This window comes from Actinoplanes palleronii (assembly GCF_016862315.1).
GTDB classification, from domain to species: Bacteria; Actinomycetota; Actinomycetes; order Mycobacteriales; family Micromonosporaceae; genus Actinoplanes; species Actinoplanes palleronii.
Map to the genome: position 1 here is coordinate 1 of NZ_BOMS01000130.1, position 89,543 is coordinate 89,543.

At 71.8% G+C, this 89,543-nt stretch carries 84 protein-coding genes and 2 pseudogenes; 30 read left to right on the plus strand and 56 right to left on the minus strand.

Going from position 1 to position 89,543, the window contains the following annotated elements; all coding sequences use genetic code 11:
• Nucleotides 1-30: 30 nt before the first annotated feature.
• Entirely contained in the window at nt 31-792 is a 762-nt protein-coding gene (locus Apa02nite_RS38275) for an HAD family hydrolase (RefSeq protein ID WP_203829404.1), read from the minus strand.
• 36 nt (nt 793-828) lie between these two features.
• The gene (locus Apa02nite_RS38280) at nt 829-1,380 is read right to left on the minus strand and encodes a hypothetical protein (protein WP_203829405.1); all 552 of its coding nucleotides are present in this window, start codon (nt 1,378-1,380) and stop codon (nt 829-831) included.
• A 247-nt stretch (nt 1,381-1,627) separates the two neighbouring features.
• Between Apa02nite_RS38280 and Apa02nite_RS38285 the strand changes: the two genes are divergently transcribed.
• Nucleotides 1,628-3,088: a sensor domain-containing diguanylate cyclase gene (locus Apa02nite_RS38285; RefSeq protein WP_239164831.1), complete on the plus strand. Its 1,461-nt coding sequence runs from the start codon at nt 1,628-1,630 to the stop codon at nt 3,086-3,088.
• Between the two features lie 53 nt (nt 3,089-3,141).
• Here Apa02nite_RS38285 and Apa02nite_RS38290 read toward each other — a convergent pair whose 3' ends face one another.
• Nucleotides 3,142-4,284, minus strand: a complete 1,143-nt coding sequence (locus tag Apa02nite_RS38290) for an acyl-CoA dehydrogenase family protein (RefSeq protein ID WP_203829406.1) — start codon at nt 4,282-4,284, stop codon at nt 3,142-3,144.
• A gap of 44 nt (nt 4,285-4,328) precedes the next feature.
• Here Apa02nite_RS38290 and Apa02nite_RS38295 point away from each other — a divergent pair, with 44 nt between their 5' ends.
• Nucleotides 4,329-7,277: a glycine--tRNA ligase gene (locus Apa02nite_RS38295; RefSeq protein WP_203829407.1), complete on the plus strand. Its 2,949-nt coding sequence runs from the start codon at nt 4,329-4,331 to the stop codon at nt 7,275-7,277.
• 25 nt (nt 7,278-7,302) lie between these two features.
• Here Apa02nite_RS38295 and Apa02nite_RS38300 read toward each other — a convergent pair whose 3' ends face one another.
• The 3 genes from Apa02nite_RS38300 to Apa02nite_RS38310 all read right to left on the minus strand — a co-directional run bounded on the left by Apa02nite_RS38300 (nt 7,303) and on the right by Apa02nite_RS38310 (nt 9,875).
• A complete protein-coding gene (locus Apa02nite_RS38300; RefSeq protein WP_203829408.1) occupies nt 7,303-8,028 on the minus strand; it encodes a DUF2306 domain-containing protein in 726 nt (241 codons plus the stop codon).
• A gap of 96 nt (nt 8,029-8,124) precedes the next feature.
• Nucleotides 8,125-8,775: a response regulator transcription factor gene (locus Apa02nite_RS38305; protein WP_203829409.1), complete on the minus strand. Its 651-nt coding sequence runs from the start codon at nt 8,773-8,775 to the stop codon at nt 8,125-8,127.
• On the minus strand, nt 8,772-9,875 hold the full coding sequence (locus tag Apa02nite_RS38310) for a sensor histidine kinase (RefSeq protein ID WP_203829410.1): 1,104 nt from the start codon (nt 9,873-9,875) through the stop codon (nt 8,772-8,774). Before Apa02nite_RS38310 ends, Apa02nite_RS38305 begins: the two co-directional genes overlap by 4 nt.
• A 164-nt stretch (nt 9,876-10,039) precedes the next feature.
• Between Apa02nite_RS38310 and Apa02nite_RS38315 the strand changes: the two genes are divergently transcribed.
• Nucleotides 10,040-11,137 carry a glycerophosphodiester phosphodiesterase gene (locus tag Apa02nite_RS38315; RefSeq protein ID WP_239164832.1) on the plus strand — a complete coding sequence of 366 codons (1,098 nt, stop codon included), beginning with the start codon at nt 10,040-10,042 and terminating at the stop codon, nt 11,135-11,137.
• Between the two features lie 329 nt (nt 11,138-11,466).
• Here the strand turns inward: Apa02nite_RS38315 and Apa02nite_RS38320 are convergent, their stop codons facing one another.
• From Apa02nite_RS38320 to Apa02nite_RS38355, 8 genes are all read right to left on the minus strand, one after another.
• On the minus strand, nt 11,467-11,775 hold the full coding sequence (locus Apa02nite_RS38320; RefSeq protein ID WP_067696338.1) for a hypothetical protein: 309 nt from the start codon (nt 11,773-11,775) through the stop codon (nt 11,467-11,469).
• A gap of 11 nt (nt 11,776-11,786) precedes the next feature.
• Nucleotides 11,787-13,031 (minus strand): inorganic phosphate transporter, encoded by a 1,245-nt coding sequence (locus Apa02nite_RS38325; RefSeq protein WP_203829411.1) that lies wholly within the window; start codon nt 13,029-13,031, stop codon nt 11,787-11,789.
• 182 nt (nt 13,032-13,213) lie between these two features.
• Nucleotides 13,214-13,765, minus strand: a complete 552-nt coding sequence (locus tag Apa02nite_RS38330; RefSeq protein WP_203829412.1) for a hypothetical protein — start codon at nt 13,763-13,765, stop codon at nt 13,214-13,216.
• 6 nt (nt 13,766-13,771) lie between these two features.
• On the minus strand, nt 13,772-13,966 hold the full coding sequence (locus tag Apa02nite_RS38335) for a hypothetical protein (RefSeq protein ID WP_203829413.1): 195 nt from the start codon (nt 13,964-13,966) through the stop codon (nt 13,772-13,774).
• 121 nt (nt 13,967-14,087) lie between these two features.
• A complete protein-coding gene (locus Apa02nite_RS38340) occupies nt 14,088-16,157 on the minus strand; it encodes a PQQ-dependent sugar dehydrogenase (RefSeq protein ID WP_203829414.1) in 2,070 nt (689 codons plus the stop codon).
• Nucleotides 16,157-17,062: a sugar phosphate isomerase/epimerase family protein gene (locus Apa02nite_RS38345; RefSeq protein WP_203829415.1), complete on the minus strand. Its 906-nt coding sequence runs from the start codon at nt 17,060-17,062 to the stop codon at nt 16,157-16,159. The genes Apa02nite_RS38340 and Apa02nite_RS38345 overlap by 1 nt, the downstream gene beginning before the upstream one ends.
• 162 nt (nt 17,063-17,224) lie before the next feature.
• Nucleotides 17,225-18,520 carry an aspartate aminotransferase family protein gene (locus Apa02nite_RS38350; protein WP_203829416.1) on the minus strand — a complete coding sequence of 432 codons (1,296 nt, stop codon included), beginning with the start codon at nt 18,518-18,520 and terminating at the stop codon, nt 17,225-17,227.
• 38 nt (nt 18,521-18,558) lie between these two features.
• On the minus strand, nt 18,559-19,923 hold the full coding sequence (locus Apa02nite_RS38355) for an aminotransferase-like domain-containing protein (protein WP_203829417.1): 1,365 nt from the start codon (nt 19,921-19,923) through the stop codon (nt 18,559-18,561).
• Nucleotides 19,924-20,111: 188 nt separating this feature from the next.
• On the opposite strand from Apa02nite_RS38355, the gene Apa02nite_RS38360 reads away from it, so the two are divergent.
• The 7 genes from Apa02nite_RS38360 to Apa02nite_RS38390 are packed head-to-tail and all read left to right on the plus strand — an operon-like array spanning nt 20,112 to nt 26,901.
• Nucleotides 20,112-20,954 (plus strand): nitrilase-related carbon-nitrogen hydrolase, encoded by an 843-nt coding sequence (locus Apa02nite_RS38360; protein WP_203829418.1) that lies wholly within the window; start codon nt 20,112-20,114, stop codon nt 20,952-20,954.
• Complete coding sequence (gene hydA, locus Apa02nite_RS38365) at nt 20,951-22,351, plus strand: dihydropyrimidinase (protein WP_203829419.1); 1,401 nt, start codon at nt 20,951-20,953, stop codon at nt 22,349-22,351. Before Apa02nite_RS38360 ends, hydA begins: the two co-directional genes overlap by 4 nt.
• Nucleotides 22,352-22,364: 13 nt before the next feature.
• Entirely contained in the window at nt 22,365-23,360 is a 996-nt protein-coding gene (locus Apa02nite_RS38370; RefSeq protein ID WP_203829420.1) for a TIGR03842 family LLM class F420-dependent oxidoreductase, read from the plus strand.
• A complete protein-coding gene (locus Apa02nite_RS38375; RefSeq protein ID WP_067696363.1) occupies nt 23,357-24,199 on the plus strand; it encodes an ABC transporter permease in 843 nt (280 codons plus the stop codon). Before Apa02nite_RS38370 ends, Apa02nite_RS38375 begins: the two co-directional genes overlap by 4 nt.
• Entirely contained in the window at nt 24,196-24,966 is a 771-nt protein-coding gene (locus Apa02nite_RS38380; protein ID WP_203829421.1) for an ABC transporter ATP-binding protein, read from the plus strand. Before Apa02nite_RS38375 ends, Apa02nite_RS38380 begins: the two co-directional genes overlap by 4 nt.
• A complete protein-coding gene (locus Apa02nite_RS38385; protein ID WP_203829422.1) occupies nt 24,963-25,730 on the plus strand; it encodes an ABC transporter permease in 768 nt (255 codons plus the stop codon). The genes Apa02nite_RS38380 and Apa02nite_RS38385 overlap by 4 nt, the downstream gene beginning before the upstream one ends.
• 31 nt (nt 25,731-25,761) lie before the next feature.
• The gene (locus Apa02nite_RS38390) at nt 25,762-26,901 is read left to right on the plus strand and encodes an ABC transporter substrate-binding protein (protein ID WP_203829423.1); all 1,140 of its coding nucleotides are present in this window, start codon (nt 25,762-25,764) and stop codon (nt 26,899-26,901) included.
• A 1-nt stretch (nt 26,902) separates the two neighbouring features.
• Here Apa02nite_RS38390 and Apa02nite_RS38395 read toward each other — a convergent pair whose 3' ends face one another.
• From Apa02nite_RS38395 to Apa02nite_RS38425, 7 genes are all read right to left on the minus strand, one after another.
• Complete coding sequence (locus Apa02nite_RS38395) at nt 26,903-27,679, minus strand: hypothetical protein (RefSeq protein WP_203829424.1); 777 nt, start codon at nt 27,677-27,679, stop codon at nt 26,903-26,905.
• A gap of 48 nt (nt 27,680-27,727) precedes the next feature.
• Complete coding sequence (locus Apa02nite_RS52060) at nt 27,728-28,612, minus strand: SCO6745 family protein (RefSeq protein ID WP_203829425.1); 885 nt, start codon at nt 28,610-28,612, stop codon at nt 27,728-27,730.
• A complete protein-coding gene (locus tag Apa02nite_RS38405; RefSeq protein ID WP_203829426.1) occupies nt 28,600-29,106 on the minus strand; it encodes a hypothetical protein in 507 nt (168 codons plus the stop codon). Before Apa02nite_RS38405 ends, Apa02nite_RS52060 begins: the two co-directional genes overlap by 13 nt.
• Nucleotides 29,107-29,142: 36 nt before the next feature.
• The gene (locus tag Apa02nite_RS38410) at nt 29,143-31,467 is read right to left on the minus strand and encodes a putative bifunctional diguanylate cyclase/phosphodiesterase (RefSeq protein WP_203829427.1); all 2,325 of its coding nucleotides are present in this window, start codon (nt 31,465-31,467) and stop codon (nt 29,143-29,145) included.
• Nucleotides 31,464-33,308 (minus strand): sensor domain-containing diguanylate cyclase, encoded by a 1,845-nt coding sequence (locus tag Apa02nite_RS38415; RefSeq protein WP_203829428.1) that lies wholly within the window; start codon nt 33,306-33,308, stop codon nt 31,464-31,466. The genes Apa02nite_RS38410 and Apa02nite_RS38415 overlap by 4 nt, the downstream gene beginning before the upstream one ends.
• Nucleotides 33,309-33,406: 98 nt before the next feature.
• Entirely contained in the window at nt 33,407-34,807 is a 1,401-nt protein-coding gene (locus Apa02nite_RS38420) for a serine/threonine-protein kinase (protein WP_203829429.1), read from the minus strand.
• 427 nt (nt 34,808-35,234) lie between these two features.
• The gene (locus tag Apa02nite_RS38425; protein WP_067696387.1) at nt 35,235-36,245 is read right to left on the minus strand and encodes a LacI family DNA-binding transcriptional regulator; all 1,011 of its coding nucleotides are present in this window, start codon (nt 36,243-36,245) and stop codon (nt 35,235-35,237) included.
• A gap of 200 nt (nt 36,246-36,445) precedes the next feature.
• On the opposite strand from Apa02nite_RS38425, the gene Apa02nite_RS38430 reads away from it, so the two are divergent.
• The 3 genes from Apa02nite_RS38430 to Apa02nite_RS38440 are packed head-to-tail and all read left to right on the plus strand — an operon-like array spanning nt 36,446 to nt 39,501.
• The gene (locus Apa02nite_RS38430; protein WP_203829430.1) at nt 36,446-37,444 is read left to right on the plus strand and encodes a GlxA family transcriptional regulator; all 999 of its coding nucleotides are present in this window, start codon (nt 36,446-36,448) and stop codon (nt 37,442-37,444) included.
• 4 nt (nt 37,445-37,448) lie between these two features.
• Nucleotides 37,449-38,441, plus strand: a complete 993-nt coding sequence (gap, locus tag Apa02nite_RS38435) for a type I glyceraldehyde-3-phosphate dehydrogenase (protein ID WP_203829431.1) — start codon at nt 37,449-37,451, stop codon at nt 38,439-38,441.
• Between the two features lie 43 nt (nt 38,442-38,484).
• Nucleotides 38,485-39,501 (plus strand): LacI family DNA-binding transcriptional regulator, encoded by a 1,017-nt coding sequence (locus Apa02nite_RS38440; RefSeq protein ID WP_203829432.1) that lies wholly within the window; start codon nt 38,485-38,487, stop codon nt 39,499-39,501.
• Nucleotides 39,502-39,797: 296 nt separating this feature from the next.
• Here Apa02nite_RS38440 and Apa02nite_RS38445 read toward each other — a convergent pair whose 3' ends face one another.
• From Apa02nite_RS38445 to Apa02nite_RS38455, 3 genes are all read right to left on the minus strand, one after another.
• A complete protein-coding gene (locus tag Apa02nite_RS38445; RefSeq protein WP_203829433.1) occupies nt 39,798-40,244 on the minus strand; it encodes a hypothetical protein in 447 nt (148 codons plus the stop codon).
• Between the two features lie 91 nt (nt 40,245-40,335).
• On the minus strand, nt 40,336-42,519 hold the full coding sequence (locus Apa02nite_RS38450) for an MFS transporter (RefSeq protein WP_203829434.1): 2,184 nt from the start codon (nt 42,517-42,519) through the stop codon (nt 40,336-40,338).
• Nucleotides 42,516-42,908, minus strand: a complete 393-nt coding sequence (locus tag Apa02nite_RS38455) for a hypothetical protein (protein WP_157441599.1) — start codon at nt 42,906-42,908, stop codon at nt 42,516-42,518. The genes Apa02nite_RS38450 and Apa02nite_RS38455 overlap by 4 nt, the downstream gene beginning before the upstream one ends.
• Nucleotides 42,909-43,065: 157 nt before the next feature.
• On the opposite strand from Apa02nite_RS38455, the gene Apa02nite_RS38460 reads away from it, so the two are divergent.
• Nucleotides 43,066-43,779 (plus strand): hypothetical protein, encoded by a 714-nt coding sequence (locus tag Apa02nite_RS38460; protein ID WP_067696408.1) that lies wholly within the window; start codon nt 43,066-43,068, stop codon nt 43,777-43,779.
• Here Apa02nite_RS38460 and Apa02nite_RS38465 read toward each other — a convergent pair.
• From Apa02nite_RS38465 to Apa02nite_RS38480, 4 genes are all read right to left on the minus strand, one after another.
• Nucleotides 43,769-44,350, minus strand: a complete 582-nt coding sequence (locus tag Apa02nite_RS38465; protein WP_203829435.1) for a hypothetical protein — start codon at nt 44,348-44,350, stop codon at nt 43,769-43,771. The two genes, Apa02nite_RS38460 and Apa02nite_RS38465, sit on opposite strands and share 11 nt — an antisense overlap.
• 85 nt (nt 44,351-44,435) lie before the next feature.
• Nucleotides 44,436-45,596 (minus strand): hypothetical protein, encoded by a 1,161-nt coding sequence (locus Apa02nite_RS38470; RefSeq protein ID WP_239164834.1) that lies wholly within the window; start codon nt 45,594-45,596, stop codon nt 44,436-44,438.
• A gap of 262 nt (nt 45,597-45,858) precedes the next feature.
• Nucleotides 45,859-46,329, minus strand: coding sequence for a hypothetical protein (locus tag Apa02nite_RS38475; RefSeq protein WP_203829437.1), 471 nt, complete (start codon nt 46,327-46,329; stop codon nt 45,859-45,861).
• Nucleotides 46,329-48,761 (minus strand): polymorphic toxin-type HINT domain-containing protein, encoded by a 2,433-nt coding sequence (locus tag Apa02nite_RS38480; RefSeq protein WP_203829438.1) that lies wholly within the window; start codon nt 48,759-48,761, stop codon nt 46,329-46,331. The genes Apa02nite_RS38475 and Apa02nite_RS38480 overlap by 1 nt, the downstream gene beginning before the upstream one ends.
• A gap of 206 nt (nt 48,762-48,967) precedes the next feature.
• Between Apa02nite_RS38480 and Apa02nite_RS38485 the strand changes: the two genes are divergently transcribed.
• Complete coding sequence (locus tag Apa02nite_RS38485) at nt 48,968-49,681, plus strand: DUF1963 domain-containing protein (protein WP_203829439.1); 714 nt, start codon at nt 48,968-48,970, stop codon at nt 49,679-49,681.
• Between the two features lie 149 nt (nt 49,682-49,830).
• Here Apa02nite_RS38485 and Apa02nite_RS38490 read toward each other — a convergent pair whose 3' ends face one another.
• From Apa02nite_RS38490 to Apa02nite_RS38515, 6 genes are read right to left on the minus strand one after another with little or no spacing between them, the layout of a single operon-like run.
• Entirely contained in the window at nt 49,831-51,123 is a 1,293-nt protein-coding gene (locus Apa02nite_RS38490; protein WP_203829440.1) for a pectate lyase family protein, read from the minus strand.
• Between the two features lie 13 nt (nt 51,124-51,136).
• The gene (locus tag Apa02nite_RS38495) at nt 51,137-51,472 is read right to left on the minus strand and encodes a cupin domain-containing protein (RefSeq protein ID WP_067696420.1); all 336 of its coding nucleotides are present in this window, start codon (nt 51,470-51,472) and stop codon (nt 51,137-51,139) included.
• Nucleotides 51,450-52,535, minus strand: a complete 1,086-nt coding sequence (locus tag Apa02nite_RS38500) for a Gfo/Idh/MocA family protein (protein WP_203829441.1) — start codon at nt 52,533-52,535, stop codon at nt 51,450-51,452. The genes Apa02nite_RS38495 and Apa02nite_RS38500 overlap by 23 nt, the downstream gene beginning before the upstream one ends.
• The gene (locus Apa02nite_RS38505) at nt 52,532-53,983 is read right to left on the minus strand and encodes a mannitol dehydrogenase family protein (protein WP_203829442.1); all 1,452 of its coding nucleotides are present in this window, start codon (nt 53,981-53,983) and stop codon (nt 52,532-52,534) included. The genes Apa02nite_RS38500 and Apa02nite_RS38505 overlap by 4 nt, the downstream gene beginning before the upstream one ends.
• The gene (gene uxaC / locus Apa02nite_RS38510) at nt 53,980-55,389 is read right to left on the minus strand and encodes a glucuronate isomerase (protein ID WP_203829443.1); all 1,410 of its coding nucleotides are present in this window, start codon (nt 55,387-55,389) and stop codon (nt 53,980-53,982) included. Before uxaC ends, Apa02nite_RS38505 begins: the two co-directional genes overlap by 4 nt.
• Nucleotides 55,386-56,702, minus strand: coding sequence for a Gfo/Idh/MocA family oxidoreductase (locus tag Apa02nite_RS38515; RefSeq protein WP_203829444.1), 1,317 nt, complete (start codon nt 56,700-56,702; stop codon nt 55,386-55,388). Before Apa02nite_RS38515 ends, uxaC begins: the two co-directional genes overlap by 4 nt.
• A gap of 212 nt (nt 56,703-56,914) precedes the next feature.
• Here Apa02nite_RS38515 and Apa02nite_RS38520 point away from each other — a divergent pair, with 212 nt between their 5' ends.
• From Apa02nite_RS38520 to Apa02nite_RS38540, 5 genes are read left to right on the plus strand one after another with little or no spacing between them, the layout of a single operon-like run.
• Nucleotides 56,915-57,940 (plus strand): LacI family DNA-binding transcriptional regulator, encoded by a 1,026-nt coding sequence (locus tag Apa02nite_RS38520; protein ID WP_203829445.1) that lies wholly within the window; start codon nt 56,915-56,917, stop codon nt 57,938-57,940.
• 9 nt (nt 57,941-57,949) lie between these two features.
• On the plus strand, nt 57,950-59,230 hold the full coding sequence (locus Apa02nite_RS38525; protein ID WP_203829446.1) for an ABC transporter substrate-binding protein: 1,281 nt from the start codon (nt 57,950-57,952) through the stop codon (nt 59,228-59,230).
• Nucleotides 59,231-59,235: 5 nt separating this feature from the next.
• Nucleotides 59,236-60,210, plus strand: coding sequence for a carbohydrate ABC transporter permease (locus Apa02nite_RS38530; RefSeq protein ID WP_203829447.1), 975 nt, complete (start codon nt 59,236-59,238; stop codon nt 60,208-60,210).
• Nucleotides 60,210-61,076, plus strand: a complete 867-nt coding sequence (locus Apa02nite_RS38535) for a carbohydrate ABC transporter permease (protein ID WP_067696442.1) — start codon at nt 60,210-60,212, stop codon at nt 61,074-61,076. Before Apa02nite_RS38530 ends, Apa02nite_RS38535 begins: the two co-directional genes overlap by 1 nt.
• Nucleotides 61,073-61,738, plus strand: a complete 666-nt coding sequence (locus tag Apa02nite_RS38540; RefSeq protein ID WP_239164835.1) for a hypothetical protein — start codon at nt 61,073-61,075, stop codon at nt 61,736-61,738. The genes Apa02nite_RS38535 and Apa02nite_RS38540 overlap by 4 nt, the downstream gene beginning before the upstream one ends.
• Before the next feature lie 175 nt (nt 61,739-61,913).
• Here Apa02nite_RS38540 and ald read toward each other — a convergent pair whose 3' ends face one another.
• Complete coding sequence (ald, locus tag Apa02nite_RS38545) at nt 61,914-63,032, minus strand: alanine dehydrogenase (protein WP_203829448.1); 1,119 nt, start codon at nt 63,030-63,032, stop codon at nt 61,914-61,916.
• Between the two features lie 125 nt (nt 63,033-63,157).
• Between ald and Apa02nite_RS38550 the strand changes: the two genes are divergently transcribed.
• The 3 genes from Apa02nite_RS38550 to Apa02nite_RS38560 all read left to right on the plus strand — a co-directional run bounded on the left by Apa02nite_RS38550 (nt 63,158) and on the right by Apa02nite_RS38560 (nt 65,156).
• Nucleotides 63,158-63,640, plus strand: coding sequence for an Lrp/AsnC family transcriptional regulator (locus tag Apa02nite_RS38550; RefSeq protein ID WP_239164836.1), 483 nt, complete (start codon nt 63,158-63,160; stop codon nt 63,638-63,640).
• Nucleotides 63,641-63,814: 174 nt separating this feature from the next.
• On the plus strand, nt 63,815-64,375 hold the full coding sequence (locus Apa02nite_RS38555) for a papain-like cysteine protease family protein (RefSeq protein WP_198171011.1): 561 nt from the start codon (nt 63,815-63,817) through the stop codon (nt 64,373-64,375).
• A gap of 7 nt (nt 64,376-64,382) precedes the next feature.
• Nucleotides 64,383-65,156 (plus strand): hypothetical protein, encoded by a 774-nt coding sequence (locus Apa02nite_RS38560; RefSeq protein WP_203829449.1) that lies wholly within the window; start codon nt 64,383-64,385, stop codon nt 65,154-65,156.
• 594 nt (nt 65,157-65,750) lie between these two features.
• Here the strand turns inward: Apa02nite_RS38560 and Apa02nite_RS38565 are convergent.
• The 8 genes and pseudogenes from Apa02nite_RS38565 to Apa02nite_RS38600 form a co-directional block, all read right to left on the minus strand.
• Nucleotides 65,751-66,575 carry a MetQ/NlpA family ABC transporter substrate-binding protein gene (locus Apa02nite_RS38565; protein WP_067696460.1) on the minus strand — a complete coding sequence of 275 codons (825 nt, stop codon included), beginning with the start codon at nt 66,573-66,575 and terminating at the stop codon, nt 65,751-65,753.
• 27 nt (nt 66,576-66,602) lie between these two features.
• Nucleotides 66,603-67,061 carry a methionine ABC transporter permease gene (locus Apa02nite_RS38570; protein ID WP_239164837.1) on the minus strand — a complete coding sequence of 153 codons (459 nt, stop codon included), beginning with the start codon at nt 67,059-67,061 and terminating at the stop codon, nt 66,603-66,605.
• Nucleotides 67,062-67,140: 79 nt separating this feature from the next.
• Nucleotides 67,141-67,281 (minus strand): annotated as a pseudogene (locus Apa02nite_RS52250) (methionine ABC transporter ATP-binding protein); the annotation flags it as partial.
• Nucleotides 67,282-67,316: 35 nt separating this feature from the next.
• Nucleotides 67,317-67,499, minus strand: coding sequence for a hypothetical protein (locus Apa02nite_RS38580; protein WP_203829450.1), 183 nt, complete (start codon nt 67,497-67,499; stop codon nt 67,317-67,319).
• Between the two features lie 12 nt (nt 67,500-67,511).
• Complete coding sequence (locus Apa02nite_RS38585) at nt 67,512-68,180, minus strand: response regulator (RefSeq protein WP_203829474.1); 669 nt, start codon at nt 68,178-68,180, stop codon at nt 67,512-67,514.
• The gene (locus Apa02nite_RS38590; RefSeq protein ID WP_203829451.1) at nt 68,168-69,328 is read right to left on the minus strand and encodes a sensor histidine kinase; all 1,161 of its coding nucleotides are present in this window, start codon (nt 69,326-69,328) and stop codon (nt 68,168-68,170) included. Before Apa02nite_RS38590 ends, Apa02nite_RS38585 begins: the two co-directional genes overlap by 13 nt.
• On the minus strand, nt 69,325-69,999 hold the full coding sequence (locus tag Apa02nite_RS38595; RefSeq protein WP_203829452.1) for a YqeB family protein: 675 nt from the start codon (nt 69,997-69,999) through the stop codon (nt 69,325-69,327). Before Apa02nite_RS38595 ends, Apa02nite_RS38590 begins: the two co-directional genes overlap by 4 nt.
• A 78-nt stretch (nt 70,000-70,077) precedes the next feature.
• Complete coding sequence (locus Apa02nite_RS38600; RefSeq protein ID WP_067696471.1) at nt 70,078-71,271, minus strand: PucR family transcriptional regulator; 1,194 nt, start codon at nt 71,269-71,271, stop codon at nt 70,078-70,080.
• A 73-nt stretch (nt 71,272-71,344) separates the two neighbouring features.
• Between Apa02nite_RS38600 and Apa02nite_RS38605 the strand changes: the two genes are divergently transcribed.
• Nucleotides 71,345-72,451, plus strand: a complete 1,107-nt coding sequence (locus Apa02nite_RS38605; protein ID WP_203829453.1) for a ferredoxin reductase — start codon at nt 71,345-71,347, stop codon at nt 72,449-72,451.
• A 56-nt stretch (nt 72,452-72,507) separates the two neighbouring features.
• The gene (locus tag Apa02nite_RS38610) at nt 72,508-73,671 is read left to right on the plus strand and encodes a fatty acid desaturase family protein (protein WP_203829454.1); all 1,164 of its coding nucleotides are present in this window, start codon (nt 72,508-72,510) and stop codon (nt 73,669-73,671) included.
• Nucleotides 73,672-73,677: 6 nt separating this feature from the next.
• Here Apa02nite_RS38610 and Apa02nite_RS38615 read toward each other — a convergent pair whose 3' ends face one another.
• Nucleotides 73,678-74,004, minus strand: a complete 327-nt coding sequence (locus tag Apa02nite_RS38615; RefSeq protein WP_157441603.1) for a hypothetical protein — start codon at nt 74,002-74,004, stop codon at nt 73,678-73,680.
• Nucleotides 74,005-74,065: 61 nt separating this feature from the next.
• A complete protein-coding gene (locus Apa02nite_RS38620) occupies nt 74,066-75,229 on the minus strand; it encodes an alpha/beta hydrolase (RefSeq protein WP_203829455.1) in 1,164 nt (387 codons plus the stop codon).
• 34 nt (nt 75,230-75,263) lie between these two features.
• On the opposite strand from Apa02nite_RS38620, the gene Apa02nite_RS38625 reads away from it, so the two are divergent.
• The 3 genes from Apa02nite_RS38625 (at nt 75,264) to Apa02nite_RS38635 (ending at nt 77,028) form a co-directional block, all read left to right on the plus strand.
• Nucleotides 75,264-75,809 (plus strand): helix-turn-helix domain-containing protein, encoded by a 546-nt coding sequence (locus Apa02nite_RS38625; protein WP_203829456.1) that lies wholly within the window; start codon nt 75,264-75,266, stop codon nt 75,807-75,809.
• A gap of 9 nt (nt 75,810-75,818) precedes the next feature.
• Complete coding sequence (locus Apa02nite_RS38630) at nt 75,819-76,457, plus strand: hypothetical protein (RefSeq protein ID WP_203829457.1); 639 nt, start codon at nt 75,819-75,821, stop codon at nt 76,455-76,457.
• A gap of 217 nt (nt 76,458-76,674) precedes the next feature.
• Nucleotides 76,675-77,028 carry a hypothetical protein gene (locus tag Apa02nite_RS38635; RefSeq protein ID WP_203829458.1) on the plus strand — a complete coding sequence of 118 codons (354 nt, stop codon included), beginning with the start codon at nt 76,675-76,677 and terminating at the stop codon, nt 77,026-77,028.
• Nucleotides 77,029-77,074: 46 nt separating this feature from the next.
• On the opposite strand, the gene Apa02nite_RS38640 is transcribed toward Apa02nite_RS38635, so the two are convergent.
• From Apa02nite_RS38640 to Apa02nite_RS38665, 6 genes are read right to left on the minus strand one after another with little or no spacing between them, the layout of a single operon-like run.
• Nucleotides 77,075-78,406: a family 4 glycosyl hydrolase gene (locus Apa02nite_RS38640; protein WP_203829459.1), complete on the minus strand. Its 1,332-nt coding sequence runs from the start codon at nt 78,404-78,406 to the stop codon at nt 77,075-77,077.
• Nucleotide 78,407: 1 nt separating this feature from the next.
• Nucleotides 78,408-79,685, minus strand: a complete 1,278-nt coding sequence (locus tag Apa02nite_RS38645) for an ABC transporter substrate-binding protein (protein WP_203829460.1) — start codon at nt 79,683-79,685, stop codon at nt 78,408-78,410.
• A gap of 4 nt (nt 79,686-79,689) precedes the next feature.
• Entirely contained in the window at nt 79,690-80,508 is an 819-nt protein-coding gene (locus tag Apa02nite_RS38650; protein WP_239164838.1) for a carbohydrate ABC transporter permease, read from the minus strand.
• Nucleotides 80,509-81,378, minus strand: coding sequence for a carbohydrate ABC transporter permease (locus Apa02nite_RS38655; protein ID WP_203829461.1), 870 nt, complete (start codon nt 81,376-81,378; stop codon nt 80,509-80,511).
• Nucleotides 81,375-82,439: a PfkB family carbohydrate kinase gene (locus tag Apa02nite_RS38660; protein ID WP_203829462.1), complete on the minus strand. Its 1,065-nt coding sequence runs from the start codon at nt 82,437-82,439 to the stop codon at nt 81,375-81,377. Before Apa02nite_RS38660 ends, Apa02nite_RS38655 begins: the two co-directional genes overlap by 4 nt.
• A gap of 43 nt (nt 82,440-82,482) precedes the next feature.
• Nucleotides 82,483-82,896, minus strand: a complete 414-nt coding sequence (locus Apa02nite_RS38665) for a hypothetical protein (protein ID WP_067696515.1) — start codon at nt 82,894-82,896, stop codon at nt 82,483-82,485.
• 50 nt (nt 82,897-82,946) lie between these two features.
• On the opposite strand from Apa02nite_RS38665, the gene Apa02nite_RS38670 reads away from it, so the two are divergent.
• Nucleotides 82,947-83,576, plus strand: a complete 630-nt coding sequence (locus Apa02nite_RS38670) for a maleylpyruvate isomerase N-terminal domain-containing protein (protein WP_203829463.1) — start codon at nt 82,947-82,949, stop codon at nt 83,574-83,576.
• 21 nt (nt 83,577-83,597) lie between these two features.
• On the opposite strand, the gene Apa02nite_RS38675 is transcribed toward Apa02nite_RS38670, so the two are convergent.
• From Apa02nite_RS38675 to Apa02nite_RS38695, 5 genes and pseudogenes are all read right to left on the minus strand, one after another.
• A complete protein-coding gene (locus Apa02nite_RS38675) occupies nt 83,598-84,104 on the minus strand; it encodes a GAF domain-containing protein (protein ID WP_203829464.1) in 507 nt (168 codons plus the stop codon).
• A 31-nt stretch (nt 84,105-84,135) separates the two neighbouring features.
• Nucleotides 84,136-85,599 carry a methyl-accepting chemotaxis protein gene (locus Apa02nite_RS38680; RefSeq protein ID WP_203829465.1) on the minus strand — a complete coding sequence of 488 codons (1,464 nt, stop codon included), beginning with the start codon at nt 85,597-85,599 and terminating at the stop codon, nt 84,136-84,138.
• A gap of 91 nt (nt 85,600-85,690) precedes the next feature.
• Nucleotides 85,691-86,230: pseudogene (locus Apa02nite_RS52065) on the minus strand (tyrosine-protein phosphatase); the annotation flags it as partial.
• A 31-nt stretch (nt 86,231-86,261) separates the two neighbouring features.
• Nucleotides 86,262-86,792, minus strand: a complete 531-nt coding sequence (locus Apa02nite_RS38690; protein ID WP_203829466.1) for a hypothetical protein — start codon at nt 86,790-86,792, stop codon at nt 86,262-86,264.
• 168 nt (nt 86,793-86,960) lie between these two features.
• Nucleotides 86,961-87,758, minus strand: a complete 798-nt coding sequence (locus Apa02nite_RS38695) for a TIGR02452 family protein (RefSeq protein WP_203829467.1) — start codon at nt 87,756-87,758, stop codon at nt 86,961-86,963.
• A 256-nt stretch (nt 87,759-88,014) separates the two neighbouring features.
• On the opposite strand from Apa02nite_RS38695, the gene Apa02nite_RS38700 reads away from it, so the two are divergent.
• Nucleotides 88,015-88,785, plus strand: coding sequence for a hypothetical protein (locus tag Apa02nite_RS38700; RefSeq protein WP_203829468.1), 771 nt, complete (start codon nt 88,015-88,017; stop codon nt 88,783-88,785).
• The last annotated feature ends 758 nt before the right edge of the window (nt 88,786-89,543 follow it).

Sequence of the window (89,543 nt, forward strand, 5' to 3'; positions counted from 1 at the left end):
GACGATCCGCACCCCGGCGAACGCACGACCTCAAGCCCTTGAACTTGATCTTCCAGCTCCCCCCGCGGAAGCTCCTCCCGCGGAAGCTCCCCCCGCGGAAGCTCCCCCCGCGGAAGCTCCCCCCGCGGAAGCTCCCCCCGGCAGCCGCGCCAGCACCTCCTCCAGCGCCACCCCCGCAGCCCTGTCCAGCAGCACATCCGCGTGCGCATAACGATCCCGCGCGGTGAACCCGTTCGGGATCGCCACGCACCGCAGTCCCGCGGCCTGCGCCGCCACCACCCCGTGCGGGCTGTCCTCGAACGCCACCGCCTCCTCCGGCGGCACCCCGAGCCGGGACAGCGCCAGCCGGTACACCGCCGGGTCCGGTTTGTGCCGGTCGACCTCGTCGCCGCAGGCCAGGACGTCGAAGCGGGCGAGGTCGCCGGTCCGGGCCAGGTTCGGGCGCACCCAGGTGGCCGGTGAGCTGCTGGCGACCGCGAGCCGCAGCCCGCGCCGCTGCGCGGCGGCGAGCCAGGGACCGATGCCGTCGATCAGACCGAGGGTGGTGTGGATCTTTTCCCGGTACGCCATCCGCCGCGAGTGACTGGCCGGACGGTCGAACCCGGACCCCACCGCGCGGGCCAGCGCCGTGTACCGCGACTCGCTCACGTCACCGCCGTGCTCGGCGAAGAAGCCGGACGTGTCCAGTTCCAGCCCGTGCTGACGCCACTCCCACTGCCAGCTGTCCAGCAGCGTGGCCTCGGTGTCCATCAGCAGCCCGTCGAAGTCGAAGATCAACGCCTGGATCGCCATGGCCCGATCATCCCGGACCGGGCGCGGTGCACCGGGTCAGCGGGGTGGGTCGAGGCGCCGGGGGACACAGTGCGCCGCGCTGATCGTGTGGCACCAGACGGTCACCGCGTCCTGGTCCGGGAAGTCACCGAGCGCGACGGTCAGCCAGCTGCCCGGCTCGCTCACCGGATGGTTCAGGTCGGTGCTCCGGAGCAGCACCACCTGGTGGTCGTCGCTGGCCAGGTCGCGGCGCAGGCGCTGGTGCTCGGCGAGGACCGCGGCCGGGTCGGTGCGGCCGGCCGGGGGCGCCGCGAGTTCGGCGGCGTACTGGCCGAGCAGGTCGAGGGCGGCCAGGTCGTCGCGGTGGGTGAATTCCAGCTCGGCCTGCGGGCCGGTGCCGAGCGGCCAGGACTCCGGGCTCGGGCCGAACCCGACGGTCGGCTGGGCGGCCGGCAGCAGCGGGACGAGTGTGGTGGGCGGGGCGGCCCGGTCGAACCGGGCCAGGATCGCAGCCGTCAGTGCGGCCGCGCCGAAGACGGTGATCGCGGCGACGGTCACCGCCCGGGAGCGGGGCCGGGCGGGCGGGGCGGTTTTCCGGTACGCGTCCACTGGCCCTCCGGCTCGTTCAGCACGCGGGTCTCCTCGACGCTAACCGGCCAGCGAGTCGATTACCAGGGCATACGTCGTTTTCAGTCGTCCGGGTGGGCCGCGGCGGGGATCCGCTCCCGAACTGCGACCCGGGTCTCGGCCTTCACGGCTCAACCCCGGGCCCGGAGTGCCGACCTTGGGGACCATGAGCGTGGGCAGCGGATTGCACACAGCCGGACCTCTGATGGAGGCCCCCGGCGACACAGGCGTGACGCCGGACCGGCAGGTCCTGCTGCTGGCCGAACTGGTCGGCTTCATGACCAAGGACACCCCTTCGGTCCAGCACGTCCTCGACCTGATGACACCGCACCTGCGGGAACTCGCCGGGCTGACCGCGGCGACCGTCTTCGAGCTGGACTCGGAGACCGGTCTGATGACCGGCACCGCCCAGTTCGGCGAGCCGGGGCGCCGGGACCAGATGGTCGCCGGCAAGGTGTTCCGGGCCGCGGCCGGTGGTCCGCCGGTGATCAGCGGTCAGCAGATGGCGATCCGGCTGCGGATCGGCGGCCAGACCGTCGGTGTGCTGCTGCTCACCGGCGACACCCTGGCCGAGCTGCGCCAGGACACCATCTCGACGGTGGCGCTGCACTTCGCCACCACCCTGCAGGGCCTGACCGCGGAGAAGGCCCGGCAGTTCGTGGCGCACACCAGCTCCACCATCCAGGAGCTGTTCGAGAAGGGGATGACCGCGGGCAGCGTGGAGGAGGCGGCCGAGCTGCTGACCCACTCGTGCGCCACGGCGTTCCGCACCGAGCACGCCAGCCTGCACCTGATCGACAACGACGGGCGGATCCGGTACGTCTACGGCGTCGGCTGCCCGGACGAGCGCCTCGACCAGCTGCGCACCAACCTGGTCGGCAAGCCCGCGATCGAGTCACCGGTCTGGCGCAGCATCGTGGAGTCCGGCGAACCCTCGCTGATCAACAACGCGTCCACCACCAAGACCCGGCTCGGCGGGATGGCGCAGACGCTGGGGCTGGGCTCGTTCATCGCGATGCCGCTGATGTCCGGTTTCGGGCCGGTCGGCATGGTGATGTGCGGCGACTCCTCGGGCACCCGCGAGTGGACCGCCCGGGACCGCATCCTGGCGCAGCAGCTCGCCGCCGAGGGCGCGCTGATCATGGACAGCGCCCGGATGCGCCAGGCCAACCAGATGCACATGCAGGAGCTCACCCGGCAGGCGTTCCACGACTCGCTGACCGGGCTGCCGAACCGTAAGCACCTGCTGGACCGGGGCGAGCAGGCGATCGAGATAGCGATGGGCACCGGCACCCGGATGGCGCTACTGATGCTCGACCTGAACGGCTTCAAGCAGGTCAACGACACCATCGGGCACCACGCCGGCGACGTGCTGCTGCAGCTGGTCGGGATGCGGCTGGACGCGCTGGTCCGCTGGCCGGACATGGCCGCCCGGCTCGGTGGCGACGAGTTCTCGATGCTGCTCACCGGCAATCCGGACGACCGGTCCGCGGTCGAGGTCGGCGAGCTGATCTGCGAGCGGCTGCGTGAGCCGTTCGAGATCGACGGCCGCGAGGTCAAGATCGGCGCCAGCATCGGCGTCGCCCTGTTCCCGCGGCACGCCGTCGAGTTCGGCACCCTGTTGAAGGACGCCGACGCCTCGATGTACCTGGCCAAGCGCTCCGGCGGCGGCGTGCACCTGGCCAAGTAGAACGCCAGGTAAAACGCCGAAAAGGACGCCAAGGAGAACGCCGAGGAGAGAGCTCAGACGAACGCCCCGTGGCCGGTGATCGCCCGGCCCACGATCAGCGTGTTGATCTCACGGGTGCCCTCGTACGAGTAGAGCGCCTCCGCATCCGCCACGAACCGCCCGATGTTGTAGTCCAGTACGATGCCGTTGCCCGCGAGCAGCTCACGGGCCCAGCCCACCACCTCGCGCATCCGGGTGGTGCAGTACGCCTTGGCCAGTGCCGAATGCTCGTCCCGGTACTGGCCGGCGTCCTGCAGCTGGGCCAGCCGCACGCACATCCCGAGCGCGCCGGTCACATTGCCCACCATCCGCACCAGCAGGTCCTGGACCAGCTGGAACTTCGCGATCGGGCGGCCGAACTGCTCGCGCTCGCCGGCGTACGCCAGGGCGATCTCGTAGGCCGCCAGCATCACGCCGACCGCCTGCCAGGCCACCCCGCTGCGGGTCTCCCGCAGGATCTTGGCGGTGTCCTTGAACGAGTTCGCGTTCTGCAGCCGGTCGGTCTCCGGCACCCGGACGTCCACCAGCTCGATGTCGGCGTTCTGCACGATCCGCAGCGCGATCTTGTTCTCGATCTTGGTGGCGGTCAGGCCGGGCGCGTCGCCGGGCACCACGAAGCCCTTGACCTGGTCGTCCGCGACGTCGCGGGCCCAGACCACGATCAGGTCGGCGAACGTGGCGTTGCCGATCCAGCGCTTCTGCCCGTCGAGCACCCAGGTGTCGCCGTCGCGGCGGGCCGTGGTGCGCAGACCGGCCGCCACGTCCGACCCGCCGGTCGGCTCGGTCAGCGCGAACGCGCCGATCTGGTCGAACGCGGTCATCCCGGGCAGCCAGCGTTCGCGCTGCTCCGGCGAGCCGCAGGTCTGGATGCTGCCCATCGCGAGGCCGGCGTGCACGCCGTAGAACGTGGCCATGGACGCGTCCGCGTGCGCCATCTCCAGCGCCAGCCAGCCGTTGAGCAACGAGGAGCGTTCGTGGCCGGCCAGGCCGAGCCCGGCGAACTGTTTGATCAGGTGACTCGGGAACTCGGCCCGGGCCCAGTGGTCGTTGGCGATCGGGACCACTTCGGCGGTCAGGAAGTCGCGGACCCGGTGCACGGTCGCGGCCTCGTCCTCGGACAGCAGTCCCTGAAAGGCGTAAAGATCTCCGGCGAGCATATTCGCTTACATGCCCAGCGGGGCCGCGCCCTAGACTTCGGCGCATGCTCACCATGCAGGAGGCTCTGACCCGGTTGACGGCGTACTGGACCGAACAGGGATGCCTGATCGTCCAGCCGATGAACACCGAGGTCGGCGCCGGCACCTTGAACCCGGCCACATTCTTGCGGGTACTCGGTCCCGAGCCGTGGCGGGTCGTCTACGTCGAGCCATCGGTGCGGCCCGACGACTCCCGGTACGGCGAGAACCCGAACCGGCTGCAGACACACACCCAGATGCAGGTGATCCTGAAGCCCGACCCGGGCAACCCGCAGGAGCTCTACCTCGGCAGTCTGGCCGCCCTCGGCATCGACGTCGCCGCGCACGACGTGCGCTTCGTCGAGGACAACTGGGCCTCCCCCGCACTCGGCGCCTGGGGCCTGGGCTGGGAAGTCTGGCTCGACGGGCTCGAGATCACCCAGTTCACCTACTTCCAGCAGGCCGGTGGCCTGAACCTCGACCCGCCCTCGGTGGAGATCACCTACGGGATCGAGCGGATCATCATGGCGCTGCAGGACAAGCAGCACTTCAAGGAGATCGAGTACGCGCCGGGCGTCAGCTACGGCGAGGTCTTCGGCCAGGCCGAGTACGAGATGTCCCGCTACTACCTCGACGACGCCGACATCGACGCGAACCGCCGGCTGCTGGAGCTCTACGCCGGCGAGGCACAGCGGATGATCGACGCCGGGCTGCCGGTCCCCGCGCACAGCTACGTGCTCAAGTGCTCGCAGGCGTTCAACGTGCTCGACTCGCGCGGCGCGGTCTCCACCGCCGAGCGGGCCTCCGAGTTCGCCCGGATGCGCCGGCTCGCCGGGGAGGTCGCCAAGCTCTGGGTGGCCCGCCGCGCCGAGCTGGAGCACCCGCTCGGCCTGGTCGCCGACCTCGAACCGGCCCGTCCGGCGGGCGCCGCGCAGACCGGTGACCGGCCGCGCACCCTGCTCTTCGAGATCGGTGCCGAGGAGCTGCCGCCGGCCGAGCTGCGCAACGCCCGCGCGCAGCTGCAGCGCCTGCTGACCGAGGGGCTCGCCGCCACCCGGCTGGAGCACGGCGAGATCCGGGTGTTCGGCACCCCGCGGCGGCTGATCGCGGTGGTCCAGGCCGTGGCCGCGCGGGAGGAGGATTTCGTCCGCACGGTGCGCGGGCCCAAGACGTCGGCACCGGCGAAGGCCATCGAGGGCTTCGCGCGGGGTCACGGGGTCACCCCCGAGGAGCTGGCGACCGAGGAGTTCAACGGCGTACCCCATCTGGTCCTGCGCAAGCAGGAATCCGGTGGCGCGGCACCGCAGGTCCTGACCGCGGTCCTGGCGAAGGTCGTCGGCGGGCTGCGCTCGGCCAAGAACATGCGGTGGAACGACCCGAAGCTGGCGTTCAGCCGGCCGCTGCGCTGGCTGACCGCGCTCTGGGGTGACGACGTGGTGCCGGTCACCGTGTCCACCCTGGCGGCCGGTCGCCAGACCCGGTTGCTGCGCACCGCGGCCACGCCGATCGTCGAGATCGCCTCGGCCGAGACGTTCGTGGAGACGCTCGGCGTCAACGGCATCGTCGCCGACCACGACGACCGGCGCGAGCTGATCGTGGTGGGCGCGCAGGACCTGGTCTACCCGGACGGGCGGATCGACGTGGCCGGCGAGTCCGCGCTGATCGACCAGATCACCGACCTGGTGGAGCAGCCGCTGCCGCTGCTCGGCACGTTCGACGAGGGCTACCTGACCCTGCCGGACGCGGTGCTCACCACGGTGATGCGCAAGCACCAGCGCTACCTGCCGGTCCGCGACGAGGACGGCAAGCTGCTGCCGATGTTCGTCACGGTGGCGAACGGCCCGGTCGACGTGGAGCTGGTCCGCACCGGCAACGAGGCGGTGCTGCGCGCCCGGTACGAGGACGCCCGGTTCTTCTACCGCGCCGACCTGGACACCGCGCCGGCCGACATGCGGGCCAAGCTGACCCGGCTCACGTTCACTGACAAGCTCGGCTCGATGGCCGACCGCGCCGACCGGATCGGCACGCTCGCCGGCCAGCTCGGCGAGCGGCTCGGCCTCGGCTCACCGGCCCTGACCCGGGCCGCCGAGCTGGTCAAGTTCGACCTGGGCTCGCAGCTGGTCACCGAGATGACCAGCCTGGCCGGGGTGATGGCGCGGGACTACGCGCTGCGCGCCGGTGAGTCCCGGGCGGTCGCCGAGGCGGTGTTCGAGGCCGAGCTGCCGCGCAACACCGGCGACGCGCTGCCCCGGACCATCCCGGGCGCCCTGCTCTCCCTCGCCGACCGCCTCGACCTGGTCACCGGCCTGGCCGCCACGGTCGGGCTGCCGACCGGGTCCAGCGACCCGTTCGCGGTGCGCCGGGCGGTGCTCGGCCTGCTCGCGGTGCACCGGTCCACGCCGGAGTTCGCGTCGCTGTCGCTGGTGGAGGCGCTGTCGGTGGCCGCCGCCGCGCAGCCGGTGCCGGTCTCCGCCGAGGTGCTCGCCGCGACCGGTGACTTCCTGGCCAAGCGTCTCGAGCAGATGCTGACCGAGGAGGGCCAGCCGGTCGACCGGGTGCGGGCCGTGCTGCCGCACTTCGCCCGGCCGTCGGTGGCCGACACGCTGCTCGCCCAGCTCGCGACGGCCGTCGGCGACGCGGACTTCGCCTCGGTCACCGCCGCGATCCAGCGGGCGCGGCGGATCGTTCCGGAGGGGACCCCCGCGACGTACGACGTGGGCGCCCTGAAGGAGCCCGCCGAGCTGGCCCTGCACGACGCGGTCACCACGGTCCGCGCCGCGCTCGACCCGGCCCTGATCGACCTGCCCCGGTTCGTCACGGCCACCGGCCCGCTGGTCGGCCCGGTCAACACGTTCTTCGACGACGTGCTGGTGATGGCGGACGACCCGGCGATCCGGGCCGCCCGCCTGGGCCTGCTCGCCACGGTCCGCGACCTGGGCGACGGCCTGCTGGACTGGCCGGCGCTGCGCCTCTGAGTCCCACCCGCCGCCGCCCGGGCCGTCAGGCCGGGCGGCGGACCGGGCGGGCCCGGCGGACCGGGCGGCCTCGGATGATCCACTCCGCGACCAGAATGTTGATCACCCAGCCGGCGGCCATCAGGAACGCGCGGGCGCCGACGCCGGGCGTCCCGATCGCGAGGGTCCACGGCAGGTGGGTGAAGACCTGGGTGCCGGCGCCCTGGCCGAGGGCGTAGGCCCGGATCATCCAGGCCCGGTGACCGGCGATGTCACGCCGGCGGATCAGCAGCACGGCCAGGACCAGCGCCACGATCATGACGGTGCCGACGATCAGGCGGGTCACCTCCACCACGGCGCCGTCGATCGGCGGGAGGTCGTAGGCGACCGCCATCCACATCCCGCTGACCGCCACGACCAGCCCGGCCGCGACCAGGATCCGGCCGGCGACCCGGTGCCAGGCCGGCCGCCGGCGCCGGAACGCCGGAGCGAACTGGAACGCGCCCAGCACGCAGTAGAGGACCGCGGCGACGATGTGCGCCACGACCGGCGCCGGCATCGCGAAGAAGCGGGCGTTCTCCGCGGTGACCGGGACACCGGTGGCCAGCTCGCCGAGCCGGTGCGCGCCCGCCAGCGACGGCACCAGGCTCAGCGCGATCAGGGCCGCCGGGATCCGCCAGCCGCCGCGCCGCCGGCGCGCACCGCGCTCACCGGCCGGTTCCGGCCGGGTGCCGCTGTCGGACCGTGCCGGTTCCAGCGCCGCATTCGTCATGCGTCGATCGTGGCCGTCCGGGGTGGGCCGGGGCATCGGCCCGCGGACCGGGCCCGGCTCCTGCCGGGGAACGGGGAAGAACCGTACTTCCGGCCGTTACCGGCGACCGGTCTCGTATGCCCAGATGGCCATCTCGACCCGGTTCCGCGCCCCGAGCTTGGCCATCAGACTGGCCACGTGGGTCTTCACGGTGCTGAGGCTGATGAACAGCGCGCCGGCGATCTCGAGGTTCGTCCGACCGGCGGCGACGGCCAGCAGCACCTCCTCCTCCCGGCCGGTCAGCGGTTCGACCGGCTGCCGCAGCGGGCCGCCGGCGCCGCTGCGGGCGAACGCCGTCAGCAACCGTCCGGTCACCGCGGGCGCGATGATCGCGTCGCCGGCCGCCGCCGCCCGGACCGCCTGGGCCAGCAGCTCCGCACCGGCCTCCTTGAGCAGGAACCCGCGGGCGCCGGCCCGCAACGCCCCGTAGACGTGCTCGTCCAGGTCGAACGTGGTGATCACGACGACCGCGAGGGGGTCGGCGACGCCGGGACCGGCCAGTTCCCGGGTCGCGGCGATCCCGTCCATCCCGGGCATCCGGATGTCGAACAGGCACACGTCCGGGCGCAGCCGGCGGGCCAACTCGACGGCCTGGTGCCCGTTCGCCGCCTCGCCGACCACCTGGATGCCCGGCTGCACGTTGAGGATCATGGTCAGTCCGGTACGGACGATCTCCTGATCGTCGGCGACCAGCACCCGCAGGGTCACGACGGCAACACCGCCTCCACATGCCAGCCACGCTCCGGGCCGGGTCCGGCCACGCACGTGCCGCCGAGCAGTTCGGCGCGCTCCCGCATGCCGCTCACCCCGTACCCCTCGATCGTGGCACGCGGAACCGGAGCCGCGCCGTCGTCCTCGACCCGCAGGCGCACGCGTGATTCCTCCGCGGTGACCCGGACCCGGATGTGTGTCGCGCCCCGGGCGTGCCGCCGCGCGTTGGTGACCGCCTCCTGGACGATCCGGTAGACCGCCGCGCCGATCGCCGGCGCCACCGCACCGAGACCGGCACCGACCTCGATCTCCACCGGCGGGCCCGCGCCCGCGGCCAGACCGCTCAGGTCGGCGAGGCGCGGCGTGTCCGGCTCGTCGGTGCGCAGCGCGCGGAGCACCGTGCGCATCTCGGCCAGCGCCTGTCTCGCCTCGTTCTCGATCAGGCGCAGCGCGTCGGTGGCCGCGTCCGGACGGGTGCCCGCGGTGGCCAGCCCGGCCTGGGCGCGGATCGCCATCGCGGACACGTGATGCGCCACCGTGTCGTGCAGGTCACGGGCGAGGCGCTCGCGTTCGGTGGCCCGGACCTGGTCCAGTTCACGGGCCCGGGCACCGGACCGGTACCGGACCGCCGCACCCAGCGCGAAGACCGCGATCGTGATCGCCGTCCCGCCCGCGGTGTCACCGGCGGGCTCCTGGCTCAGCGCGAGCGCCGCCGCCTGCTTGACCATGACCACCAGGAGCCCCAGCGCGGCCTCCCGGCCGGAACCCCAGCGGAACAGCGCGTAGAGCACCACCAGCAGGTAGACCAGTGCGCCCTCCTCCGCCTTGACCCCGCCGGTGAGGGCCGGGGCGATCAGCGTCGCGCCGAACGCGACGGTGACCGCGAGCAGCGGCCGGCTGCGCCGGATCAGCAGGACCGGAGCGAGGCCGGCGGCCAGCAGCACCGCGACCACCCCGCCCGGCTGGCCGGGACGCAGCGCGCCCTCCAGCAGCGCCGCGGCGGCGCAGACCGCGGTCAGCAGCCAGTCGCGCCAGGACAGCGGCGGGGCGCCCGGCGGCCGCGGTTCCGCCAGCAGGGATCGGAGCGGGGCGGCCATGCGCCGATGGTACGGCCGGCCGGGCTTCCGGCGCCTGGACGACCATTGGCCGGCCGTTTGCGGACACGCCACGAAACCGTCGCTTCGGCGACGATTCGATCGCGTCGACTGCCCTTCGGACATCACGGCGACCAGCGCCGGATGCCGATTCCGTGGAGGAAACCGTGGCAGATCGCCGTCAGATGCTGCGCTTCGGTGCGATGGCCGCCGCCGCCCCGGCGCTGGGTGGGGCCATCTCGGCTCCGGCGTTCGCGCACGACAAGCCGAGCCGGCACCCGTCGACGCTGGTCGTCGGGCACCGGGGAGCTTCCGGCTACCGGCCCGAGCACACCCTGGCCTCCTACGAGCTGGCCGCCCGGATGGGCGCCGACTACATGGAGCCGGACCTGGTCAGCACGAAGGACGGCGTCCTGGTCTGCCGGCACGAGCCGGAGATCGGCGGCACCACCAACGTCGCCTCGAAGCCGGAGTTCGCCGCCCGCAAGCGCACCGTCGTCCTGGACGGGGTGAGCGTCACCGGCTGGTGGACGCAGGACTTCACCCTCGCCGAGCTGAAGACGCTGCGCGCCACCGAGCGGATCCCGGCGATCCGCCAGCACAACACGCTCTACGACGGCCTGTTCCCGGTGCCGACCTTCCAGGAGGTCCTGGACCTGCGCAAGCGCCTCTCCCACGAGCTGGACCGGGAGATCGGCGTCTTCCCGGAGACCAAGCACCCCACGTTCTTCCGCGGCATCGGCCTCGAGCTGGAGACCCCGCTGGTCCGGATCCTGCGCCGCAACGGCCTGGACCGCCGGGGCGCGAAGGTCTTCGTCCAGTCGTTCGAGGCGGTCAACCTGCGCACCCTCGCCGACCACCACCGGGTCGAGGTGCCGCTGGTGTTCCTCAGCAGCGCGGACGGCAACCCGTTCAACGACCCGCGCAGCTACGCCGACTACCTCACGCCGGTCGGCCTCAAGGAGCTGTCCGAATACGTCGACGGCCTCGGCCCGGACAAGAGCCAGATCATCCCGCGCAACGCGGACGGCACCCTGGCCACCCCGACCGCTCTGGTCAAGGACGCGCACCGGGCCGGCCTCAAGGTCATCCCGTACACGTTCCGCGCCGAGAACAGCTTCCTGCCGGCCGAGCTCAAGGTCGGCGCGGACGTCACCGCCTACGGCCGCGCCATCGACGAGCAGGTCACCTTCCTGCGTACCGGCATCGACGGACTCTTCACCGACCAGGCCGACGTCGGCGTCCTGGCCCGCAGTCTGGTCTAGACCGCTTTCCACCCCATTCGGTACGAGTACGGAGCGCCCGTCCGCAGGCTACGAGCCACGCTCACTGATGGTCTCGCGCCGGGCCGCGGGACTCCGGGCCCGGCCGCGCCGCACGGTCCCGGCTGTCCCTCAGGGGTGCCTCCGGCACCCCGAGGGACCCCTGACAACCAGCCGCCGGTCCCGGCACGCGGCAGGCTTCCGGTCCCGGCTGGTGCTGGCGGCTGCCTCCGAGGACCGGAGACAGCCGTGGGCACCAGCCGGGGGTGGAAACAGAGCAGCACCAGCCGTGGGTGGGCTGGTGCTGCGGGGACCGAAGCGGGCGGGTGGGGCTACTTCGGGACGATGGTGGGGTAGATGTTCTCGAAGCTGAGCTTGTTGCCGAAGCCGGACGCGACGATGAAGGTCAGGCCGAGCAGCACGCCGATCACGACCACGGCGAACAGCAGATAGCCGACGGCCGTGCCGAGCGGGCGCTTGGCGCCCGGGGTGACGCCGGTGGCGTCGACCGAGGCCTCGCCGGCACCCCAGGCCAGCGAGCGGATCCCGAGGGCGAACAGCACCGGCAGGCCGGCGCCGAGGACCAGACCGGCGAGGAGCACTCGCCACGCGCCGTCCAGCGCGAATCCCAGGTTGTGCATGTCGCCTCCGCTCAGTTCGCCGCGACGACGCGGACGGCTTCCTTGACGGCCGGGTCGGCCGGCGTCGTGGCCGGCGGGGAGTCCCAGTCGTCGTTGACGTTGTCGTGGTCGATCTGCTCGCCGCGCGACCGCAGCCACATCGCCACCGACGCCGCGACCAGCAGCAGGAACACCACGATCGCGCCGGCCAGGCCGCCGATCGAGTGCCCGATCCACCACATCACGGCCCCGATCAGGCCGGCCGCGGGCAGGGTGATCAGCCAGGCGGCGACCATCCGGCCGGCGACGCCCCAGCGGACCCGGGCGCCGGGGCGGCCGAGGCCGGAACCGAGCACCGAACCGGTGGCGACGTGCGTGGTGGAGAGCGCGAAGCCGAGCTGGCTGGACGCCAGGATCACGGCGGCGGCGCCGGACTGCGCGGCGGTGCCCTGCGGCGGGCTGATGTCGGTGAGGCCCTTGCCGAGGGTGCGGATGATCCGCCAGCCGCCCAGGTAGGTGCCGGCCGCGATGGCGACCGCGCAGGACACCTTCACCCAGAGCGGGATGTTCTTGGTGTCGCTCCAGTCACCGCTGGCGATCAGGGCGAGCGTGATCACGCCCATCGTCTTCTGCGCGTCGTTGGTGCCGTGCGCGAGCGAGACGAGCGAGGCCGAACCGATCTGGCCCCATTTGAAGCCCTTGTCGGTGTAGCGCGCCGAGATCCCCTTCGTGATCTTGAAGATCAGCCAGGTGCCGAACGACGCCACCAGCGCGGCGATCACCGGCGAGAGGACGGCGGGCAGCAACACCTTGCCGACCACGCCGTCGAGCTTCGAGCCGTCGCCGTTCCAGTTGACGCCGGCCCAGCCGAGCCCGGCGACGGTCGCGCCGATCAGCCCGCCGAACAGCGCGTGCGAGGAACTGGAGGGGAGGCCGACCAACCAGGTCAGCAGGTTCCAGACGATACCGCCCACCAGACCGGCCAGCACGATCAGCAGCAACCCGGATCCCCGGTCGGCGAGCAACTCGGCCTTGGGGGCACCGGTCTTGTCCTGGATCTTGACCACCGCGTTCGTGACGGTGAGCGCGACCTCCACGGACAGGAAGGCGCCGATCAGGTTCAGCACACCGGAGAGGGCTACGGCGGTCTTGGGCCGCAGGGCTTTGGTCGCGATGGAGGTGGCCATCGCGTTCGCCGTGTCGTGGAACCCGTTGGTGAAGTCGAAGGCGAGAGCCGTCATGACCACCAGCGCGAGGATCACGGATGTTTCAGTCACGCCGTGATCGTTACCGAGTTACCGGCCGGCTGCCAGAGGCCGAACGGGACATGTACAAGATTCCGCTCTCGTTAACCTGATGTTTCCCTAAATTTGCCTCCAGGTGGCTGGAAGCGCACGGACAGTGTCTGTCAACAAAGGATTGGTGAACATTTCCCAGCTAATACCCCTCGGCCGTTCGGTCAGTCGCGGCGCAACCGGCGGGCGATCGCGGCCGCCGCCGTGGTGGCGAACAGCAGTCCGGCCCCGATCAGGACGTACGCGAACCAGGCCGTCCAGCCCCGCGGCAGATACGCCGACTGCTGCCCCAGGTCGATCACCGGGAGTAACAGGTCGGCGGCGTACGCGAGCGCGTGGAACTCGGGTGCTTTCGGCGCTTCGGCGGCCCGGGGCGGGACCAGGCCGAACACCACCCACCCGAGCGCGAGCAGCCCGAGCAGCCAGCCGGCGGCACGCGCGGGCCGGTAGCCGTAACCCACGGTGACATCCTGCAGCCCACCCCAGAACCGCCCGGCCAGGGTCTGCGCGGGCCGGCGGCGGCGCTCCCCGGCCAGCAGCACCTCCCGGACGTCGTCGTCCCGCCCGGCGGCGCGGTACAGCTCGGCGAGCCGCGCGGCGAACCGCATGATCAGTTCAGCGGCGGCGGTGTTGCGCAGGTCCACCGACCGGGTGCCGGGATCGGTCAGGGTCATCTGGCTGAGCGAGAGCACGCTGCCGATCACCGCGTTGCTCAACCGGACCTACCCGGCGGCCAGGACCCCGCCGGAGAGGTCGAGGACCGCACCGACCCGCAAGCCCGGCGCGTATACCGCCCATTTGCCGGGATTGTCGAGCACGGCACCGGTGAGCCGGATCGAACCGCCGATCTCGGCGCCGTCCATGCGCAGCTCGCCGTGGCTCGCGAAGCCGTCGCGGGCGAGCAGGCTGTGAGCCACCGCGCTCGGCCTCGGTCAGATCCGCCTCATCCATGCCGGACAAGGTATCGACCCGTGTCAGCCGCGGAGAGACCGCGAGCCGGCCGGGCCATGCGGCCCGGCCGGCTCATTCCCGGAAAGATCAGCTGGTCGGGGTCAGGACCACGGTCGCGGTCCCGGTCTGCGGCGGGTTGCCGGTGTCGGTGTAGGACGCCACGAACACCGCGGTCAGGTTCCCGGCGCCGGCGTGCCCGGCGTCCACGAACGTGGTGATCGACCCGGTGCAGCCCGACGACGTGGACAGCGGATGCCCGTGCTGGTCATGGCCGAGGATGTACGTCACCGTCACGTTCGCGCAGTTCACCGGCGCGTCGTCGGCGACCGTCACCTCGTAGTCCACGGTCTGCCCGAACGCGAACGGCTGCCCCGCGACCGGGCTCACGAACGTCACCTGCGGCGCGAGCGTCCCGACCGGCAGGATCACCTCGGCCGAGGCCGACCGCCCGGTGCTGTCGGTGACCTTGAGGACCGGCCGGTAGTTCCCGTTCACGGTGTACGTGTACGTCGGGTTCGCCGCCGTCGAGTCCACCGTCCCGTCCGCGTCGAAGTCCCACGCGTAGGTCAGCGCGTCCCCGTCCGGATCGACCGTCCCGGCGCTGGAGAACTGCACGGTGAGCGGCGCCTGCCCGCCACCGGGATTGGCGCTGGCCCGCGGGATCGGCGTCCGGTTGCCCCGCACGTAATCGATCCGGGCCAGCTGGGCGTCCGGGTTCTCGCTGAAGTACCCGTCGCCGTACTCGAGCACGTAGAGCGCCCCGTCCGGCCCGAACTCCAGGTCCATCGGGTTGTCGAAGACGATCTCCGGCAGCACCGGGTCGATCTGGGTGACCTGGTGGCGCCGGTCCAGGTGGAACGCCTTCACGTAGTCGCGGGTCCACTCGGCGAACAGCGGCAGCCCGTCGAACGACGACGGCCACTTCACCGGCGACCGCAGGCGCTCCGAGTACCGGTAAGCCGGCCCGCCCATCGGCCCGATGCCGCCGGTGCCCAGCTCGGGCCACGCGGCGCTGGCGCCGTACGAATAGATGACCTCGGCCTTCTCGACCGGCGGCAGCACCCGGAGCCCGGTGTTGTGCGGCGACTCGTTGACCGGTTTCGCACAGTTGAACGGCGCCCCGGACACCCCGGTCGCGAAGTCGTAGTCCACGTACGGCTGGTCCGGCGCCACGCAGTACGGCCAGCCGTAGTTCGCCGGCTTGTCGATCGCCATCCAGCGCCCCTGCCCGGCCGGGCCGCGCAGCGGGTCGGCGACCTGCGCGTCCGGCGAGTAGTCGGCCAGGTAGACCACATCGGTGACCGGGTCGAGGGTGAACCGGAACGGGTTCCGCAGCCCCATCGCGTAGATCTCCGGCCGTGTCCTCGGGGTGCCCGGGCGGAACAGGTTGCCGCGCGGGACGGTGTACCCGCCGTTGCGCCCCACCGTGATCCGCAGCAGTTTGCCGCGCAGGTCGTCGGTGTTCGCCGCGGAGCGCTGGGCGTCGAAGACCGGGTTGCGGTTCGCCCGCTCGTCGATCGGCGCGTAGCCGCTGGAGAAGAACGGGTTGGTGTCGTCGCCGGTGGACAGGTACAGGTTCCCGGACCGGTCGAAGTCGATCTTGCCGCCGACGTGGCAGCACATCCCCCGGTCGGTGCCCACCTCGATGATCTTCTGCTCGGTGTCCAGCCGCAGCGTGTTCCCGGCCAGCTTGAACCGGGACAGCCGCATCACGCCCTTGAACGGCGCGAAGTCGGCGGCGGTGCCCTCGGCGGGCGCGTCGCCCTCGTTGACCGCCGGCGTGGCCGGGTCGTCGACCGGCGTGTTCAGCACCGGCGAGTAGTAGAGGTAGACCCACTTGTTGCGGGCGAAGTCCGGGTCGATCGCGACCCCCTGCACGCCCTCCTCGTCGTGCAGGTAGACCGGGATCTTCGCGGCCAGGACGTTGCGGCCGGTGGACGGCTCGTGGATGCGCACCTCGCCGCTGCGGGCGGTGTGCAGCACCCGGCGGTCCGGCAGCACAGCGAGCGCGATCGGCTCGCCCGGGAAGTCGTCGAGGGTGACCTTCTGGAAGTCCGAGGACGGCGGCAACTCGTGACCGGGATGGGCCACGGCCACGGCCGGCGCGGCCAGGACGGCGACTCCGACAGCGCTGAGCAGAGCGAGACGGGAGAACATCAGAATCTCAACCCTGACAGGTACGCATACCCGCGCCGTGCGGTGACCAGGGCATCGGCGGGTGTCCGGGGCGGTGTGCCGGCGTCGTCGCGCTCGACGATGTACTCGATCAGCCCGGCCTCCCGGGACCGCTGGAAGATCCGGCCGAAGTCGATCAGGCCGTCACCCGGGTCGGCGAAGCTGCCCGCCACGTTCAGGTCCTTGACGTGCACCTGCTTGATCCGGCCGCGGTGCTCGGCGATCAGGTCGACCGGGTCGTGCGCGCCGCGGAACGCCCAGAACAGGTCCACCTCGAGGTGCACCAGGCGCGGATCGGTCTCGCCGGTCAGGATGTCGAACCCGGTCCGGCTGGTGCCGTCCTGGCGGAGGAACTCGGCCTGGTGGTTGTGGTAGCCGAAGTCCAGTCCGGCCCGGCGGGCCAGCTCACCGGCCTTGTTGAGGTCGCGGGCGAAGGCCCGGTAGACCGCGGCGTCCCGGATCGGCCCGGACGCGCCCTGCCCGAAGAACGGGTGGACGATGAACCTGTTGCCGACCACCGCGGCGTCGTCGAGCGCGCGCTGCCAGGTGGCGGCGTCGAACGGCTGCGGGATGCCGACGTGCCCGGAGGTGGCGCGCAGCCCGGCGGCGTCCAGGGCGGCGCGGAACTGCGCCGCGGTGCGCCCGACGAAACCGGCGTGCTCCACCCGGGTGTAGCCGATCGCGGCGAGCTCGGCGAGGCTCGCCTCCAGGTTGACGGCGAGCTGGTCGCGCAGCGTGTAGAGCTGCACGCTGATCTGGTCCTTCGGCACCCGGTGCGGGGCGCCCGACCCGCCCGCGGCGGCGGCTCCGGGAATCCCGGCGGTGGCGGCGGCGCCCGCGGCTGCGGCGGCGCCGAGAAGATGACGGCGGCTGAGTGACGGCGACATTGCGGTCCCCCTCTATCGATAAATCGATATGCCTGAGGGACGTTACCGAGAGGTTTCGTCTGAAGAGAAGGGAAGTTTCTTCAGAACAAGCGAAAGTTCACGAGCCATCGACAAAACCCCACGCCCAGCGAAAGCCGGGCGCGGGGTTCGGCGGACGACCGCTCAGGCGATCCGGGACTCCGCGTCGGCGGTGGCGATCGCGTCGGTGAGGATCGCCAGGCCCTCGCGGGCCTCGTCCTCGGTCAGCGTCAGCGGCGGTCCGATCCGGATCACGTTGCCGTACAGGCCGCCCTTGCCGACCAGCAGGCCGCCGGCCCGGCACAGATCGAAGACCCGCAGCGTCGCGACCGGGTCCGGCTCCCCGGTGCCGGGCCGCATGAACTCCAGACCGATCATCAACCCACGGCCGCGGACTTCACCCACGATGTCGTACGAGAGTGAGCGCAGCCCCTCCAGCAGCACCGATCCGACCCGCTTGGCGTTGCCCTGCAGGTCGTGCGAGAGCACGTAGTCGAGCACCGCGTTGCCGGCCGCCGCGCTGACCGGGTTCCCGCCGAAGGTGGAGAAGCTGATCGCCGGCACCGCGTTCATCACCTCGGCCCGCCCGACCACCCCGCCGAGCGCGAACCCGTTCCCGATCCCCTTGGCGAAGGTGATCAGATCCGGGGTGACGCCGTGCGCCTGGTAGCCCCAGAAGTGGTCGCCGGTGCGGCCCCAGCCGGTCTGCACCTCGTCGGCGATCAGCAGGATGCCGTGCTCGGCGAGCACCTTCCGGTACGCCCCGAGCAGCCCGTCCGGCCCGGCCACGAACCCGCCGACACCCTGGATCGGCTCGGCGATCAGCCCGGCCACGTCGCCGGCGCTGACCGTGGCGAGCACCTCGCGCAGGTCGTCCACCGCCGCGTCGATGAGATCGCTGTCGGACAGCCCGGCCATCCGCCCGCGGAGCCGGTCGGCCGACGCGAGCCAGTGCACGGTGAGCGGGCTGAGCGAGCTGGACGACCAGCTGCGATGCCCGGTGACCGCCATCGTGGCGAAGGTCCGGCCGTGGTAGCCGTTCTTGATCGCCAGGATCTGGTTGGAGCGGCGCAGGTTCGTGGCGAACAGCAGCGCCGACTCGTTCGCCTCGGTGCCGGAGTTGGTGAAGAACACCCGGGCGTCCGGGATGCCGGAGACCCGGGCGATCTTCTCGGCCAGCTCGACCTGCTGCCGGATCAGGTAGAGCGTCGAGGTGTGCGCCACGCCCGTACCGACCTGGGCGCGGACCGCGTCGCTGATCTCGGCGATGTCGTAGCCGACCATCGTGGTCAGCACACCGCCGAAGAAGTCGAGGTAGGAGCGCCCGGCCGCGTCGGTGACCCGGCGGCCGGAGCCGGCCACGATCTCCAGCGCGTCGTCGCCGTAGTAGACGGGCATCCAGGTGGGCATCACGGCGCGATGCCGGTCCAGCAGGGACATGTCAGGCTCCTGATCGTGAGTTCGACGAGAACGGGGGATCACCGCCAGCCGTGCGGGTGCCCACGGCCGCGGGGGCCGCTGCCGCGGCCGGTCTGGAAGGCGGCCGCGGCGAGCGCCGTGGCCAGGTCGGTCTGCCCGCCGGACACCAGGCCGGCGGTCAGGCGCAGGTGGTCGCTGCCGAGCGGGGTGACGCAGAACGGCGCGCCGGGCGCCGCGGCGATGCCGTGCGCGGCCAGGGTGACCATCGCGTTCTGCTGATCCGGAACGGACATCCAGAGGTTGATGCCGTCGGCCGCGGTGGCCGTCACGCCGTGCCCGCCGAGCGCCGCGAGCAGGGCGGCCCGCCGCTCGGCGTAGATCCCGCGGGCCTCGGCGACCCGCGCGATGGTCCTGGTGTCGGTGAGCAGGTCCAGCAGCACACCCTGCAGCAGCCGGCTGGACCAGCCCGGCCCGAGCAGCCGCCGGTCGATCACCTGCTCGACCACGGCGGCCGGTCCGCCGATCGCGGCCAGCCGCAGGTCCGGGCCGTGGCTCTTGGAGAAGCTGGCCACGTGCACGGTCCGGCCGGGCAGGTGGGTGCCGAGGCTGACCGGTGGCGCGATGGCGATGTCCCCGGCGTGGTCGTCCTCCACCACCAGCAGGCCGGGCGCGTCCCGGAGCAGGCCGGCCAGCGCGGCGGCACGCCCGGCGGTCATGCTCACCCCGGTCGGGTTCTGCGCCCGGGGCTGCAGGAACAGCGCCACCGGCCGGCGCTCGCCGAGCACCTGGCGCAGCACCTCCGGGTCGAGGCCGTGCTCGTCGAGCGGCACCCCGATCACGGTGGCGCCGAGCGCCTGGAGCAGGTCGAGCAGCGGCGGGAAGGCCGGGTTCTCGACCAGCACGTGATCGCCGTAGCGCAGCACCGCCGAGGCGATCCGGTCCAGGGCGTCCATCGCGCCGTCGACCACGGTGAGCCGCTCGGGCGGGAACGGCCAGCGCTCGCGCAGCACCGCTTCGAGCTCCGGGAGCACCGGCTCGTCGAGGTAGCTGCCGGCCCAGCGGCCGTCCCCGATCCGGCGCAGCGCGCCGCTCAGGTCGGGCAGCAGCCCCGGGTCCGGCACGCCGGTGGAGAGGTCGGTCGCCAGGGTCACCGGCGGCCGGCTGAGCCGGGAGAACCGGGGCTTGGCCAGGCCGGAGACGAACGTCCCGGACCGGCCCCGGGTCTCGATCGCGCCGGCCAGGGTGAGGTTGCGCCAGGCCTCGCTGACCGTGGTGGGGCTGACGCCGAGCTCGCCGGCGACGGCGCGCACGGTGGGCAGCCGCTCCCCCGCCGGCAACCGGCCGGCGGTGATCAATCGGCTCACGGCCGCGGCAATTCCCCGGGCGCTGCGGTCCTCGACCGCCCCGGTGATCAGGGGAAGCAAATTACCTCTCCGAAACAATCGGTTACATACCAGCAATTGTTCGCTTGAATGTGTGTCGTTAAGGTCCTACGGCATCGGACGGCGACAAGCAAGACCTGGCGCTGGTGGTATGACAGGGAGTAGACACACGATCACAGGCGCTTTTGCGGCGCACTGCGCGTGCGGGAGATCAACAGAAAGGGGTCGTCATGACGACCGGAGTCGTTCGCGCCGCCCTCGTCCAAACCAATTGGACGGGCGACAAAGAATCGATGATCAAGGCACACGAGGACTACGCTCGTGACGCCGCCGCCCAGGGTGCGAAGGTCATCTGCTTCCAGGAGCTGTTCTACGGGCCGTACTTCTGCCAGGTGCAGGACGCCGCGTTCTACGAGTACGCCGAGGCCATCCCGGGCCCGACGACCGAACGCTTCCAGGCCCTCGCCGCCGAGCTCGGCATGGTGATGATCCTGCCGATGTACGAGAAGGAGCAGGAGGGCGTCCTCTACAACACGGCCGCCGTCCTGGACGCCGACGGCACGTACCTCGGCAAGTACCGCAAGAACCACATCCCGCAGGTCAAGGGCTTCTGGGAGAAGTTCTACTTCCGTCCCGGCAACCTCGGCTACCCGGTGTTCGACACCGCGGTCGGCCGGGTCGGCGTCTACATCTGCTACGACCGGCACTTCCCGGAGGGCTGGCGGGCGCTCGGCCTCAACGGCGCGCAGATCGTCTTCAACCCGTCGGCGACCAGCCGGGGCCTGTCCAGCTATCTCTGGCAGCTGGAGCAGCCGGCCAGCGCGGTGGCGAACGAGTACTTCATCGGCGCGATCAACCGGGTCGGCGTCGAGGACCTGGGCGAGAACGACTTCTACGGGCAGACGTACTTCGTCGACCCGGAGGGCAAGTTCGTCGGCGAGGTCGGCGACACGCACAACCCCGAGCTGATCATCCGGGACCTGGACCTGAGCCTGCTCGGCACGGTCCGCGACCGCTGGCAGTTCTACCGCGACCGCCGCCCGGACAGCTACAACGGGCTGGTGCAACCGTGAGCATCCTGATCAAGGGTGGCACCGTGGTCGGGCCGACCGGGGCGAGCCCGGCCGACGTGCTGATCGACGGCGAGACCATCGTCGCGCTGTTCGCACCCGGCCAGGCGCCCGAGGGCCCCGAGGTCATCGACGCGACCGGCAAGTACGTGATCCCGGGCGCCATCGACGCGCACACCCACATGCAGATGCCGTTCGGCGGCACACAGGCCAGCGACACCTTCGACACCGGCACCAAGGCCGCGGCGATCGGCGGCACCACCACGATCATCGACTTCGCCATCCAGAAGTACGGCGAGGTGGTCCAGGACGGGCTGGCCGCCTGGCACGGCAAGACCGCCGACCAGTGCCACATCGACTACGGCTTCCACATGATCCTCGGCGGGGTCGACGACGACTCGCTCAAGGCCATGGACCAGCTCGTGGCGACCGAGGGCATCACCAGCTTCAAGCTGTTCATGGCGTACCCCGGGGTGTTCTACTCCGACGACGGTCAGATCCTGCGGGCGATGCAGAAGGCGCGCGACAACGGCGCGATGATCATGATGCACGCGGAGAACGGCCCGGCCATCGACGTGCTGGTGAAGCAGGCCCTGGAGCGCGGCGAGACGGATCCGAAGTTCCACGGCCTGACCCGGCCGCAGGAGCTCGAGGCGGAGGCCACCAGCCGGGCGATCTGGCTGGCCAGCGTCGCCGCCGACTGCCCGCTCTACATCGTGCACCTGTCCGCGTCGAAGGCCCTCGAGCAGGTGCGCAACGCCCGGGACCTGGGCCGCAACGTGTTCGCCGAGACCTGCCCGCAGTACCTCTACCTGACCCTGGAGGACCAGCTCGGCGCGCCCGGTTTCGAGGGCGCCAAGTGGGTCTGCTCCACCCCGCTGCGCAGCGGCGAGGAGAGCCACCGGGCCGATCTGTGGCAGGGCCTGCGCACCAACGACCTGTCCGTGGTGTCGACCGACCACTGCCCGTTCTGCATGAAGGATCAGAAGGAGATGGGCATCGGCGACTTCTCCAAGATCCCGAACGGCATCGGCAGCGTCGAGCACCGGGTGGACCTGCTCTACCAGGGCGTGGTCGACGGCAAGCTGTCGCTGGCCCGCTGGGTGGAGACGATCGCGACGACACCGGCCCGGATGTTCGGCATGTACCCGAGGAAGGGCATCATCGCGCCCGGCTCGGACGCCGACATCGTGCTCTACGACCCGAACGGGCGCACCCGGATCAGCGTCGAGACGCACCACATGAACATGGACTACTCGGCCTGGGAGGGCTGGGAGATCGACGGCAAGGTCGACACGGTCCTGTCCCGCGGCGAGGTGATCTCCCGGAACGGCGAGTACACCGGCCGTCCCGGCCGCGGGAAGTACGTCCCGCGCGGCCTCTCCGACTACCTGCTCTGAACGGAGGGCGCACATGGACATCGGTGTGGTGATGCAGAACGACCCACCCGCGCTCGCCCTCGTCGACTGGGCGAAGAAGGCCGAGGCGGCCGGCTTCAGCCACTTCTGGACGTTCGACTCACACGTGCTCTGGCAGGAGCCGTACGTGGTCTACTCGGCGATCCTCGGCGCGACCGAACGGATCGTGGTGGGGCCGATGGTGACCAACCCGGGCACCCGGGACTGGACGGTCACCGCCTCGACCTTCGCCACGCTCAACGAGATGTACGGCAACCGGACCGTCTGCGGCATCGGCCGGGGCGACTCGGCGCTGCGGGTCCTCGGCCTCACGCCGCAGACCCTCGGCCAGCTCCGGGAGAGCGTCCAGGTGATCAAGGGCCTGGGCAACGGGGAGAAGGTGACCGTCCGGGGCAACGAGATCCAGTTCGCCTGGGCCGCGGAGAGCAGCCTCGAGGTGTGGGTCGCGGCGTACGGTCCCAAGGCTCTGGCCCTGACCGGCGAGGTCGGTGACGGCTACATCCTGCAGCTCGCCGACCCGGACATCGCGGAATGGATGATCACGGCGGTGCGGCAGGCCGCGAAGAAGGCCGGGCGCGACCCGGAGTCGATCACGTTCTGCGTGGCGGCGCCGGCCTACGTCGGTGACGACCTGGCGCACGCCCGGGAGCAGACCCGCTGGTTCGGCGGGATGGTCGGCAACCACGTGGCCGACATCGTGGCCCGGTACGGCGAGGGCGGCGCGGTGCCGCAGGCGCTGACCGACTACATCAAGGCACGGCAGAGCTACGACTACGCCGAGCACGGACGGGCCGGCAACAGCCACACCACGTTCGTGCCGGACGAGATCGTGGACCGGTTCTGCATCCTGGGGCCGGTGGAGAACCACGTCAAACGCCTCGAACAGCTCAAGGCGCTCGGCGTGGACCAGTTCGCCGTCTACCTGCAGCACGACAACAAGGCCGAGACCCTCGCCGCCTACGGCGAGCACATCATCCCGGCGTTCTCGTGAGGCGCGCGCTCGCGATCCTGGCCGGCATCGTCACCCTGGCGCTGCTCTGGGAGGGCTACAAGGCGGTCGGCGACCCGGAGGGGACGGTGCTGTTCGGCGTACGGGTGCTGCCCCGCGCCGACGACCTCTCCATGCCGCACCTGTGGACCGTCCTGCAACGCCTGGGCCGGCCCGAGCTGGCCGGCGGTGACCCGGTGTGGCAGGTGGTGCTGCGCGCCTGCCTGTTCACGCTCGGGATCACCGCGGCCGGGTTCCTGGCCGGCACCCTGGTCGGGCTGCTGCTGGCGATGGCCATGCAGCGGTTCCGGATCGTCGAGCGCGGGCTTCTTCCGTACGTGATCCTGTCCCAGACCGTGCCACTGGTGGCTCTCGCGCCGCTGGTGGCCGGTTGGGGCGGCACGCTGATGCCGGCCTGGGCGACCGTCGCGGTGATCGCGGCGTACCTGGCCTTCTTCCCGGTCGCGGTCGGGATGCTGCGTGGCTTGCAGTCGCCGTCCGCCAGCGGCGCCGAGCTGATGCGCAGTTATGCCGCGGGGTGGTGGCGCACGCTGGTGAAGCTCCGCTTCCCGGCGGCGCTGCCCTACCTCTTCCCGGCGCTGCGGCTGGCCGGCGCGGCCGCCGTGGTCGGCGCGGTGGTCGGCGAGATCTCCACCGGCACCCGGGGCGGGATCGGCCGCCTGATCATCGAGTACTCCCGGGAGGCCACCTCGGATCCCGCCAAGGTCTACACGGCCATGCTCGGAGCGGCGCTGCTCGGGCTGGTCGTCGCGGGCGCCGTCAGTCTGCTGGAGGTGCCGCTGATGCGGCACCGCCGCCACGTGGAAGTGGTGACTCTGTGAGTGCCGTGGTCATCGACAACGTCGTGAAAATCTTCAACCAGGGCCGCGGCGACGAGGTCCTCGCGCTGTCCGACGTCGATCTCACCGTCGGCGACGGCGAGTTCGTCTCGCTGATCGGGCCGTCCGGCTGCGGCAAGAGCACCCTGCTCCGGCTGATCGCCGACCTGATCCCGGCGACCACCGGCACCGTCACGGTGGCCGGCAAACCCGCCGGGCAGGCCCGCCGCGAGCAGGCCTACGGTCTCGCCTTCCAGCAGGCCGGCCTCTTCGAGTGGCGCACGGTCCGCAAGAACGTGGAACTCCCCCTGGAGTTGCGCGGCATCGGCCGGGCCGAGCGCAGGACCCGCGCCGAACAGATGCTGGCGCTGGTCGGGCTCGCCGACTTCGCCGGGCACTACCCCGGCCAACTCTCCGGCGGCATGCAGCAGCGGGTGGCGATCGCCCGGGCCCTCGCCGTGCAGCCGCCGCTGCTGCTGATGGACGAGCCGTTCGGCGCGCTCGACGAGATGACCCGGGAGCATCTGCAGTCCGAGCTGCTGTCGATCTGCGCCACCACCGGGACCAGCACGGTCTTCGTCACCCACTCGATCTCCGAGGCGGTGTTCCTCTCCGACCGGGTGGTGGTGATGTCGGCCCGGCCCGGCCGGATCACCGCGTCGATCGCGGTCGACCTGCCGTCCCGGGACGACGCCGGCCGGCAGTCCCCGGCCTTCTTCGAGAAGATCACCGAGGTAAGCCAGGCCCTGCGAGGGGTTCCGGTGCCATGAGACGCGCCCTTCCCTCGCTGGTACCACCCCTGCTCTTCGGCATCCTGGCCCTGGCCGGCTGGGAGCTGTTCGTCCGGCTCGGCCGGGTCGCGCCGTTCATCCTGCCGGCGCCGTCGGCGATCTGGCACGAGCTGACCGTGCAGCGCGGCAACGTGTGGGACGCGGCGCTGGCCAGCGGCGCCAACGCGCTGATCGGCCTGGTCGTCGGCACCCTGATCGCGGTGCTCGCGGCGCTGGCCACCAGCCGGTTCCGGCTGCTCGGCGAGGTGTCGGTGCCGTTCGCCGCGGTGCTCAACGCGCTGCCGATCATCGCGCTCGCCCCGATCCTCAACAACATGTTCGAGTCGACCAGCAGCGTCCCCCGCCGGCTGGTCACCGCGATCGTGGTCTTCTTCCCGGTCTTCCTGAACACGCTGCGCGGCCTGCGCGAGGTGGACCCGGTGCATCAGGAGCTGATGCACACGTACGCGGCGAGCGGCTGGACGTTCGCGGTCAAGGTGCGGCTGCCCGGCGCCCTCGGTCACCTGTTCACCGGCCTGCGCCAGGCCTCGTCGCTCGCGGTGATCGCCGCGGTGGTCGCCGAGTACTTCGGCGGGCTGCAGGACGGGCTGGGCTCGCGGATCACCTCGGCGGCGGCGTTCACGGCGTACCCCCGGGCCTGGGCCTACGTGGCCGGCGCGTGCCTGCTCGGTCTGACTTTCTATCTGGTGACGCTGCTGTTGGAGCGTCTGGCGATGCCGTGGCGTCAGCGGCTGATCGCCTGATCCCCTCGTAACCTAACCGGAAGAGGACACTTTGCGACTGAATCGGATATTTACCGCTATTGCCGCCACTTCCGCCCTGGTGCTCGCCGGGTGCGGTACCGCCGACCCGGCCAGCACCCCCGCACCGGGCGCCAGCGGCGCGCTCACCCCGATCAAACTGCAGCTGCAGTGGTTCTTCCAGGCCCAGTTCGCCGGCTACATCGCCGCCGTGGACCAGGGCTTCTACCAGGAGCAGGGCCTCGACGTGCAGCTGCTCGAGGGCGGCGTGGACATCGTCCCGCAGACCGTGCTCGCCCAGGGCCGGGCCGACTACGCGGTGGCCTGGGTGCCGAAGGCCCTCGCGTCCCGGGAGCAGGGCGCCGGGATCACCGACGTCGGGCAGATCTTCGGCCGGTCCGGCACCTACCAGGTGGCCTGGAAGGACAGCGGCATCACCAAGGCCGCCGACCTCAAGGGCAAGAAGGTCGGCAACTGGGGCTTCGGCAACGAGTTCGAGCTGTTCGCCGGGATGACCAAGGCCGGGATCGACCCGGGCAAGGACGTCACCCTGGTGCAGCAGCAGTTCGACATGCAGGCGCTGCTGAAGAAGGAGATCGACGCCGCCCAGGCGATGAGCTACAACGAGTACGCCCAGCTCCTGGAGGCGAAGAACCCGAAGACCGGCAAGCAGTACACCGCCGACGACTTCTCGATCATCGATTGGAAGACCGAGGGCTCGTCGATGCTGCAGGACGCGGTCTGGGCGAACACCGAGAAGCTCAACGACCCGGCCTACCAGCAGCAGACGGTGAAGTTCCTGACCGCCACGATCAAGGGCTGGGCGTTCTGCCGGGACAACGCGGAGAAGTGCCGTGACCTGGTCGTCGCGAAGGGTTCCAAGCTCGGCAAGAGCCACCAGCTGTGGCAGATGAACGAGGTCAACAAGCTGGTCTGGCCGGCCACCGGCGGGATCGGCGTGATCGACGAGACGGCCTGGAACCAGACCGTGCAGCTCTCCCAGACCACCAAGAACCAGACCGGTGACACCGTGCTGACGAAGGCGCCGGAGGGCCTGGCCTACACGAACGACTACATCAAGCAGGCGATCGAGCAGGCAAAGACCGCCGGCGTGGACGTCAACGGCACCGGTTTCCAGCCGGCGACCGTGACCCTGAACGAGGGTGGAAGTTGAGCTAGATCGGCATGAGGCGAGCCGCGAGGGCGACCGTGGTCAGGTCGCCCTCGCGCAGCTTCGCCGCCGCGTCCGCCTCGCCGAGCCCGGCCAGCCGCACCGCCGACGCGTCGATCAGCGACTCCTCGCCGTCCAGCAGCCGGCGGGCCAGCCGGGCCTGCGCCGGGCTGAGCTCCGCGTAGGCGCACCGGTCCAGCGCGGTGATGGTGTCGTCGTCCAGCTCGCCGGCCATCGCCCGCTCGGTGACCACCTTCAGCAGCCAGCTCGGCCACCACGAGTACTTGCCCACCACCTGGCCGGAGTGCAGGGCCAGCCGCGGGTCCTGCCCGGCGGAGAGCAGCTTGACCGCGAGGTTCGTGTCGAACCGCTCCAGCCGCAGCGCCGCCACGAACGACCGCAGGATCACCTGCGGCTTCAGGAACGGCTCGGACGCGTGCGCCGCGTCGCCGGTCCGGCCCTGCAGCAGGTAGATCAGCGCCCGCGCCTCGCGCAGCTCGAACCCGTCGCTCGACCGCTCCTCGAGCCGGTCGACGGTGGCGGCCAGCCGGGCCACCGCCTGCTCGGCCCGCACCGACAGCTCCTCGCTGGCCGGCTTGTTCAGGAACCGCACCATGATGTTCAGCGCGATCTCGGCCTCCCGGCGCAGCAGCGGCGACGGGATCTTCGCAACGATCTCGTCGCCCAGGCTCTCGGTCAGAGAGCCCAGGTCGAATCTCTCGGAGACCTGCTGGAACTGGTCCCACCACGACGCGGGGTGCTGCTGCGGCTGTCGGATCACGTGACCAAGCGTGACCCGTTTACTACCGAGCGACAAGCGTTTTGGGCATCATGCGGGGTGCGAACGATCACCGGCGGAAGATGTCAGACCGGCCGGGTCCAGCAGACCGGCCTTGACGACGACCCGGCTCAGCGGCCGGGTCAGCTCGGCCAGCCGAAGGCACCCCGCGTCACCCAGAGTGGCGTAGGCGGGCTCGGCCAACCGGTCGGTGGTCGCCTCCAGCTCGGCGCCGAGCCGACGGCCCTCGTCGGAGAGCTCGTCGCCGGCCAGCAGCCCGCGCTCGCGCAGCCCGTCGGCGGCGGCCGCCCACTGCTCCGGCTTCCACCCCCGGGAGGCCAGCAGGAACCGGCCGGTGACCTGGTCGGCGGCCCCCTTCAGGACGATCGACTCCAGGCCGCTGATCCCGGCGGCCAGCAGCGCCGCGATGTGCCCGTCGCCGCGGAACTCGCGCAGCAGCATGTGCGCGTGGAAGAGCACCAGGTGCGGTGCGTCCGGCCAGGGCAGCTCGGCGTGCGCGGCGAACAGCGGCCGGCCGTGCGGCCTGGTGGCCGCGTGCAGCGCCGCCGTCCGGGCCAGCTCGGCCGCCTCGGCCACCTCCGGGCCGGCCAGCGTCGCGACGCCCAGCGCCCGGGTCAGCGCGGCGTCCGCGACCGCCAGGCGGGTGGCCACCATCTGCTCCGGGGTCACCGTGTCCCACGCGGCCGGGACGGTCTTGGCGATCACGGCCGGGTTGAAGTTGTAGAACGTGGCGGCCACCAGCGCCGCGCCCGCCGGGCCCAGGGCGGCGGCGCGAGCGGCGAAGTAGCCGCCCATCGGGTGCAGCCCCAGCCGGGCGTAGGCCGCCGGGCCCTCCGGCACCAGGTAGACACAGGCGTGCAGCGGCTCGGTGACCCGCCAGGCCAGGCGGGACGGGCTCTCGGTCACGGTTCCCACGGCAGCTCCTCGGCTTCGGTGACGACGGGCGCGGACCCGGAGTGCTCCGGGGCAGGTCGTTCGGACACGGTAGACCAGCGACCCGACCGGCGAGCTGCCTGGACGGTCACCAGGTGCACCGGCAGCGGCGGCGGCACGAACGGGCCGATGCCCCAGCGCACCCAGATCGCCACCCGGCCGGCGGCGGCCTCGGCGAGCAGCTTGTCGACGGTGCGCTGCCGGTCCAGCCGGTCCACCTCGACCGCGATCGGGGCGGCGCCGCCGGGGCGGGCGCAGGCCACGTCGAGCACCGAGTTGCCGCGCAACGGCGGCGGCAGCGGGACGACGCTGGGCGCGCGGCGGTAGACCCGCCACTGCTGCCAGGTGGCCCACTCCTCGATCGCGGCGAGGATCCGGGCGGTGGCCTCGTCCGCGGTCAGGTCGGCGAAGGTCAGCCGCTCCAGCCAGGTGGCGAGGGAGTGTGCCGTAGAGGTGCCGTCGTCCGCCGTGTCCATTGTCCGTACCCTATCGGGGTCCGGATTTTTATCTTGTCAGGCGGCCGCGGGCAGATCCTTGTCCACCGTCATGACCGCGGACGGGTGCCGGACCTGCGCGGCGAGCAGCGCGGTGAAGTCCTCGGCGCTGACCGGACGGCCCAGGTGATAGCCCTGGCCGACGGTGTAGCCGAGCCTGAGCAGCCGGTCCGCCTGCTCCTGGTTCTCGATGCCCTCGGCGACCGTGTCCAGGCCCAGCGCGTCGGCGAGCTGGACGACCGCCCGGGCCACCGCCTGCCGGGCACCGGCCGCCGCACTGCCCGGCTCGTCGACCTCGATGTTGTCGACGAACGACTTGTCCAGCTTGACGATCGCGGCCGGGAACGCGCGCAGCAGGCTGAGTGACGACTCGCCGGTGCCGAAGTCGTCCAGGGCCAGCCGCACCCCCATGTCGTGCACCTCGTGCAGCACCTTGAGCACCTGGTGGCCGCGCAGCACGGCGGACTCGGTCAGCTCGAGCACCAGCCGGTTCGCCGGCAGGCCGGTGTCGGCGAGCGCGGCCCGCACGTCGGCGACGAAGTCCGGGTCGTGCAGCTGGCGCACCGACACGTTCGGCGAGGCCTTGCGCAGCGCGTCCGGGCCGAACTCGGCGAGCCACGCGGCGGCCTGCCGGCACGTCTCGCGCAGCACCCAGCGGCCCAGCGGCACGATCAGCCCGGTCCGTTCGGCGGCCGGGATGAAGTCGATCGGCGGCACCGTGCCGCGCTCCGGGTGCACCCAGCGCACCAGCGCCTCCACGCCGACCACCCGGCCGTCACGCAGGTCCACCAGCGGCTGGTAGACCAGCCGGAACTCGCCGGCGTCCAGGGCCCGGCGCAGGTCGCCGCCGAGCTGGGCGTGCGCCTGGGCGGGCTTCTCCATGCCGGGGGCGTACCGGATCCAGTTGGCCTTGCCGCGCTGTTTCGCGGTGTACATCGCGGCGTCCGCGTCGCGCAGCAGGTTCCGGGCCGCGGTGCCGGCCGGCGCCGACGCGATGCCGGCGCTCGCGTGCACCAGCAGCCGGTGCCCACTGATCGGTGCGGCGATCGCCGTCATGATCCGCCGCGCCACCGCCTCGTCGACGCCGGGCGTGGTGACCAGCACCGCGAACTCGTCACCGGCCAGCCGGGCCGGTTCGCCGTCCGCGCCGGCCGCGACCCGCAGCGTCGCGGCGAACGCGATCAGCAGTTCGTCGCCGACGTCGTGGCCGAGTGAGTCGTTCACCGCGTTGAAGTCGTCCAGGTCGACCAGCAGCACGGTGGCGCCGGTGGTGGCCAGCGCGACGTCCAGGCGCTCGCGGAACAGCACCCGGTTGCCGAGGCCGGTCAGCGCGTCGTGGGTGGCGTCGTACTGCAGCCGGGCCTCGGAGGCCTCCCGCTCGTGCAGCAGCCGGGTGTTGTCCCGGTTGACCACCCACTGGCGGACCGACACCAGCGTGCTGACCAGGGCGGCGCCGCCGATGACCAGCCGGCCCTCGCCGATCGTGTCCAGCCGGGGCTCACCGAACAGCACCTGCGCGAGCGGCACGTCGGCGGCCAGCATGGCCAGGTACGGCAACCACGAGTCGGACCGCAGCGTACGGGCGACCGGCGCGTGCCGCTGACGCAGCGCGGCCAGCGTGATCAGCACCGGCACCAGGGGCAGCAGCACCGCCTGGGCCGGGATCGAGCCGTCCTCCGGCCGGGCGACGGCGAGCAGCGCGAACGCCGCCGCGACCAGCCCGGTGCCGGCCACCAACCGGACCGCGGTGCGATCCACCGGCCCGCCCGGGATGTACGACACCTTGGTGACCGCGCCGGCCGCGAACAGGAACGCCATCAGCACCACGGCGAGCACCCCGGTGCTCCAGCGCTGCTCCGCGGCGAACATCGGGTACAACCCGAAGTGCCCGAGCAGCACGGCGCAGCCGAGGAACGCGATCGACCGGTCCAGCCACTGCCGGCCCCGCTCGGCCCAGCTGGTCACGCCGAGCGGCACGGCGCCGACCCCGATCATCGCGGCCAGCAGTCCGAGACCGATCAGCACGGTGCTGGGCAGCGGCAGGTACGGCAGCGCCGGCGACGAGCGGAACGCCGCGACGGCCAGGACCGCGTACCCGGCGGTGAGCAGCACCGTGGCGACCTCGAGCAGCAGCCAGAAGCGGCGGCCGGCCGGGGGCAGCACGACGTCGCGGCGCAACGCGTGCACCGCGGGGACGGCGATCGCGCCGGCGATCGGCATGACCAGGTAGGCCAGGGCGGCCGGGCCGGTCGGGGCCAGGCACCACCAGACGTACCAGAGCACGCCGGTCAGGGCGGTGGCGCCGCTGAGCGCGGCGTAGCGCCAGTGCCGCTCCCCGGTCACCGGGTGAGCTCCCGGGACCGCTGCTTGTCGGCGTACATCCGCAGGTCGGCGACGTGCAGCAGGTTGTCCGGCTGGTCGGCCGGGCCGGACGCCACCCCGATGCTGGTGCCCACCGTGAGCATCCGGCCGCCGAGCTCGACCGGCACGGCCAGCGCCGCGCGCAGCCGGGCGCCGATCCGGTTCGCCTCGTCCTGCCCGGCGCCGACCAGCACGGCGAACTCGTCGCCGCCCAGCCGCGCCGCCAGGTCGTCCGGCCCGCCGCTGGCCAGCAGTTGCGCGGCCACGTGCCGCAGCACCGCGTCGCCGGTGGCGTGCCCGTAGGTGTCGTTGATCTGTTTGAACCCGTTCAGGTCGACGAGCAGCACCGCCACCTCGCCGGCGCCGGACTCGCCGATCCGGTCGGTGAACAACCGGCGGTTCGCCAGCCCGGTCAGCGCGTCGTGACCGGCCTGGAACCGCAGCCGTTCACGCAGCTCGCGCTCCTCGGTCATGTCCCGGGCGTTGATCACCACGCCGCTGATCCCGCGCTCGGCGACCAGGTTCACCCCGACCACGGAGAGCCAGCGCCAGCTGTCGTCCTCGTGCTGCACCCGCATCTCGAAGGCCACCTTGGCGCCCGGGGTGGCGTACACCCCGGCCATCTCGGCGGCGACCCGGTCCGCGTCGTCCGGGTGGATCATGTCGAGCATCTGCCGGCCGACGTACTCGTCGAGGGTGCCCCCGATGATCCGTTCGACGGCCGGGTTCAGGTACTTCACGATGCCGTCGGTCCGTACGATCGCGGTGATGTCGGACGCGTGCCGCAGCAGCGCCTCCTGCCGGCGCTCCCGGCGCCGGATCTCGGCCAGGCTCTCGTCGAGCTGATCGAGCAGGGTGTTGTTCTCGGCCAGCGCGAGCAGCTGCCGGGCCACCACCAGCGCCACGTTGATCAGCAGCCCGGCCAGCGCGCCCCAGGCCGACAGCCCGAGTCCCTGGGTGAGCAGGGTGATCACCAGAGTGCCGGCGCAGACCACCGTGCCCAGGTACGGCAGCGGGCTGTACCGCCGCCCGGAGCCGGCCTCCCGGCGGGCCGTCTCGCCCCGCCCGGCCCGCGCCTCCAGCAGCTGCAGCCGCGGCGCCGCGACCATCAGCAGGCACGGGCCGAGCACCAGCAACGACGGGACGATCACCCCGCTGACGCTGGCGGTGGGCAGCAGCACGTTGCCGATCGCCTGCACCGCGGTGGAGGCGACGATCGGGACGGCGGCCGGCATGGCGATCGGGCTCGACCCGCTCAGGCCGACCTTCACGGTCAGGAAGCCACCGCAGAGCACCACGCCGCAGCCGAACAGCGCGGAGACGTACCCGGCCGCGCCGGCGTCGCCGATCGAGGTGCGGGTCAGCAGGGCCCAGACCACCACGCCGGCCGCGGTGTTCACCGTCGCGGCGTCCAGCGTGACCCGGATCCGGCTGCCCCGCGACCACACCTGACCGGGGTGGAACAGGGCGACGCCGACGACCATCAGCACGCCGGCCACGCCGAGCAGCTGCTGCGCGGGGTGGAAGACGAACGTGTCGCGGCCCGGCTCGGACAGCACGTAGCCCAGCTGGGTGACGTCACCGGCCGCGAAGACCAGCCCGGCGAGGCCCATCACCCGCCAGAACCGCCGGCTCGCCGGGGTGAGCGCGAGCGTGCGCCACACCTGCCGGGACAGCGCGAACAGCGCCAGGTCGGTGAGCGGCGCGACGACCCAGCAGAGCAGCAGTTTCTCCCGGGTGGTGCCCAGATCGAGGGCGTAGCCACCGAGGACGACCAGGGCCGACAGGACCAACGGGGCCAGCACCGGATCACGCCAGCGCATGCCTCACCCCCTACCGCACCCGAGTCACATCCGTCCTTGCAGCGATCGGCCCGGGAGGGGCGGTTGTTAGCGTTTTCTGCGCGCCGACCTGACCCTTCCTACGCGCCGGCCTGTCCCAGATCGGTCAGGCGCTCCTGGAGGACGGCGGCCTGACCGGCGGTCAGCCCGCCCTCGCCGAGCCGCTGCCGGACCTTCTTGCGGAGCAGGTCGACCTCGCCCGGCACGTCCGGATCGTCGGAGACGGCGAGCTGGCCGAGGATGTTGCGGAAGTCCTGGGCGACGTCCGGCCGGATGTCACCGGACTGCTCCCCCTTCTCCACGGCGTCCTGCACCCGGCCCAGCGCGACGTCGACGGTCAGCGGGGCAGCGGTCCGCTCCACCGTCACCTTCGCCGACGCCGACGCCGACGCCGACGGGCTCGGCGCAGGCGGCGCGACGGACGGCACGACCGACGGCGCCACCGACGGCACGACCGGCGGCTGGGGCTGCGCGGCCAGGTCGTCGTCGGCCTGCGACACCACGTGCACCAGGGCCAGGAACGCGACAGCGGTCGCGCCCAGCGCCGCCCCCACCGCGATCTTGCGGCCGCGGCTGTTCCGCACCGCCGGCGTCTCGGCCGGCACCCGGGCGTGCCCGGTGGGGCGGGCGCCGGGCAGCGGCACGGTCGGCGCCTTGTTGTCCTCGGACGGTGCCAGCTCGGCGAGCACCTTCCACGCCTCGGCCGCGGACGGCCGGCGTTCCGGGTCGTCGAGCAGGCAGCGCTGGATCAGGTCGACGAGCGGGGTGGGCAGGCCACCGGGCAGCGGCGTCGGGCCGGACTGCCGGGCGATCGCCAGCTCCTCCCAGGTGTCCACGCTGTAGGGCGGCTCCCCGGCGACCATCTCGAAGAGCAGCACGCCCAGCCCGTACAGGTCGGTGGCCGGCTCGGCGGGCTCGCCGTCCAGGCGTTCCGGCGCGGCGTAGGCCGGTGTGCCGAACGTGGCGCCGGTGTCGTCGTCGTCCGGTTCGCCGGCGGTGGCGCTGATCCCGAAGTCGAGCAGCTTCACACCGCCCTTGCAGAGCATCACGTTGCCCGGCTTGATGTCGCGGTGCACCACCCCGGCGGCGTGCGCGGCGGCGAGCGCTCCGGCCACCGCGGCGCCGACGGCGGCGGCGGCCGGCCACGGCACCGGGCCGTCGCAGAGCCGGGCCGCCACGGTCTCCCCGGAGAGCAGCTCCATCACCACGAACGGCACGACCGAACCGTCCGGCCGCACCGCCTCGCGGTAGTCGTGCACGGCCGCGATCCCCGGGTGCGAGAGCCGCGCCGCGAGCCGGGCCTCCCGCCACGCGAGGTGCGCGGCCCGGACGTCACCGGCCGGGAGTTTGACCGCCACCGGACGGTCGAGCAGCTCATCGGTGGCCCGCCAGACCTGCGCCATGCCGCCCGTCTCGAGCAACGTGACGAGGCGGTACCGCGAGACCAGGAGGGCACCCGGCGCCGGCCATACATCGTGCATGCCGGAACATTCGCCCACGCCGGTCGCTGTGTCAACCGCAGGAGGGTTTTCCCAGGCGAGCGTCAAAATCAAGATCACAAAACCGATGTCGTGCGTCCGCCGGGGTGCAGATCGCCGCTCCCGCCGGGACCCCTGCGGGCTCCGCAGGGCGCTGGCGCGCCCAGAACGCGAAGCCCTCCGGGGCGACGTCCGTGGGTGGTCCCGGTCAGACCCCCGCGAGGCCGCCACCACGCCGGGCCCAGCCGCGCCGCACGGTCACCGGCTGGTTCTCAGGGGTGCCTCCGGCACCCCGAGAGACCCCTCACGACCAGCCGGCGGCCCTTCGGGCGCGCCGCGGCCCGGACCGGCAGCCACCTCGCACGAGACCGTCACGGGACGTGGCTCGTAGCCTGCGGGCGGGCGCTCCCTATCCGTACCGAAAAAAGGGTTAAGCGCTGCCACGCAGGATCAGGCGGGTGGGCATGACCGTCTCGCGCTCGACCGGCTCCTCGCCGTCCAGCTTCGCCAGCAGCAGCCGGACCGTCTCCTGGCCCATCTGCTCGACCGGCTGGTAGACGCTGGTCAGCGGCGGATCGGTGTGCCGGGCGATCACCGAGTCGTCGAAGCCGATCACGGCGACGTCCTCCGGCACCCGGCGGCCCGCGCGGCGCAGCACCCGCAGCGCACCGGCCGCCATCATGTCCGAGGCCGCGAACACCGCGTCCAGCTGCGGATAGTTGGTGAGCAGCCACTCCATCGCCATCGCGCCGCTGATCTCGCCGAAGTCGCCGGCCGCGGCCGGGCCGTCGCCGACCACGTCGCGGTAGCCCTGGTAGCGGGCCACGCCGGGGGCCATGTCCATCGGGCCGGTGATCGTGGCGATGCAGCGGCGGCCCTGCTCACGCAGGTAGGACACCGCGGCCCGGGCGCCGCCCCGGTTGTCCGCGTCGACGAAGCTGACCGGTTCCGGGTGGACCGGGCGACCGACCCGGACCGTCGGCACGCCGCGCTCCTCGAGCAGCGCCGGCAGCGGATCGTCGCCGTGCAGCGACAGCAGCAGCGCGCCGTCGACGTGCTGGCGGGTCAGGTAGCCCTCGAGCTGGCGGCGTTCCTCCGGGGCCTGCGCGATCATCAGGACCATCTGCAGGTTCCGGGCGACCAGCACGGACGAGACGGACTGCACGATCCGGCCGAAGAACGGCTCGGCGAAGAACCGCTCACCCGACTCGAAGACGACCAGGGCGATCGAGTCGGTGCGCTGGGTGACGAGCGCGCGGGCCGCGCGGTTCGGCACGTAGCCCAGGTCCTCGATGGCGTCCTGGACGAGTTTGCGGGCTTTCGGGCTGACCTGGGCCGACCCGTTCACCACCCGGGAGACGGTGCCCCGGCCGACGCCGGCTCGCGCCGCGACCTCCTCCAGGGTCGGCCGCCCGGCCGAACGGTTGCTGTGGTCCCTCATGGCCAGCCGTCCTTTCCGCGTCACCGGCTGGAGACAAGGTACAACCGCCGAGCCGCCGGGCCGATGATTCTAGTGGTCGACTTTCGGACCGCGGGAGCGCTCTCGGCATTCCGGTGGAAGGGGTGCGTGGCGGGATCCTTGCGGTTACCGCCGTTACAGCCACTTCCGGGGTACGCGCTCCGCCCGGCACAGTGGGTGGCATGCCGGAACACAAGGTCGCCATGCTGGTTCTGCCCGGGGCCGCGCCCCTCGACGTCGGCATCCCCGCGCAGGTCTTCGCGCCACGGCACGGCCTGGGCTACCAGCCCGTGCCGTGCGCGGCCCAGCCCGGCGCGGTGCCCGGCCGGGACGGTCTGGGCTTCACCGTCGAGGCCGGTCTCGAGGCGTTCAACGACGCCGGCACGGTCATCGTGTGCGGCTTCCGGGACCCGACCGGCCCGATCGACGGCCGGGTGCTCGACGCGCTGCGGGCGGCCGCCTTCCGCGGCACCCGGATGGTGGCCATCTGCACCGGGGCGTTCGCGCTGGCCGCGGCCGGGGTGCTCGACGGCCGGCGGGCCACCACGCACTGGCAGATGGCCCCGGTGCTGGCCCGGGAGTACCCGAAGGTACGGGTCGACGGCGAGGTGCTCTTCGTCGACGAGGGCCAGGTGCTGACGTCGGCCGGGGTGGCCGCCGGGATCGACCTGTGCCTGCACATCGTCCGGCGTGACCACGGGGTGCGCGCGTCGAACACGATCGCCCGGGTGCTGGTGGCCGCGCCGTACCGCAGCGGCGGCCAGTCCCAGTACGTGCCGCGCAGCCTGCCCGAGCCGCTCGGCGACGTGTTCGCGGCGACCCGGGAGTGGGCGCTGCGGCATCTCGAGACGCCGCTCACGGTGGACGGGCTGGCCCGGCACGCGGGGGTGTCGGCGCGGACGTTCGGGCGGCGCTTCGTCGAGGACACCGGGTACACGCCGATGCAGTGGGTGCTGCGGGCACGGGTGGACCTGGCCCGGGAGCTGCTCGAACGTACCGTCCTGGGTGTCGACCAGATCGCCGCACGGACCGGTGTCGGCACCGGCGCGAACCTGCGGATGCACTTCCAGCGGATCCTCGGCACCTCGCCGAGCGAGTACCGGCGGACATTCGCTGGCGGAAAGCTTACGACAGCTGACGTCCCGGCACCTGCCGGGCACCTGGCAGCGGCGGCACGCTGAGGACATGACAACACGAGTGGCCGTCAACGGCTTCGGACGCATCGGGCGCAACGTTCTCCGCGCCGCCGCCGGCAGTGACGTCGAGATCGTCGCGATCAACGACCTGACCGACCCGGGCACCCTCGCGCACCTGTTGCGCTACGACAGCTCGCTGGGCCGGTTCGCCGGCACCGTCGAGGCGCACGAGGACCACCTGCTCGTCGACGGCCGCCGGATCGAGGTGACCGCCGTCCGCGACCCGGCCGAGCTGCCGTGGAAGGAGTTCGGCGTGGACGTCGCGCTGGAGTCGACCGGCCGGTTCACCGCCGCCGCCGACGCCCGCGCGCACCTGGCCGCCGGCGCGCGCAAGGTGCTGGTCAGCGCCCCGTCGAAGGGCGCCGACCTGACCGTGGCGTACGGCCTGAACCACGGCGACTACGACCCGGCCGCGCACGACGTGGTCTCGAACGCGTCCTGCACCACGAACGGCCTCGCCCCGATCGCGTCGGTCCTCGACGACCTGGCCGGCATCGAGACCGGTTCGATGACGACGATCCACGCGTACACCCAGGAGCAGAACCTGCAGGACGGCCCGCACCGTGACCTGCGCCGGGCCCGCGCCGCCGCGCTGAACATCGCGCCGACCACGACCGGCGCGGCCACCGCGATCGGCGTGGTGCTGCCCCGGCTGGCCGGCAAGCTCACCGGGTACTCGGTGCGGGTGCCGGTCCCGGTCGGCTCGCTCGTCGAGCTGAACGCGATCGTCGAGCGCCCGGTCACCGCCCACGAGATCAACAGTGCGTTCGAGGCGGCCGCGCACGGCCCGCTGCGCGGCATCCTGGAGTTCTCCGCCGACCCGCTGGTCTCCACCGACATCACCGGCAACCCGGCATCGTCGATCTTCGACTCGCTGCTCACCACCGCGAACGGCCGTCTGGTGAAGGTGGTCGCCTGGTACGACAACGAGTGGGGCTTCGCCAACCGGGTGATCGACACGCTCTCCCTGCTGGGTCGTTAGCTCCGGCCACACGGCATCCGGCCGGCTTATCTATGCTGTCCGGATGGCGGTCACCCTGTCCGATGTCGCCCGGCTGGCCGGGGTCTCCCCCGCCACCGTCTCCCGCGTGATCAACGACAGCGCCAAGAAGGTCGCTCCTGAGCTCCGGGAGCGCGTGCTGGCCGCCGTCGCCGAGTTGCACTACGTGCCGAACGCGCACGCGCAGAACGTCGCCCGGCCGCGCAAGTCCGCGGTCGGGGTGATCGTGCACGACGTCTCCGACCCGTACTTCGCCGAGATCACCCGGGGCCTGCAGCGGCAGGCCGGCGCGCACGACCGGCTGCTGGTGATCTGCAACAGCTACCGGGAGCCGGAGCGCGAGCTGGCCTATGTGGCGCTGCTGCGCGCCCAGCAGGTGCACGCGCTGATCCTGGCCGGTTCCGGCTATCACGACGACGCGTTCACCGCCCGGCTCAACGGGGAGCTGAACGCGTACCAGCAGGGTGGCGGCCGGGTCGCGGTGATCGGCCGGCACGAGCTGGTCGGCAGCGCGGTGCTGCCGGCCAACGAGACCGGGGCGTACCAGCTGGGCTGCCGCGTCCTCGGCCTCGGCCACCGCCGGATCGGCGTGATCGCCGGCCCGCGCGCGCTGACCACCACCACCGACCGCCTCACCGGCATCCGCCGCGCCGCCGCCGAGCTGGGCGTGCCGCTCCCGCCGGACCAGATCGTCTACGCCGACTTCACCCGCGACGGCGGCGCCACCGCGGCCACCGAGCTGCTCGCCGCCGCCCCCGGCCTGACCGCGATCCTGGCCCTGAACGACTCGATGGCCGTCGGCACCCTGGCCACCCTCCGCGACCGCGGCATCGGCGTCCCCGACCAGATCTCGGTGACCGGTTTCGACGACATGCCGATCGCCCGCGACGTGACGCCGGCCCTGACCACGGTCCGGCTCCCCCTGGTCGGCATGGGCGAACGAGCCATGGCGCTGGCCCTGGGCGACGACCCCGGCCCGATCTCCGAACCCGCCACCGCCGAAATCATCTGGCGTTCCAGCTGCACCGCCCCCTCCCTCTGACCCCACCGAACCATCCGCAACCCCAGACCGCTCCGCCCCGGGCCGCAGCGCGCGTCCCGCTGCCCGGCTGGCTTCCAGGGGTGCCTCAGGGGCCACGACACACCCCCAGCAACCAGCCGAACAGCTCGGGCTGGCCCCCAGAGGTGCCTCAGGGGCTGCGAGACACCCCTGGCAACCAGCCGGCTGCGTGGGGGCGCGCTGCGGTCGGGGGTGAGGGCGGTGTCGCGGGGCCTCACGGGCGGGACTCGGCTTGTAGCCTGCGGACGGGCGCTCCGTAATTCGTACCCAATGGGGTTTTAATCCAGCAGCCAGCGGAGCAGGCCGTTGCCGTAAGGGGTGGCGGCCAGCGCGATCAGAATCAGCCAGATCACGGTGAGCACGGCCAGCTGGAGGGACGTGCGCCGATCGCCGGACCGCCAGGTGTGCGCCAGCGTCGCGGCGCCGAGCAGCAGCATCGCGATGCCGATCGGATAGATCAGCCAGGCGATCAGCCGGCACCCTCCGAAGATCCAGACCAGCGGGTTGACCAGCGAGTCCGGGCCGACACCGGGCAGCGAGTCCTTCGGGTCGCCGAGGCGCTCCAGGCCGGGGTGCAGGATCGCCCCGAGGTCGTCCGCGCGCACCGCCGCCAGGATCAGGACCACGAAACTGCCCATCAGGTACGCGATCAGAAACGCCACCTGGACCCAGACGACCGCGCGTCCGGGCCTGGAGGTCCGGCGGTCCCGGGCGAGATCGGTCATGCCGGCAATGTACCCAGATCTCGGCGCGCTGGTCGTCCCCGGATACGCCGAAGCGGCCCTGGAGTTCCAGGGCCGCCTCGATCGATCACGTTCAGGCCGGAGTGCTCTCCGCGGCCTGGTCCTCGATGGCCGCCCGGATCCGGTCGGCCTGGAGGCGGCTCTTGACGCCGGTCAGCGCGGTCACCCGGTAACGGGTGAGCTTGCCGGTGGTGCGCAGGTGCTCGTGCAGCTGGACGCCGTACTGCTCGAGGACCTCCTCGTCGCTCGGCCCGCGGCCACCCTGCGGCCGGGGCAGCAGGTGCATCCACGGCTGGTCGGCGCCGGACGGCTGACCGCCGAGCGCGGAGAGGTAGTCGCTGACGAACTCGCGGACGGTGGCCTCGTCGAGGCGCGGCACGCTCGGCGCGAGCATCATGGCGAGCTCGCGGGCGTCGGTGACGTCGCTGCCCTCCATCTCCTCGATCAGCGCGGTCCGCAGGTCCTCGATCGCCGCCATCCAGACCGCCGAGCCCACCGGCGCGGTGACCGGCTCGGGGAGCAGGTCCCGCCACGGATACGCGGCGTCGCCGGGCTCGCCGTTCATCTCGCGCACGTAGTCGTTGACGAACGACCGGACGACGCCCTCGCCGAGGTCCGGGACCCGCGGGGCCAGGGAGCGGACCAGCTCGGCGACCCGGGAGTAGGTCATCTCGGGCAGGTTGTCCGCGGTGACCTCGCTGGCGACCATGCGGCTGAGGCGTTCGACGGCGAGCCGCCACCACGGGGAGCCGACGATGTTGACGGCGCGCTGGGCGCCGGTCGGGGTGGCCGCCCAGGACGGCAGGTTGTGCTGCCCGTTCGTGCCGTTGGTGCCGTTGGAGCCGTTCGTGCTGTTGGAGCCGTTGGTGCCGTTGGTGCCGTCGGCGCTGTGACTGCCGTTGGTGCCGTTCGAGGGCGCGGCCACATACGGGCGGGGCGCGGGAATCGCCGGGATGGAGCCGAGCACGGCCGGGACCGCGCCGGGCACCGCGACGTCCTCGGCGGACCGGCGCTGGGCCGGCACCTCGGCGCCGTTCGCCGGCATGCCGAGCATCTCCTCCGGGGTCACCGCCGCGGCCAGCCGCTCACCCAGGCTGCCGGACTCGGCGGTCGAGTTCACCAGCGCGGCGAGCCTCGCGACCGTCGGCCGGACCGGCCCTTGTTCGTCAGCCTCAAGCGAAGCCGAAGCCGAAGCCGAAGCCGGGGCCGGGGCCGGAGCGGCCGCGGCAACAACCGGCGAGCTGGCCACCGGCGCGACCGGAGCGGTCGGCGCGGCAGCCGGCGGCATGAACTGCACCGGCTGCACCGGCTGCGCGGGCTGCCCCGAGGACACCGGCGGCGCCGACGGGACCGCGGGGGCGGACCGGATCGGCTCGGTGACCGGCTCGGCTGCCGCCGCCACCGTCGCGACCGGCGCGGCCGCAGCGGGCAGCAGGGCCACCGGCGCCGCCGGCCGCGCGTCGGCCGGGATCAGCAGGTCCATCACCCGCTGGATCCGGGCGAGCTGCTCGATGACCTCCTCGACCTCCGGCTCACCGGCGGTACGGGCGTCCTTCAGCAGGCGGTTGCGCCACCACGACTTCGGCCAGCGGGCCGAGCTGACCCGGTGGTGGTTGACCACCATCCGGCGCACCTGCCGCTCGTTGCCCATCCGGGCCAGGTCCGGGTCGTCGTCCGGGATCAGCCAGCCCCAGCGCTCGGCGAGACGCCGCGGGCTGTACGCGAACCGGCCACGCCGGACCCGCTGCCCCGCCGCGGTCAGCGCCGCCCACCACATCAGGAAGATCACGCAGGGCACCGCGAGACGCAGCAGCTTCTCGGTGCCGGTGACCGCGTTGCTGGCCACGATGACACCGGACACGCCGGCGATCAGGGCGGCGATCCACAGCATCGGGCCGGGGTGGCCGGGTGTCTCGATCCGGCCGTCCTCGCCGTAGACCGAGGTGTTGCGGTACTGCTCGGCGGCGAGACTGGTCGCGGTGAGGAAGCAGATCTCGAAGACCGCGAAGACCAGTACCGCGAAGACCTTGGGCAGGTTCAGCTGGTCGGTGGCGATCACCCACATGCCCTCGGCGTTGAGCAGCAGCGCCAGGTTCATGCTGAACGACAGGGCGATCGGGCGCAGCGGCTTGCCGGACCGTTTCGCCCAGATCGCGAAGCTGATCAGCAGGAGCACGCCGAGCACGCCTCCGGCCAGACTCGCCAGGGCGGCGTAGTCCGTCCAGAAGTTGCCTATCTGGGCGTTGAGGTCTTTCATCCGGGGGAGCCCTTCATCGGAACCGGAAGGTACGCGTCGAGTGCGGCCGCGATCAGCGCGGACCGGTTGCCGGCGGTGTGCGTGCAGGCCAGCCCGTCGATGACGGCGAGGTTCTCCGGGTTGGGCCGGATCGACACCTGCACCTGGTCCTCACGGTGCTGCCGGCGCGCGGGTCGCTGGGCCACGAAAATGCCGTCCTGGGCGTGCTCCGGCAGGGGGTTGCCGGTGAGCTCGGCCAGGCGGTGATGGGTGTCGTTGAGTGCGTCGAAGACGATCTGGGTGTGTGACCGACCGGCCGCCGCGGAGTGTTCCCGGAGCCGGGACCGCAGGCTGACCGCGAGATAGACGACCACGCTGCTGGCGGTGATCGTGCGTGCACTGCCTGGCACCGCGGGTCCTCCTCGTCGTCGGGGCATTCTTGCTGGCGCGGATTTCTATCACGTAACCGCCCCCGCACGCGAAAGCGAGTGCTATCCGATAGCTACCGGCCCCATTGGAGGACGACAGGTCTGGGCCGGGTGGCGATCACCGGGCAGAATCGTCGGTGTGCGGGTGTACCTGGCCGAGGGCGTGCAGGAGACGGTGGTCGGCCTGCGGGCCCCGGCGTCGTCGGTGCCGTGCGATCAGCTGGAGCTCGGCTCGATCGTGGTGCTCCGCCCCCGCCCCGGATTGCACGGGCAGCTGCGGGTGTCCTTCGAGGTGCCGAGGGCGGCCGGCTGGCGGCTGTTCGGGCGCTCGCCGTCCGACTACCGCTTCGTCGTGCAGCAGGACGACCGCGCCGACCTGCGCCGGGCCGTCGACGCCGCGGTGCTGACCATGGACCGCTGGCCGGTGCTGCGCGACCACGTCGGACTGTCCGATCCGAGCCCGAAGCTGGCCCAGGCGGTCTGGGAGCTGGCCGGCCTGCTGACCGACCGTGACCGGGTCCGGCTGACCTGGGAGCAGCTCACCGAGGCCGACCCGGACGTGCCGCGGGGCAGCCCGCTCCGCGCCGAGCTGGCCGCGCGCGCCACCCACGCCCGGGCCCGCCTGCGCGAGCTGGACGTGGCGGCCGGTTCCCGGGTCGGTCATCTCACCCGGCTCGCGGATCAGACCGAGGCGTTCGTCCGCCAGCAGCAGGCACTCGCGAACGCCCGGGCGCTGCTGCGCGAGTCGGACTATCTGATCGGCGCACCGTCCCCGGCGCCCGGTCACGAGACCCTCGACCTGGCCGAGCACACGTCCGCCGTGCTGACCGCCTATCGCGAGCTCACCGTGTGAGGCCGGGGTCGGGCGGCCGGAAGAAGTCGAGCTGCGACACTCTGCTCACCTGCACGGCCGCGGCGATCAGCGCACCGAGCGCGATCAGCGTCAGAACCGTGGCGATCGTCGGGTACCCCTGGGAGAGCACGTGCTCCCCCAGCCCGGCCTGCGCGAGCCCGACGCCGAGCATGTCGGGGATCGGCGAGTCCGAGTAGGGCTGCGCCACCTCGGCCGGGGTGAGCACCAGGGCGACGACGAGCGCCACCCCGGCGGCGGCCGCGAACCACAAGGTGGCCGGCCGGGCCCACGGCCGGACCCGATGGACCCCGCGCGCCAGCAGCGTGGTGACCACCGCGGTCACCGTCAGCACGATCGCGTTGACGGCGAGGGCGGTCCGGAGATGGCCGGCATCCCGGTCGAGGTAGGTCAGCGCGCTCGCCGGCCACGCGAAGCCGTGATAGGCGTCCGCCACCACGCCGACCCGCCACCAGCAGTCGATCGCTACGGCCGCCATCAGCGCCGCCGCCACCGCGCAAACGCCGAGCAGCATCGACCCGCGCCGGACCACTTTCGGCAGACGTTCGTCCACAGTCTCCCCCGTTTTTCCCTCGAACCGCAGGGGAGCATAGACGCACGGAAAAGGGGCCCCGGAGGGCCCCTTTCCCGTCATTTGCCTACTGGTTGAGAGAGCAGGTGGAAAGGCCCTCGGCGTTCAGGTTCGGCTTCGCGGCGGTGCGGCCGATCGCGGTTTCCATCCGGTTGATGGTCGAGAACCGCTTGTCCTTCAGCGGGCCAAGAATCGCATTCTGGATGAAGTTCGCGCCGCCCTGACCCTTGGTCGAGACGATCCGGTTGTTGGCTTCCTGGATCTGGGTCTGCAGCAGCGCCAGGTTCCGATCGATTTCGGCCTGGGCCGACGCCGGGATCGCCACGTTGATCGTCACGTCCGGGCAGTTGACCGTCGCGGTGCCGGTGTTGTTGCCGGCCGGCGCGGTGGTCGCGCCGGCGGTCGGCGCGGCCGTCGCGGTCGCGGTCGGTTCCGCCGTGGCGCCACCGCCGGCGGCGTCACCCGCTTCGTTCAGCGAGCAGGCCGACAGGCCCTCGGCGTTCAGGTCCGGCTTCGCGGCCTGGCGACCGATAGCGGTCTCCATCCGGTTGATCGTGGCGAACCGCTTGTCCTCCAGCGGGCCGAGGATCGCGTTCTGGATGAAGTTCACGCCGCCCTGGCCGATCGTGGTGGCCAGGCGGTTGTTCGCTTCCTTGATCTGCGTCTGGAGCAGCGCCAGGTTCCGATCGATCTCGGCCTGGGCCGACGCCGGGATCGCGACGTTGATCTTCACGTCCGGGCAGTTGACGGTCGGCGCTGCGGCCGTGCCACCGGTCGAGCCGGCGGCACCGGTCGCGGCCGGGACCGCGGTCGGCTCGGGCGCCGCGTTGCCGCCGCCGTTCTGGTTCAGCGCGCAGGTGGCGAGCGAGTCGACCGGCAGGTTCGGCTTGGCCGCGGTGCGCCCGATCGAGATCGCGATCCGATCAATAGTGGACGCGCGCTTGTCCTTCAGCGGGCCGAGGATCGCGTTCTGGATGAAGTTCACCCCGCCCTCGCCGACTGAGGTCGACAGGCGCTTGTTGGCCTCCTGGATCTGCGTGTTGAGCAGGGCCAGGTTGCGCTCCACCTCGGCCTTGGCCGACGCCGGGACGGCCGGCAGCGCCGGCGCGACCTGCGGGCAGTTCACGGTGGGCACGGCCTCCGAGGTCGCCGCGTTCGCCACACCGAGACCCACGCCGGCCACGGCCACCGCGACGCCCGCGATGGCGAAGCCTCGCCAGCGCCGCACATTGGATCCCCCCGCGTTACTCCGGTAGCTCCGGTAGCGCTTCATGTGTGTCGCCTTCCCCTCGGACCACGTTCGTGTTTCTCAATCCGTCCTTACGGGAACGCTCCCACTGCGGATCGAACTAAAGGAAAACTTAAGGATCAAGGGGCAGACGTCTTAAGGTCGCACTTATTCTTCGGCTCCCCGCCATTCCCGGAAAAGCTCCGCTGAACTGCGAAAACCCCCACCATCGGCAGGGGTTTCCGCGTTCCGTTCCGGACAGCTAGCTTTCCTGTACGAAATGGCCCAGCACGCCGATCTGCCGGTCGATGCCCCGGACCGCCTCCTCGGTGTGCGGCCGGCCGTCGATCTGTGCCCGCATCACCCGCAGCCCGTCCAGCAGGGCGGCCCGCAGATCGTCCAGGAGCACCTCACCGGTCGCGATCGAGTACACGTTCTCCTCGTCCTCGTCGCAGTTCGCCTCGATGTGCACCGTCGGCTCGGCCGCACCGGTCCGCCGGTAGTACAGGAAGTACGACCCGTCGAAGATGTACGAGAACGCGTCCGGCTCACCGTCACGGAGCGCCGCGTACGCCGTCACCGCGGAGCCGAGAACCGACAGCGGGAAGTCGGACCAGTCGCTGCCGGGGAAGTCCACCCCGTGCAGCGTCAGCCACACCCGGCCGGTGACGATCCCGTCAGCCGTCGCCGGTGTGCGCATCCCGGCGACCCGCCAGGTGATCGGGCCGGCCATCAGTTCAGCTTCGGATAGATGGTGCGCATGATCCCGCTGTCCTTGTTGATGATGAATTCGTACAGTTTGCCATTGACCCGGGCCTGCGCCTGGATCATCCGGGTCCCGGAGTCCCAGCCGACCACCCGAGGATTGCTCCGGAACGCCGACGCGGCCACCTCGGTGATCTGGTCGTCGGTCACGGTGCTCGGCCACAGGTTCTTCCCGCTGTGCACCCCCGCGCCGCCCGGCACGTGGTTCTCCCGCACGTGCGGGATGTCCACGCCGTTGAGGCTCTTGGGCAGCTTGACGTTCTTGAGCGCGTTCGGGGACCGCGCCATCGGGCAGTTGTGAACCAGCACCGCCGTGTCGCCGGCGTGCACGAAGTACGTGTGATAGCCCGCGACGGTCAGGTTGTACATGTCCTGGCTGCCGGTGAACGACCGGACCCCGGCCACCTCGGCCGTCACCCCGGCGGGCGTACGCAGCGCGGTGCCCTCGGCGAGGTCCTCCGCGTCGACCCAGGCACGCGCGTCCGCGTCCCAGAACGGGTGCTCGCCGGTCGTGTGCACGACGGCGTCCGGCCCGCCGCCGGCCACCGTGACGTCGGTCAGCTCGGTGTCGGTGTGCACGTGCACCGCGGTCACCGGCTCCGGCACCGGACGCCCGGTGATCGTGTCCCCGGCCAGGACCAGGTCGCCGGCCCGCAGCGAGGCGATCGGCGCGGTACCCCCGCCGCCGAGCACCACCCGGGTCTCCGGCCGGAAACTGTTGAGGCAGGCGTCACCGACGTCGTCGAGCGTGCGGGTGCCGAGGTAGGTGAGCCCCTCGTCGGTCTGCGCGTAGATCCGGCCGTCGCTGCTGTAGAACAGCTTGGCGCCGCCGCCGGAGAGGACCGCCTCGGTCCACGTCACCCCGGCCTGCTTCGACAACCCCGCGGGCGGGCCGGACAGGACCCGGGTGGTCCAGCCGGCCGGCAGACTCGCACCGGCCCGCAGTGCGGCGACCGCGTCCTTGGTCTTCTTCAGCACCCCGCCGGCCTTGTTCAGCTTGCCGGTCACCCCGGCCAGGTCCGCGGCCTTGCCGATGCCCTTGACGTACCCGAGGACGAAGACCGCGCCGAGCGCCCGTTCGGTGCCGTTGAGCGGCTGCCCGGTGACCACGTCCTTGCCGGTGATCGCCCCGGACAGGCCCAGCGCGTCACCGATCCCTGGCGTGACGCCGAGCAGCAGCGACATGTACTGGTCACGGCTCTGCTGGTCGTTGAGCCGCTGCAGGCGCTCCTCCGGAGTGCCCTGGAACGGGTCGTCGTAGAAGTCGCCGAAGTTCGACAGCGACATGCCGCTGCCCAGCATGGCCTTGATGTTCGGGAAGTCGGCGACCGCCGCGTTCATCTGATCCATGCCGGCGTTCATCTCGTCGAGCCCGGCGATCATCTGGTCCATACCGGCGTTCGCCTGCTTGATCCCGGCGTTGATCTGATCCATGGCGACGTTGGCGGCGGCGATGGACCGGTTCATCTCGTCGAGGCTCTGGTTGACCTGCCCGATCGCGGCGTTCATCTGGGTCATCGCCCGGTTCGCCCCGTCGAGCCCGGTGTTGATCTGCTGGAGGTCGCTGGTGATGCCCGGAAGCGCCTCGGCGAGCGTGGCCAGGACCTGCGCGACGGCGGCGGTGCCCTGAGCCACCGTCTTCAGGTCGTCGATCGTGCCCGTGACCTTCGCGCTGATCGCACCGGTCGACGGCACCAGCGCGGTCATGGTGTTCCCGGAGCCGGTCAGCGCGGTGGCGCCCTGTGCCAGCGCGCTCGCCGCGGACAGATACCGGGTGCGGCGCTCGTCGAGGTCGCCCTGCCAGCCGCCGAGGACCGCGCCGATCGTGCCGTTCCACTCGGAGAAGCCGGCCAGCGCGGTGGTCATCTCCGGCCGCAGGGTGGCCGCGGAACCGCCGGACTGCTGAGCGGCCAGTGCCGACCGCAGCGCGGCGATCTGCCCCGTGCCGTCGCCCAACGCCTCGGTCAGGTCGGCGACGATCGCGCGGGCGTCCGCGCTCAGCGGGGGCACACTGCCGCGGAACACGTCGATCGCGTAACCCGAGGTCACCAGCTGGGCGGCGACGGCGCCGACGCGCACCCGGGTGTCGGTGATGCACTGCTTGACCTGCGTGTAAAGGACGGTCAGGGTGCTGCCCGAAGCACTGTTGACGCAGGTCAGAGCGGCCGGAAGGGTGAAGCCCGAGTCGACGGCGCACTGCCGGAACTTCGCCAGCCGGGCCACCTTCTGCAGCAGCGTGTCGTTGTTCCCGCTCGTTCCGGGCGGCAGCACCTGATCGAGGCACTGGGTCAGGATCTCGAGGGAGGAGGAGGTCGTGCCGGTGGCGGCGGTGGCCGGTACCGGGGGCGACCCGAGGAACAGCGTCAGCACGAGGGCGGACGCCAGGAGAGCCTTACGCAAGGACGAACCCTTCGGAGCACTATGGACGATGCCGCCGGACATTACCGGCGAGTAACCGTGGCTTCGGCCCCGAACATCGCCTCTGTGCCGGTGCGCACAAAGCGCTCCGCCCGGGCGGCGGGCCCCGCTCGGGCGACGGTAGGGACCGGCTGAACCTGTCAAGATCGTGGTTGATTCCGGCGGGCGATATGCCACACTCGGCGACCATGACCCTGCCTCCCGAGGTCCGCGCGATCGTCCGAACCCGCCTCGCCCCGGAGACCGCGACGGCCTACCTGAACCTGGCCCGCCCCTCGATCGGCTATGCCCCGGCCGACGAGGGCTGGAGCGCGTTCGGCGGCGACCCCTCGGTGGCGGCCTTCGTCTGGCCGTGGTTCCAGGGTCGTCCGATGCTGATGCTGGCCCAGATCGACTGCGCCGAGTCCGTCGAGCTGCTCGGCCGCGAGTGGCCGTTCCCCGCCGAGGGCCGCCTGCTGTTCTTCCACGACGACGACTTCTCGGCCGGCTTCCCCGGCGACCACGGTGACGACGGCTGCCAGGTCCTGCACGTGGCCGACGCCCCGGTCGCCCCGCTCCCCGAGCCGCGCCGCACCATCCCCGCGCTCCCCCTGGTCCCGACCGCCCGGGGAGCGATCCCGAACTGGCACGACGACCTCGCCGAGCACCTGGGCCTGACCATCCGCGAGCTGATCGATCTGTCCGAGGATTTGACCCCGCACCTGCCCAAGCCCCGCCACCGCCTGCTCGGTTACCACGACAACCGGGACATCCCGGTGACCGGTCACCGCCCGCTGCTGCAGCTCACCGCCGAGGAGGGCACGACGTGGGGGCCGGTGACCAGCGTGACCTTCTGGATCACCGAAGCCGACCTGCGCACCGGCATCCTCGCCAACGTCCGCCGCTCCTACGCCTCCCCGTGACCCCCGCCGCGGCCCGCCCGGCCGGGGGGGCGGAGTTCCGGCGCGGAACACGCGACCACCCCGCCCGGCGGGCACGCCACGGCCCGGTGCGGGCCGAAGCGTGCCGCCACAGGGCGGGGTGGCTGCGGTCAGTGCGTACCGGAAAGGGGTTATCGCAGGCAGAGGCGGCCGGCGCCGGACTGCGCGGTGACCACCGCCGGGACCTGCGCCGTCGGGGTGAGCGGGCCGGCCCGCAGCACCGGCGTCCACCCGGCATCCGCGCCCAGGTCCGGGTCGTGGGTCGCGTTGTACTCGGACAGCAGGCTGACCGCGGTGACCGGGCCGGTGCCGATCCGGGTCAGCGTGCCCTTCTCGGTCAGCGCGCTGCCGCCCCAGTTGTAGACGATCTCGTCGAGGCCGATGTCGGCGCTGCGGAGCAGGAAGTTGTTCTCCGCGTAGATCGCCGAGTAGACACCGGCGCCCCACGAGTACTGGTAGGTGTCCTCGTCGGTGGCGTAGTAGTAGTTGTCGTAGACGTCCACCTGTCCGAATCGGACACGCGGCGCGCGCTGGCCGACGTTGGCGAACTTGTTGTGGTGGACCGTGACGCGGAGTTTGCCGACGTCCGCGCCGACCGTGTTGGTGGAGCCGATCAGCATGGTCTTGTCGTGCTCCTGGAACACGTTGTACGAGATCGTCACCAGGTCCGAAGCCCGGATCACGTCGAGCGCCCCGTCGTGCACCTGGTACGGCCGCCCGAAGTACTCCGGCTGCCCCGAGTCCACATTGTTCCCGTCACTGAACGTGTTGTGGTCGGCCCAGACATGGGTGCCGCCGGTCAGCGTGATCAGGTCGTACGCGGAGTTCCAGTTGCCGGCCGCGCCGTCGGTCGGGTCCCAGAGCGGGAAGCAGTCGGCGGCGTCCTCGAGGCGCAGGTTCCGGATGATCACGTTGTCGGCGGTGGAGACGAGCAGGTTCAGGCCGATCAGCCGGGCGTTGGCCAGCCCGACGATCGTGGTGTTGGACGGCACCTTGAGCTGCACGTCGGCGGCCTGGTTCTTCGCCGACCGCACCCGAGCCTCCTCGAGCGGCCCGGCCGGTTTGACCGTGGTCCCCTCGTACGCGGCCAGGAACGCGTCCAGCGAGTACGCCGGGTCGGCGTACGTGGCGCAGTCGCCGTTGCGCCGCAGCGTGCCGGCGACCAGCACGATCCGGGGTGCGGTGTCGGTCCCGGCGAGCGCGGCGGCGAGCTCGTCCCGGGTCCGGACGACATAGACGTGATCGTCGGCGGCGGCGGAGCCACCGGTGGTCCCGGTCCCGGACGCCGCCCAGCCGTCGGAGGCGGGAAGGACGTCCCTGGCGACAGCGGGGACGGTCAGGGAAACAGCGGACACGGGGGTGATGGCGACGCCGGCGAGGAGGAGGCCGGCGGTCACCGCGAGAGCGGATTGTCGAAGAAGCATGACGTGCTCCGATTCAGGCGACGGGTTCTAGATGCATCCAGGTGAAGACCAGCGGGTCGGCGCCCTGACTGATCAGGTGGTGGTCCTCGCCCGGTTCGAACACCACGACGTCACCGGCCTGGAACCGGTCGGCCTCGACACCCTCGATCTCGATGGCGCCGCTGCCCTGCACGATGACGAAGACTTCGGGGACGGTGTGCACGTGCCGGCCCGGCTCGTCGTGGGTGCGGAAGCCGGGCTGGGCGTAGACCCGGAACCCGCCCCGCTCCACGACGTGCCCGGGCAGGACGCTGGTGAAGGTCGGACCGCGGTGGTGGTCCGCCAGGTCAGTGAGCTTCAGTTTGCGCATGGTGCAGGGCTCCCTTCCATGGGCTGACCGCCCAGGCGATATCACTTTCGGACGGCAGGAGGCCGGTGGCGGCGACCTGCCGGACCAATTCGTCGGCGCCGGGCAGGATGTTCCCGCCGCCGTCCGGGTGCGGCCGCAGGAACGAGGCCGGGATCGGCTCCGGCGGCGCCGAGGAGACGATCGCCTCGGCGACCGCGGTGAACGTCCGGGTCCGCTCGAGCGGCACGATCAGCGGGTCGCCGGAGAGCAGGTTCTCCAGCAGCCCAACACGTCCGGATATTTCGTGGAATGACGTGTCACCGGACAGCACCACCCGGTCCGTCGGGTACTCCAACACGTCCGCCCCGACCCGGATCTCCCCGGCCACGAACACCGACGACGCCAGCGTCACCGCCACCGTGATCGTCCGCTGATCCGAACCGGCCAGCCGGAGGAACGTCGTGTCATCAGTCTGGATCTCCCGGGTTCGATAGCGCTCCAACTCCATCGTCACCGGCTCGAACCCGTCCGCCACGGACAGGGCCTGCATCAGCGCGTGCGCGAACGGGTTGACCAGCGCCCCGTCGAACGTCGCCTGCCGACCGGCCCACGGCGCCCGCCGGTAGTAGGAGTCCGCCCGCCACCACGCTCCGGCCGCGGACACCGGTGTAGCGCTGCCCGCGGTAGCCGTCCGGAACCGGTCGAGCGCCGCCGAACCGAGCGCCTGAAAACCGACCTGGCACCGCCGCCCGCTGTCCCGGATCGCCGCGGCCAGCCGATCGTGCTCGGCGAGCGTGGTCACCGGCGGCTTCTCCAGGAGCAGGTCCGCGCCGGCCGCGAGACAGTCCAGGGCGATCGGCAGGTGGGTGTGCGGCGGCGTACAAATGATCACCGCATCCGGGCGGACGGCCCGCAGCATCGCGGCGTGGTCGTCGAAGAACGGCACACCCGGTTCGGGCTCGACCGGACTCCGGTCACAGAGGGCGGCGATCTCCAGATCGCCGCGATCGGCAAGATCTTTGAGGGTACGGCGGTGCGAGACCCCGTGACCCCCCGCGCCGATCAGCGCGACCCGCGGCGTCATCGGCCGGCCGCCGCGATCGTGGCCGCCGCGCCGTGCCGCTCCAGCTCCCCCACCCAGCGGATCAGCTCGGCCCGCAACTCGCCGTCGGAGGCCAGCGCCGCCGGGAACACCTCGTCGAGCCCGAGCAGCGCGTCGACCAGCCCGGCCGGCGTGTCCGGACGCTGCGTGACCACGTCCCGGATCCGCGCCGCCAGGGGATCGTCGAGCGGCAGGGCGGACCCGTCGTCGGCGACGCCCCGCGCGAAGCGCATCCACCCGGCCAGCACCAGCGCGGCCCAGACCGGCACGGCACCGGCCCGCCGCCGGTCGGCGATCGTGCCGAGCAGCCGGTACGGCAGTTTCTGGCTCCCGTCCATCGCGACCTGGTGGGTACGGTGACCCAGCTCCCGGTTGGCGAACCGCTCGAGCACGGTCTCGCCGTACCCGAGCACCGTCACCCCGGCCGGCGGGGTCATCGACGGCGCGATGTCCTCGGCCAGGAACCGCCGCAGCAGCCCGCCCATCCCGGGCAGCTGGAGCGCGTCCGAGATCATCTCGCGGCCGGCCAGCGCGCCGAGGTACGCGCACGCCGAGTGCACCGAGTTCAGCGCCCGCAGCTTGAGCGTCTCCCACGGCTCCACGTCGGTCGTCATGATCGCCCCGGCCGCGGCCCAGTCCGGCCGGCCACCGGGGAACCGGTCCTCGATCACCCACTGGTGGAACGGCTCCGCGACGACCGGCACGCTGTCCTGCGCGCCGAGCGCGGCCGCCGCCCGGCGCAGATGGCCGGCGCTGGTCGCCGGCACGATCCGGTCGACCATGGTGGCCGGGAACGCCACCCCGGCCGGCAGCGACGCGCCGGCCACCTCGAGGGCCTGTTCCACCATCCCGCGGATCCGGGGGCCGTTGCCCTGCAGGTTGTCGCAGCACAGCACGGTCAGCGGGGTGCCGCGGGCCATGATCCCGCGGGCCAGCAGCGCGGGCACGCTGGTCGGCGGCGCCGCCCCGGTCAGTTGCGCGCGCAGCTCGTCGTCGACCAGCAGCCGCCCGTCCGGTCCGAGCCGGTACGCCTTCTCGGTCACGGTCAGCGACACGATCCGGATGCCCGGGTCGGCGATCGCGGCCAGCACGCCGTACGGGTCGCCGGCCGCGTGCCCGAGCCCGGACAGGATGCCGACCGCCCGCGCGTGGTCCGGGCCGTCGCCGACGGTGAGCACGCTGTAGAGCCGGTCCTGGGCGCGCAGCTTGTCGACGATGACCCGGGAGCGCGGCGCGACCCCGACGATGCCCCAGTCGCCGCCGGCCGCCGCGACCGCGGTCTCGGTGTAGACGGCCTGGTGCGCGCGGTGGAACGCGCCGAGCCCGAGGTGCAGGATGCCGGGCCGGACGGCGCCGGGCGGTACGGCCGGACGGCACTCCGGTGCGAGCCCGGCGAGCGCGGCGAGGCGCAGCGTGGTGGTCACCGTCATGCCGTTCGGTCCAGCCGGAAGACCTTCTTCGGCAGGTGGTATGCCAGGTCGGCGATGGTCTCGGCGGCCTCGTCGAGCGGCAGCCGGCCCTCGGCGACCAGCCGGGCCAGGTATCCGGCGTCGACCCGGCGGGCCACGTCGTGCCGGGCCGGGATCGAGCAGAACGCGCGGGTGTCGTCGACGAACCCGGCCGTGTTGTAGAACCCGGCCGACTCGGTGACCGTCTCGCGGAACCGGCGCAGACCCTCCGGGCTGTCCAGGAACCACCACGGCGCGCCCAGGTAGATCGCGGCGTAGCCACCGGCCAGCGGCGCGAGCTCACGGGTGAACGCGGTCTCGTCCAGGGTGTAGAGCACGATCCGCAGCCGTGGGTCGTCGCCGTAGCGGTCCAGCAGCGGGCGCAGCGCCTGCACGTACTCGGTGCCGGACGGGATGTCGCCGCCGACGTCGCGGCCGTGCCGGGCGTGCAGCGCCCGGTTGTGGTTGCGCACCGAGCCCGGGTGCAGCTGCATCACCAGGCCGTCCTCGAGGGACATCCGGGCGAACTCGACGAGCATGTGCGCCCGGAACGTCTCGGCGTCCGCCGCGTCGGCGGCCCCGCCGAGGCCCTTGCGGTACAGCACGGCGACGTCGGCGTCGCTGAGCTCGACCGTCGCGGCGGTCGGGTGCCCGTGGTCGGAGCTGGTGGCGCCGGCGGCGACGAACAACTCGCGGCGCGCCCTCAACGCCGACAGGAATCCGGGGTACGTCCCGACGTCCAGCCCGGTCAGCTCGCCGAGCACGGCCACGCGCCCGGCCCAGCCGGTCCACTCCATGTCGACCAGGTTGTCCGGCCGGAACGTGGTGATCACCCGGCCGCCCGGCCCGCCCCAGCCGTCGGCGGCGAGTTTCGCGTGCACCGCGAGGTCGTCGATCGGGCTCTCGGTGGTCGCCAGGACCTCGATGTTGAACCGGGTGAACAGCGCCCGCGGCCGGTACTCCGGTTCGGCCAGCCGGGCGGACAGCTCGTCGTAGATCTCGTCGGCGGTGTCCGCGCCGAACCGTTTCTCGATCCCGAACACCTCGGCGAAGACCTTCTCGGTCCACAGCCGGGACGGTGTGCCGCGGAACAGGTGCCAGTTCGCGGCGAGCAGCCGCCAGATGGCCCGGCCGTCGGTCTCCACCGCGCTGCCGTCGACGCTCGGCACGCCCAGCCGGGAGGGCGGGATGCCCTGGCTGTTCAGCATCCGGGTGACGTAGTGGTCGGGTACCACGAAGAGCCGGGCCGGGTCGCCGAACGGTTCGTCGTTCGCCAGCAGCGCCGGGTCGACGTGGCCGTGCGGGCTGATCAGTGGCAGGTCGCGGGCGTGGGCGTAGAGCTCACGGGCGATACCGCGCTGGGTCGCCTCGGCGGGGAACAGGGTCACTTGATCTCCTCGAGATCTAGGAGGTCCGATACGCGGACGGCCTGTCCGGTTGCCAGTGACTCATTGGCGGCCAGGCCGGTGAGCAGGGCGCGGGCGCCGTCCACGGCGTTCGCGGTCCGGCCGAGCGGGTCGGGCGGCGCGTCCGGCCGGATCAGGTCGGCGAGCATCCGCACGTCGGCTCCACCGTGCCCCTGCCGGGAGTACCCGTCCACAGTGATCTCACGCGGCGGGGCCCAGAACGGCCGGACCAGCAGGCGCCGCCAGCCCTGCTCGGCACTCGACAGCGAGCCGGGCTCGCCCTTGACCGCCCCGGCCGCGCCCGGCGCGACGTGATCGGTCTCGACCACCTCGAGCTCGAGACGGCCCTTGCTGCCGTTGACCATCACCCGGTAGCCCTCCCAGGGTGCGTACGCGGTGAGGTGGTAGCTCATCGACGGGCCCCGGGCGTAGCGGACCAGCACCGCCATGTCGTCCTCGATGGTCACCCCGGGCGCGAAGACGTTCTGGTCGCGCAGGTAGCCGTCGTGCTGCTCGGCCTGCAGGTACAGCTCGCGCATCGCGGGCTCGTCGGCCATCCGCAGCGCGAACGGGTCACCCTCGGCGGCGGCCGCGCCGTGCGCCCGGTCGTAGTCGCGGGCGTACCCGTGCCGCCGGCCCTGCTCGCCGTAGAAGAACAGCCGCCCGGCCGCGAACACCTGGTCCGGCGCGTCGTCCAGCCACCAGTTGACCAGGTCGAAGTGGTGGCCGGCCTTGTGCACCAGCAGCCCGCCGGAGTTGGCCTTGTCCCGGTGCCAGCGGCGGAAGTAGTCGGCGCCGTGCCGCACGTCGAGCAGCCACTCGAAGTGCACCGAGCCGATCTCGCCGATCTCCCCGGACGCGAGGACCTGTTTCACCGCCTGGTGCAGCGGGTTGTAGCGGTAGTTGAAGGTGACCCGGACGCGGCGGCCGGTGCGGGCCTGCGCCGCGAGGATCCGGCGGCAGCCGGGCACGTCGACGGTCATCGGCTTCTCGGTGACCGCGTCGCAGCCGGCCTCCATCGCGGCGACCAGGTACTCGTCGTGGTACCTGTCGACCGTGGTGACCAGCACGACGTCGACCCGTTCCCGCTTGAGCATCTCGGTGAAGTCGGCAGCGGCGTAGAGCGGCACCTGGCCCTTGCCCTCGGAGGCCAGCCGTCTGTTGTGGACGGCCAGGCGTTCCGGGTTGGTGTCGGCCAGGGCGACCAGCTGGGCCACATCGGCGTGGTCGTCGGTGAGCGCCCGGATGAACATCCCGGCCCGGGCGCCGGCACCGACCAAGGCGTAGCGGAGCATGCGATCGCCTCCGTTCGGCAAACGTTTGCAACAGATTAGGTACGAGACCTCGATCGAAGTCAATGGACGGTCCAAATATGCCCCAGTTTGCCGCATCTACGTCATGCATCGGCAACAGAAGGGACATCGAAGGGCGTTGACACCTCAGCAACCGTTTGCATTAATGGCTCCACCAGAGAGAGCCGGATCACACTCTTTGCCGGGAGGCATCCGTGGCCGTGACCATCCGGGACGTCGCCAAGGCGTCCGGAGTGCACATCTCCACGGTGTCGCGCACCTTCTCGGCGCCGCACCTGGTCAACCCGGACACCCGTACCCGGGTGCTGGCCACCGCGGAGGAGTTGGGCTACCGCCCGAACCGGGCCGCCCGGGCGCTGATCACCGGACGGACCCACAACATCGGCCTGATCGTGGCCGACATCGCGAACCCCTTCTTCCCGCCCATGATCAAGGCGGCCGAGACCCACGCCCGGCGACGTGACTACCACGTCTTCGTCGCCGACACCGACGAGGACCCGGTCGTCGAGTACGACCTGGTCCGGGCCTTGGCCAAGCAGGTCGACGGGATCCTGCTCTGCAGTCCCCGGATGAGCGACGACCAGATCGAGCACCTGCGCCGCGAGGTGCCCCTGGTCGTCGTGAACCGCCTGATCAACGGGCTACCGGCGGTGGTGATGGACGTCGGCACGGGCGCTCGCTCGGCCGTCCGCCATCTGGTCGACCTGGGCCACCGTCACCTCGTCTACCTGTCCGGTCCGCGCGGGTCGTGGACCAACCGGGAGATCCGCAAAGCCGCCGGGGCTGCCGCCCGGGCCGGCGGAGCGGAATTCACCGTCCTCGGTCCGCACGTGCCGGTCTCCCAGGCCGGTGCGGACGCCGCCGGGGCGGTGCTCGCCACCGGCGCCACCGCGGTGCTCGCCTACAACGACCTGATGGCCATCGGCCTGCTCCAGTCGTTGCAGGACCGCGGCGTCGCCGTGCCACGGCAGATCAGCGTCGTCGGTTTCGACGACATCGCGACGAGCGCACTGGTCCGCCCCACGCTCACCACGGTGGCGAACCCGACCGCGGCCGCCGGGCGCGCCGCCGTCGACATGCTGCTTCAACAGGGCGACGACGGCGCCACCGGACAGGTCACCCTCCGGACCGATCTGGTCATCCGCAACTCCACCGGGCCCGGGCCCTACGCCCCGGCCGGCGCGACCACCGCAGAGGTCGCCGCATACGCCAAGGAGTGACCCACCCCCATGACCGCACCCCGCATGATGCGCGGCCTGATGGCCGCCGTGATCGCCCTGCCGCTCGCGCTGCTCGGCGCCTGTGGTGGCGACGATTCCAGCAGTGACGGCAAGACCGAGCTGACCTTCTTCTGGTGGGGCGGCGAGGCCCGGGCCAAGCTCACCGAGCAGGCCCTCGCGCTCTACACCCAGAAGCACCCGGACATCACGTTCAAGACGACCTGGCAGGCCAACCAGGGCTACTTCGACAAGCTCGCGACGCTCACCGCCGGCTCGGACGCCCCGGACATCTTCCAGATCGACGACAACTACCTCGCCGAGTACGGCACCCGCAACGTCACCGAGGACCTGACCAGCTATCAGAGTTCGGGCAAGCTCGACCTCACCAAGTTCCCCGAGGGCCTGTGGAAGTACGGCCTCGTCGACGGCAAGCTGGCCGGGATGGCGATGGGCGAGAACACCCAGGGCCTGGTCTTCAACAAGACCAAGCTGGAGGCCGCCAAGCAGGAGCTCCCCAAGACCGGGATGAGCTGGGAGGACCTGATCGCCTGGGCGCAGAAGGCCGGCGCCGCCACCAAGGTGGCCGGCACCATGGACCCGAGCGCCGACTACAAGGCGCTCTGGGTGTGGCTGCGGCAGAACGGCAAGCAGTTCTACAACGGCAACCAGCTCGGCTTCGCCAAGGAAGACGTGCAGAAGTGGTTCGAGCTGTGGAAGGGCGCCCGCGACGCGAAGGCCACCCCGACCGCGGACGTGATCCACGAGGGCAACGCCACCGACATCACCAAGCAGACCGTGGTGACCGGCAAGGCGCTCACCTCGTGGGTCTGGGCCAACCAGATGCCGGACATCCAGAAGAACACCAAGGACACCCTGGGTGTGGTCGCCTACCCCGGTGACCCGTCCGCGCAGTGGGCCCGCGCCTCGATGTACTTCTCGGTCTACCGCGGCAGCAAGGACAAGGACGCCGCGGTCGACGTGATCAACTTCCTGGCCAACGACCCGGAGGCCGGCAAGATCCTCGGCACCGACCGGGGCCTGCCGTCCAACCTGGACATCCGCAAGCAGGTCGAGGCGACCACCACCGATCCTGCGATGAAGGCCTCGATCGCGCTCGAGAGCGAACTGCTCCCGAAGTTCGGCACCCCGCCGAGCGTCCCGCCGAAGGGCCACAGCACGGTCAAGACCGAGCTGGTCAAGGCCGCCGAGGCCGCACAGTTCGGCACCGTCACCCCGGCACAGGCCGCCGAGCAGTTCTTCACCGCCGCGCAGGCCGCGGTCGCCGGGTGAGCCCGGTGGCCGTCAGCACCCGGTCGCCCGCGCATCGGCCGCAGTCCGGTCCCGCCGCTTCCCAGCGGCGGGGCCGGCCCGCCCGGCACTCCGACGACGGGCGTGCCGGATACGTCTTCCTCGCACCCTGGCTGCTCGGGCTCGCGGCGATCACCGCGATCCCGATGCTGATGTCGCTGTACCTCAGCTTCACCGACTACGACATCCTCAGCCCCTGGTCCGACGTGACCTGGATCGGCCTGGACAACTACCGCGAGATGTTCACCGCGGACCCGGCCTTCTGGCACGCGGTCCGGGTGACGCTGGTCTTCGCGCTGATCGGCACCCCGCTCAAGCTCGGCGCGGCGCTCGGCGTGGCGATGCTGCTGAACCGGTCGTTCCGCGGCTCCGGCGTGTTCCGCGGGCTGTTCTACCTGCCGTCGCTGCTCGGCGGCAGCGTCGCGGTCGCGATGATCTGGCGCAGCATCTTCGACCGGACCGGCGCGGTCAACGCGTTCCTGGCCTGGTTCGGCATCGAGGGCAAGGCCTGGGTGAACGACCCGAGCACCGCCCTCGGCACGCTGATCCTGCTGGCCATCTGGCAGTTCGGCGCCCCGATGGTGATCTTCCTGGCCGGCCTGAAACAGGTGCCGGTCGAGCTGTACGAGGCGGCCGAGGTGGACGGCGCGAGCCCGTTCCGCAAGTTCCTCAGCGTCACCCTGCCGATGCTCTCCCCGGTCATCTTCTTCAACCTGGTGCTCGAGACGATCCACGGTTTCCAGGGCTTCACCTCGGCGTTCGTCCTCTCCGGCGGCACCGGCGGCCCGGTCGACTCGACCCTGATGTACACGCTCCAGCTCTACCTCAAGGGCTTCGCGAACTTCGAGATGGGCTACGCCTCGGCGATGGCCTGGGTCTTCCTGCTCGCGATCGGCCTGGTCACGGTGGTCATCTTCCGGACCGGCCGGTTCTGGGTCCACTACTCGGACGGAGACGACTGATGGTCACCGTGGTCGCCGGGCGCCGGCCGTTCAGGCCCCGCTCACTGATCCGTCCCGCGGTCCTGCTGCTGCTGACCGCGCTGGTGCTGTACCCGCTGGCGTGGATGCTGGGCAGCTCGTTCAAGGCGCCGGACGAGATCCTGAACAACGTGGCGGTGCTGCCGCGGACCTGGACACCGGCCAACTATCCGAACGGCTGGAACCACTTCGACATCGCGTTCGGCAGGTACTTCCTGAACAGCTTCATGGTCGCGGCGCTGACCGTGGTGGCGAACTGCGTGTCCTGCCTGCTGGCCGCGTACGCCTTCGCCCGGCTGCGGTTCCGGCTGCGCGGCCTGTGGTTCGCCGTCATGATCGGGACGTTGCTGCTGCCCAGCCACGTGCTGATCGTGCCGCAGTTCGTGATGTTCCGGTCGTTCGGCTGGGTCGGCGGCCCGTGGCCGTACCTCCCGCTGATCGCGCCGCACCTGCTGGCCACCGACGCGTTCTTCGTGTTCCTCATGGTCCAGTTCATGCGCGGCATCCCCCGCGAGCTGGACGACGCCGCGAAGATCGACGGCTGCAGCGCGTACAGCGTGTTCCGCCACGTGGTCCTGCCGCTGTCCCGGCCGGCCCTGGTCTCCACCGCGATCTTCTCGTTCATCTGGACCTGGAACGACTTCTTCCGCCAGCTGGTCTACCTCTCCGACCTGGAGAAATACACCGCTCCGGTGGCGCTGACGCTGTTCATCGACTCCACCGGCCAGTCCGCGGTCGGCCCGATGTTCGCGATGTCGGTGCTGTCGCTGGCCCCGGTCTTCCTGTTCTTCGTCGCGTTCCAGCGCCTGCTGGTCGAGGGCATCAACACGACAGGCCTGAAGGGATGACGCTGCCACACCGGGACGCCGGTCCGCTTCCGGGCCCGCTCCTGCCCGGCTACCCCCTTTCCGGTACGACGGAAGCGCCGCCGAACTGGCCGGTCGACGACATGCCGGCGGCGCGACCGGACTGGCGGGAGCGGCTGGCTCTCGGCGCCGACCTGGCGCTGATCGGGATCGCGGTGACCGCCCTGGCCCTGCCGGTGGTCACCGCCCCGGCGGCGCTGGCCACCGGCTCGGCCGCGGTGCGCACCCGCTATGCCGGCGGGCGGCTGCCCACCTGGCGCCCGCTGCTGCGCCAGTACCGCCGCGGCGTGCTGCCCGGTCTCCCGGCCCTGCTCGCCGCGGCCGTGCTGCTGATCGACCTGGTCGCGGTCCGCGGCGGCTGGGTCCCCGGCGGCCCGGTGCTGCTCGGGATCACCGCGGTGGTCACGGCCTGGCTGGCCGGGGTGGCCGCGCTGACCCTCGTCGCCCTGGGCCGCGACCCGGAGCTGCCCTGGCGCACCGCCGCCGGCTGGGCCTGGGACCACCCGAAGGCCGCCACCGTCCTGGCCCTGATCGGCGTGATCGCGTTCTTCCTGGTCCTGGCCGTCCCGGTCACCCTCCCGCTGATGGTCGGCTTCCACCTGTTCGCCGTCCACCTGCTCAGCGACCGCCTGGCCCCGGCCTGACCCCGAGCGTGGGGACTTTCGGCGCGCTCCGCACCCCAACTCCCCACACAACGCCCGACCCACCCGAGCGTGGGGACTTTCGGCGCGCTCCGCACCCCAACTCCCCACACAACGCCCGACCAACGGGGCGCGCCCTCCGTCGCGGGGGGCGAGGAGGGCGCGCGGGGTGGTCGGGTCAGGCCGCGAGGACCGAGCTGACGGTCTCGGTGGGGAGACCGAGGGCCGTACCGACCGAGTCGTTGGTGAGGATGCCGGCGTGGGTGTTCAGGCCGAGGGCGAGGGCCGGGTCGGCGCGCAGCGCGTCCTGCCAGCCCTGGTCGGCGAGCCGCAGGACATACGGCAGAGTCGCGTTGGTCAGTGCGTACGTCGAGGTGTTCGGCACCGCGCCGGGCATGTTGGCGACGCAGTAGAAGACCGAGCCGTGCACCTGGTAGACCGGGTCCTGGTGGGTGGTGGGACGGGAGTCCTCGAAGCAGCCGCCCTGGTCGATCGCGATGTCGACGAGCACCGAGCCGGGCTTCATCCGCTTCACCAGGTCGTTGCTGACCAGTGTGGGGGCTTTCGCACCGGGGACCAGCACGGCACCGATCACCATGTCGGCCTCGATGACGGACTGCTCGATCGCGTACGCGCTGGACACCAGCGTGCGCACCCGGCCGCCGAACTGCACGTCGAGCTGCCGCAGCCGGGGGATGCTGAGGTCGAGGATCGTCACGTCGGCGCCGAGGCCGAGCGCGATGGTGGCGGCGTTCGCGCCGGAGACGCCGCCGCCGATCACGGTGATCTTCGCGGGGGCCACGCCGGGCACGCCGCCGGGCAGGACGCCGCGGCCGCCGCTGTTGCGCATCAGGCTGTACGCGCCGACCTGCGGGGCGAGCCGTCCGGCCACCTCCGACATCGGGGCCAGCAGCGGGAGGGAGCCGTCGGCGAGCTGGACCGTCTCGTACGCGATGGCGGTCGTCCCGCTGGTGAGCAGCGCCTTGGTGCCGTCGGCGTCGGCGGCGAGGTGCAGGTAGGTGAAGAGCACCTGGCCGGCCCGCAGCCGGTGGTACTCGGACGCGATCGGCTCCTTGACCTTGAGGATCATGTCGGCCGCGTCCCAGACCGCGTCGGCGTCCGGCAGGATCCGGGCCCCGGCCGCCTCGTAGTCCGCGTCGGTGATCGCCGAGCCGAGCCCCGCGCCGGCCTGCACGACGACGTCGTGGCCGTGACGTACAGCCTCCACCACGCCCGCCGGGGTGATGGCCACCCGGTACTCGTGGTTCTTGACCTCTGTCGGCACACCGATGTGCATGGGGGTTCCTCTCGCCCGGCGCCGTGGGGTGACGCCCGATGCGGTTAGAGTGAAACGATGTGCAGCAGGCGGGCAAGTGCAGCGAAGAAGATTCTGTACGGGAGCCCTGTGCTGCACTTCGTTCGATGCGGTGGGGTGTGACGGTGGACCTGCCGAAGGATGTTCGAGGCCTGGATCACATCGATCTGGAGCTGCTCAGCCTGTTGCGCGCCGACGGCCGCGCGCCGAACAACGCCCTCGCCGAGCAGGTCGGCATCGCCCCGTCGACGTGCCTGACCCGGATCCGCCGGCTGCGCGAGCTCGGCGCCATCCGCGGTTTCCACGCGGACGTCGACCCGGCCTGGATGGGCCGCCCGATCCAAGCCATGATCGCGGTCCGGATCCGGTCGGACGCCCGCGACGCGATCGGCAAGTTCGCCGAGTCCCTGGCCGGCATCCCGGCGGTCCGCGACGTCTACTTCGTCTCCGGCAACTACGACTTCCTGCTGCACGTCGCGGCCGCCGACGTCGACGACCTGCGCACCGTGATCACCGAACGCCTCAGCGGCACCCGCCTGATCGCCGGCACCGAGACCTACCTCATCTTCGAACACCGCCGCGGCAACTGACCGCCCCTACCAGCTGACCTCCCGCGCCACCACCCTCGATCGCCCTATTTAGATTTTTAAATGTGTCGATACGCTTCGATGAACGGTGGATCTTCCGGCGGGTCGCCCGATATCTCGTTGCTGACGTGGGCGATGCCCTCCACCACCGTTCCATCGGATGGGGGAGATGCAGGAATGGAATCGAGAAGTATCTGGGCGCGGGTGCTCGCCGTGCTGGCGCTGGTCGTCGGGTTGACCCTGACGTCCGCCCCGGCCGCGCAGGCGGTGGAGAAGTACCTCGCCGTGACGAAGTACAAGCAGGAGAAGTCGAACTGGTGCTGGGCCGCGGTGTCCAAGTCGATCATCAAGTTCCAGACCGGCACGGTCGTCGCGCAGTGCGGCATCGTCAAGTCCGGCAAGAACACGTCGACCTGCGCCAACTCCGCCGGGTCGAAGACCAACGTGCGGCGCGCCCTCAACAAGTACGGCGTGAACCCCGGCACTGAGATCACCCTGACCTGGGACTACGCCAAGTCGGAGATCATCATCGGCCGCCCGATCTACAGCTCGATCCGCTGGCGGGCCGGCGGCGGGCACGCGCACGTGCTGCGCGGCTACTACAACACCGGCTACTCCTACGGCGTGTCCTACATGGACCCGGCGAGCGGCACCACGACGTCGCGGGAGTGGGGAAGCTACCTCTCCAACTCGAGCTGGACCATCGGCACCGCTCTCATCTACCTCTACGAGAAGTGAGGACCGCATGAGGATCAGCAGAGTGACGCTGCATGCGGCCGGGCTGGCCGCTCTCGTGGTGACCGCACTGTTCGGCGCCGCGGCACCGGCGTCGGCCGCCGAGCCCGCGCCGGCCGCGGTGGCCGCCTGGTTCGCCGAGCAGGCCCCGTCGGTGGCCGGTGGGGTGCTCGCCGCCTCGGCGGTCGACTCCGAGGACGAGGTCTCGCTGCCGGCGACCGGGTACACCGCGGGCACGCCGATCCGGCTCTACGACTGGAACCCGGCGTTCGTCTCCGGCGGCTCGGACAGCGTCGCGGTCGGCACCGACGTCTGGGTCGCCGGCCTGCTGCGCGACGGCGCCGTGGTGGGCACGATCGCGGCCACGCTGTCGGCGTCGGGCACGGTCGGTGTCACCTACGTCGACGACGACGTGGCGGCCGGCACCGCGCTGGTCTCCGGCACGGTGGCCGGTCAGGTGGTCCAGGACCCGCAGCTCGGCGGGCTGGTCGAGGTCGGTTCCACGGCCGCGGCCACGCTCACCGCCGAGGGCCTGTCCGAGGCGTCGTCGACCGCGGTGGACGCCGTGCAGGGCGTCGACGACCTGCGGTCGGCCGTGACGATCGCGCACGAGCCGGCGGTCTGGGACGGCAGTCTCGACGACGAGGACACCGACGGCGCGGCGGCCGGGCAGACCGGCGAGGGTGCGGGCGGTGGCCTGGCCGCCGGCGCGGTCCTGCTGCTGGCCGGCCTGGTGGCCTGGTGGGTGGTCAGGCGCAGCAGCGGGGTGCGCCGGGCGGCCTGATAAAGATCAAATTCAGAAGATCGATGTCGTGCGTCCGCCGGGGTCCGGATCGCCGCTCCCGCCGGGACCCCTGCGGGAGGGCACGGTCGAACCGGAAGATCACAACCCGGTCACCGGCGGCCACCGTGCGGGCCGGCCGGGCCGGAGGGCGGTGGCCGTCGCGGCGGCCGGGGCGGATAGGGACGTTGCGGGCGTGGAGCTGATGGAATGCGCACCGGTCTGCGTGATGACCCTGCTACTCGGCGAAAGGTGGTCACCGATCAGTGGCCACCTTTCGCCGCAGGGTTGACCCACAGTGACCCCGATCACCCTCACAGGTGATGCGTGGGCCGGCCGGCACGGGCGGGCGCAGGGCGCGGATGCCGGGCGGAAACGGCGCAGCGCCGACCCTCGACGGGACGGCGCTGCGGGTTGTGAGGTGGGGGTGACCGTGCCCCGCCACGGACGTCGCCCCGGAGGGCTTCGCGTTCTGGACGCGCCAGCGGCCAGCGAAGCCCGCAGGGGTCCCGGCGGGAGCGACGATCCGCACCACAGCGGACGCACGACAAAAAGATCTTGACTTGGATTTTGATCTTTACTGTCGTCCGATTCCGATCAGAAAGCAGCGAGAACACTTCCCTGGTACTTGTCGGTGATGAACTTCTTGACCTCGGCGGAGTGCAGGAGTTTCTCGAGCTTGACGACGCGCGGGTCGGTCTCGTCGCCGGTGCGGACCACGACCAGGTTCGCGTAGGGGTTGTCGTCGCCGCTCTCCAGGGCGAGGGCGTCGGTGGCCGGCTTGAGACCGGTTTCGATCGCGTAGTTGCCGTTGATCACCGAGAGGGAGGTGTCCTCCAGGCTGCGCGGGAGCTGTGCGGCTTCGAGGCCCTTGAAGACCAGGTTCTTCGGGTTGGTGGCGATGTCCTTCTCGGTCGCCTTGACGCCGACGCCGGCCTTCAGGGTGATCAGGCCGTTCTTGGCGAGCAGGGTGAGCGCGCGGCCCGAGTTCGACGGGTCGTTCGGGATCGCGACGATGCCGCCGGCCGGGACCTCGGCCAGGCTCTTGACCTTCTTGGAGTAGACGCCGAGCGGCTCGATGTGCACCGGCTTGAGCGCGGTGAACTTGTAGCCCTTCGACGCGATCTCCTCCTCCAGGTACGGGATGTGCTGGAAGTAGTTCGCGTCGAGCTGCTTGTCGTTGAGGGCGACGTTCGGCTGGACGTAGTCGTTGAACTCGACGATGTCCAGCTTCAGGCCCTCCTTGGCCGCCAGGTTGTCGGCGACGTACTTGAGGATCTCGCCGTGCGGGACGGGGCTGACGCCGACCTTCAAGGTGTCCGACGACGCGGAGGCCTTGTCGTCGTCGGAGGACCCGCACGCGGCCAGGCCCAGGACGAGGGTGGTGGCGGCCAGGACGGCGGCGAGAGAACGGCGGCGCATGATCAGTGGTGCCTTTCCTGAAGGGATTTATCGGTGGGAGAAGCGGCGGACGAAACCGTCGCCCACCAGCTGAAGAATCTGGACCAGGACCACCAGCACGACCACGATGATGATCATGAAATCGGTCTCGAAGCGCTGGTAGCCGTAGCGGATCGCCAGGTCACCGAGGCCACCGCCACCGATCGCGCCGGCCATCGCGGAATAGCCGATCAGCGCGATCACGGTGATCGACAGGCCGGCGACCAGGCCCGGGAGCGCCTCGCGGAGCAGCACCTTGGCGACGATCTGGCGGCGGGTGGCGCCCATCGCGGTGGCCGCGGCGATCACGTCCGGCGGCACCTCCCGCAGCGACGTCTCGACGAGCCGGGCGAAGAACGGGATGGCGCCGACGGTGAGCGGCACGATCGCCGCGTCGGTGCCGATCGTGGTGCCGACCAGCAGCCGGGTGAACGGCATGATCGCCACGAGCAGGACGATGAACGGCACCGACCGGCCGATGTTGCGCCGAGGTGGCCTCGTCGGAGAGCAGCACCTTGGGCCGCGCGGCGATGGCCCGGGCGATGCCGACCCGCTGCTTCTGCCCGCCGGAGAGCTGCGCCGGGTACGCGTCGGCCCGCTCGGTCAGCCCGACCAGGTCGAGCAGTTCGGCGACCCGGGACTTCCGTTCGGCGCGCGGCACCCCGGTGACCTCGAGCGCGAACGCCACGTTGCCGGCGACGGTCCGCGAGGAGAGCAGGGCGATCAGCCGGCGTAGCGGACGACCTGCTCGTCGTCGGTGAGTGCGGAGACCGGGCGGCCGCGGGCCGGGCGGGTCTCGGCCAGCTCGACCATCTCGTCCGGGCGGATCCGGGGCGGTAGCGCGCGGAACCGTTCGACCCGGGAACCCTCGGCGTCGGCGTCGGTCATGTGCTGGTCCTCATCCATGCACCGATCGTCTCACCGCCGCGCATCGTGCACCATGATGGCGACCTGCACGCGGTTGGCGCAGCTCAGCTTGTCCAGCAGCCGGGAGACGTAGGCCTTCACGGTCGGCACGCTCATGTGCAGCTCGACGGCGATCTCCGCGTTGGAACGGCCGGTCGCCACCGCCTCGGCGACCTCCCGCTCCCGCTCGCTGAGCCTCTGCAACGCCGCCAGCGCCGCCGGCTCCGGGCCGGGTTCCGCTTCCCCTGCCGACGCACCCACCGCGTGGCTGATCAGCCGGGGCAGCACCGACGGCGCGAGGATCGACTCACCGGCCGCGGCCCGGCGCACCGCGTCCAGGATCCGGTCCGGCGGGATGTCCTTGAGCAGGAACCCGTTCGCACCCCGGCGCAGCGCGCCGAGCAGGTGGTCGTCGGTGTCGAACGTGGTGAGCACGATGATCGCCGGTTCCGGGCCGGCCCGGCGGATCTCGGCGGTCGCGGCCAGCCCGTCCATCCGCGGCATCCGGATGTCCATCAGCACCACGTCCGGGTGCAGGCGCCGGACCAGCGCGACGGCCTCCGCGCCGTCGGCGGCCTCCCCGACGATCTGCAGGTCCTTGCCGGCGGCGAGGACCATCGAGAGCCCCACCCGGACCAGCGGATCGTCGTCCGCGATGAGCACCCTGATCACACCGGCCACGGTAGCCACGCCTCCAGCCGGAACGACAGCGACCCGTCCGGGGCGCGGTGCACGCCGTGCCGCAGCCGGCCACCGAGCAGGCCGACCCGTTCGGCGAGGCCGACCAGCCCGGCGCCGGCGCCCGGCGGCGCGGGGCCGGGGCGGGCCGGGATCGGGTTGGTGACCAGGACGTGCAGCTCACTCGGGGTGAGGCGGGACAGCTCGACGTTCACCGTCGTACCGGAGGCGTGTTTGGCGGCGTTGGTCAGGCCCTCCTGGACCAGCCGGTAGACGGTGCGGCCGAGAGCCGCTCCGGTCGGCGCGTCGCCGGACCGGTCGGCGAAGTCGACCCGCACGCCGGCCGCCCGGGCGTCGCCGATCAGCTCGCCGAGCAGCGTCAGGCCGGGTTGCGGGCGCAGCTCACCGCCCGGGTCGACGGTGCCGGCGCGCAGCACGCCGAGGATCTCGCGCAGGTCCTCGAGGGCCTGGTGGGCACTGTCCCGGATGGTCGCCGCGGCGTTCGCCACCTGCTCCGGCGTCAGGTCCGGATTGATCTGCAGGGCGCCGGCGTGCAGGCTGACCAGCGAGATCCGGTGGGCGAGGGCGTCGTGCATCTCCCGGGCGATCCGCTCGCGCTCCAGCCCGCGCAGCCGGTCGGCGCGGTCGTGCGCCTCCTGCTCGGCGCGGACCGCGCGCTCCCGCAGCGACTCGACCAGGTCCCGGCGCGAGCGCATGGCGACCGCGATCGCGACGGTCGCGATCAGGAACGCGACGCTGAGCACGAACTCGATCGGCGGCGGGAGGGTGGGGTCCGGTCGCCACACGCTGTAGACCGTCCCGGCCAGCAGGTACAGCCCGGTCAGGACCCAGGGCGTGCGACCGCGCCGGCGCGCGATGACCGTGCAGAGCGCGATGAGCCCGGCGAACGACGCGAAGTCGGTCACCGCCGCGATCACCACGAGCAGGACGGTGACCCCGACCGGGTGGCGGCGCCGCCACCACAGGGCGATCGACCCGGCCAGCGCGAGCAGCAGGCTGAAGAACGTCGCGTCGCCGGCGATCCGCCCGCTGCTCTCCGCCTCCGAGGTGATCACCAGCGCGCCGAACACCGACGCCCCGATCGCGGCCAGGTCGAAGACCCGGCCGCCGAGCCGCTCCAGCGCGGTCACGAGTGCACCAGCGGACGCCACAGCTGCTCGCCGCCCTCGTCGCGGACCGAGTAGCCCAGCTTCTCCAGGGTGGCGCGCAACTCGCGGGCTTCCGTGGCGGCCTTCTTGCGGACCGCGACGGCGCGGGCCGAGAGCACCGCGTCGGCGGCCGGGGGCAGCGCGTCGGACGAGGGCGTCCACCGGTGGTAGAGCCCGGCGTACGGGTCGGCGTCCCGCCACGGGTAGCCGAACTCCGGGAACGTCGCGGCCAGCACCCCGCGCCGGGCCCGCGGGATGCAGCGGGCCGCCTGCCGGGACTCGCGGTCCAGCACGACCAGGTCGTCACCGTCCAGGTAGACGGCCGTGACCTCGCCGCGGGGCAGCACGGCCGTGCCGATCCGCGCCTCGAAGCGGGAGACGGTGACCGTGGTCAGGTTCTCGTAGAGCGTCGCGGTGCCAAGCAGCCCCAGCACCACCAGGATGCCCGCCTGCACGGCCAGCTCCCACGGCTCGTCGACCGCGCCGACGACCGCGAAGGCCGGCCGGAACGGCAGCCAGAAGTGCAGGTCGAGGGCCCAGCGCGCGACCATCGGCAGCAGCCAGGCGAGCAGCAGCCCGAGCGCCGCCGGCCCGCACGTGATCAGCAGGCGGTCCGGCGGTGCGAAGCCGAGCTCGGCGGTGTCCCTGGTCATGCCAGTGACGCTAGGTGCCGGGCACCGGCAGAACCAGTTGGCGAAAGTCGGCAGGCACCGACTTTGGTCTAGAAGTGATCATGCGTCGGGGGCCGGGACCGCCAGCGCGATCGTCAGGGCCAGCACCCAGCGCGGATCCTTGAGCCGGTCGCCGTAGAGCTCGCGCAGCCGGGTCATCCGGTACCGCACGGTCTGCGGGTGCACGAACAGCTCGGCGGCCACGTCCTCGCGCCGCCCGTGGTGCAGCAGCCAGCTGCGCAGCGTCTCGACAAGTTTGGCCGCCGCCGACCCGCGCTCCCCGGCGAGCGGCGCGAGCGCGCGTTCCCGCAGGTCGGCCAGGGCTGCCGGGTCGGCCGAGACGACCAGCTCGGGCAGGTGCTCCTCGGTGTCGACGACCTGTCCGGGTGCCGGGGTGTGCAGCTGCTGGACCCGGACCGCGCGCTCCACCGACAGCTGCGCCTGCAACCAGGGCCGGGCCGGGCCGATCACCGCGTCGTGCCCGGTCAGCAGCCGGGTCAGGTGCGACCGGGAGGCGCCCTGCGGGTCCGGCACCAGCAGCACCGCGGTGCCCGGCAGGTCCGGCAGCGCACCGGCCAGCGGCAGCGTGCGCGGGTCGAGCAGGTCGATCAGCGACCGCGCGGCCCGTTCCGGCAGCAGGATCGCGGTCAGCGTCTGCGGGGTCACCCACTCGGCTCGCTCGGCGGCCGCCTGCACCACGTGCGCCGACTCCCCGGCGACCAGCGCCTGGGCGAGCTGCTGCAGGTGCCGCAGCCGGATCCGGCCGGACGCGGCCAGCTCGTCGGCGTGCCCGGCCACGCTCGCCGCGGACAGCTCGTCGATGTACGCGAACACCAGCTCGGCGAAGTCCGCGATCGTCCCGGCCGGCTGCCCGCTGTTCACGCTGATCGCGGCCAGCTCCCGCCAGGCCACCCGGGCGCCCACCCGGTACGCCGCCAGCAGCGCGTCCAGACTGCGGCCGGAGCGCGCCTCGCCCCGGCCCAGCGCGTACGCCCCCTCCAGCGCCGACGCGAGCGGCGTGCCAGGATCGGTGCCGGGCCGGGACACCAGGTTGAGAAAGGTGCCGAGCGCGGCCTGCACGGCCCGCTCGATCTTGTGCCCGAGCACTCCCGCGAAGGCCTGCGCGTACGCCGGCACCTCCATGGTGATCGCGGTGATCGTCTGCACCGAGACGTCGGCCAGACCCTGGCGCAACGGGGCGATAACGGACTTGGGCAAACGGTAGGACCGGACATCTCGTAACGGTTCGATCACTATGACCCCTCTTTCGGTCCGGCCTTTGTCCCCGCCGAACAATTATGGCCCTCTCGATTCACTTCTGTAGGTCATGCTTTCGCCCGGCCGAACGACGAGTCTTGGTCAGGTGCCGGTTACCAAGACATTGCGCAATGGCGCTTGGCGAGTCGTCGAGCTGATCACCACCCCCGTGGTGCCCACCGACTACCTCGACGTCATCGCCCCGCTGCGCAACCCCCATGTCCTGCGCGCCCGGGTCGAGGCGGTGCACCGGGAGACCGACAACGCGGTCACCCTGGAGCTGCGCCCGGGCCGGGGCTGGCTCCCGCACCAGCCCGGTCAGTACGTGCGGCTCGGCGTGGACGTCGACGGCATCCGGCTCTGGCGCGCCTATTCGGTGAGCAGCGCCGCCGGTCACCCGGCCGGCTGGATCAGCGTGACCGTGAACGCGGTGCGCGACGGCGTGGTCAGTTCGTACCTCCGGGACAACGCCCGCAAGGGCATGGTCGTGCACCTGGACCTCCCGGCCGGCGATTTCGTGGTGCCGCGTGAGCGGCCGGCGAAGAGCCTGTTCATCACGGCCGGCAGCGGCATCACGCCGGTCATGGGCATGCTGCGCAGCCTGATCCACGAGCTGTCCGACGCGGTCGTGGTGCACTCCGCCCGCACCCCCGAGGACGTGGTCTTCGGCGCCGACCTGCGGGCGCTCGCCGAGCAGGGCAAGATCCGGCTGGTCGAGCGGCACACCGCCACCGACGGCCGGCTCAAGCCCGCCGACCTGGACGAGCTGGTCCCCGACCTGTTCGAGCGGGAGACCTGGGCCTGCGGTCCCGGCGAGATGCTCGACGCGATGACCGAGCACTGGGCCGAGGCGGGCGTCGCGGAGCGGCTGCACGTCGAGCGGTTCCGGCCCACCGTGCTGGTCGCCGGCGAGGGCGGCACGGTGACGTTCGAGAAGTCCGGCACCACCATCGAGTCGCCCGGCGGCGTCACGATCCTGGACGCCGGTGAGGCGTCCGGCCAGCTCATGCCGTCCGGCTGCCGGATGGGTATCTGCTACAAGTGCGTGCTGCCGATGCGCGAGGGCATCGTCCGGGACGTCCGCGACGGCCAGGTCACCACCGCCGTCGAGGGTGACAACGTCCTCGTCCAGACGTGCATCTCGGCCGCGGCCGGCCCCTGCCACTTCGACTTCTGACCACCAGCACCGCCGAAGACCAACCCCCCGCCGAAGAGAGAATCCGAGGAACACACGTGACGACGCTGCAACGCCAGGAAGTCAACCCGATCGGTCACCTCACCGCTGAGGACATCGAGTCGATCGGCCGCGAGCTGGACGCGATGCGGGACGAGGTGCTCGCGGTCCGGGGGGAACGCGACGCTGCCTACATCCGCAAGGTGATCAAGGTCCAGCGCAGCCTGGAGATGAGCAGCCGTGCCGTGCTGCTGTTCTCGATCTTCCCGCCGGCCTGGATCGTCGGCACCGCCGGCCTCTCGGTCGCGAAGATCCTGGAGAACATGGAGGTCGGCCACAACATCCTGCACGGCCAGTACGACTTCATGCGCGACCCGAAGATCCACTCCACCAAGTGGGAGTGGGACCACGTCACGCCGGCCGCGCAGTGGAAGCACTCGCACAACGAGCTGCACCACAAGTACACGAACGTGATCGGCAAGGACAACGACCTCGGCTACGGCATCATGCGGGTCGACGAGAACCAGAAGTGGCACCCGTTCTTCCTGGCCCAGCCGCTGTGGAACTTCATCAACGCGCTGTTCTTCGAGTACGGCATCGCCGCGTACGACCTGGAGCTCGGCCGCAACCTGAAGTCCAAGAAGAAGCGCAGCAACCCGGAGTTCGTGGCCAACGTCAAGGCGGTCGGCCGCAAGATCCGTCGCCAGGTGCTGAAGGACTACATCATCCACCCGGCGCTGTCCGGCCCGTCGTTCCTGCACACCATCGCGGCGAACTTCACCGCCAACATCGTGCGGAACGTGTGGAGCCACTCGGTGATCATGTGCGGTCACTTCCCGAACGGCGTCTCCACGTTCGAGCGCTCCTCGATCAAGGGTGAGACCCGCGGTGAGTGGTACCTGCGGCAGATGCTCGGCTCGGCCAACATCTCCGGCAGCAAGCTGATGCACATCATGACCGGCAACCTGTCCCACCAGATCGAGCACCACCTCTTCCCCGACCTGCCGGCCAGCCGGTATGCCGAGGTCGCGGTGAAGGTGCGCGCGCTGTTCGAGAAGTACGACCTGCCCTACGTCACCGGCCCGCTGCCGGTGCAGGTCGCCTCGGCCTGGGCCAAGGTGATCCGCCTGTCGTTCCCGAACCGCAAGCCGGCCCGCGCGGTCGACCCGGCTCGCCCGCCGCGGCCCCAGGTCGCGGCCGAGCCGGTCTCGGTCTCGGTCTGACGTTGCTCACTCGGGGTGCGGTCCGGTGGATCGCACCCCGTTCTTCCTGAGGATGAGCAGCGCGAACAGCCACATCGGCACGTACCCGAGCACCAGCGCCGCCAGCAACGGGAAGTCCCCGCAGGTGAAGACCGCCACGAACATCAGGGTCAGCGCGCAGCCGAGCAGGTAGGCGCCGGCCGTGGCGATGGCCTGCCGGCGTTCGCTGCGCCGGTGCGGGCGATGCGCCATCGCGTAGGTGAACGGGATCGCACCCGGCTGCGCCAGGATCAGCAGCAGACCGATCACCACGATGACGGTTCCGGCGGAGACGCCCACCTCGACGTGCGGCACCCGGCACACTCCCTGCATACATCGACGACCACCAGGATCACCGCACGTTACTCTCCAGTAGCTACCCGGCGCTACGGAGCCAGCGGGCAATTCTCCGGATCACCGCTCCGGTCACGTGCCGGCCCCGCCGGTGGAACACGTGGTCGGCGCCGCGCACCACGCGGATCGTCACGCCCTTCCGATCGCGCAGCCCGGCACGCCAGAGCGCCAGATCGTCCGCGACGGTCACCTGGTGATCCCGGCTGCCCTGCAGGATCAGCATCGGCCGGCCGAACTCCGCGGCGGTCCGCACCGGGTCGTAACCGCGCAGGTCGAGCCAGTAGGACGCCGGGAACCCGAACGGCAGATCGGCCGCCGGGGTGTCCGGCCCCAGGTCACCGTCGACCGTTGCGACCTGCCGGTCAGCGGCCGCGATCATCGCGTCGGCGGCCGGGCCCGGGTCACGGGCGGCCAGGTGCCGCACCACCCGCTGCGCGGAACGCTGCATCGGCATCGCCTCGGCCGCCAGCAGCACCAGGCCGGCGATCATCGGCGAGGCCGCGGCCACGCGCGGCGCGACCTTTCCGCCGAGGCTGTGGCCGAGGAGGAAGATCCGGTCCGGGTCGGCGGTGGGTTCCTGACACATTTCTTGTACGGCGGTGAGCGCGGGCGTCACGTACTCCTCGGTGAGGGTGTGCTCCGGCATCGGCTTGTCCCAGCGGAGCACCGCGACACCCCTCGACGCCAGTCCCCACGCGAGGTCCTTGAGCGGCTTGTCCGCGCCGTGGGTGCCGTCCCGGTCCTGCACGCCGCCGCCGGGGAGCAGGATGACGGCGGGCACGGGGCCGGCCCCACGTGGCAGGGTGAGCGTGCCGGAGCCGGTGTCACGCTCGGTGAACCGGCCGGGCTTCGCGTAGCGCGGGGGCTGCCAGACCTGCTCGGCGGGCGGGGCCAGGCGCAGCCCGTGCAGCCGGCCGGCCGGGTCGAGCGACATCACCACGACGAAGTCACCGGCCGGGCAGGACACTGGTGTCCGTACCCGGAAAAGGTCTTCGGTCGTCGCCTCCGCGGCGGGAACGCCGGGCGTGCAGGGCGCACCACCGGTCTGCACCGACCAGCCGACCCGGACCGTCTCCGCGGACACCACCTCCCGCATCCGCGGCGTGAACCGCTCGGCCAGCTCCGCGAAGCGCCCCGCGCCGGCCAGCTCGATCACCTCGAGCGCGTCAGCCTCCACCTTTCTCATAGTTGCGAAAGGTAGCACCGATTAGATTGATGGGGTGGACACCACCGAGCTGTTGGCACATCCGGTCCGGCTGCGGATCGTGCACGCGCTGCGCGGCGACCGGGAGATGACCACCACGGAGCTCTGCGCCCGCCTGCCCGACACGTCCAAGGCCACCGTGTATCGGCACGTCGACCTGCTGCAACACGGCGGCGTGCTGGAGGTGGCGTCCGAACAGCGGGTCCGCGGCGCTGTCGAACGGCGGTACCGGCTGCGCCAGGAGAACGCGTCGATCAGTGCCGCGGCGGCCGCGGCGCTCACCCCGGACGATCACCGGCGGGCGTTCGCGATCGCGATGACCGCGCTGGCCGCCGAGTTCGGCGCCTACCTGGACCGGCCCGGCGCCGACCCGGCCGGCGACCTGGTCGGCTATCGGCAGCACGCGATCTGGCTCAGCCCCGCCGAGCTGACCGACCTGATCGGCGAGCTGCGCGCCGCGATCCTCCCCCGGCTCGGCCACACCCCGGCGCCGGACCGCACCCAGCATCTCCTCAGCCCGATCCTCTTCCCGATAGGCGACTCCCGATCCTCTTCCCGATAGGCGACTGACGTGACGATCAGCTCCAAGCTGGACCTGCTCCGCGAGGTGGAGGCCGAACACCGGTTCGGCGTGATCATCGAGCCACCCACCGGCGTGGACCCGTTCCCGGAGGCGCCACCCGGCGCGCTCGAGGCGTACCAGCTGTTCAGCCGGCTCGAGGGCAGCCACCTGAGCTTCCGGCAGCCCGCCGAGCTGCTCAGCCGGGACGCGTGGCTGAGCCGCGACCCCGACCCGTACTGCCCGCTCGGCTCCCCGCCCAGCATCGGCACCGAGCTGGTCGAGGGCCCCGCGCAGATCTACCTCGACCCGTTCGACGGCCGGGTCTACTACATCGAGTCGGACTACTACGTCCTGCTCTACAAGGGATCGTTCGGGGACAGCCAGCTCGAGGACGGCCTGTATGTCGAGTACGCCCCGGACCTGGTCACGTTCGTCGACGAGTTCGTGCTCGGCCCGCGCTACCCGGAGTTGATCGGCGCGGGCAGCATGACCTGGCTCACCAAGAAGGGCCACTACCGCGACAGCTGGCTGCGGCTGCTCGGCGCCGCCGGTCTCCTCGGCGACCCGCCCACCTTCACCGAACCCCCCGAACCCCGCTGGCACCCCGGCCCCACCGCCTATCGCCGCCACCTCACCACCCCGGACTGACGACCTTTTCGGTACGCGCGCGGAGCGCCCGCCCGCAGGCTACGAGCCGGGTCCCGTGATGGTCCCGCGCGATGCCGCGCCCACCCCGGGGTCGGCCTGGCACCGGGGTCGTGACCGGCGTTTCGGGTCCGGCACGCGCCGGATCTGGCCGATATTCGAGACAGTTGTTCAACCGGTGGACACACGGCCGACACCAGCAGGCCTCAGGATGCTTCGCGTGGTCTCCGATGTCGCCACGGCGCCGGGCGCCGTTTCCGGGTGGGTCACCCTGCGCCGGGCTGCCATCGGAGCGGGGCTGGCGCTGACGGCGTGCGCTCTGATCCAGTTGCTCGGACGCCCGGTCGGTGCGTTCCTCGACGCGACTGTGGTGATCTGGTCCGTCGTCGCGCTGTACAACAGCCTGGACCACCGGTGCCGGACCGCCGTTGCCGCGGCGGTCCTGGCTACCGCCGCGGTGTGGTTCGCCGCCGCGCCGCTGCTGGCCGCGGGTCTGCCCGGCACCGCCGCGCACGCCGCGCTCAGCATCGTGCTGGCCAGCCAGTTCTACGCCGCCATCACCCACCTCCGCTGACCCCCGCACTCGCCGAGATCGCGGCAAGGCCGGGCGGCGGGCGGCGTCAGCGGAGATACGCCAGCTCGGGCAGCTCCGCGCGATACGTGTCCACCAGCCGCTCCGCGATGGCCGGGTCACCGACCAGCGGGTGGGTGACCATCGCCTGGATCGCCGCCGCCCGGGAGCCGCTGCCGACCGCCTCCAGGATCAGCCGGTCGGTGGCCTTGACCGCGCGGACCAGCTCCACCGCATGTCCCGGCAGCGGCCCGACCGGCAACGGCACCGCCCCGCGCCCGTCCACCCGGCACGGCACCTCCACCACCGCGTCGCCGTCCAGCACGTCGAGGGTCCCGCGGTTGCGCACGTTGAGGATCAGCTCGGCCGGCTCGTCCCGGGCCAGCGCCCGCATCACCGCGAGCGCGACCCCCTCATACCCGGCCGGCCGGCTCTCGTCGTGCTCGCGCTCCCCCGCGCCGGTCAGCTCCCGGTTCTCGGCCATGTAGGTCGCCTCCCGCTCCCGCCACGCGTCCCGCCAGGCCTGCAGCGGTTCCCGGGCGGCGATCTCGTGGTAGGTCCGGTCCTGCTGCTCGCGCAGGAACGCGCCCCGGGTCTGCGGGGCGGAGCGCACCGCGTCCAGGGTGCCCTTCGGGTCGTAGTAGTAGTGCAGGTACTCGTTCGGGACGGCGCCCAGCTCGCGCAGGTCGCCGAAGAGCCGCCCCTCCTCGATCGTCGCCAGCCGCCCCGGGTCGGCGAGCAGGCCGGGCAGCAGGTCACGGCCGGTGGCGTCGTGGACGCCGTAGAGCCAGCCGAGGTGGTTCAGGCCGGCGTAGTCGATCCGTACCTCGGAAGGTGTGACCCCGAGCGTCCGCAGGACGCGGTCGACCAGGCCGGTCGGTGAGTCGCAGATCCCGATCACCCGGTCGCCGAGGATCCGCGACATCGCCTCGGTCACCAGCCCGGCCGGGTTCGTGAAGTTGATCAACCAGGCGTCCGGTGCGACCGCGGCGACGCGCGTGGCGATGCGGATCGATTCCGGTACGGACCGCAGCCCGTACGCGATCCCGCCCGCACCCACGGTCTCCTGCCCGAGCACGCCCGCGGCCAGCGCCACGTGCTCGTCGACCACCCGCCCGCGCAGCCCGCCGACCCGCACCGCGGAGAACACGAACGCCGCCCCGGCCAGCGCCTCGTCGAGGTCGGTCGTGGTGACCACGGCCGGCGCGTCCGGCACGTCCCGGGCCAGCGCCGCGAGCACGCTCCCGATCCCGGCGAGTCGCCCGGGGTCCACGTCCTGCAGCACCACCTCGGTGATCCCGGTGTGCCGGTGGTCGGCGAGCAGCGCCTGGTAGACGAGGGGGACCCGGAAGCCGCCCCCGCCGAGAATCGTCAACCGCATGTCAGCCCTTCATCGCTTCGTTGCCCGCGTCCTGTGCCTTGCGCAGTCCTTCGGCGACACCGACCTGGCCGAGGAAGACCTGCTGCAGGATCGGCGTGTACGCCGTCCCGCCCGCGCCGACCCGCGGCCCGACCGGTGCCGGGAACGTCGTCCCGGCCGCCGCGTCGAGGAACGGCTGCAGGTCGACGCCCTGCTTCTTCCAGTAGTCGACGAACGCCGGCTGTGCCGCGGTGACGCCGGGGAACGCGTAACCGCCCTCGGCGATCGGCTTCACCCCGTCGGCCGTGCCGATCCAGTTCAGCACCTCGCGGGTGGCGTCCGGGTGTGCGGTCTTCGCCGACGCGACGGCGGCCACCCCGTGCACCACGCCGACCCGCCCGGCCGGCCCCGTCAGCATCGGCGCGAGTCCCCAGGCGAAGCCGGCACCCTCCTGGACGCTCTTCAATTGGTACGGCCCGGACTGGAACAGCGCGAGCTTGCCCTGGGTGAACAGCTGGAGAGTCTTGTCGCCGTTGGTGTTGGTGTCCGCGGCCGGCGGCGCCACGTGCTCTTTGTTGATCAGGTCGACGACGTACTGCAGGGCCTGCACGGTCTTCGGCTGGTCGGCGAAGGTGAACGTGTCACCGGACTGCCAGGTGCCACCGTTCGACCCGACGAAGTCCCACATGATCCCCTGCTGGTCGAACGCGGCGTTGAACCCGTACGTCTGGATCTTCTGTGGGGTGAAGCCGGCCTGGCCGGCGGTCTTGCCCGCGCTGTCCACGGTGAGTTTCCGGGCGGCCGCGCGCAGCGTGTCGGTGGGAGCGGCCGGGTCCCAGGCGAGCGTGGCGGGGTCGACGCCGGCCTTGCTGACCAGGTCCTTGTTGTAGAAGAGCGCGATCGAGTCCCACAGCTGCGGCACGCCCCACAGTTTGCCGTTGCGGGTGTAGAGCTCGACGACCGATTTTGTCCAGCCGCTGTCGACGTCGACCGGCAGCAGCTGGTTGTTGTCGGCGTAGAGGCCGAAGTTCGAGGTGTTGGTCCAGAAGATGTCGGCGGCGGTGCCGGCCGCGATGTCCGCGGGCAGCTTCGTCCAGTAGTCGGCCCACGGCACCAGCTGCACGGTGACCTTGATGTCCGGGTGCGCCTTCTCGAATGCCGCGAACGACTGCTGGTACGCCGTGGCCACCTGGTCGTCCCAGAGCCGGAACGTGACGGTGGTCTTCCCCTCCTCGTCCCCGCCGCCGGCCACCGAACAGCCGGCCAGCAACAGGAGGATCAACAAAGCCGTGCGTCGCATCTGCTCACCTCATCCCGGTGATGGTGATCGAACGGACGATGTGCTTCTGGAAGATCGCGAAGAGCACGAGCAGCGGCATGGTGGCGAGCGTGGTTGCGGCCATGACCAGGGTCCAGTTGCCCTGGTACTGGCTCTGCAGGCCGGCGACCGCGACGGTGAGCACCTGCCAGCGCACCCCGCTGGTGACCACGAGCGGCCAGAGGAAGTCGTTCCAGTGCGTGACCACCGTGATGATCAGCAAGGTGGCCAGGATCGGACGGCTCAGCGGCAGGATCACGTGCCGCAGCACCCGTGGGTGGCCGGCGCCGTCGATGCGCGCCGCGTCCAGCAGCTCCTGCGGGATGGCGCGGAAGAACTGCCGGAGCAAGAAGATCGCGTACGGCGAGCCGAACATCGACGGCAGCACGATCCCGGCGAACGTGTTCACCAGGCCGGCCTCGCTGAGCAGCACGAACCGCGGCACCAGCACCGCCACGGCGGGCACCATCAGGGTGGCCAGGTAGACCCAGAAGAGCGCGTCCCGGCCGGGGAAGTCGAGTCGCGCGAACGCGTACGCGGCCAGCACCGAGCAGGTCAGCTGTCCGAGAACGACCACCAGCACCACCTGCACGGTGATCACCAATGGCGGGATCAGGGTGTGCCCGCCGACCACCAGCTCCGCGTAGTTGGACCCGGTCACCGGGTCGGGCAGGGCCAGCAGCGGCTGCTGGGCGAACTGCCGCGGCGTCTTCACCGAGGTCTGGACGCTCAGCAGGTACGGCGCGAGGATCAGCACCGCGCCGACCCCGAGCGCGAGATAGGTGACCACGACACGGCGCATCATTCACCCCATTTCGTACGTCGTGCGCCGGCGGAAGTACGACTGCTGCGCGATCGTCACCGTGATCAACACCAGGAACAGCAGCACCGACATGGCCGCGGCGCGACCCATCCGGAACTCGACGAACGCCTCCCGATAGATCGCGTACGCCACCACCTCGGTGCGCCCGGCCGGCCCGCCCTGCGTCATCGCGTAAACCGTGTCGAACACCTGGAAACTGCTGATCCCCCCGGTGGCCAGGACGAAGAACGTGGTGGGGCGCAGCAGCGGCCAGGTGATCCGGCGGAAGCCCTGCCACGGGCCGGCGCCGTCGATCCGGGCGGCCTCGGCGTACTGCGGCGGGATGCCGGCCAGCCCGGCCAGGAAGAACAGTGCCACGTACCCGACATTGGTCCAGACGGTCACCGCGGCGACCGACGGCAGCGCCAGGACCGGGCTGGTCAGCCACTCGACCCGGTGCCCGAGCAGCTGGTTGACCGCGCCGTCGGACGGGTCGAACAGCCAGCGCCAGACCACGCCGAGCGCGAGCGGCGCGCTGATCCACGGCAGCACCAGGATCGCCCGGAACCAGGCCGACCCGGGCAACCGCTGGTCGAGCAGCACGGCGGCGGCCAGGCCGAGCGCGGTCTGCACCGGGATGACCAGCAGGACGAAGCCCGCCGTGACCGCGAGTGATCGGCCGAACGCCGGGTCGGTGAGCACCGACCGGTAGTTGTCCAGCGCGGTCCAGTGCGCCGGGCTGACCAGGTCCCACCGGAACAGGCTGATGCCGAGCACCACCACGACCGGGAGCAGCAGGAAGCCGCCCACGCCGAGCAGGCTGGGAGCGAGGAACGCGTAGCCGGCGACGGTGTCCCGGTTACGCCGGCTCATCGCTCGGCGTGCGCGTCGGAGAGCCGGGCGATGGTGGCGGTCGCGCGGTGCACCGCGGTGCGGCTGCCGGGCGGGATCACCTGCGGCAGGAACGCGTAGCGCCGGGCCAGTGCGGCCTCGCTGGACTCCGGGTGCCGCCGCTGCGCGGCGGCCAGGGTGGCCTGCCACCAGTCGGCGATGTCGCCCCAGCCGGGCGCGGAGAGCGAGCCGCCGAAGTGCTGCACGCTGAGCGCCGCGACCAGGTTGGCGAACGCCACCCGGTCGGCGAGCGGCCACCCGGCGAGCGTCCCGGTGATGAACCCGGCGGTGAACACGTCACCGGCGCCGGTCGGGTCGAGTGCCTCCACCGGCACGCCGGGGACGGTCGCCACCTCGCCGGTGGCCGAGTCGATCGCGAGCGAGCCGTCCGCGCCGTCGGTCACCACCACGATCGGGACCAGCCCGGCCAGCTTGTCGAGGGCCTCGGCCGGGGTGCCGGTGCGGGTGTAACGCATCGCCTCGACCGCGTTGGGCAGGAACGCGTGACAGTCGGGCAGCACCGCCAGCGCCTCGACCGACCACTGATCGGTCTCGTCCCACCCGACGTCCGCGAAGATCAGCGTGCCGTTCGCCCCGGCCCGCGGCACCCAGCCGGTGCCCGCGCCGCCCAGGCTGACCGCCGCCGCGCGCGCCGCCGGCAGCCCGTTGACCAGCCCGTCCGCGTCGGTGGGCAGCGGGTGCCCGTGGGTGATCATGCTGCGGTCCCGGTCGTACGCCAGCGAGACGGTGACCGGTGAGTGCCAGCCGTCCACCCGGCGGGAGGCGGAGAGGTCGATTCCCTCCTGCCGGCTGAGCACCTGGTGGCAGAATTCGCCGTAGGCGTCCGTGCTCAGCGCGGTGCCGAGCCCGGTGTGCAGGCCGAGCCGGCTGGCCGCGACGGCGAGGTTGGCCACCCCGCCCGGGCACGACCCCATCCCGGAGGCCCGCACCTCGGTGCCCGGCTCGGGCAGCTCACGCAGCCCGGTGAAGATGACGTCGAGGAACACCACCCCGGGGACGAACAGATCGAGCTGGCGCGCCATTGGCCGATCTTACCTCCGCCCCGATAGGGGAAGTGGTAATTGATCACCCGTTGCGGCGCAGGTCTCCATGGGCTCCACGCAGGGTGTCCGCCTGGCGGTCGGTGCCCGGCGGGCGGATCTCGTCGAGCAGGCGCCAGGCCTCATCCAGGGCCTGGGACAGCTCGCGGACCCGGCCGGCGTGCTGCCGGCGGACGTCCTCGCGGACCTTCTCTATCCGGCGGAGCCAGCCGGCGCTGCTCTCCGGGGCGGGCCGGGGCGCCGGGGCCGGCGCGGGCGGCGCCGGCGGCTCCAGGACGTCGCGGGCCGGGACGATGGCGGCGATCGGGCGGCCGCCGTCGACCACGACGGTGACCTGCCCGGTGAGGTTGGTGAGACGGACGAGCTGCTGGAACCGCAGGCGAGTCTCGGCGACGGAGAGCTCGATGCGGCGACGGATCGGCATGGCTGGTTCTCCCATACCGCGATGATGCGCGGGGGGTACGACAATTTGTTCGATAGGTTCACCCGATGACGGATTCACTCACGGTCGCACCGACCGCCGAGGACGTGCGTGCCGTGGTCGCGCGGGCCGCCGAGGCGCTCCGCTCGGTGGCCGATCAGGACTGGCAGGTCCCGGCCGGTGATCTCACCTGGTCCTGCTGGGAGACGGTGGAGCACGTCGCCGACGACCTGTTCGCCTACGCCGGCCAGCTCGCCGCCGACCGGCCGCCCACCGACCGGTACGTCCCGTTCGGCTACCGGCGGTCCCGCCCGGACGCGCCCGCGCTCACCGTCCACGTCGATCGGTCCGAGGGCCCGGCCGGTCTGCTGCAGGTCCTCGAGTCGTCCGGCGGGCTGCTGGCCGCGGTCGTCCAGCTCAGCCCGGCGCAGCGGCGGGGCTTCCACCCGTTCGGGGTGGCCGACGCCGGCGGGTTCGCCGCGATGGGCATCGTCGAGGTGCTGGTCCACCTGCACGACCTGGCCGGCACGCTGAGGTTCCCCTGGTCACCCGACCCGGACGTGTGCCGCCGGGTGCTGCACCGGATCTTCCCGGACGCCCCGGCCGGCCACGAGCCGTGGCCCACCCTGCTCTGGGCCACCGGCCGCGCCGCGCTCCCCGATCACCCGCGCCAGAGCGAATGGCGCTGGCAAGCCTGAGCCGGATCACCAACGGCAGGCCTAGGTCCGGTACTTCGCCAGCGCTTCCATCGCCTCGTCGGCGCTGTCGCTCAGGATCGCCATGTCCACGTCGGTGTAGATGCGCCGCCGCGAGTCCACCACGCAGTGCGCGCCCAGCATCAACCCGTCCGGGGTGGCCAGCGGCACGCCCAGATAGCTGCGCAGCCCGCTGTTGGCCAGGAACGGGTTGGCCGCGTGCACCGGGTCGTCGCTGAAGTCGGCCACGCAGTACGGCTCCCCGTTCAGCACGGTCCGGCTGCACACCGCCCACTCCGCGGGGGCACCCTGCGGCGTGGCCACCCAGCCGACCAGCCCGTAGGAGCCGATGATCTGCTGACGGTCCGCGGTCAGCACCGACACCAGCGAGACCGGCGTCTCGAGGAGCTTGGCGCTGCGCATCGCCACCACGTCCAGCTCGGCGCGCAGGGCCGGGTCGAAAAGGTCGTACCGCGCCAGCTCGGTCAGACGCCCCGGCTCGGCCAGACGGTCGTATGCCTCGATCTTCACAAGAGCCTCCTCCGGGACAACGGTACGACAGTCAGTGGCGGAATCCGCCGACCAGGTTGGTGAGGTCACCGGCCAGCCGGGTCAGGTCGGCCGCGGCGAGCTGGGTGGTCCGGGCGCCCTCGGCCGTCGCGGAGGCCACCTGGGTGACGCCGTTGACCGTACGAACGACCTCGCCGCTGCTGGCAGCGGCCTCGGCCACCGACCGGCTCATCTCCCCGGTGGTCGCGGTCTGCTCCTCGACGGCCGAGGCGATCGTGGTGGTGTAGTCGCCGATCCGCTGGATGACCTCGGTGATCTCCCCGATCGCGGTCGCCGCCGAGGTGCTCGAGTTCTGGATCGCGGAGATCCGGGCGGTGATCTCCTCGGTGGCCTTCGCGGTCTGCTGGGACAGTTCCTTGACCTCGCCGGCCACCACCGCGAATCCCTTGCCCAGCTCACCGGCGCGGGCCGCCTCGATCGTCGCGTTCAGCGCGAGCAGGTTCGTCTGCTCGGCGATCGAGGTGATCTCGATGATCGAGGCGCTCATCTGCTCGGCGCCGGCCGCGATCGCCTGCACCCCGGCGTTCACCTCCTCGCTGGCCGTGCCTGCGCTGCCGGCCCGGTCGGCGACGTCGCCGGCGCCGCTCTGCAGCTGCGAGCTGACCGTGTTGAGCTCCTCGGACGCGCCGGCCAGGGTGACCGCGGAGGTGCCGATCGTGGTGATCGTCTCGCGCAGGCGCAGGATCGCGGCGTCCAGCGCGCGGCTCATCCGGCCCGCCTCGTCGGCCGAGGTGATGCCGGTGCTCCGGGTGAGGTCACCCCCGGCCAGGGCCTCGCAGATCGTGGTGACCCGGCGCAGCGACCGGACGATGCCCCGGGCGACCACCAGGCCGAGCGCGAGGGCCGCGACGATACCGAGCACCAGGAGCACGATCGAGCGCAGGCGGTTCTCGTGGTAACTGTCCTGCGCCTCGGCGGCGGAGGCCGCGGCGGCGGTGCGTTCCGCGGCGCCGAGCTCGGTCAGGTTCGCCGCCACCACTTTGAGCAGCGGCGCCGCCTGCTCGGTGCGGAGCTTCTGCCAGGCGTCGACGTCGCCGGCCCGGGCCGCCGGGACCAGCTGGTTCTGCCCGACGTCGGCGTACTTCTGCCACGTCTCCCGGAGGGTCGTCACGGTCGCCTCGGCACCGGCCGGCTCGGTCGCGGCGTACTCGTCCAGGGCCGTGTCGACCTCGGCCAGGTCGGCGAGGAAGTTCTTCTCGAACGTCGCCTTGTTGGTCTTGTCCTCGTAGATCGCTTCGAGCGCCACGTCGAGGCGGGACTGGGTGACCCCGTTCTGCACCCGGCCGAGCGCGGCGACGCTGGTCAGGCTGCCCTCGTAGATGCGCTGGGCGGCCGCGCTGGCCGAGCTCAGGGCGGACAGCCCGAGGACACCGATCACCAACGCGACCACCGCGGCGACGCAGATCGCCACCATGATCTTGACGTTGACGCTGAGGTCCGCCCAGAACCGCTTCATGTCTCACCCCTGAACCTGGTGCCACCCCTGCACAAGACAAGGTCGGCACCGGATCGACACTGCTGAGAGCACGGCTCAGTGCGCGCAGCGCCCGCAGATCCTTGCCGGTCGGGCCGAGGCCGGCGCGCAGGTAACCGTCGAACGTGCCGAACGTCGCGGTGACCTCGTCGAAGCCGGACTGCAGGTACTCGGCGCGGACGTCGAGCACGGCCTGGTAGCCGGGGCGGACGACGGCCGGGACCTGCGCCGGGGCCGCCTCGTTGGACGCCGCGTTGTAGGTGTTGCTGAGCAGGTAGTCGTCCAGCACCGTCGCGCGCGGCACGCCGAGCGCGGTGAGCAGCGCGGCGCTGGCCCAGCCGGTCCGGTCCTTGCCCGCGGTGCAGTGGTGGAGCACGTTCGCGGTCAGGTAGGTGACCCCGGCCGGCAACCGGTCCGGTCCGGCGGTGACGTGCCGGGCCGGATGAGCCGCCCAGGTCAGGGTGAACGTGCCGTCGGCGTTCTGGGTGACGGTCGCGGCGGTGAACGGGATCCGGTGCTGGGCCTGACCGGTCGCCGGGACCCGGTCGTGCCCGAACGCGGGGTTGGCGGTGAGGGCCACGGCGCAGCCGACGCTCGTGTTGATCAACTTCACGGTTCCGGGGAAGGCCGCCGAGCGGTTTACTTCATGGGTGGGATGCCGTTTTTGGCGCCGGTCGGGCGGTGCGGGCTGCCGGGCTGGGCGCGCGGGCGGTGCGGGCTGCCGGGCTGGGCGCGTTGGCCGGATGGCGGGGCGCCCGGGCGGAGTGGTGCACCACCGGCGGGGTGATCCGGAGGCGCCGCAGGAGCGGGGCGAACGGGTCCCGGAACGTGCGGCCGGCGATGGTGAGCAGCAGCGCGGCGGCGACCATGCCGACCGCGGGCAGGCCGATCAGCAGGGCGATCACCGAGACGACCAGGCCGGACCAGACCATCACCCGCAGGCCGACGTCGACGACCGGGATGCCGCTCGGGCGCTGCCGGGTCCACACCGGCAGGAACGAGCCGGCCAGGGCGAGCAGCACCGCGCCGAGCACGGCGGCGCCGGTGAGGAAGATCTGCGGCCAGTGGTAGTGCCGGCCCAGGGCATACCCACCGGAGACGATGCAGCCCACCCAGACCTTGGCGAGGGCCCAGCGCCCGAACCGGACCAGCGGATCGCCGAAATCGTCGGACATCGTCGCCAGTTTATGGGCGCACGGCGGGGTTGCGGCGGAACTCGGCACGTTCCGGCCACCGGCTGGTGCTCACGGTCGTACCCAAGGCCTTGAGACAGCCGTCAGCACCAGCCGGACCGCACCGCGCGTCGGCGGCGCCCGGTGCCGCGGACCTCGCGTGCCAGGCCCTCAGGCGGCGGGGAAGACGGACTCGAAGGCTTTCCGGATCGTGCCGGTGCGGTCCAGGATCGCGAAGGTGACGTGGTCGAACCAGGGGCTGATCGCCAGTGCGCCGGCGAACGCCTCGGCGACCTCGGCCGGGTCGTTGCCGAAGACGCCGCAGCCCCAGGCGCCGAGGATCAGCTCCCGGTGACCGTGCGCGGCGGCGACCCGCAACACCCGCGCGGCCCGGCGCTCCAGCGCACCCTTGATCTCCGGGACCGCCTCCGGCTGATTGCGGGCGATCGCGGAACGGTTCGGGGCGGCCGAGACCAGGAACGAGACCGGGTACGCCGCGGGCAGCATCCGGCCCTTGTCGTCGCGGAACACCGGCACGGCGGGTGCGTAGATGACCCGATCGGTGTAGAGCAGGGACGGGTCCGCGCGGTGGTAGGCGTAGAAGTCGCCGGCCGCGAGCAGGCACGGGTAGAGCGCCGAGCCGCGGGCCAGGCTCTCCTCCTGCGCCTGCGCGCCGTTGCGGAAACCGCCGCCGGGGTTGCGGGCCGACGCGAAGTTCAGGCAGGCCGGGTTCCCGCCGAGCCGGCGGGCCGCCCAGAGGGTGGACTCCGCGGTCACCTCGATCGTCGGCGGATGCGGTTGCGGAGTGGTGGGTGCGGCAAGCTCGTCGCCGGGGAGGTGCAGGCGGGTGCCGGCGACCGCGCGGGCGACCTGGTCGGCGATCTCGACACGTCCGTCGGGGCCGTCGTAGTGACCCTGCTCGGCGATCGACACGGTCTCGTTGGCGATCGCTCGCAACCTGGCACTCATGGCCACGATCATCTAGGACGGGGTGGGGGGCGCGCGAGCCGATTATCGCCGTGACTGCTCCGCTGCCGGCCTTTCCCGATCCTGTCATCGGTCCTGCTCGCGCCTTGCACCCGGCTCTCCCGGACCTGCTCGCGCTCTACACCCGGCTTTCCCGGACCTGCCACCGGTCCTGCTTGCGGCCTACTCCCGGTGGCGTACTCGAAATACGACCTGGGTCCGACGACGGAACCTGTCGGCGCGCGGCAGGATCGTCGGCATGACCACGGTCCTCGCCACCGCCGCACGCACCGGCCGCGCCCTGCGCCCGGTCGAGCGGACCGCGCACCTGGTCGGCGCGCTGCTGATGCTCTCCGGCGTGCTGCACTTCGGCGTCTTCCTGGTCGACGGCGGCCCCTGGGAGGGCCCGGTCTCCTGGCGCAAACCGACGACGTTCGGCCTCTCCTTCGGCCTCACCCTGATCACCGTCGCCTGGGTGACCTCCTATCTGGTGATGAGCCCCCGGGCCCGCGCCTGGCTGCTCGGCGTCTTCACCGCCGACTGTGTCCTCGAGGTCGCCGGCATCACCGTGCAGGCCTGGCGGCGGCTCCCCTCGCACTTCAACACCGAGACCCCGTCCTCCCGGGCGATCGCCATGTCCCTGGCCTTCGGCGGCGCGGTGCTGGTGGTGGTCCTGACCACCTTCGCCCTGGTAGCGCTCCGTGGCCGCATCCGAGGCCCGTCCGACCTCGCCCTGGCCCTGCGCGCCGGCTGGTCCCTGCTCCTGCTCACCCTGCTCACCGGCGTCGCCATGGTGGCGAAGGGCTCGATCCTTTTCCGCACCGAGAGCCCCCAGGCGGCCTACACCACCGCCGGCTCACTGAAGCCGGTGCACGGCGTGGCCCTGCACGCCATCCTGGTCCTCCCCTTGCTCGCCGTCCTGCTGCACCAGCGAGGCTGGCCCGAGCCCCGCCGCCACCGCGCCATCAGAGCCGCCGTCTGGCTCTACGCGGTCACCACCGCCGCAGCCACCGTCATCTCCCTGACCTGACCACCACGCAGCCCGCCCCACCGCCCGCCGCGCATCCAGCTCGCGGCCCATCCGGCTCGCGCCACCCGCGGCCCACGACGCATGCGGCCCACGAGCGCCCCGCCCCCGGTGCACCCCGCCGACATCCGACCCACGGCGCATGCGACCTTTACGCGCCCCGCCCTCGGTGCACCCCGCCACGCATCCGACCCACGGTGCATCCGACCCACGGTGCATCCGACCTCCACGCGCCCCGCCCTCGGTGCACCCCGCGGCCGCGCATCGCCGACGACGCACCCCCGAGTGTCCCGCCCCGCCCGCACGAGCAACCTGGCGCACGGCGTTCCGCCCGCCATGTGTCCCGTCCGCGGGACCCGCCTGTCCCCATCGCCGCGCTGGCCGCCAACCTGCTCGCCTCACCCGCGCAGGCCATCGCCTCCTCACGCAGACCCCATGCCGCTTCGCTTAAGTTGATCTTGGTGGGGCGTTGGCGGCCCGGAACCGCCCCTGGCCCGCGAGGGCATCCCGGTCCGGGCAGTGGCGCGGGTGACCGGCTGCCGGCAAGTACTCGGCCGTGCGCTCCCGGCCGGGATGCCCTCGCGGGCCAGGCCGGGGGGGTGAACACGGTGTTTGCCCGGGGAATGTCGAGCACGATGATCGTCGGCTGATCGCCCCTCGATCACTTTGTGGGCGGCGGGGGTACACATGCCCGCTCGCGATGTACCTGTCGCCGCCGGGCGGGGCAGTGAGAGTCCGCAATGCCAGATCGCGTGCGGCTA

Coding starts and splice junctions, on each gene's coding strand:
- Apa02nite_RS38275 (WP_203829404.1), bottom strand. CDS start 792: ATGGCGATCCAGGCGTTGATCTTCGACTTCGACGGGCTGCTGATGGAC.
- Apa02nite_RS38290 (WP_203829406.1), bottom strand. CDS start 4,284: ATGCTCGCCGGAGATCTTTACGCCTTTCAGGGACTGCTGTCCGAGGAC.
- Apa02nite_RS38295 (WP_203829407.1), top strand. CDS start 4,329: ATGCTCACCATGCAGGAGGCTCTGACCCGGTTGACGGCGTACTGGACC.
- Apa02nite_RS38300 (WP_203829408.1), bottom strand. CDS start 8,028: ATGACGAATGCGGCGCTGGAACCGGCACGGTCCGACAGCGGCACCCGG.
- Apa02nite_RS38310 (WP_203829410.1), bottom strand. CDS start 9,875: ATGGCCGCCCCGCTCCGATCCCTGCTGGCGGAACCGCGGCCGCCGGGC.
- Apa02nite_RS38320 (WP_067696338.1), bottom strand. CDS start 11,775: ATGCACAACCTGGGATTCGCGCTGGACGGCGCGTGGCGAGTGCTCCTC.
- Apa02nite_RS38340 (WP_203829414.1), bottom strand. CDS start 16,157: ATGTTCTCCCGTCTCGCTCTGCTCAGCGCTGTCGGAGTCGCCGTCCTG.
- Apa02nite_RS38345 (WP_203829415.1), bottom strand. CDS start 17,062: ATGTCGCCGTCACTCAGCCGCCGTCATCTTCTCGGCGCCGCCGCAGCC.
- Apa02nite_RS38350 (WP_203829416.1), bottom strand. CDS start 18,520: ATGTCCCTGCTGGACCGGCATCGCGCCGTGATGCCCACCTGGATGCCC.
- Apa02nite_RS38360 (WP_203829418.1), top strand. CDS start 20,112: ATGACGACCGGAGTCGTTCGCGCCGCCCTCGTCCAAACCAATTGGACG.
- Apa02nite_RS38370 (WP_203829420.1), top strand. CDS start 22,365: ATGGACATCGGTGTGGTGATGCAGAACGACCCACCCGCGCTCGCCCTC.
- Apa02nite_RS38385 (WP_203829422.1), top strand. CDS start 24,963: ATGAGACGCGCCCTTCCCTCGCTGGTACCACCCCTGCTCTTCGGCATC.
- Apa02nite_RS38405 (WP_203829426.1), bottom strand. CDS start 29,106: ATGGACACGGCGGACGACGGCACCTCTACGGCACACTCCCTCGCCACC.
- Apa02nite_RS38415 (WP_203829428.1), bottom strand. CDS start 33,308: ATGCGCTGGCGTGATCCGGTGCTGGCCCCGTTGGTCCTGTCGGCCCTG.
- Apa02nite_RS38420 (WP_203829429.1), bottom strand. CDS start 34,807: ATGCACGATGTATGGCCGGCGCCGGGTGCCCTCCTGGTCTCGCGGTAC.
- Apa02nite_RS38425 (WP_067696387.1), bottom strand. CDS start 36,245: ATGAGGGACCACAGCAACCGTTCGGCCGGGCGGCCGACCCTGGAGGAG.
- Apa02nite_RS38430 (WP_203829430.1), top strand. CDS start 36,446: ATGCCGGAACACAAGGTCGCCATGCTGGTTCTGCCCGGGGCCGCGCCC.
- gap (WP_203829431.1), top strand. CDS start 37,449: ATGACAACACGAGTGGCCGTCAACGGCTTCGGACGCATCGGGCGCAAC.
- Apa02nite_RS38440 (WP_203829432.1), top strand. CDS start 38,485: ATGGCGGTCACCCTGTCCGATGTCGCCCGGCTGGCCGGGGTCTCCCCC.
- Apa02nite_RS38445 (WP_203829433.1), bottom strand. CDS start 40,244: ATGACCGATCTCGCCCGGGACCGCCGGACCTCCAGGCCCGGACGCGCG.
- Apa02nite_RS38450 (WP_203829434.1), bottom strand. CDS start 42,519: ATGAAAGACCTCAACGCCCAGATAGGCAACTTCTGGACGGACTACGCC.
- Apa02nite_RS38475 (WP_203829437.1), bottom strand. CDS start 46,329: ATGGCCGGCCCGATCACCTGGCGGGTCGCCGGGATGCGCACACCGGCG.
- Apa02nite_RS38485 (WP_203829439.1), top strand. CDS start 48,968: ATGACCCTGCCTCCCGAGGTCCGCGCGATCGTCCGAACCCGCCTCGCC.
- Apa02nite_RS38490 (WP_203829440.1), bottom strand. CDS start 51,123: ATGCTTCTTCGACAATCCGCTCTCGCGGTGACCGCCGGCCTCCTCCTC.
- Apa02nite_RS38495 (WP_067696420.1), bottom strand. CDS start 51,472: ATGCGCAAACTGAAGCTCACTGACCTGGCGGACCACCACCGCGGTCCG.
- Apa02nite_RS38500 (WP_203829441.1), bottom strand. CDS start 52,535: ATGACGCCGCGGGTCGCGCTGATCGGCGCGGGGGGTCACGGGGTCTCG.
- Apa02nite_RS38505 (WP_203829442.1), bottom strand. CDS start 53,983: ATGACGGTGACCACCACGCTGCGCCTCGCCGCGCTCGCCGGGCTCGCA.
- Apa02nite_RS38515 (WP_203829444.1), bottom strand. CDS start 56,702: ATGCTCCGCTACGCCTTGGTCGGTGCCGGCGCCCGGGCCGGGATGTTC.
- Apa02nite_RS38525 (WP_203829446.1), top strand. CDS start 57,950: ATGACCGCACCCCGCATGATGCGCGGCCTGATGGCCGCCGTGATCGCC.
- Apa02nite_RS38535 (WP_067696442.1), top strand. CDS start 60,210: ATGGTCACCGTGGTCGCCGGGCGCCGGCCGTTCAGGCCCCGCTCACTG.
- Apa02nite_RS38540 (WP_239164835.1), top strand. CDS start 61,073: ATGACGCTGCCACACCGGGACGCCGGTCCGCTTCCGGGCCCGCTCCTG.
- ald (WP_203829448.1), bottom strand. CDS start 63,032: ATGCACATCGGTGTGCCGACAGAGGTCAAGAACCACGAGTACCGGGTG.
- Apa02nite_RS38550 (WP_239164836.1), top strand. CDS start 63,158: ATGCGGTGGGGTGTGACGGTGGACCTGCCGAAGGATGTTCGAGGCCTG.
- Apa02nite_RS38555 (WP_198171011.1), top strand. CDS start 63,815: ATGGAATCGAGAAGTATCTGGGCGCGGGTGCTCGCCGTGCTGGCGCTG.
- Apa02nite_RS38560 (WP_203829449.1), top strand. CDS start 64,383: ATGAGGATCAGCAGAGTGACGCTGCATGCGGCCGGGCTGGCCGCTCTC.
- Apa02nite_RS38565 (WP_067696460.1), bottom strand. CDS start 66,575: ATGCGCCGCCGTTCTCTCGCCGCCGTCCTGGCCGCCACCACCCTCGTC.
- Apa02nite_RS38580 (WP_203829450.1), bottom strand. CDS start 67,499: ATGGATGAGGACCAGCACATGACCGACGCCGACGCCGAGGGTTCCCGG.
- Apa02nite_RS38595 (WP_203829452.1), bottom strand. CDS start 69,999: ATGACCAGGGACACCGCCGAGCTCGGCTTCGCACCGCCGGACCGCCTG.
- Apa02nite_RS38605 (WP_203829453.1), top strand. CDS start 71,345: ATGCTTTCGCCCGGCCGAACGACGAGTCTTGGTCAGGTGCCGGTTACC.
- Apa02nite_RS38620 (WP_203829455.1), bottom strand. CDS start 75,229: ATGAGAAAGGTGGAGGCTGACGCGCTCGAGGTGATCGAGCTGGCCGGC.
- Apa02nite_RS38640 (WP_203829459.1), bottom strand. CDS start 78,406: ATGCGGTTGACGATTCTCGGCGGGGGCGGCTTCCGGGTCCCCCTCGTC.
- Apa02nite_RS38645 (WP_203829460.1), bottom strand. CDS start 79,685: ATGCGACGCACGGCTTTGTTGATCCTCCTGTTGCTGGCCGGCTGTTCG.
- Apa02nite_RS38650 (WP_239164838.1), bottom strand. CDS start 80,508: ATGATGCGCCGTGTCGTGGTCACCTATCTCGCGCTCGGGGTCGGCGCG.
- Apa02nite_RS38655 (WP_203829461.1), bottom strand. CDS start 81,378: ATGAGCCGGCGTAACCGGGACACCGTCGCCGGCTACGCGTTCCTCGCT.
- Apa02nite_RS38660 (WP_203829462.1), bottom strand. CDS start 82,439: ATGGCGCGCCAGCTCGATCTGTTCGTCCCCGGGGTGGTGTTCCTCGAC.
- Apa02nite_RS38665 (WP_067696515.1), bottom strand. CDS start 82,896: ATGGGAGAACCAGCCATGCCGATCCGTCGCCGCATCGAGCTCTCCGTC.
- Apa02nite_RS38670 (WP_203829463.1), top strand. CDS start 82,947: ATGACGGATTCACTCACGGTCGCACCGACCGCCGAGGACGTGCGTGCC.
- Apa02nite_RS38680 (WP_203829465.1), bottom strand. CDS start 85,599: ATGAAGCGGTTCTGGGCGGACCTCAGCGTCAACGTCAAGATCATGGTG.
- Apa02nite_RS38690 (WP_203829466.1), bottom strand. CDS start 86,792: ATGTCCGACGATTTCGGCGATCCGCTGGTCCGGTTCGGGCGCTGGGCC.
- Apa02nite_RS38695 (WP_203829467.1), bottom strand. CDS start 87,758: ATGAGTGCCAGGTTGCGAGCGATCGCCAACGAGACCGTGTCGATCGCC.
- Apa02nite_RS38700 (WP_203829468.1), top strand. CDS start 88,015: ATGACCACGGTCCTCGCCACCGCCGCACGCACCGGCCGCGCCCTGCGC.